Genomic DNA, 115343 nt, shown 5'->3' with positions numbered 1-115343 from the left:
GCAAGTCGACGCGATCATGCCGCTGAAGACTGAGATACCGATTGACCGGCGCGCATTGGCCCCGGCGCCGGTCGCCAGCACGAGGGGCAAAACGCCGAGAATGAAGGCGAACGACGTCATCAGGATCGGCCGGAAACGCAATCGTGCCGCAAGCACTGCCGCGGCAGCGATTTCCATTCCCTGCATTCGCTTTTCACGTGCGTATTCAACGATCAGAATGGCGTTCTTCGAGGACAGCGCGATAAGCAGAATGAGGCCGATCTGCGTATAGAGATTGTTGGCGACGCCGAGCGCCGTCAGGGCGCCGACCGTGCCGAGGAGCGCGAGAGGAACCGCGAGAATGACCGCGAAAGGTAATATCCAGCTTTCGTACTGGCCGGCCAGAACGAAATAGACCAGCAGAATGGCGAGCCCGAAGACGTAGTAGATCTGCGTGCCGACTGCCTTCTCCTGGTAGGACAAGGCGGTCCATTCAAATCCGGCCCCGGTTGGCAATGTCTGATCAGCGATCTGCTCCATGACATTCAGCGCCTGCCCCGAACTGAAGCCGGTCGCGGCGCCGCCAACGATCGTGGCGGTAGGATAGAGATTGTAGAGGCTGATCAGCGACGGTCCCGGCACACTGGTGACGTCGATTACTGTACCCAGCGGCACCATGGTGCCATCGCCCGCCTTGACTTTCAGATTGCGGATGTCATCCGGCCGCACGCGGAATTCCGGCGACGCCTGCACATAGACCTGGAAAGTGCGGCCGAACTTGTTGAACTGTGTCACATAGCTCGATCCGACATAGCCCGAAAGCGCAGAGAACACTTGCCCGACGGTGACGCCGAGCGTCTCGGCCTTGATGCGATCGACAGAAACCTCGAGCTGCGGAGCGTCCGCTCGAAACGAGGTCTGCAACCGCTGCAGCGAGGACTGCGCGTTGCCGCGCTCGACGATCGTATTGGCCAGTGTTTGCAGCAGCGCGAAATCGAAGCTGCCATCCTTGAGGAGTACCTGCATGGTGAACCCACTGGCGTTGCCGATACCCTGGATCGCAGGAGGAACCAGGACAAGCGTCTTTGCCGTCATGATACTATCCAGCGCGCCGTTCAGGTGCTGGTATATCGACAGCAGGTCCTGGCCTTTTTCCTTTCCACGGACGTCCCAGTCCTTGAGAATGACATAGGCGACACCGGCGTTCGGCAGGCTTGCGCTGTTGTCCAGCACCGATATCCCGCTGATCGTCAGCACCTGATCGACGCCGGGCGTCGCCTCGGCGATCTCGCTGACCTGCTGCATCACCGCATCCGTGCGCTGCTTCGAGGCGCCGTCCGGCAATTGCGCGCTGATCAGCACATAGCCTTGATCCTCGGTCGGGAGAAACGCAGTCGGAAGACGGGTTAGGCCCCAGAAGGCAACACCGATCAGTGCCAAGCCCACGAGGACTGAGATCGCACTATTCCGCACAAGGCCACCGACAAGCCGCGAATAGCCATTCTCGGCCGCATCGTAAACTCGGTTGAAGCCGCGATAGAAGAAGTTGCGCCGTTCGGGCGGCACAGGCGGCCTCAGCCAGAGGGCGCATTGCGTCGGCTTCAGGGTGATCGCGTTGATTGCGCTGATCAGCGCCGTCGCGGCGATGACAAGCGCGAACTGCCGGTAGAGCTGGCCGGTCAAGCCTGGCAAGAAGGCGGCCGGAATGAAGACCGCCATGAGAACGAGCGTAATGCCGATGACCGGACCGAGAAGCTCGTCCATTGCCTTCTCTGCCGCCTGCCGACCTGGCATACCCTCCTCGACATGGCGCGAAACCCCCTCGACGATGACAATCGCGTCATCGACGACGATGCCGATCGCAAGGACGATCGCAAACAGCGTCGACAGATTGACCGTGAAACCAAGCGCCGCCATCGCCGCAAACGCACCAATGATCGTGACAGGAACAGTCGTCGCCGGAACCAGCATCGCCCGCCAATCTTGCAGGAACAGCAGGATCACGATCAGGACCAGAACGCCTGCCTCGATCAGTGTCTTGTAGACTTCCTTGATCGACGCCTCAACGAACTTCGTCGTATCGAACGGCATGGTGTATTGAAGGCCGGGTGGGAAGCTTTTCGACAGATCCGCCATCTTCGCCCGAACGGATTGGGCAACCGCAATGGCATTCGCCTCCGGCAGCTGGAAAATGCCGATGCCGGTCGCCGGGTGCCGGTTCTGCAGGAATGACTGGCTGTAGGTCTGCGCGCCGAGTTCGACGCGGCCGATGTCGCGTATTCGCGTTATCCGACCGCCATCGGCAGAATCGACCTTCACGATGATGTTTTCGAAGTCGGGAGCGTCGTTGAGACGACCGCTGACATTGAGCGTATATTGGAAATCCTGTCCGCTAGGCACTGGAGGCAGTCCGACTTGCCCCGCCGTGACCTCCTGACTCTGCTGCTGCACCGTACTGATAACGTCCTGCGGCGTCAGTCCGCGGGCCTGCAACAGATCCGGATCCATCCAGATCCGCATCGCATACTGGCCCGCGCCGAAAACGCTGACATTGCCGACGCCGGGAAGCCGAGCCAGTTCGTTCTGAAGGTTGATGACCGCGTAATTCGACAAGAAGAGGCTGTCGAAGCGGCTGTCAGGCGAAGTGAGAGTGACGAACCCCAGGATCGACGTCGACTTCTTCTGCGTCGTCACGCCTTGAACCTGAACGGCTTGCGGCAGCGATGGCATCGCAATGGCGACGCGGTTCTGGACCAGGACTTGCGCCTGATCCGGATCGGTGCCGATTGCAAAGGTGACCGTCAACGAATAGGTGCCGTCGCTGGCACTGGTCGACTGCATGTAGAGCATGTTTTCGACGCCGTTGACCTGCAATTCGATTGGCAATGCCACGGTATCGACCAGAGTCTTGGCACTCGCGCCCGGATAACGCGTCGTCACCTGAACGGTCGGCGGAACTACGTTGGGGTACTGGGCGACCGGCAGCTGGAACAATGCGACGGCGCCGATCAGGACGAAGACCAGCGCGAGAACATTCGAGAGTACCGGCCGCTCGATGAAGAAGCGCGAGATCATCCGTTTCGCCTCCTGGAGCTAATCCGCTGCCGGCTCATGGGACCTTCGATCCGCTCGGATCCCCCGTTGCCGCGGCCTCTATCGTGATTTTCTCAGGCGTGACCTTCATATCGGGTACGGCCCGTTGGATCCCGGCCATGACGACCCAATCCGCGGGATCGAGACCGGATTCGACGACTCTCATCTGGCCATTGCGCTGGCCTATTTTGACGACTTTCTGCTCGATCACGTCGTCCTTGCCGAGCACCAGCACGTAATTTCCCTGCTGATTGGTGCCGATCGCATCATCACGAATGACGAGCGCCTTGTCCTGGTGGGCGACAGGAACACGAACGCGGACAAAAAGACCCGGCAAAAGTGCGTGGTCCTTGTTGTCGATGATGCCCCGAACCGAAAGCGTGCCTGTCGACGCATCGATCTGCGGTGAGACGTAGTCGAGGTGCCCCTTGTGTGGATAGCCCTCCTCGTCGCCGAGCCCGATTTCCACCGGGATATTGGGAAGGTCGGCCTGGGTCAGCTTGCGCCCGGCCTTGGCGAGGCTCTGCTTGATCATCAGCACCTGAGCCTCACTGACGTTGAAATAGACGTAGAGCGGGTCGGTTTGAACGATCGTGGCAAGCTTCGTCGGGCCTGACACGCCCACCAGCGCACCGACATCAACCAGGTGGTCCGTCACAGTGCCATCGAAGGGGGCCACTACTTCGGTATATCCGAGGTTGATGTTTGCAAGATCGAGGCTCGCCTGCGCGTTCAGGATGGAGGCGTTTGCTTCATCCAGTGTCGCCTTGGCGCTGTCGACGGCTGTCTGTGTCGTCACTTCCTGCTTCATCAGATTGAGCTGCCGGTCGTATTCCTGCTTCGCGCCGACTTGCGACGCCTGCTGCGAAGCCAGTTGCGCCTGGGCTTGGTCAACCTGTGCCTTATAGGTGTCGCGTTGGATGCTGAAGAGCTTGTCGCCCTTCTTTACCGGGGTACCGTCTTTGTAGTCTATCGTTTCAAGAAAGCCCTGCACGCGGGCCTCGATGTCGACCGCGTTTATCGCATCCGTGTTGCCGGTCAGCTCAAAATATTCAACCACCGGCTGCTGCAATGGCTGCGCCACGTTCACCTTCGGCGGCGGCGGCGGCACATACGCATTGTTCCCGCTGTCGCATGCCGATAACGCAGCGACCACCGTCAAAATACCGATAAGATGCAGCCCTCGATACGAACTTTCGCGCATTTTTCTGCCCCGATGCATGCACGAGCTTCGGATTTCATGTGCGCCCCTGGCGTATCCCAACAGTCCATGCGCCTGGGCAGAGTATAGTATGAACCAATATTTCCGCATTTCCGCGAAAAGCAATAGAGGCACGCGCGATAAATAGTTGGCGATACGGGACGAAACATGTGACAAAAGATGAACTTGCAGTTACATTTCTGCCGCAAGAAAAAGAAACGTACAGTAGCCGGGCTTCCGTCCAATCCGACGGTCTGCGCGGTTTTTGATGCCCCGAAGGCACTCGAAAGCGTGGCCTTGCTGGCAATGCCGCCGGCGACCTTAACGTACCCAGCATTCGACGCGTACCCAATCAACCGTTGCGAAAGTGAGGGCCGTGACATGGCGAAATTAATGTTGGCGACACGCTTCAAGGTATTGGTGACCTTGTGCGCAATGACCGCAGGATCGAACTGCCCGGCGTGGGCGGACGACTCGAAGGAATTGCTGAAGGCAATGTCCGACTATATGGCGGCTCAAAAGACATTCTCCTTCGACTATGTCTCCTCGGTGGAAGCTGTGACTCCGACCTTCGAGAAGCTGCAATTCGTCAGCTCCGGCACAGCAACGGTCGGCCGGCCGGACAAAATCCGGGTGACGCGCACCGGAGGTTTTGCCGACCTTGACGTCAGCTTTGACGGCACGAAGTTCACGGTTCACGGAAAGAACCTCGACGCCTACGCCCAGATCGACGCAAAGGGCAGCCTCGACGAGCTTTTCGACCGACTTCAGAACGCCGGTGCAGAAATCCCGGGCTCCGATCTGTTGCTCTCGAACAGCTTCGATACGCTGATGGACGGCGTCACGGAGTCCAAGCACATTTCAAGCGCCGTCGTCGACGGTGTGGAATGCGAATACCTGACATTCCGGAAGAATGATGTCGACTGGCAGATATGGATAGAATCGGGGGCGAAGCCTGTCCCGAAGCGCTATGTGGTGACCAGCAAGCACGTGGTGCAGGCGCCGGAATACATGCTCGAGGTCCGGAACTTCCGCACAGGAGAAGATGTGAAGGTGGCAAACTTTGCCATCGAAATACCCGGCGATGCCAAGAAGGTTGATCTCAGCGAACTTGGTCAGATCGATGAACTGCCGGCGCCGACAGAGATGGGAGATGCACAATGAAAACCTCCGTACGGATTTTCGCTATTGCGCTCGCGGTTGCGTTCGCCTCCCTCGATGTCAGCATGGAGGGGAACGACCTAGCCACGGTAGCCATCAGCGCATCCACCCCGGCACAAGCCGAAATCGGCCGCCCCCTGACACCGCTGTCCTATGCGGGCGCCGCTCGGCGAACGACACGCCGCGTCGTGCGCAGAACGACCGTCTACGTGAACACGCTGCCGGCAGGCTGCGTCTACGGACCGTACTACGGAGGCTACTACTACCGATGTGGATCGCTCTACTACGCCAAGAGCGGCGCTACCTACGTTCAGGTGGTCATCGAATAGCAGGATTGTGGAGCTTTTGAGTGGCTGTTGGTGGGTTGCCGCGCCGAATCGGAACCTACCGACGGCAACGGCGTTTCATGCTCACTGTGGACCAGAGAGCGACCTATAAACAGCAACTTGACGAGAAACTGGCGGCTGCGCTCAGCGAGCCACCGGCGGCCGGCGGTATCGTCTTTATTGCGAACCTGGTGACGGGCATAACAAGGCGAGCCGTCAAGAACGGATTTGTCTACCACGACGCCCAGGGCACGCGCATCGCCGACCAGGCGGAGCTCGAGCGAATCTCGGCGCTGGCCATTCCGCCCGCCTACACGGAGGTTCTCATCTCCGCCGACCCGAATTCTCATCTGCAGGCTACCGGCCGTGATGCGCGCGGCCGCAAGCAGTACCGCTACCATTCCAAATGGACGGCTGAGCGAGAAAAAAGCAAGTTCGAGCGGCTTGCCGATTTCGGCTCGGCGCTTCCTGCGATCCGCAAGAAAGTAGACTCCGACCTCCGGCGCCGGATGCCCAATATTGACAAGGCGCTGGCGACCATCGTCTGGCTTCTGGACAATCTCTATATCCGCGTCGGTAATGCGAGTTACGCCGCAGACAACGCCTCCTACGGCCTGACAACGCTGCGAAACCGGCATGTGAAAATCTCAGGCTCGAGCATCCACTTCCGCTTCAAGGGCAAGTCCGGGAAGGAATGGCGCCTCAGCCACAGCGACCGTCGCATCACCCGCGCCGTGCGCATGCTCCAGGAATTGCCCGGCCAGCAGCTGTTCCAGTATATCGATGACAGCGGCGCCGCTCATCCGATCCAGTCGCAGGACGTCAACGCCTACATACGGGAGGCGTCCGGAACCGACTTCACGTCCCGGCAATTCCGCACATGGGGCGCAACACAAATGGCAGCAATCGCGCTCGCCGCGCTTGAGCCGGAGCAAAGCCAGCGCGGGCGCGCGCGACAAATGAACGAGGTCGTCGATGCAGTTGCCGCACGCTTGGTCAACACGCGCGCCGTCTGCAGGTCGTCCTACATCCATCCGAAGGTATTCGAGAGCTTCGAAGCAGGTGAGCTTGCCAAGCTCGCTGCCGCCCGGCCGAGCCGAAGCGCCAGATTGCTGCGCTGGATGGACCAGGGCGAAATCGCTGTGCTGCGCTGGCTGAAGGGCCTGAACGGGCGCTGAGGGCAGCCGCTTTCATACATCCGCCGCTTAGCTACGATCGCGATGGAACCAAACCACGCCCCGGGCCGTTATGGGAAATCGCCGCGAATGCGGCCACGGGAGATGGCGCCAGGGCGCCAGGGCGCAAATGGCACGTCAGACCTATTGGAAGGGCTATCTCAAGCTGTCACTCGTCACCGCCGCGGTGTCGCTCACCCCGGCTACCACGGACAGCAACCAACTTCGATTTCACGTCTTGAACCGAAAGACAAAGAACCGCGTCGAAAGCCGCTACGTCGACAGCGTCACCCACAAGCCAATTGCCGACAAGGATCAAGCCCGGGGATATCCCCGCGGCGAAGACGACTATGTCATTCTCGAGGACAAGGAGCTCGAAGAGGTCGGACTGGAGAGCACCAAGACCATCGACATCGATACATTCGTGCCACGCGGCTCGATCGACTGGATCTGGTACGACAAGCCGCACTTCCTAACACCGGAGGACAAGGTCGGTACGGAGGCATTCTGCGTGATCCGCGAATCGATGAAGGCAAACGATGTGGTCGGCATTGCCCGGCTCGTCCTTTACCGGCGCGAGCGCGCCGTCCTGCTGGAGCCTCAGGGCAAGGGTATCATCCTTTGGACGCTGCATTTCGGCGACGAAGTTCGTCCGCCGGCAGCCACGCTCGACGGCGATGGTAAGGTCGATGCCACCGTGCTTTCCTTGATGACGAAACTCGTCAAGGACCGGACCGAGGAATGGCAACCGACCATGGTGCGGGATCCTATCCAGAAACGCCTGAAAGCGATGATCCGCGCGAAGCAAAAGAGCCTGGTCAAAGCCACACCGCCATCCTCCAAGCGGCCGACAACAAAACCGACAGGCAACGTCGTCAACATCATGGACGCCCTGAAGAAAAGCCTCGCCAAGGAAACGGGACGTCCGAAATCTCACTGACAGATCGCAAGCGACCGTCCCTTACTTTCGCTTCTCCAGCGGAACGGCGGCGGCAAAGAAATCCGCCCACGGATCGCTCCGCAGGCCATCGAGACGCGCCGGAGCGTTGTCGACGGTGAAATAGGCCGGACCGATTTCCTCGGTCAGCTCGGTCCACTCAAGCGGCATGGAGACAGCAGCCCCTGGCCGGGCGCGGGTGGAGTAGGCGGCGACGGCCGTGTTGCCACGCCCATTGCGCAGATAGTCTATGAAAATCTTGCCGGTCCGCTTCGCTTTCGTAGCGGTCGCAAGATACTTGTCCGGCTGATCTTTTGACATCCCATCGGCGAGCGCCTTGGCGAAGGCCTTGACCTGTACCCAGCTGGCCTTCGGTTTTAGCGGTGTGACGACATGCAGCCCCTTGCCGCCGGAGGTCTTGACGAAGGCCGCCAAACCCGCCGCTTCGAGACGCTCCTTCAACTCGTTGGCGGCAGCGATGATATCCGACCAGCTGACGCCATCGGCCGGATCAAGATCCATGGTGATTATGTCCGGTCGCTCCCAGCTGTCAGTCGTGGCACCCCACGGATGGATTTCCAGCACGGCGGACTGGACGAGCGCCACCATCCCGTCGAAGTCCATGATGCGCAGCAATTTCTCGCCGCCCTTGTCCTTCGGATCGGTGATCTGTTCGATGTTTGGATTCATACCTTTCCAGGCGTGCTTCTGGAAAAACCGCTGGTGGCCGGCGATGCCATCGGGGCAGCGCAACAGAGCAAGTGGCCGCTTCGTCACATAGGGTTCGATAAAGCGCCATACCCGCGCATAGTAGCTCGCCAACCCCTGTTTCGTGACGCCCTCCTCCGGCCAATAAATGCGATCCGGATGCGTGAGCGTCACGCTGGACTGAGGCAGTTCCCGAGCAGGTATGTTTGTTAGTTCCGGCATCGCATCCTCTGGCGCCTTGTCTTCCCTCAGTCCACGAAATGCAGCATGCCGCAAGTTGCCGTCAGCCGACCATGCCTGAAATTCAACCTCGGCGACGAGCTTTGGCGTGACATAGACCAGCCCACGGCGCTCTTCGGTGGTGAGATCATCGTCGAAGGAGTTGTCTTTTTGCTCCATTGCCGACAGCGTCTCATAGAGACCTTGGGCAACATTAACGCTGAAGCCCGTCCCTACCCTGCCCACATGCGCAAGCTTGCCCTTGCGATAAACGCCCATGGCCAGCGAGCCGATTGCATTCTTCATCGCGCTCGAGGGCACATAGCCGCCGACAACAAATTCCTGTCTCTCCAGGCATTTCGATTTCACCCAGTCGCCGGTACGTCCCGAAACGTATTCGCTGTCAGCCAATTTCGACACAATGCCTTCAAGACCAAGCTGGCGGGCATGCTCCAGAACCACTGTGCCGCTTTCGGTAAAATGCTGGCTGTAGCGGATCATTCCGGAGTCGCCCGCGAGTAGCGCCTCCAGCAGCCGCTTCCGGTCAGTCACCTTTGCCTGCCGCAAATCATAGCCGTCGAGATACAAGAGGTCGAACGCATAAAAGACGAACCGATCATGCCGCCTTTCGCTGAGATCGCTTTGCAGCGCCGAAAAATCCGAGGCTCCGTTTTCCCGCTCGACGACGATTTCTCCATCAAGGATCGCCGACCTTGCCGGCAGCGCGGCGAAGGCATCGGCAATCTCCCGGCCGAACTTCTCGGTCCAGTCGAGCCCGCTGCGCGTCAACAGCCCTGCCTTGCCATTTTCAAGGCGAACCTGAAGCCGGTATCCGTCGAACTTGATCTCGTGAATCCAGCCTTTGCTTGATGGTGCCTTCGCCTTCAGCTTGGCAAGCTCAGGCTCGACGAAGTCAGGCATCGCTGCCTTTTCGGCGCCCTTCGGCCAATCGTGGCGTTGCGGCTTCGCTCGAGCCGCCACAGCCCTTGCAGCGGGCTTCGATGCACCCTTGCGACGGGAGTCCCAGGTGGCGTCGGGGTGCTTTGTCACCTCTTCAATCTTGCGGCCGCTTTTCACCGATTCCGGCCGCTGTTTCAGGATATCGCCCTTGCGGCGAGCATCCTCGTCCTCCGCCTTGATCAGCAGCCAGTTCTCCTGCTTTTCGGCCGGCTTGCCATGCATGCGAACCAGGTGCCACCGACCGCTGAGTTTCTCGCCTTCGAGGTCAAATTCCAAGTGACCCTTCTTGTAACCCTTGTGAGGATCACCATTCGGCGTCCACGTTCCACGATCCCATAGAAGCACTGTGCCGCCGCCATATTGACCCTTCGGGATGGTGCCTTCGAAGTCTCCGTAGTCTAGCGGATGATCCTCGACATGCACTGCAAGCCGCTTTTCATCGGGATTGAGGCTCGGTCCGCGGGTGACGGCCCAGCTCTTCAGCACACCATCGAGTTCCAAGCGGAAGTCATAGTGAAGGCGTGACGCGTCGTGTTTCTGAATCACGAAATTGAGCGTGGCTGGTGATGTGGATTTGGTGGAACGCCGGCTTCCTCTTGGCTCCGGCGTCACCTTGAAATTGCGCTTCGCCTGATAGGCCTCCAAAGCCATGCTCAGCTCGCTTTCGTTTCGCTAGAGGCGCGCTTCGCCGCCCGTGGCTTGGCGCTCAGCTTGGCACTCTGGCGAAGGGCATCCATGAGGTCGATTACCTTGCCCTGCGGCTTTGGTTTTGCTTTGGGCAGCTCCCGGCCCTCGATCTTCGCCTTTACAAGCTCCGAGAGCGCCGTCTCGTATCGATCCTCATATTCCTGCGGATTGAACGTACCCTTTTTGGTACCGATGATGTGGCCGGCCAACTCAAGCATTTCCTTGTCGAACTTCATCTCCGGAATGTCCTTGAAGACCGTATCGGGCTTGCGGACCTCGTAGTCGAAGCTCAGCGTGGTGGCGACCATATAGTCGTCCTGCGGCCGGATCAGAACTGTGCGGTTACGGCGGAACAGCACCGCCTCGGCAATCGCTGCCACCTTCTGATCGCGCATCGCACGAGCGATCAGCCCGAGCGCCTCCCCGTCATCCCCGCTGACGGGCGCCAAGTAGTACGGCTTGTCGAAATAGAGCTTGTTGATTTCGTTGTAGGGCACGAAGTTCTGGACGTTCAGCACCTTGTCGCTCTCAGGCATGACGCCCGCAATCTCGTCGCCTTCGATCACGATGTATTCGCCGTTGTCCAGTTGGTATCCCTTGACCTGGTCATCGCGTTCGACGGCCTTGCCAGTTTCGCTGTCGACGAACTGCCGCTCGACGCGATGGCCGGTTTTTCGACTGATGATGTTGAACGAAATGCGATCCGAGGTGGAGACGGCGGTGTACAATCCGACCGCGCAAACGAGATCCCCGACTTTCAGATGACCCTTCCAGCTTGCCCGAGCTGCCATGACGTTCCCCTCAGTTGTCGTTCTGCAGTTTGCGCCGCCGTCTTTCGTCCAAGGCTACGATCTTCTCGACGGCCGCGACGTCGTCGCTCGTCACCACCGGAACGGGATCTGCAGCTATCGCTTCAAGCACGTCGGTCGACAGTCCGCCGTTGCGGATCACCCATTCAAGGGTTTCGCGTGTCTGGCGCTCGGCTTTGAGCTGCGCGTACAGCGCGATGATCAGCCTGTCGCGCGCATCCATCCGCCCGTTCTTGCGATCGATTTTTGGGATGTGAGGCACCGTGTCACCCGCCCGCGTTTGCAACGAAGGGATTCAACAGATCAAAGGCGAAAAAGTTCCGGGAATCCGGGCCCTCCGCTCGCTTTTTTTGCTAAAAGTCACCCGGCGAACGGAGAAACCGATCTTCTCGTAGCCAGCTCAGTGTTTTGCCGGCCCCCTCGGGACCGTGGAGCCGGTTGCCGAAACCGGGTCGCTCGCCGGGAATGTGCCTTCCAGTCCCTCGTCGAGCTGTTCTTCCATTGTACTTTGATCACCCGACGCACGAGCGCTGGGCCGCGCTGTCACGGGATCGGAAGTACCCTCGCCGGTCGTGGCGGCGATCTCCAGCATCACCGCCTTGGCGCGTTCGACCGCGTTTCTTGGGTTGACCGATTGCGTCTCGTCGTTCCGTAACAGCACGGATACTACCTCTCCCCCATCGCCAACGAATTCGATGGTAAAGCCCCGTTTGCCACCCATTTCGGGAATGACCTGCGTACCGACGACCTGCATGACGCTCTCCTTAAACATCTCTTCTTTGAAGGAACGGAAGCGACAACCGAAGGTTCCAAGTTGCTGCAATGGAGCGGCACACAAAAAGAAAAGCCACCGCTCCCGCGGTGGCTAAGGTGTGAGGTCAAGAACCTCCAGAGGGAACAGTTGCTTCATCGACCGGGAGGATGGCCGACATGCGTCAGCAACTGCCGGCAATATGCCGCGTTGGCGCCGCCGGCTCAATCAACGACGCACCGAAATCCTTTGCTTGAGGCAATCAACTTTCCAGATTCCAGGGGAACCGCGCGATATTCTACTCGCAGGCAGCCCTGAAACGGCTCGCTCGCGGCGCGGCGGACGAGGAAGACTAGGACCTGGACGGTCTCGCCGGCCCCGTTGATTCGCGCAGAATGAGTTCGACGGGCCAGAGCTCGTGGATTTCCAATGGAGACCGACCCGACAGCAGTTGCAGGACAAGATCCGCACATCGCGTTCCGGCCGCCCGCATCGAGGACCGCGTCGCCGACAGCGACGGCACCATGTTGTCGGCGGTGAGATACGGAAAGACGTCGTCATGGGCGATGACCGAGACGTCGCGCCCGATCTGCATCCCAAGCGATCGGACCGCGCGATAGACACCGAGCGCCGTCATCATGGATCCCGCCACAAAGGCTGTTGGTGGGTTCGGTTGCTCCAGGAAGGACCGCGCAAACCGGAAACCGAGCTCGTCAGTGAAGTTGCCGCTCGCCATCAGCTGCGGATCAGGCTCGATGCCGTGACTTTGAAGTGCCTTGCGGAAGCCACTGTCCCGGTGAAGAGCGTAGGTCGCGCCCGACCGACCATTGATCATTGCAATGCGCCGGTGGCCAAGATCGATCAGGTGCGACGTGGCGCGCTTGATCGCAGCTTCGTTGTCGATGTCGAGCCAGGCATGCGGCACATCGATGGCCGACCGCCCGTGCACGAGGAACGGCATGCCGAGTTCGTGGAGCAGCGCAATGCGCTCGTCATTGGGTTTGGGCGAGTGCACGATGATCGCGTCGACACGCCGGCTCTCCACGAGTCGACGGTAGAGCTGCATCTCATCCTCGTGGTTGGGATCCGCCATCGGGATGACGAGAATGTCGGTCTCCTCCGCCACCAGCCGCTCCGCCATGCCGGCCATGAACTCCGCGAAGTGAAATTCGCCGGCGCGCCCCATTACCACGCCGATAGCCCCTGCCCGACCGGTTTTCAGCCGCACGGCATTGACGTTCGGACTGTAACCCAGCCGCATAGCAGCTTCCGCCACACGGGCGCGCGTGGTCTCGCTCACCTCGGGGTAGCCGCTCAGCGCCCGACTGACCGTGGTCGGGGACAATCCTACCTGCTTCGCGAACTCTTTAAGCTTCATCCGACGGTGCGTCTTTCGTCCTGACCTGGCTGGCTGGACGCCAACCGGTGCTGTCTCCCTTATGGCCTAAGCGCATCAGTTCGCAAATAGCCAAACCGTTTTCAATTTTAGATATTCCTTTGAGTGAGGCTTGTCTCTTTTCCCACAACCGAAACTACCGCCATCCCTATGATTTTTCTTTGTTATCAATATGTGATCGCGGTTGTGCGACTTTGACACGTGTGCCCGCTTGACTCAATATCGACCTTCTGACAATTTTTTCCAGCCAAACCGTTTTCAATTTTTCCAATGTTTGGTTCTTTTGGGAGGAAGATATGAAGTTTCATTTCACAGCGGTCGCCATCGCGGCCGCGCTGCTCGGTGTCGCACAGCCCTCGTTCGCCGCCAACATCAGTATTTCCGCAAGCTCGACCGGCAAAAACCTCGACCTCTTCCGCAAGCAGCTCGACGAGTTCGAGAAGGCAACCGGCAACAAGGTCAGCATCGTGACCATGCCGTCGTCGTCGACGGAGCAGTTCTCGCAGTACCGCCTGTGGCTCGCCGCCGGCAACAAGGACGTCGACGTTTATCAGACCGACGTCATCTGGGCGCCGCAGCTCGCCGACCAGTTCGTCGACCTCAAGGATGCCGCAAAGGATGTCGTCGGCGATTTCTTCCCGTCGATCATCGCCTCGCAGACCGTGAACGGTCGCCTCGTCGCCATGCCGCTCTACACCGATGCGCCGGCGCTCTTCTATCGCAAGGACCTGCTCGAGAAGTACGGCAAGCAGCCGCCGAAGACCTGGGACGAAATGGCGGCGACCGCCAAGGAAATCCAGGACAAGGAACGCGCAGCCGGCCAGAAGGATCTCTGGGGCTATGTGTTCCAGGGCAACGCTTATGAAGGCCTGACCTGCAATGCGCTCGAGTGGGTCAAGTCCTCTGGCGGCGGCCAGATCATCGAGCCGGATGGCACCATCTCCATCAACAACGAGAAGGCAGCAGCAGCGATCGACCGCGCCAAGGGTTGGGTCGGAACGATTTCGCCAGGCGGCGTGCTCGCCTACCAGGAAGAAGAGTCCCGTGGCGTCTGGCAGACCGGCAATGCGGTCTTCATGCGCAACTGGCCCTATGCCTATGCTCTCGGCAATGGCGGGGACAGCGCCGTCAAGGGCAAGTTCGACGTAACGACGCTTCCGGTTGCCAAGGAAGGCGACACGCCCTCCTCGACGCTCGGCGGCTGGAACCTTGCCGTCTCCAAGTACTCCGAGAACCCGGACGTCGCAATCGCACTCGTCAAGTTCCTGACCTCCAAGGAAAGCCAGAAGCAGCGCGCGATCGAGCTGTCCAACCTGCCGACGCTGGCTGCGCTCTACGACGACAAGGACATCGCTGCCGCAGCGCCGTTCATGCCGAACTGGAAGCCGATCTTCCAGAACGCCGTTCCGCGTCCGTCGGCATCCGCCAAGGTCAAGTACAACGAGGTCTCCTCGAAGTTCTGGACCGCCGTTCACAACTCGCTTTCGGGCAACGGCACCTCCGCAGAAAACCTCGAGCTTCTCGAGGCCGACCTGACATCGCTGAAGGGCGAGAACTGGTGATCGACAGCATCGGCGGCGGCGGGCTTTCCGCCGCTGCCTTTCCCTGAAGACGCCACCGTCAATCGCCTCAAGAAGCGGGTACCTCATGACTGAAGCCGCAGTTTCCCCAAGCGTCGGATCGCGAGCGCGCGCCGTCAATACCTCGTCGGACCTGCGCTCCGAGCGCATCCGTTCCGCCTGGATATTCCTGGCCCCCACCCTGTTCATTCTGGCCGTTGTTGCCGGATGGCCGCTTTTCAGAACGATCTATTTCAGCTTCACGAACGCATCCCTCACGAGCCTCGGTGACGCCCAGTTCGTCGGCTTCAAAAATTATCTCTCATGGATCACGCTTAAGAGCGGGCGCACCGTCTATAGCGGCCTGCTTGCGGACCCGAACTGGTGGCGCGCCGTCTGGAACACGATGAAGTTCGCGTTCCTGTCGGTGACCATCGAAACCATTCTCGGCCTCATCGTCGCCCTGGTGTTGAACGCCAATTTCCCCGGCCGCGGCATCGTCCGCGCCGCCATCCTCATTCCCTGGGCGATCCCGACAATCGTTTCCGCCAAGATGTGGGCCTGGATGCTCAACGACCAGTTCGGCATCCTGAACGACATCCTGCTCGGCATGGGCCTGATCACCCAGAAGATTGCCTGGACCGCCAATCCGGAGACGGCGATGATCGCGGTGCTGATCGTCGACGTCTGGAAGACGACGCCTTTCATGGCGCTCCTCATCCTTGCGGGCCTGCAGATGGTCCCCGCCGATATCTACGAGGCGGCCAAGATCGATGGCATCAACCCGATCAAGGTGTTCTGGCGCCTGACCCTGCCGCTGGTACGACCCGCAATCATGGTTGCCGTGATCTTCCGCATGCTCGACGCCCTGCGAATCTTCGACCTGATCTACGTGCTGACGCCGAACAATGCTCAGACCAAGACCATGTCGGTCATGGCCCGCGAAAACCTCTTCGACTTCGACAAGTTCGCCTATGGGGCGACGGCCTCGACGGTGCTCTTCCTGATCATCGCGACGATCACCGTGCTCTACATGTGGCTCGGTCGCGTCAAACTCGGCGGGAGCGAACGCTGATGCTGCTGACCGCTACCAAGAACACCCTCTTCTACCTGCTCGTCGCCGTCATCGTCATCATCGCGGTATTCCCATTCTACTACGCGATCCTGACGAGCTTCAAAGCCGGCACGGCCCTCTTCGAGGTCAATTACTGGCCGACCTCGATCTCGCTCACCAACTACACGACGGTCCTGACCACGGGCAGCTTCATCCGCAGTCTTGGCAACTCGCTGCTCGTCGCCATCCTCGTTGTCGCCGCCTCTTTGCTGCTCGCCGTCACCGCATCCTATGCGCTTGCCCGTGTCAATTTCCGCGGCCGCGCGCTGCTGATGCTGACGATACTGTCGGTCTCGATGTTCCCGCAGATCGCCGTCCTCGCCGGCCTGTTCGAGCTGATCCGCTGGATCGGCATCTTCAACACGCCGTTTGCGCTGATCTTCTCCTACATGATCTTCACCCTGCCCTTCACGGTCTGGGTTCTGACCACCTTCATGCGCGATCTGCCGATTGAAATCGAGGAAGCGGCAATCGTCGACGGCGCCTCGCCGTGGGTCATCATCACTCAGGTTTTCATGCCGCTGATGTGGCCGGCACTGGTCACGACCGGCCTGCTTGCCTTCATTACGGCCTGGAACGAATTCCTCTTCGCCCTAACATTCACCTCATCGGACGCTCAGCGAACGGTGCCGGTTGCCATCGCCCTGCTTTCAGGCGGCAGCCAGTTCGAAATCCCGTGGGGCAACATCATGGCAGCATCCGTCATCGTCACGGTCCCTGTCGTTGTCCTGGTCCTGATATTCCAGCGGCGCATCATTTCCGGCCTGACCGCCGGCGGCGTCAAAGGTTGAAGAAAGCACGATATGGCACAGATTCGACTCGACAATATCCGCAAGAGCTTCGGTGCGCTTGAAGTCATCAAGGGTGTCTCGCTCGATATCCGCAAAGGCGAGTTCATGGTCTTCGTCGGCCCGTCCGGCTGCGGCAAGTCCACGCTGCTGCGACTGATCTCCGGACTGGAAGACATCAGCTCGGGTACGCTTTCCTTCGATGGCGAGGCCGTCAACCGCTACGCACCGTCGAAGCGCGGCATCGCCATGGTCTTCCAATCCTATGCGCTCTATCCGCATATGACCGTGTTCGAGAACATGGCTTTCGGCATGAAGCTGTCGGGACGCACCAAGGAAGAATGCAAGGCTCGTGTCGAGCAGGCTGCCGGCATGCTGCAGCTGTCGCCCTATCTTGAGCGCCTGCCGCGCCAATTGTCGGGCGGCCAGCGCCAGCGCGTCGCGATCGGCCGCGCCATTGTCCGCGATCCCAAGGTGTTCCTGTTCGACGAGCCCCTGTCGAACCTCGATGCGGCGCTGCGCGTCGCAACACGGCTGGAGATCGCCAAGCTTCACCGCAGCATGCACGGCACGACAATGATCTACGTCACCCATGACCAGGTGGAAGCGATGACGCTGGCCGACCGCATCTGCGTTCTACGGGATGGCGTCGTCGAGCAGGTCGGCACGCCGCTCGAACTCTACGAGACGCCGAATTCCGTCTTCGTCGCCGGCTTCATCGGTTCACCCAAAATGAACTTCCTGACCGGTGAATTCGCGGCACCCTACAATGCCCACACCATCGGTGTTCGCGCCGAGCATATGGAGATCGTTCAGCAGGACGCCGCCTGGAGCGGCACCGTCATTCATTCCGAAATTCTCGGCTCGGACAGCTTCGTCTATCTCGACATCGGCACATCGGAGCCGCTCGTCGTGCGCGAGACGGGCGTCTCCGGCCACCAGCCCGGCCAGAAACTCGGGGTTTCCCCGATGGCTGGCCGTATTCACCGCTTCGACCAATCCGGACGCGCGCTCGAAAGAGTACCCCTCAAGGGCGCGGCCTGACACCTACCCGAAACCACAGGATCCGCCACGCCTCCCATCGAGGTCGATCCACCATTCGCATGAAGGAGCAATCACTTGGCTATTCGCACCATTGTCTGGGGTGAAAACATCCACGAAACCACCAATGCCATCGTTCGGGGCATCTATCCCGAAGGCATGCACACCACTATAGCCAACGCGCTGAACACCGATCCGGCGATCCAGGCGACGACGGCGACGCTACAGGAGCCCGAGCACGGCCTGACGGAAGCCCGCCTTGCCGAAACCGACGTCCTCACCTGGTGGGGCCACAAGGATCACGGCGCGGTCTCCGACGTCGTCGTCGAGCGTGTCGCCAAGCGCGTCTGGGAAGGCATGGGCCTGCTGGTCCTGCACTCCGGCCACTTCTCGAAGATCTTCAAGCGCCTGATGGGCACCCCCTGCGCGCTGAAGTGGCGCGAAGCCGGTGAACGCGAGCGTCTGTGGACGATCAACCCGCGCCATCCGATCGCCGCCGGCCTCGATGAAAACTTCGTCCTCGAAAACGAGGAAATGTACGGCGAGCAGTTCTCCGTGCCGGAGCCGCTGGAGACGGTCTTCATCTCCTGGTTCCAGGGTGGCGAAGTCTTCCGTTCGGGCCTCACCTGGCGCCGCGGCGCCGGCAACATCTTCTACTTCCGCCCTGGCCATGAAACCTATCCGACCTATCATGATGCCAACGTCCAGAAGGTACTGATCAACGGCGTGAAATGGGCCTATAACCCGCAGGGCGATCTGAAGAGCATCACCGATGCCCCGAATGTGCCGGTCGAAAAGGCTCTCGAGCCGATCGTCGAACGCGGCCCGCGTCTGCACCAGGCCGGCGAAGCCGGTTACCGCTGAGGAGCACACATATGCGTCTACTCGTTCTTGGTACCGGCTCGATGGCCAGAAACCAGGTTGCCAACTTCCTCGCCATCGATGGCGTGGAGGTTGTCGGCGCCGTCGATACCGACCCGGCACGCCTGGCCGAATTTGCCGATCACTTCCACATCGAGAAGCGCTTCCTCTCCCTCGATGAAGCGATCGCATGGGGTGAATTCGACGCGGCGACCAACGTCACGCCTGACCGTATCCACCACGCGACCAGCCTGGCGCTGATCGCAGCAGGCAAGCACGTCTTCTGCGAAAAGCCGCTGGCAGAGCACTATGCCGATGCACTCGAAATGACGGAGGCAGCGGAAGCTGCAGGCGTCATCAACATGGTCAACCTCACCTATCGCAACGTCGCCCCCCTGCAGCGCGCCCGCGAAATGGTGCTGGCTGGTGAACTGGGCACCATCCGTCACGTCGAGGCATCCTACCTGCAGAGCTGGCTGGTCTCGCGCGCCTGGGGTGACTGGCGTACGGAATCGCGCTGGCTCTGGCGTTTGTCGACCGGCCACGGCTCGAACGGCGTGCTCGGCGATGTCGGCATCCACATCCTCGACTTCGCCGCCTATGGCGCGGCAACCGATATCGACCACGTCTTTGCCCGCCTGAAGACCTTCAACAAGGCGCCCGGCGGCCAGATCGGCGAATATCTGCTGGATGCCAACGACAGCTTCACCATGTCGGTCGATTTCACCAACGGTGCGCTCGGCGTCATCCACGCGACCCGCTGGGCAACCGGTCATCTCAACGAGCTGAAGCTTCGCATCTATGGCGAAAAGGGCAGCCTCGAGGTCATCCATCGCCCTGACGGCTCCGAACTGCGCGGCTGCTTCGGAGAGGATATCGAGACCGCCACTTGGCGCGACATCGAAGTCCCGGCCGTTCTGACGAACTACCAACGCTTTGCCGAAGCCGTCAGAACCGGAAAGCAGGACGACCCGACCTTCCGCCACGCCGCAAACCTGCAGAAGGTCCTCGACCTGGCGATCGTGTCGGAGAAGGAGCGGCGGGAGCTCAATCTGCTGGAGGCCTCCGAGCAGGCTAACCCGGCAGACAAGCGGATACCGCCGCTAACGGTCGTCGTCTGATACGAGAATTCGCCAAGAGGAATAAAGGCCCGCCGATGCGGGCCTTTGTCATTTCAAACTACCGCAGACGATCCGCGAGCAGGCTGATCGAAGCAGCGTCGGCATTGGCGAAGGCAAGCCTGAGATAGTGCTCCTGCCCTTCTCCAAAGTAGCTTCCCGGCAGGCAGACGACACCAGCCTCCTTCGCCAGACGCTCCGCGACGGCGGCCGAGCCAAGCTCCGCGAACGGATGGCGGATGAACGCGAAATAGGCGCCAAGCGCACCGATCTCCCAACCGGGCAACCCCGACATCACGGCCCGCAATGCATCCGCACGACGTGCGATCTCCAGGCGGTTTGCTGCCTGCCAGTCGGCAAGGATCGGCATCGCCGCGGCAACCGCAACCTGGGCCGCGCGTGGCGCGCAGATCTGCATATTGTCCATGACCTTGGCGATCTCGGCAACGACGTTGACGCCGGCCGTGATCGCCCCGAGGCGATGGCCGGGAATGCAGAAGGACTTCGAGAAGCTGTAGAGCAGGACCAGCGTGTCTTCCCAACCGGGGATCGCAAGCAGCGGATGCGGAGCGCCGTAGCCGTCGGGAAGGAAGTCGCGATAGGTCTCGTCGACGATCAGCCACGCCCCATGCTTGCGGCAGAGGGTGAAGAGCTCAAGCAGCAACTCAGACGGATAGATCGCGCCTGTCGGATTGTTCGGTGTCACCACCGCCAGCACCTTGGCGCCATCAGCCAGGGCCTTCTCCGCCGAGTGAATCTCCGGCAAAAAGCCGTTCTCGGGGTCGCACTCGACCAGAACGCGCTTGATGCCGAGCATCGACAAAGTCGTCTCCTGATTGAAGTAGAACGGATTGGTCAGTGCCACCGTATCGCTGGAACCGGTAAGCGCGATTGCCGCCGACATGAAGGCCTGGTTGCAGCCCGCGGTGATATGGATGTTGGCTGCCGAAACGGACGCCCCATAGACCTTGGACATATGCCCGGCATAAGCCTCTCGCAGCACGCCCTCGCCCTCGATCGGACCGTAGCCCGTCGTCTTCGGCGACGATGCCGCTTCGCCAAGCAGCCGCAGCATTTCAGGATGGGCCGGATAGCCGGGTACCGCCTGCGAAAGATCGACCAACGGCCCCTTGCCGCCCTTGTATTCGCGAGCCCAGGCGAGCACCGAGGGAATGGGAGGCGGAGACAGACGGGAGACAAGCGGATTGGCGAAGGCAGACATGCAGCTCTCTTCTCAAACGAGGTGAACCATCACTCCTGCACGGAATGGGCTTCCTCGGCAACCGGCATTGAAGGGTGTCGCACAGAGATCGTCAGGAGCCGCAGCAGGCCTTGAGCTTCGAGAGCTTCGGCACCTCGATATGCCTGTTGGCAACGATCGAGATCACCCCATCGGCCTTCAGCTTCGACATCTGGCGAGAGACCGTCTCGATCGTCAGCCCCAGGAAGTCAGCGATGTCAGCCCGCGATAGCGGCAGATCGAACTTGCGCTTTTCGCCGACGGCCTCCGGATCGAGATGCGTTGCGATCAAAAGCAGGAAGCTCGCAACCTTCTCCGCCGCCGTCTTGCGCCCAAGCGTCACCATCCAATCGCGGGCTTCATCGAGCTCGCGCAGCGTCTGCGACATCAGGCGTTCGGCGAGCGCAGGGTTGCTTTTGACCATGCGCTCCAGCGCCGCCTTCGGAATGCGACAGAGGTTGACGTCGGAAGCCGCCTCCACCGACACTGCATTCTCATTCGCGTTCAGCCTGCCGAGAAGATCGGGCGCGAACTGCAGGCCGACAATCTGCTGGCGTCCGTCTTCCAGCGTCTTGGTGAGCTTCACGACGCCACGGATGACAGTGGCATAGGCTTCGGCCGGCATCTTCTCGCCGGCAAGCTCATCGCCGGATTCGTGGTTGACCAGGCGCGTATGCGCTGACAGCGCCAGCAATTCGTCGGCGCTGAGCGCGCCGCACATGCCCTTGTGACGAACCTCACAACTCATGCAACGCACTGGTATGTTTGAATTATGTATGTCTTTGCGCATCAAATCAGCTCCGCGCAAAAGCATAACTACAGCCACAGCGGGAGAACAGCGTTTTCTTGATCGAGATCAAAGTGTCACCGTTCGGAGCCGGTTATGGCTTCCCCAAAAGGACACGCCATGAACGCCGAACTCATCGCCCGCTACGCCGCTCCCGTACCACGCTACACCAGCTACCCAACGGCTCCGCACTTCCATGACGGCGTCGACGAAGCCGTCTATCGGGAATGGCTCGGCCAGCAGGCGGATGGATCGCTGTCGCTCTACCTGCACATCCCGTTCTGCGATCGGCTCTGCTTCTACTGCGGCTGCCATACCAAGCAGGTGCGTCGCTATGATCCGATCGCAGCCTATCTCGATGTTCTCAACAGGGAGATCGAGCTTGTTGCCGGGTGCCTGCCCGAGCGGCGCAAGGTCAGTGCGATCCATTTCGGCGGCGGTTCGCCGACGATCGTGAACCCAACAGACCTGCAGAGATTGCGCGACACACTGGATCGGCATTTCGATATTGCACCGAACGCCGAGATCAGCGTCGAGATCGACCCGACTCATGTCGACGCGGAGCGCCTGCAGGCATGGAGATCCCTGGGCATAACGCGGGCAAGTGTCGGCGTGCAGGATTTCGAGCCGATCGTACAGACCGCGATCAACCGCCCACAAAGCTTCGAGGAGACGGCTGACGTCGTGACCACGCTAAGAGATCTCGGTGTCTCCTCGATCAATCTCGATATCGTCTATGGCCTGCCGAACCAAAACAAAACGATGCTGTTGAGAACGATCGAACAATGTCTCTCCATGGCGCCCGATCGGATCGCCATGTTCGGCTATGCCCATGTCCCCTGGATGAAGAAGCACCAGTCGCAGATTGATGCAGCGACGTTGGCCGGTCCGGTGGAACGCTTTGAGATGGTGGCTGCCGGTGCCGAGGCCATTCTTGCCGCCGACTATGTGGCTGTCGGGATCGATCATTTTGCAAAGCCAGGTGACTGCATGGCACAGAAGCTTTCCCACGGCACGCTTCGACGCAATTTCCAAGGCTACACCACCGACGAGGCGGACGCATTGATCGGTTTCGGCGCGTCCTCGATCGGGCGGCTGCCGCAGGGCTATGTCCAGAACATCACGGCGACGGGGCAATACTGCCGGGCAATCCTGGACGGTCGTCTACTTGTTGCTCGCGGCTTTTCCCTCTCTGACGGCGACCGCGCAGCTGCGTCCGCCATCGAGGATCTGATGTGCAGCTACGCCTTCTCTGTCTCCGATCTCCGATCACGCTTTGGACGCGCCGCCGACGCTGTCGTCACCGATGCGATGCGGGCGCATCTATTCAACGGGGATGACCTGACGACATTCGACGGCAACACGTTCGCGATCACACCGAAAGGCCGGCCCTTCGTGCGGGCGATCGCTGCGAAATTCGATCGCTATCTCGATCAGGGGCGGGCGAAACATTCGATCGCCGTTTGATCCAGATCAAGTTCTGTCGCGGCGAATCTTCCTATGACTCGCCGCGACACCAAATTGCCGCAGCCTTTGTTCCCGATTGCCCATAGCGCCAAGCCAGTTATAGTAATTTCAGAAATTTCTGAAATCACAGACATAACGGAAACCCCGATGAACCTTCCGCCGCTTGTTCAATCCTTCGTTCTCCACTTCGGTGAAATGGGCTCGCGCTGGGGCATCAACCGCACGGTCGGCCAGATCTATGCGCTGCTCTACGTGTCTCCTTCGCCGCTCTGCGCCGAGGAAATCGCCGATGCCCTCAGCATCTCGCGCTCGAATGTCTCGATGAGCCTGCGCGAACTTCAGACCTGGAACCTGGTGCTGCTGAAGCACAAGCCGGATGACCGGCGCGACTTCTTCACCACGCCCGACGATGTCTGGCGGATTCTGCGCACTCTGGCCGAAGAGCGCAAGAAGCGAGAGGTAGACCCGACGCTCTCGGTCCTTCGCGAAATCCTGATGCAGCGGCCGGCAAGTGAAGCCGAGCGCCATGCGCAAGAGCGCATGAGCGAGATGCACGCGCTGATCGAGCAGCTAACGCATTGGTATGAAGACGTAAAACAACTTGAAACCGAGCGCCTTGCAACGTTACTCTCTTTAGGTGCGAAAGTGACGAAGCTGTTGGAGGCCAAGGACCGAGTTGTTTCGCTCGGCCGCAGCCGCCGGCCCAATCCTGCGAACAAGAGTTAGCGCTATGGGGAGTGCTTACTTAGACGCAAGTGGAAAGCAGGCTTTCGTCAAGCCGGAAAAACCTGTGCCCAGACATCGCGGGCTTCGAATGGCAGCAGCCGTCCAGACGCTCGCATCGCTGATCTGGATACCGCAGGCGGCCATTCTCGCCACCGCAGTCGGCAGGATCGCAGATGGCGGCGGCTTCAACGAGGTCTTCGGGCTCGCCGTTTATATCGCCCTGCTTGGGATAACGAAAAGCTGTCTCGAAGCGGTGGGCGGTCGCATGGCATTCCGTGCCGCCCGAACCGGACTGACGGCCCGGCGCGAACTTGCCACAGCAGCCCTCGCCAGACGCTCGCCGATCGACAGCACAAGACCGAGTTCCGGCGAAGCCGCAAGCGTGATCGGCGAGCAGGCCGAAATGATAGTTCCCTTTCTCTCGCGCTTTCAGCCGGCCCGTTTCAAGGCGAGTGCCGTACCATCGGTCATCCTAGCCTGCGTTGTCCCCATTTCGTGGATTGCCGCCCTCATTCTCCTGTTTGCCATGCCACTTATCCCGGTCTTCATGGCGCTGATCGGCTGGCGTGCGCAGGCGGCCAGCGAGAAGCAGCTGGCAGCGACCGGAGGCCTCAACGGCTTCCTCCTCGATCGCCTGCGTGGCATGGCGACGATCCGTTCGCTGGGTGCCGTCGATGTTACCGCGACAAGACTCAGGGCAGACGCTGAGTCGCTGAAAACCCGAACGATGGCCGTCCTGAAGATCGCCTTCCTGTCGTCGGCTGTTCTGGAGCTTTTCGCAGCGCTGGGCGTCGCTCTGGTCGCCGTCTACGTCGGCTTCTCGCTGCTCGGCGAAATCCGTTTCGGCGCCTGGGCCGGAGGCCTCGATCTGACGAGCGGCCTCTTCGTGCTGCTGCTTGCACCTGCGTTCTTTGAGCCGCTACGGGAGCTCTCTGCCGTCTGGCACGATCGCGCTGCCGGCGAGGCCGCCATGAAGGCAATCGATGCTCTAAATGTGGAAGGCCTTCAACTGCCCACCGCAAGCGACGCACCCGCCGTGGCAACGGCCGGCGCCATTCGCCTGGCCAATGTCGGCTTCCGCTACGGCAAGGGCAGCAACGCCGCCATCGATGGATTTGATTTGAGCGTCCGTGCTGGCGAGCATGTTGCGCTTCTCGGCGCCAGCGGCTCTGGCAAATCGACCCTGCTCGCGCTGATCGCTGGTCACGTGATCGGCGACACCGGCAGCGTCACGATCGACGGACAGCCGATCAGCCCTGCCCTTCATGACAAGATCGCCTGGGTCGGCCAGAAGCCGCACATATTTGCCGGCACCATCGCGGGCAACATTTCGCTCGGCCGACCGAACGTTTCCATGCAATCTGTGGCAGAAGCACTCAATCTCGCAAAGCTCAACCGTTTCGCCCGCAGCCACGCTCGCCGTCCGCTTGGCGATGGTGGTGTGGGAGTATCAGGTGGCGAAGCGTTGCGCCTCGCCATCGCCCGTGCCGCCTGCAATGCGGAAGCGTGTATCGTACTTGCGGACGAGCCGACCGCGCACCTTGATGCCGAAACCGCAAGCGAGATCACCGAGAGCCTCCTTGCCCTTGCCAAGGGACGCACGCTCGTTGTCGCGACTCACGATCCGCAGCTTGCTTCCCGCATGGAGCAGACGATCCTCCTCGATCGCAAAACTGTACGGGAGGCCGCCGAATGAGCGCATCGCTTTCCACCCTCAGGCCGATCGCCAAGCTTTTCCTTGCCGAACGCCGCCGCGGCCTGCTCCTCGGAGCTGCGCTTTCCGCGACCACAGTGTCGGCAGGAATTGCCCTGCTTGGTCTCTCCGGATGGTTCATCACCGCCACCGGCATTGCCGGCCTTTCCGCAGCGGCGGTCGCTACGTTCGACGTCTTCATGCCGTCGGCCGGCATCCGCCTTCTTGCACTCGGCCGGACCGCCTCGCGCTACGGCGAGCGGCTAACCACTCACGACGCGACGCTGAGCGTGCTCGCCGCCCTGCGCGAGCGCCTATTTCGTGGATGGGCAGCACCCGGCGCCGCACGCGAACTCGCACGCCGGCCCGCCCGCCTGCTTTTCCGTCTGACCGGCGACATCGACGCGCTGGACTCGCTTTATCTACGCGTGCTGGTTCCGACCGGCGTGGCAATCATCGCGGCACTTTCCGCAAGCATAGCCCTCGGTCTAATGAACCCGCTCTTCGGGCTGGCCGTCGGTGCCACCCTCCTCGGCACGGGGCTCGGCATTCCACTGTTGGCCGGACGCTGGGCAACAAAGCATGCCCGCCGCCGCACCTACGGCATCGAAGCCATTCGCGCCCGCACCATCGATCTCGTCGCTGGGCAAACCGACTTGTTGATGGCCGGACGCCTCGACGCCCAACGGGCTGCGATTGCCGACGCTGACCGCTACGCAGCCTCTGCCGATGATCGCCTGAACCGCATTGAAACCGGCGCTACCTTCGGTTTCGGCTTAGCGACGACCGCTCTTCTGGCCGGTTCGCTACTTGCCGTTGCGGCATTGGCCGGAGCGCAAGCAATCAGCCCAGCGGTTGCCACGCTGGGTATCCTGATCGCATTCGCCGCGGTCGAACCCTTCGGTGCGCTGCGTCGCGGAGCGATGGAACTTGGCCGCACGCTTCTTGCTGCCCGCCGCATCGCGCCTCGCCTGTCGGCAAACGAAGGCCCGCACAGCAACGCGAGTCCGCGTCCCGGATTTGCGTTTCGCCTGGATTGCGTCAGCGGAGGATACGACGCGGAAACGCCTGTCCTTCACGAGGTCGACCTCGACCTACCGGCAGGCGCGAAGCTGGCGCTGGTCGGCGCCAGCGGTGCAGGTAAGTCGACACTTCTGTCGCTCCTCGCAGCCGAAATGTTCCCAACCGAAGGAACCGCCGAAGGACTCGACGCCACGCTTCTGACGCAACGGACGGAGCTCTTCCAAGATAGCGTTCGCGGCAATCTCCAACTCGCGAGCCCCGACGCAGCGGATGCCGCGTTGCGCGACGCACTTATCGCTGCAGGCCTCCTGCAGGATGTCGCAGCCCTACCGCGTGGCCTCGACACTCAACTTGGCGAAGGCGGCATGGGGCTCTCGGGTGGTCAGTCGCGCCGCCTTGCTCTTGCCCGCCTGTTCCTCCGCGACACGCCACTCTGGCTGCTGGACGAACCAACGGAGGGCCTCGACGGCGCAACCGCGCGGGACGTCATGACCCGGCTGGCCGAGAAGGTGAATGGACGCTCGCTCGTCATCGCCACGCATATCCGTCGCGAAGCCGCAATAGCGGATATCATCGCCGTCATGGCGGACGGGCGCATCACAGAAGTTTCACGTCGCGGAGAGGCGGCGTTCGAAAAGGCTTTGAACCGGCTGAGACCGGACTGAGCCACACCGCATGGCCGCCCGGCAATCCGGCTTGGCGGAGACTCTTCATATCCCGTGGGACCGTGGGAGAAAGACAATGGAACTGGACATAGTTGCGCTATCGCGCTTCCAATTTGCGCTGACTGCGCTTTACCACTTTTTATTCGTACCTTTGACGCTAGGGCTCTCCGTATTGCTCGCTATCATGGAGACGGTCTACGTCATGACCGGCCGCCAGATCTGGCGGCAGATGACGAAGTTCTGGGGCATACTCTTCGGTATCAACTTTGCGATCGGCGTCGCCACCGGCATCGTCATGGAATTCCAGTTCGGCATGAATTGGAGCTACTACAGCTACTATGTCGGCGATATCTTCGGCGCTCCGCTCGCGATCGAGGGGCTGATGGCCTTCTTCCTCGAGGCGACCTTCGTCGGCCTGTTCTTCTTCGGATGGGACAAGCTGTCAAAGGTGGGTCACCTGGTGGCGACATGGTGCGTGGCGCTTGGCTCCAACTTCTCGGCGCTCTGGATTCTCGTCGCCAACGGCTGGATGCAGAACCCGGTCGGTTCGGCGCTCAATCCGCAAACGATGCGCATGGAAGTCACGAGCTTCTTCGACGTGGTCTTCAACCCCGTCGCCCAGGCGAAATTCGTCCACACCGTCTCGGCTGGTTACGTCTGCGCCTCGATCTTCGTGCTCGGCGTTTCTGCCTGGTACATGCTGAAGGGTCGCCATCTGGAAATGGCCAAGCGCTCGATGACGGTTGCCGCATCTTTCGGCCTGGCATCGGCGCTTTCGGTCGTCGTCCTCGGCGATGAAAGCGGCTACCTCGCAACTGAAAACCAGAAGATGAAGCTTGCCGCCATCGAGGCCATGTGGAAGACGGAACCGGCACCGGCTGCCTTCACCGCCTTCGGCTTCCCGGATCAGGAAGCTCGCGAAACGCATTTCGCCGTTCATATTCCCTGGGTAATGGGCCTGATCGGTACCCGCTCCCTGACAACGGAAATCCCCGGCATCGACCAACTGGAACAGAAGGCTGAGGCTCGTATCCGCGACGGTATCAAGGCTTACGACGCGCTGATGGAGATCCGCGCGGCCGCAACGCCGGATGCGATCGCACCTCAGCTGCGCAGTTCCTTCGAGGAGATCGGGCACGAGCTTGGCTATGCTCTCCTTCTGAAGCGCTATGTCGATGATCCACGCCAGGCGACCGACGCGCAGATCACCCAGGCCGCACGCGATACCGTTCCGCATGTTCCGACGCTCTTCTGGTCGTTCCGCATCATGGTCGGGCTCGGCATGTTCTTCATCGTCCTGACGGCAACCTTCTTCTGGCTGTCGGCACGACGTCATTTGGACAAGTACCCATTGCTGCTGAAAATCGCCGTCTTTGCCATTCCACTTCCGTGGATTGCCATCGAAGCCGGCTGGATCGTTGCCGAAATCGGTCGTCAGCCCTGGGTCATCGAAGGCGTGCTGCCGACGGCAATGGCTGTGTCGAGCCTCGGGGCAAGCACGGTTCTGCTGACGATCTGTGGCTTTGCTGCCCTCTATACCGCCCTCATCGTCGTCGAGATGACGCTCATGATCCGGGCCATTCAGAAGGGACCGGACCCTGACAACGAGCCGGAAGCCGAACTCATCTCCGAAACTCTCGTCCCCGCAGCGGAGTGATCCATCATGATCCTGCACGAACTCATAGACTACGAAATCCTGCGCTTGATCTGGTGGCTGCTCCTCGGGGTGCTGCTGATCGCCTTCGCCGCCACGGACGGCTTCGACCTCGGCGTCGGCACGCTGCTTCCCTTCGTCGCAAAGACGGACACGGAGAGGCGCGTCGCCATCAACACGATCGGCCCGGTCTGGGAAGGAAACCAGGTATGGCTGATCCTCGGCGGCGGCGCCATCTTCGCGGCTTGGCCGCCGCTTTATGCAGTGTCGTTCTCAGGCTTTTATCTCGCGATGTTCGCGATTCTGCTGGCGCTCATCCTGCGTCCGGTTGGGTTTAAATACCGCTCGAAGCGGGAGAGCGCGCGTTGGCGCAGCAACTGGGATTGGGCGCTGTTCATTGGCGGCTTCGTCCCGTCACTGATCTTCGGCGTCGCGGTCGGCAATGTGCTGCAAGGCGTGCCGTTCCGCTTCGATCCAGCTGATATGAGGATCTTCTATGAGGGTTCGTTCTTCGGACTGTTGAACCCCTACGCCCTGCTTTGCGGACTGCTCTCGGTCTCCATGTTGGTCTTGCACGGAGCTTCCTGGCTGGTCCTTAAAACCACGGGCCCGGTTGCCGAGCGGGCAAGAACATATGGCAGCTTTGCCTCGCTCGCCGTGATCGGTCTCTTTGCGCTTGGCGGAATCTTCCTGGCGATCGGGGTGAACGGCTATAACATTACCAGTGAGATCAACCCTGGCGGCCCGTCGAACCCGCTCTTCAAGACGGCCACTCATGACGGCTCGTGGCTCGCCAACTACGGCACTCATCCGTGGATGCTGATCGCCCCGATCCTCGGCTTCGCGGGGGCCGCCGCTGCCTTCCTCGCGCTGCGGGCAAGGTGGGAGGTTGCGGCTCTGCTCTTCAGCAAGCTGTCGATCTTCGGCATCATTTCCACCGTCGGCCTTTCGATGTTCCCGTTCATCCTGCCCTCGTCGCTAGAGCCCAACTCGAGCCTGACGGTATGGGATGCATCGTCGAGCCATTCCACCCTGTTCACCATGCTCGTTGTCTCGGTGATCTTCCTGCCGATCATCTTCGCCTACACCGCCTGGGTCTACAAAGTGCTCTGGGGAAAGGTCGACGAGAAGACGGTCACCGACAAGAGCGGCCACGCCTACTGAAGGAGAACAACAATGTGGTATTTCGCATGGATACTTGGCCTGCCCTTGGCCGCCGCCTTCGCAGTCCTCAACGCGATGTGGTACGAACTGATGGATGACGAGGCGAAGAAGCGAAAGCAGTAACGCGCTCCGGCCTCGATTTGAGAACGACAAAGGGACGGTCCTTCGAGGGACCGTCCCTTTTCTTTAGCGGGATAGCAGCGCTTCCGCTGCCGTATTCCTTAACCCTGGCAGACTTCAGTAGCTTGCGGCGACGAAGATCCGAGCCAGCGCCTCAACGCCAGCTTGGTCCTCGGTGTCGAATCTCGCCGCCGTCGGGCTGTCGAGATCGATAACGCCGAGGATCTTGCCGTCGTGATGAAGCGGCACGACGAGTTCCGAACGCGAAGCTGCGTCACAGGCGATGTGTCCCGGAAACACATGCACGTCCTCGACGAGGATCGATGCCCCTTTTTCGACAGCGGTTCCGCAGACCCCGCGGCCAACCGCGATGCGGACACAGGCCGGTCTGCCCTGGAATGGTCCGAGAACCAGCTCGCTATCCGACTTGAGGAAATAGAAGCCCGCCCAGTTCAGATCCGGCATCATTTCGAACATGAGTGCCGAGGTATTCGCAGCATTGGCGATCGCATCGCTCTCGCCATGCAAAAGCCCCTGCAATTGCTGGCAAAGCTCTTTGTAGAAATCGGCCTTGTTGGCAGAATTTATCGTCGCGGCTTGAAACATGTCCGTTATCGCCCTGTTTGTCTCATCAGCGACGATATAGTCGCACGCATACCACTTGCCAAACGCAATCGTGAAGGGCGACATGAACCGTCACGTCACTAGATGGTGATAGTTGTCAGCGGCCATCTTGCCGGTCGACAATAAGACTCTATCTAGTTCCTATCGCGACCTATTGCGGATCGCGACTTAAGTCGGCCGGCAGCTGCGGTTTGCGCGCACGGCGATACGGACGGTTAGGTAAAGCGCCTGCCGCCCCTCATTGTTAGGGCATTCCGACAAGCGGAGCAGCCAACTCGACCACGGCTGCGCAGGAAGTCATGAACCGCTTCGGCTGGGCAGATAGATGCATTGATTTCACGCAGAGGTAAGAACGATGACACCGGAAGACAGACGGGCGGTCTTTAGCCACCGCCAGATCGCCGCAATTATTGAAGGCATCATGCAGGAAGACGGCACCGAGGAGCCGATCATGGGAAAATCGCTTGGCGAGGCGATCCTCTTCGTATCGGAAGAAGCGGCGACCAGCGCATCCAGCGCCCATGTCATTTACGGCGACAACGGCTCGCTTAGCTATACCGATTGCCTGAGCGTTTACCGCGACTACGGCGCGGCGCTTCGCCAGACTCCGAATTGAGACAGCGCGCTGGGCGCTCCCCGCCCAGCGCTCCTCCCGATAAGCGAAGGATGCAGTCGATATGGCGAAGCGAAGTGCAGGTCTGTTGATCTACCGCCTCCATGATGATGACTACGAGGTCCTCCTGGTCCACCCGGGGGGACCCTATTGGGCCAAGAAGGATATAGGCGCCTGGTCGATCCCCAAGGGCCTCGTCAACGAAGACGAAGATGAACTGGACGCAGCAAGGCGTGAAGCCCGCGAAGAACTCGGGATTGAAGTCGAAGGCAGCTTTCATCATCTCGGTGACTACAAGCAACCCGGTGGCAAGATTGTTGCTGCCTGGGCCGTTGAGGCAGACATCGACCTGGAAGCGCTGGCCAGCAATAACTTTCGGATGGAGTGGCCGCCGCGCTCTGGGGTGATGGCGGAGTTTCCGGAAGTCGACCGGGCCGAATGGTTCACATTGTCGGATGCCGAGCGAAAGATTCTGAAAGGCCAACAGCCGCTGCTCGCGGATTTCCTCCGGAGGCGATCGCAGAGCCCATTAGAGATATATGTAACGTAAGGTCCGGCGAACGCTGGCCAGCGATTGTGCATGGCTGCTATTCGCAATCGGCTGTCGCTTTGCCGTCAGCAATCCGTAAAGATTGTAAGACCCTCTTCCGGACGAATCTGACTCATGACAGCCCCCTCCTCTGCACTGCGCGGTGTTCTCGTCGCGTTTGGTGCATATGCCGTGTTTGCCTTCAGCGATGCATCGATCAAGATCCTGCATGGCGGCGTGCCAGCTTACCAGATAGCTTTTATCGGCGCGCTCTTCGGCGGTGCTGCCCTGCCCTTTATCAAAGGAAGGGGCGACTCCTGGTTCGATATTGTCAGAAGCACGAACCGCCCTCTATGGCTACTCAGGTTCGCCTGCGGCGCGATAGGTGCGATCGCGTCGATCATCACGTTTACGAAGCTGCCGATGGCCGAGGCCTTCTGCTTGCTGTTTCTCCTGCCGTCGTTCGTGACCATCCTGTCGGTAATCTTCCTCAGGGAAGATGTCCGCTGGCAGCGCTGGGCTGCTGTCATCGTCGGCTTCTTTGGCGTTCTGGTCGTGCTGCGACCGGGCTTCCGCGAACTGTCCGCCGGTCACCTGGCCGCGGCGATCGGCGGTCTCGTCGCTGCAATCTCGATTGTCGTGATGCGTAAGATGGGGCCAGCCGAAAAGCGCCTGTCGCTATACGGTGCGGCACTGCTCGGTACGATCGCCGTCAGCGGCATCCTGATGCTGTCCGAGATGGTCGTGCCGACACCACGCCAATGGCTGTTCATTGCAAGCTACGGCCTTCTCGGCGCGGCTGGCAATGTGATGCTGATGACCGCCGCCCGGCTGGCGCCGGCCAACCTCGTTGCCCCACCTCAGTACAGTCAGATGCTGTGGGCAATCGCGTTCGGATATCTGATCTTCGACGACAGCATCGACCTGCCGATGGCTGCCGGTATCGTTCTCATCGTCTGTTCCGGCTTGTTGACGCTGGCACGTGAAAAGAAGCGCGGCACTCCGCTGCCACGGGCCGTCGTTTCGGCTGACAGCCAGGCGCCGCTTGCAACCTCGGCGGAAGAGACTGACCACGCAGAACGGCCGGCACAGAGCGGCTCCCACGCGGTCTCCCACGCCTAAAAAAACCGCCCTTGCCTAGGTCGGAAAGACCGTTGGCAAAGGCGGTTCTATTTCGTCAGAGTTTGGCGACGGCAACCGTTAACGCAGGACCGGGCAGCCACGGACGTTGCCGAAGCTGATTTCGTCAGCACCACGACGCGTCCAGCCTGTCACGATCACACGGCGTGGCGTCACGTCGACCACACGGGCACGGCGGAAGCCGTAGTCGCGTGCAATATCCTCAGCAAGCCGCGGGTCGCAGCCGCGCGGACGTGGCGGCGGGCGATTGTAGTCAGGCGGTGGCGGGCGGTAGTAGCCGGGAGGCGGTGGCGGACGACCGCTGCCAATGTAGACATCTACCTGGGCGGAAGCCGGCGCAACCGCTCCGGCAACCGTGCCGGCAGCGAGCAGAGTCGCGAGGCCGGCCTTGGCCAGAAATTGCATCATCGAAAATTCTCCATCAGGGCACGGAAACGACCGTCCCATTCGATACACTCTTGCCGGAAAAGCTCAGGTCCAACCTTTCCGGATTTTCGCAGTCATATGCGATTCGCACAAAGCAGGCTGAAAATGGCGTCGCCAAGGCAAGCCGGGGGCACCATTGTGGACGAAGCGATTTAGCGGCGGATCAGCGGGCAACCACGAACGTTGGCGAACACCATCTGGTCCCAGCCCCGGTAATTCCGGCCGGAGACGACAACCCGGCGCGGAGTGACATTGGTGACGCGGGCATAGCGCACCCCTGCCCAGCGCGCCTTCTGAACTGCCTGCACGGGCGAGCAGGCGTAGACGGGACGATATTGGACACTGGCGACCGGCGGACGTCCCCATTCGGAAGCCGAGGCGTTCGGTGCCGTGAAAGGAATTGAAGCCAATGCGATAAGGGCCGCAAACGAAGCCTTGGCGAGAAAATGGGTCATCATACTACTCTCTAAACGCTCTTTTTTGCATCTCCCGTTTGGGATTGTGCAGACCATAACTATCTGAAAATGAATGATCTTCGAACCGTCCGTTCAGTTCCGGTTCAGGCGCTCAGATGCAGCACGATCTCGCGTCGATGCGGTCTGTCGCGATGTTCGAACAGGTAAATCCCCTGCCAGGTGCCGAGTGCCAACCGACCGCCGATAACAGGAATACCGATCGAAACCTGGGTCAAGGCGGCCTTGATATGCGCGGGCATATCGTCGGGTCCCTCGGTCGTATGAACGATCCAACGCATCGACGGGTCGCTGCTCGGCGGCACCAATCGGCGGAAGAACGCATCGAGGTCTGTCCGAACGTCCGGATCCGCATTTTCCTGGATGAGCAAAGAGCAAGACGTATGGCGCACGAAAACGGTCAGCAGCCCTTCGGCCGCACCGTTAGCGCGAACGAAGGACGCCGCTTCCGCAGTAAATTCGTAAAGGCCCTGGCCTCTTGTGGAAATGCTGATGATCTTCTGGGCCATAGCCACGATTCCGCTTGCGTCTCTCTTATGAGACGTGGCGTCGCGCTGCCCTCACGTCAATACAGGTTTCCCGCGCCGCTCAAAGCTGCAGGAAGGGAACAAATCCGCCGAAGATCATGCGCTTGCCGTCGAAGATCGACTTCCACTCGTCGCCTTGCAGACGGGGGTCTGCCATCACCTTCGTCATGATTTCATCTCGCTCCTGGCGTGAGCCGTAAACGATCCAGGAAAAGACCACGACCTCATCGTCGGCCGCCTGAACCGCCCGGGGAAACGAGGTCAGTTCACCATAGGGGACATCGTCGGCGATGCATTCCACATATTCCTTGGCACCATGGGCCTTCCAGACAGCGCCGGTTGTGGCGGAAAAGGCTTTGTAGGCCTCGATGTTCTTCTGTGGCACGGCCACGACGAACCCATCGACATAGGACATGTTTTACTCCCTTTGCGTTGTTGCACGTCCAAGGACGAACGGAGTTGGCTTGGACCGACATCCCTCTTCGAATTAGAACTAGGCAGGATCGACGACAGGCAAGGATTTGCGTCGAACTTCCCATCGGGAATAATTCGCCTTCGATTGTCGACAGCTCTCCTCTTTTGGCGTCCTTGCCACAGATTAAACGCCCAGGAGGACAACCGATGCAGAAGATCACGCCTTTCCTTTGGTTCGACAACCAGCTCGATGAAGCCATCAGCTTCTATAGCGCGGTATTCAAGAGCACCGTGGATCCGCAGGTGAAGCGAGGCCCGGATGGAAGGGCATTCGCCGCCACGTTCGAACTGGAGGGCCAGCAGTTCATGGGACTGAACGGCGGCCCTCAGTTCAAGTTCACCGAAGCCATCTCATTCTTCGTCCGCTGCAAGGACCAAGCCGAGGTCGACTACTACTGGGAAAGGCTCCTCGATGGCGGCAAGCCGCAGCAGTGCGGCTGGCTGAAGGACCGCTTCGGCGTCTCCTGGCAGATCATCCCCGATGCGCTGATGCGCTATCTCAACGATGCGGACAGCGAAAAAGCCATGCGCGTGCAGGCCGCGATGATGCAGATGGTGAAGATCGATGTCGCGACGCTCGACGAGGCCTATGCGGGTTGACGTCCGGATAGCGCGACAAGCGGCATCCGATCCTTCAATTGCGCTTGCATCTCGGCTTCCTGGCACTGCGTGGTGACGCGCAGCGTGCGAAATTGTTCCACGAGAAAGTCCACGAGCGCCCGAACAGCCGTCGGCAGTCCTCGCGATGCAGTGAAGACGAGATAGATCGTCGCCTGGGACATCTGATGATCTGGCAGAAGGCGAACCAGCCGGCCGTCGCGTATTCCTTCGGCGCAAATGTGGTCTGGCAAGAGCCCGACCCCTACGCCGGCATAGATAGCCTCAAGCACTGCGGAGACGCTGCGGCAGCTCATGCGCGGTTTGTGCTGGTGCCGGTACCGGGTGCCGTCGGGTCCAGTGAATTCCCATATATCCAAGTCCTGCCATTCCGTGAGCGGTCCGGCAAACGATACCGTTGGCGCATCGACGAGACAGTCGATGCCTTCGATCGACGGCAGCGAGCTTGCAACCTTCTGGTTCGCGACAAGGATCAGATCCACCTTGCTAAGCACACGCATCGTCAGCTCAGAATCGGTCTCCTCGGTCAATTGTGCGCGAACAGCAAGGTCGAGGCGCTCGTCGATGATATCGACCCGTCGATCCGTTGTGAGTATCTGCAGCTGAACCTTGGGGTATCGATTGAGAAACTCCGGGATCATGGTGCCAAGCGAACCATCCAGCAATCCGTGTGGCACACTTATGCGGATCTGTCCCTGCGGCTCTCCCGTGGCATCGTTGATCGCCTTCGCCGCTCGATCCGCTTCACGCAGCATATTTTCACAGTGATTGTAAAAAGCGCGCCCGACTTCCGTCACCCGGAACCGATTGACTGTCCGCTCCAGCAGCCTGACTCCAAGCCGCGTCTCGAGCGCAGTGATGTGCCGGCTGAGCTTGGATTTCGGCATGCTGAGTACCCGCCCCGCGGCGGAGAAACCGTTGTGGCGAACAACTGCGGCAAAATAGACGAAATCGTTCAGATCCTGAAAAACACCCTCTGCGTTGAGCATCGGGGAACCTCTTTCCATAAAGCGATAGGCCTGCGATCGCTACCGATTACCGCTCGCGGCGGGTAATGCCAACCGCCCTACAGAAGTTTTCGTTCCAAATTTGGAACACTGCGTTCCAATCCCTGCCCTTCAATTGGGAGAATGGCGGGATTATCTGCGGGGAGATTTCCTTTGGCGCCATTGCAATGGTGGCGCCAGACGCGCTCCTTATGAGCCTCCGAAAACAGTCTTAGCCGTCCCAATGCCCGCAGCACTGCGGTGCAGTGTGATTTTTCGCCTATGTATTTGATATTGTTACATAAAAACCACACAGAATACCAAAGAGCCGTCACAAGGAGGCATTTTGATACCGGGAGAATTGATAGATTTAATCAAGGATGAAATTAAGGCTTCAGCGGTTCGCTGATCCGCCAGCCGAAAGGCAAACTATCGGAACGGCCCCATCTCCCATGGCGGCTGTTCAGTCGAAAAGGAAATGGATTTCAAATGAACATACGGATGGCTTTGTTGACCTCCGCCGCAGCGTTTGCTGCTGCGTCCACGCCGGTCTTCGCTGCTGATGCAATCGTCGCAGCTGAACCCGAGCCGGTTGAATACGTCCGCGTCTGCGACGCGTACGGCACAGGTTACTTCTACATCCCGGGCACCGAAACCTGCCTCAAGGTCAGCGGTTACCTGCGTTTTGAAGTTTACGGCGGCCCGGATCAGAAGGGTACCTCGGACTGGAACGCCCGTACGCGCGCTCAGGTTCAGTTCACCGCCAAGAGCGACACGGAATACGGTCCGCTCACCGGCGTAATCGTTCTCCGCAACAACGGCGACAACACGTCGACCAACTCGACCCTGGACTCGGCCTACATCGACATCGCCGGCTTCCGCGCTGGTCTGTTCTACAGCTGGTGGGATGACGATCTTTCGGGCGAGCCTGACGTTCTGTCGAGCTTCGAAACCCTGCACAACTCCATCCGCTACCAGTATGAAAACGGCGACTTCTACGCCGGCATCAGCGTAGACGAGCTGGAGGACGGCTACTACAAGGACGGTGAGAACCCGAACAACGTCGGCGTTGCCCTCGGCATCGGCGGCAAGGCTGGCGTGGTCAGCTATCAGCTCATCGGCGGTTACGACACCGACAACGAAGAAGGTGCTGTCCGCGGCATGATCTTCGCCGACATCGGTCCGGGCACGCTAGGCCTGGCGGCTGTCTACGCGTCTGGTCCGAACTCCTACTACTCTCAGTCGGAATGGACCGTTGCCGCTGAATACGCGATCAAGGCGACCGACAAGTGGACCATCACCCCGATGGCCCAGTACTTCGGCAACTACGTCCCTGATCTCGACACCTTCCACGGCGACTCGTTCGACGGCCTGGGCGACGCATGGAAGGTCGGCATCACCGTCGACTACCAGATCGTAGACAACCTCTATGCCAAGGCGACTGTCGACTATACCGACCCGGATGACGCTGACGAAGTGACGAAGGGCTTCTTCCGCCTGCAGCGCGCGTTCTAATCCAAAAATCCCGGCGCCCCGGATCAACCTTGGGCGCCGTGTGTATCGCGTTTTCTGATCCGATTGACCTCCGATCAGTTACGGGGACTGGTCCGGTTTCCCTGCCGGACCGTCCTTGTTTTTCTCCTCCCAAGCATGCCACCGCACTTCGGCGGTATCAGCCCGGCAACTCCTCGATTGAATCGACCCGATCGGGATAGAAGGCGAGATGATCCTTGATCTCGCTGACCGCCGCGTACGGACTTTCATAGGTCCAGATCGCATTCGCGAAATCTTCTTCACCCATCATGATGTTGAAATACGATGCCTCCCCCTTGTAGGGGCAATAGGTGTGGTGATCACTTCGAGTGAGAAGCGCCATGTCGACATCGGCACGCGGTACGTACAGCACGGCAGGATAAGAGGCTTCCTTCAGTGTTAAGGCTTTGCGGCTATCGGCAATAACCTGCCCACGCAGCTTCACGACGACGCGGGCTGGATTAGGCCTGACGGTAATCGGGTGATCGGGACCTGGGACTTTCATGGGGTGTGCGGACATCAGCAGCTCCTTTCGGCCAGAGACCAGATATAGGAGCCGCTGTATCAAATTGCAGGAGCCGCGCGCGGCTTCCGCGTATTTCGGAACTACCAGCGTTCTAGCCCTAGCAGCTTGCGTCCAAGCGGCGAAAGCTCTGCCGTCGCCGTATTGTATCTCTCCCATTCGCGCGGATCACCGGGGAAGGCGTCACGCTTAGGGTGGTCACGTTCGCGCCACAGGCGGATGCGCTCCTCCCGCTCGCCGACATCGTCGTACTCTGCGGGATGCATCGAGATATATTGAGCCATCCGGACTCGATCGGTCGAGTGGTTCGGTCGCACGCCATGCGCGAGCAGCGAATTGAAGATCAGCAAATCTCCCGGCTCCATGTCGATATTGACGATCGACAGTCCGGTCATATCAGGGTGCATGGGGTCGCGGTCTGCCGGCTGCGTCTTCTCCCATTCCTCGAAATGCTGAAAGAGCTCTGGAACACACTGGAACCCACCGACATCGCCATCCTGCTTCTTCAGGCTGAGCACGCCCTGCACGCCGATCGGCAACGGCCGGATCGAGGTGTCGACGTCCCAATGAATGAAGCCGTTCGGATTACCTTTGACTTTCTTTGGCGGATTGAGATTGGCGCGATCGATGGTCACCCACAGATCTTCCCGGTCCCAGATATCGACGAAGGCGCCGTAGACGCGCGGCTCCATACGGTTATCCCACAGCGCCTGGTGATTGTAGATTTCGAGCATGCCGGTGTTGTTGAGCTCTTTCATCTTGTGCTCACGGCGCTGCGGCGCATACCAGGTGGATGCGTCGTTCGGGTCCTTCTCGTCAAAGCGCCAGAGCACTTCGACAAGCCGCTCGACATTCGCCGCAGGGACGGCCTGGCGAACGATGACATAACCTTTCGTAATCCAATGTTGCCAGTCCGCCTCCGATAGCACGCGAAGCGGCAACGTCTTCTTGATATCCTTCAGTTGCGTCGTCGTCGTTGACGTTGTCGGGTGCGCGTCCCGCTTGAGTGACTGCTGCATATTTATCCTCCATCGAGCCAATCCCTGTTCCACAGGTGATGACGAAGAATACCAAGCCAGATAGTCGGATGTTGTCGCGGCTTGGCAAATACTGATACTATTCTGGCGTCATCAAAAATGCGGGCGCCGGATGAGGCCATATCTCGAAAAACTGATACAAGAACCGGAGAGCTCTCTTAGCCGCCTGAACAGGCGTCTGGACGATTCCATTCCCTTCCAGTGGCATCATCATCCCGAGTTCGAATTGACCCTGACGCTGAACTCGCGAGGCCAGCGCTTCATTGGCGATCACGTCGGGGAGTATGACGATGGTGACCTCGTGCTGGTTGGTCCGAACCTGCCACACACATGGTCCTCGCGGGAGAAGATCGCTCCATCCGAGCCGCATGTAGCACTCGTTACGTGGTTTCATCCCGATTGGACACAACGGCTGGCGCAGACCTCTGTCGAGCTCCGCGCCATCGAGGCCATGCTTGCCCGCGCCGATCGGGGGCTCCAGTTCAGCTGCGGCGCCGCAATCGCGATTCGTCCGCTGTACGAAAGCCTGTTTGTTGCTGCACCGACCGAACGCCTCTTCACCCTGCTCGCTATTCTGCACCAACTATCCGGGGATACATCATCGCAGCCGTTGGCAACGACATCGCCGCCGCGCGAAACAGCCGGCGAGAATCGCGAGCGGATCGATCGGCTGCTGAACCACATTCACATGAATTATGGCAGGCCCATCGCTCTTGCCGAACTCGCCGATATCGCGGCCCTCAGCCTTTCCGGGCTCCATCGGCTCTTCCTCAAACACACGGGCAAGACGATTTCCGACTACCTCATCCATATCAGGATTGGCGATGCCTGCGCTCGCCTGTCGGGCGCGAGGCAGCCCATCGCTGTTGTCGCCGACGCGGCCGGCTATGGCTCGCTCGCGAACTTCAACAGGCAGTTCCGAGCGCTGAAAGGCATGACCCCACGGGATTATCGCGCTCTCTTCCAGCATTGATAATGCCGTAGCACCGCATTGCTATTCTGCCTTCATCTCGCGCCGCCGAAACAAGCCAAGGCCCAGGACTGCCGCGAGCACGCAGGCAACGCCGGCGATCTGACGGAAATGCAAAGGCTCACCGAGCAGGACGAATGCCATCAAGAGCGCGGAGACCGGTGCGACTGCCGTGAAAAGCGAAGCTTCAATTCCGCTGACACGCTCCGCTCCCGCGTACCAGAGAACAAAGCCGGCAACGGTCGGCACAAGCGCGTAATAGATCACCGCCCACATTGCGCCCGCGGGAAATTCGCCCGGAACGCCCTCCGTCACCAAGGCCGCGACCATCGCCACAATAAATCCAAGTCCCGTCATCACCGCCGACTGCGTCAGCGCCGGAATCTTTGTGCTGAGCTTCTTGTTGAGGAGAATGAATAGGCTTTCGCAGATGACGGCACCGAATACCAACATATTGCCAGACAGCGATCCCTCTCCAGCATCGGGCGAAATGGCGATAAAGAGAACACCTGCCGTCGCCAACGCAATCGCCAGCACCATCGACGAATGTGGCCTCTCACGCAGGACGAGAATGGAAAGCGCCCCGGCGGCCACAGGCAGCGTTCCGATGATGACGCCGGCGTCGGCGGCAGCAGTCAACCTCAGGCCCGAAATCAGCAGGGTCGTGTAGCCAACGCTGCCCGCACCAGCCTGAACGAGGAGGATGATCCAATCGCGAGACGGTAGGCTTGGTAGGCGCATTCCGGTCAGGCGCATCAACAGCAAAAAGAACGGGAAAGCAACGGCGAAGCGAAGGGCCGTCGCTGTGAACGGCGGCATGCCTGACGCAATGACGCGGCTTGCAACGACGGTGCTGCCAACCGTCATCATCGCCAACGTCAGATAGACATAACCCTGCAAGTGTCGCTGCATCACCCTCTCCTGTTTGCGCAGAAGAAAGACGAAAACCGCCGGGCGATCTTGTATGAAATTGCAGTGCAGTCATGCGACGGCGTTGGCATAGGTGCGCGGAGAGACCCCGTACTTCCGGACGAAAACGCGAGTCATGTGGCTTTGGTCGGCAAAGCCGCTGGCAAGGGCCGCCTCCGCCAACGCTACGCCGCCGGCGATCAGACGCCGGGCAAGATGGATGCGGCGCTGGACGAGATAGGCATGTGGCGTCATGCCGGTCGCCTTGGCAAAACCACGCAGCACCTGGAACCGGCTGAGCTGGCTGGCGCGGGCCAAATCGGACAGAGAAATAGCCGCAGTCGGATCGCAGTCAATTATCTCCTGCGCGATCCGGATGGCCCGCGGCGCCGCCTGCGCATCATTTGCGACGGCCTCCGACATCACATGCGCGATGAGTACGAGAAGAGCTTCCTCCCGCTGTAGCCGATGCTCGCCTGTACTTACCACGAGTGCAAACGCCGCCTCGAACTGCGCGGCGATCGTTTTGTCGTGCAGTACAGGGTGTTCTATCTCGACAGCAGATCGCCGTCCCTCCGTGATATCGGACACGTTGGTCGCGACTATCTCAGGATCGAAGTAGAGGATTCGCCAGGATCTCCCCTCGCCGATCGGCATGCCATCATGCACTTCGTTCGGATTGACGGTGATGATATCGCCGGCACCCGCCTCGACCATCCCCCGTCCGCTCAGAGATTTCTGTGCGCCCGACGAGACCAGCCCGATGCCAAACTGCTCGTGCGTGTGCCGTGCAAAACTCTGGCTGCTATCAGCAGCCACGGCCTCGACACCGGAAATTGCTGACTTGAACATGCGAAACTGACTGCGGGCCATGCGTTCGCTCCGGACGTGATGCCGCATAATGCCAGCCCAGGTTGCTCAAAACAACGCAAAGAAAATTCGCTCCGTTCAGGGTGTTACGGCAGCGATTGATCGGCTTGGCGGATCAATGGATTGTTTCGAGAGAATCGCCGCCGCCGAGAATCACAAATACATCCTCAAGCGCTGCGACCAGGATGTCGGTGAGCTCGTCGCCACGGTTCTCGACGAAGGCGGCCTTGGTCGCCTCATCCTGAAGTTCGAAGAAGCGCTCGATTTCGTTCGACATCTCATTGTCCTTTCACGCGCCACCGACATGTGGCGATCAGACAAAGCTATCTCGGCTGTCTTGTGCCGAACTGGTGCCAGTTCTGTAGCGGCCTTTCCGGTAGCTAGAAGCTTGGAAGCCCACGACTCTTCCACTGGCTCTTCGGAACGGGATTTCCCACAGCAAAGCTGAAGGATTTAACCTTTGTCGCCCCGTCGTCCACCTCGCAACGGAAGCTGACATCATACCACCGACCAGATGCCCGAAACGCATTGCTGGCTTGAAGGATCGTACCCTTCTTAAGACTGTAGGATGGCAGGATTTCCGGTCGATATGCTGGAGATCCGTGTATCAACTGCTGCCTAAGCTCCGTGCTGCACAGTTCCGCCACGCGGGCACCGCGTGGCATATCTCCCATGGCGGTTCTTGCCACCGGATCGTTCGTCATACTCTGCGAAAACAGCGTCTTCGCCTCCGTCAGCTCGACGGGCTTGTCCGCCTGAGCGGTCGCGGTCGCGTCGGGCTTTGTTGCTTTGGGCGGCTTTCCCTGGTCGAAACTCGTTTTGGCCTCACTCTCGGCTCCGGCGGCAGGGCCGTTCTTCTCGGCATGACTATCCGCCAGGTCGACCTGCGGCAGTTCGATATCCTGCGGAACCGGGGTGGCAGGAGGCTCCTTGCTTTCGGGGGCCTTGGCCGCCTCTGCCGTTTCCTCTGGCTGCGCCGGATCCTCCTGGGGCGCCGGTTTGGGCTCCGGTGAAGGCTTCGGCGTATCCGACTTCACACCGGCAACGGAAGCATCCCCCTCAGTCGATTTCTCCGGTCCGGTATCCTTGTCGCCAAATTCCGTCACCGGGCGCAGCACCGGCAAAGGCTGCCCCTTGCCGGCCGGTTCCTTGGACTGGGCATCCTTTGCGGCGGCTTCGGGCGGCTTTTCGGGCGGCTTTTCTTCCGGCGCCTTTGCCTGTTCAGGCGGTGGTGGCGGCGGAGGCGGTTGCTCGGCCTTTTCTTCCTTCGGCGGTTCCGGGGACTTCTCGGTCGGTTTTTCCTCTGCCTTTTTCTCCTCGGCCTTTTTCTCCTCCGACTTTGGCTCCTCCGGCTTTTTCTCTTCAGGCTTTGGCTGTTCCGGTACCTTCAGTTCGGGAGGTTTCTCCTCGGGTTTCTTTTCCTCCGGTGGAGGCACGAGGTCGACGCTGACTGTTTCTTCTTCCGGCTGAGGAGCAGGCAAAGGCAACTTCACGAGGAAGAAGGCGACGACGGCAACGTGCAAAAGCACCGAGGCGAAAATGCCCCAGCCGAATGCTCCCCATTTCTTTGTCGAAACCTGCTGCATGCCTGCTAACGATGCCCTGCGCCACGCTACCGATGTGGCCTTTTAAGAAGGCATCATCAAGCCGTAAAACAAAAAAGCCTCACGTACACGAGCACAACCGTGCGCGCACGGCACATCGTCCACATGATTGCCAGCAATCGCCCTCTCCAAGAGGAATCGCAGAACTATCCGAGCGAACCTATGATCTCGCGATAGGCAGCCTCCGGAAATGCCTTCAACGTCTTGGTGCGCACATTCCCCGCCATCCCGAGCGACAGACCGAAGCGCGCCATGACGGCATCGTCAGGCGCATCGCAGACGGCAACCATGTCGTGATCGCCCAAGGTCAGGAAGAACTGCTGGAACGAGCCACCCATATCACCGAGCAGCTTCTTGGCCGCGTCCAGGCGCTTTGCCGAGTCGCGAACATTGCGAATGCCTTGATCCGTCCAGTTGATAAGCACGATGTAAGTGGTCATTGCGCACCTCCCGACGGAGGGTCTTGGTCTCGCAACAGGCTATGGCGACCCTCGCTCATGCGCTGTGGTCGGTCCCTTCCCCCGTGGCCGATACCTTACTCCTGTCCCCATTCGACAACAAGGAACACCGCAGCCAGCGAAAAGCAAAAGCCGGGCACAAGGCCCGGCTCTCGGATGTTTCTTATCGAAGGTGGAAGCTTAGCTGTCCAGAAAGCTGCGGAGCTTTCTGGAGCGGCTCGGATGCTTCAGCTTGCGCAGCGCCTTCGCCTCGATCTGACGGATGCGTTCGCGGGTGACCGAGAACTGCTGGCCGACTTCCTCAAGCGTATGGTCGGTGTTCATGCCGATGCCGAAGCGCATGCGCAGGACGCGCTCTTCGCGCGGCGTCAGCGATGCCAGAACTCGGGTCGTCGTCTCGCGCAAGTTCGCCTGGATGGCGGCGTCGATCGGCAGCAGCGCGTTCTTGTCCTCGATGAAATCGCCGAGGTGCGAATCTTCTTCGTCACCAACAGGCGTTTCGAGCGAGATCGGCTCCTTGGCGATCTTCAGGACCTTGCGGACCTTTTCGAGCGGCATGGCGAGCTTTTCAGCCAGTTCTTCCGGCGTCGGCTCGCGGCCGATCTCGTGCAGCATCTGGCGCGACGTACGAACGATTTTGTTAATCGTTTCGATCATATGCACCGGAATACGGATCGTGCGGGCCTGGTCGGCAATCGAGCGGGTAATCGCCTGACGAATCCACCACGTCGCATAGGTCGAGAACTTGTAACCGCGACGGTATTCGAACTTGTCGACCGCCTTCATCAGGCCGATGTTGCCTTCCTGAATGAGGTCGAGGAACTGCAAACCGCGGTTCGTGTACTTCTTGGCGATGGAGATGACGAGGCGAAGGTTCGCTTCGACCATTTCCTTCTTGGCGATGCGCGCCTCGCGCTCGCCCTTCTGCACCATGTGCACGATGCGGCGGAATTCCGAAATCGAGATACCGGTTTCCGTTGCGAGGTTCTGGATCTCCTGGCGGATGTCGCGGATCGTGGTGTTTTCGCCCTTGGCGAATTCCTTCCAGCCGCGTGCCGCCAGATTGCCGATCGACTTCATCCAGTTCGGATCGAGCTCGGCGCCCTGGTACTGTTCGAGGAACGAGTCGCGCTTGACGCCGTAGGATTCAGCCAGACGCAGCAGGCGACCTTCGTTCTGAACGAGGCGCTTGTTGATGTCGTAGAGCTGCTCGACGAGGGCGTCGATGCGGTTCTGGTTCAGCGACAGAGACTTGACGGCCTTGATGAGCTCATCCTTGAGCTCCTTGTAGCGACGCTCCTGGGCGGAAGACAGCGTGCCGGTGGCGGCAAGTCGCTGCTCGACCTGCTGGTCCTGAAGCTTGCGCAGCTTCTTGTAGGTCTCGGCGATGATGTCGAGCGTTTCCATGACCTGCGGGCGCAGTTCCGCTTCCATGGCGGCCAGCGACAGGTTGGACTCGTCTTCGTCTTCTTCTTCCTCTTCCGGAGGGAGGCCCTCGCCGCCGACATTGGTGATGTCGTCGTCGCCGGAACGGACGCGGCGCGTCTTTTCCTTCTCTTCGGCCGCCTTGCGGTCGGCCTCAATCTTCTCGGGGCTCTGGAACTGCGGCGCAGCCTTCGCTTCCGGACCGGAATAGGTCGTTTCGAGGTCGATGATCTCGCGAAGCAGCGTCGTGCCTTCGTTGAGTTCGTCGCGCCAGATGATCAGCGCCTGGAATGTCAGCGGGCTCTCACAGAGACCACCGATCATCGTTTCGCGGCCGGCCTCGATACGCTTGGCGATCGCAATTTCGCCTTCACGCGACAGAAGCTCCACCGAGCCCATTTCGCGCAGATACATACGAACCGGATCGTCGGTGCGATCGGTCGGTTCCTTCTTCTTGGCGGTAGCAAGGGCGGTGCCGCCGGAAGGCGCGAGTTCGCCGCCTTCGCTCTCATCGTCGGAGCCGGAATCATCGTCGTCGCTGCTGGCAGTGGCTTCCTCGGCTTCTTCGTCCTCAATGACGTTGATGCCCATATCCGACAGCATCGACATCGTGTCTTCGATCTGCTCGGAGGTTACCTCTTCGGACGGCAGGACGGCGTTAAGCTCGTCCATCGTCACATAGCCGCGCTTCTTCGCGGCCTTGATCATCTTCTTGACCGCGTCATCGGAAAGATCAAGAAGAGGGCCGTCGGTGCCGCCGTCGCGTTCGACTTCCGCTTCTTCGTTCTCTTTGACCTTGGTTGCCATTTATGTCGTCGCCTTCCTGACGCTATTCAAACTCGCCGCAGTGAACGGCCGCACGCAGCCGATACGCCGCAAACGACCGTCTCGAATCACCAACTCTCACCTAACGGGATGAGATTTAATGCCTGATTAACCACGATTGCCGGCGCCGGACGACAGAGCTTAAAAGTCATCGAATGTCCGGCCATGGTTGTGCGATCCGCCCTTGACCCAGTTCACCGCTTTCCAAGTCGAACGGTGATTCCCATATTTTTTGTTCTCGTCAAGCTTTTCCAGAAAAAAAGCCTCAGAAAACCCGGAAAAAGCCTTATCCACAGGCCCGGAACCGCTCAAGCGATTGCCAAGCATAGATAGGATGTCACCGCAAGAAGACAAGAGCGGCCAACATTCTTCTTGAACGGCAAAGTTGCCCCAAGATTCGTCATGCCCGCCGCTAGTTGTTTGCGCCACGCCAAAGCTTAGTGAGACTGCCCATCCCAATGTTGAATCTCGAGACTTGCCAGATCGACCGCGGGAATGCAGCGGACGTTGATGCAGGCCATCTCGGCGCCATTCGGCATTTGCGCTTCCGCGAAGGGAGCGATGCCGCACGTGCCGCAGAAGCGGTGCTGGATCGTATGCGTGTTGAACGTATAGGTCGACAGGTCCTCGCGCGGCGTTTTCAGCGTGAACTTGTCGCGCGGCACGAAGGCCAACAGTCCCCCACGCCGTCGGCAAAGTGAGCAATTGCAGTCGAGGGCGGAGGTCAACTCCCCCTCCACTTCAAATTCGATCTTACCGCAATGGCAGCTTCCTTCATAGTGCATCGAACCTCCTCAATTCCAATCCATAACCACCTTGCCGGAGTTGCCGGAGCGCATCGCCTCGAACCCCTCCCGGAAGTCATCAATTCCGATCCGGTGCGTGATGACGGGCGACAAATCCAGCCCGCCCTGCACGAAAGCGATCATCTTGTACCAGGTCTCGAACATCTCGCGGCCGTAGATGCCCTTCAGGTTAAGCATCTTGAAGATGACTTTGTTCCAGTCGATCTCGAAGCCGGCGGGCGCAATGCCGAGGATGGCGATCTTGCCACCATTGTTCATCTTGTCGATCATGTCGCGGAAGGCCGGTGCGGCTCCCGACATCTCCAAGCCGACATCGAAGCCCTCGGTCATTCCGATCGACTTCATCACGTCGGTGAGGTTCTCCTTTGATGCGTCGACGACATAGTCGATGCCGAGCTTGCGGGCGAGATCCAGCCGATGCGGATTGATGTCTGTTATGACCACCTTGCGGGCGCCCGAACGCTTGGCGACCAGCGCGCCCATGATGCCGATCGGCCCCGCCCCGGTAACCAGGACATCCTCACCGACGAGGTCGAAGGAAAGGGCCGTGTGGACGGCATTCCCGAACGGATCGAAGATCGCGGCGATCTCATCCGGAATGTCGTCCGGGATCGGCACGACGTTCGCTTCCGGAATACAGACGAACTCTCCGAAGGAACCGGGACGGTTGACGCCGACTCCGAGGGTGTTGCGGCAGAGATGTCCCCTGCCTGCGCGGCAGTTGCGGCACTTGCCGCAGACGATATGTCCCTCGCCGGAGACGCGCTCGCCCACACGATATTTCGTTACCGCAGAGCCGATCTGAGCGATCTCGCCGCAGAATTCGTGGCCGACGACCATCGGCACCGGAATGGTCTTCTGCGCCCACTGATCCCAGTTCCAGATATGGACATCCGTGCCGCAGATCGCTGACTTTTTCACCTTGATCAGCACGTCGTTCGGCCCGACTTCGGGAACCGGGACATGCTCCATCCAAAGCCCGACCTCCGGCTTCGCCTTCACCAGCGCCTTCATCATATTCGACATGATCTTACTCTCCGAAACCCTTCAAATCACTCCAAGTTCACGACCTGCTTCGGCAAATGCCGCGATCGTCCGCTCGACATCCGCGCGTGAATGTGCGGCCGACATCTGGGTGCGGATGCGCGCCTGTCCCTTCGGCACGACAGGGAAGGAGAAGCCGATCACATAGACACCCTTCTTCAACATCAGTGCCGCCATATCCTGAGCCAGCTTGGCGTCGCCAAGCATGACAGGAATGATCGGATGCCCCTCACCAGCCAGCGTAAAGCCAAGCTTCGTCATTTCGGAGCGGAACAATGCCGCATTGGCCGCCAACCGTTCGCGCAGCGCATCGCCGTTCTCGATGAGATCGAAGACCTTCAGTGACGCAGCAGCAATGACCGGCGCCAGCGTGTTCGAGAACAGATAGGGTCGCGACCGCTGCCTCAACCAGTCGATGGTTTCGGCCTTTGCCGAGGTATAGCCGCCGGAAGCCCCCCCAAGCGCCTTCCCGAGCGTGCCGGTGATGATGTCGATCCGCCCCTCGACACCGCAATGCTCTGGAGAGCCACGTCCATGCTTGCCGACGAAGCCAACGGCGTGGCTATCATCGACCATGACCATCGCGCCATACTTCTCGGCGAGGTCGCAGACGCCCTGCAGGTTGGCGATGATGCCGTCCATTGAGAAGACGCCATCGGTGGCAATCAGCTTGAAGCGACTGCCCTCGGCCTTCTTCAGCTCTTCTTCCAACGCCTTCATGTCATTGTTGGCATAACGGAAGCGCTTAGCTTTGGAGAGTCGCACGCCATCGATGATCGAGGCGTGGTTCAACGCGTCGGAGATGATCGCATCCTCCTCGCCGAGCAGTGTCTCGAAGAGACCGCCATTGGCGTCGAAACAGGAGGAATAGAGGATCGTGTCCTCCATGCCGAGGAAAGAGGAAATACGCGCCTCGAGCTGCTTGTGCTCCTCCTGCGTACCGCAGATGAAGCGTACCGAGGCCATGCCATAGCCATAGCGGTCGAGCGCCTTCTTCCCGGCGTCGGCAAGTTCCTCGTTGTCGGCGAGCCCGAGATAGTTGTTGGCGCAGAAGTTCAGCACCCGCTCGCCGGACGCAACGGCGATCTCGCCCGCCTGCTTTGACGTGATGACACGCTCGGACTTGTAAAGCCCGGCATCCTTCAGTGCGGCGAGTTCGGTGCGGAGGTGGGAGAGGAATTGCGAGGTCATTGAATGCCCTTCTTGTGATGTTTCCCGATGCCCTGCACTAGCACATAGCCAAGCGCCTGTCTTGCCGTCCTCAACGTTGCACAGCGATCAGCAGGAACATAGGCCTATCCATCTCTTCAGCCCACTCGGGATGATCGCGAAGCTGCTCGTCGCCCGGCCGCCATTCCTCGACGTGGCGGATCGAAAAGCCATTTGCGATCAGGGTGTTGAGGGTGGTTCCAAGCGTACGGTGATACTTCACGACGCCCTTTGCGAGCCAGTCCGTTGTGCGCTTGCCTTCGCGTGAATAGCCATCAAGCGGCCAGATCCGCCGCCCCTCGCGATCCGCCGTCCAGCCGGGATTGGCCGGCGCCATATAGATCGGATGCTCGATCGTGAAGACGAAATCGCCACCCGACACAAGCGCGCTGTGGATGGTGGCGGCCAAGCGGCTGAAATCCTCGATGTAGTGAAATGCCAAGGAACTGTAAGCGAGATCGAATGATGCCGGTGGCAATTCGAGCGTTTCGAGGTCGGCAATCTCGTAACGAACGGTGGAGTCGACGGTCTCCCGTTTGGCCCGATCGATCATTCGCTCCGAGATGTCAAAGCCGAGGACGCTTCTTGCACCCTGCCCCGCAGCGTAGCGGGCAAACCAGCCGAAGCCGCAACCGAGATCGACGACGCGCTTGCCTGACAAAGCCGGCAGCACCGCCTTGATGGACTCCCACTCCGCCGCGCCATCGAGCCCGTGGAGCGAGCGCGAAAGCTGGCTGTATCCTTCAAAGAATTCAGGCTGGTCGTAGATATTTTGGGCCATGACCGTATCCTTTCAGCCGGCCCATATAGACACACCTCGCCCGATCTCAATGTTTCATTGATAGCCTCACACCGCGGCGACTCCTGCCGCACGCCGCCGTTATTTGCCAGGCAGCATCGTCTGAAGGACGCCATCGCGACGCACGAGCCCGTGAAAGAGCGCCGCCGCAAGGTGCATCAAGACGAGAGCGAAGAAGGCAAAGGCCAGATAGAAATGCGCGCTCCAAAGAAGCGCATGAAGGCTGTCGCTCTGGGGCACGATCGCCGGAAGCCGCAACCCGCCGTACAGCACGATGGGGTAGCCGGCCGCCGACATCATGGCCCAGCCGATCAAAGGCATACCGATCATCAGCGCATACAAGGCGACATGAGACAGATACGCCGCAAGCTTCATCGGCTCCGGCAGATCGGCAGGCAAAGCCGGCGCTCCCGATATGAAGCGAACCACAAGGCGAACCAAGGCAAGAACGAGAATGGCAATGCCCAGCGTCTTGTGTGTCACCAGCAACGGCACGTATTGCCGCCCGATGGTGGACACCATCCCGACACCGATGAAGAGCATTGTCAGGATGCCGATCGCCATCAGCCAATGCAACAGACGCTGGAGGGTGCTGAAGTGCGTGTTCGTGCCCGTCATGGCTTTACGCTCGCTGCTGTTCGGGGATAGTGGCTGGCTTCCGACGTGCGCAGATCGAAGGATTTGGCATAGGCAGCGGAGCGGGCTGCCGGGAACGGATCGTCGGAAACCTTGATGCCATCAGGCAGAATGGTCGGATCGAAATTGATGTCTCGACATGGGCCGTCGGCCTCCGGCTCGACTTTCTGCACGACCAGCGTACCGGCTTCAACGGTCCGTCGCTCCGGCGGCCAGGCCTTTGTCGGATCGGACGTCGGATCGGATGGCTCGGCGACCGTCAGCACGAGCGTCCAGCGTTGCGGCGACGTCGCGACGCGCTCGGCAATCTCGTCCTCCAGGTGATTGGGACCGAGCTTGGCAAAATCCTCGCTCGTGATCGGCATCGCTTGCGCGTCTGCGCGCAATGACCAGCGAACGGCGTGCTCATTGCCCGCGCCATCCGTGAAAATGAATGCATTGAGGCCGTTGAAGGTTACTTCCGCGTAGCTGGCAGTCCAGGGAGCCTTCGTTGCCCATTCGCCGAACGCGGCGAACTCCGGATGAGCCCCCACGAACGTTTTCATTGCCGCGGGATCCTTGCTCCCGGCCGCCTGCAGCAGCTCATAGAATCCCTGCGGCGTGGACACGGCAAAGACCGGCGGATCGATCATCGCCATCCGCCAGACCTCCCCGTCAGGCGTCGAAATCTGCACGCCGAGCCCGCGCACCCGAACGGTGGGATCGGCCGCGTTCGGGTCGGGTGTCGCCAGGTTGAAGCGCCCCACGACCGGATATTGTCCTGCCGCGAATACGGTCGCCCGCGACAGCGCGACACCATTGCCGTTCGCTTCGAATACGCCAGTGAAGCAGACACCCTTCGCGTGATTTCGCCGATGGCCAAGAGCGGGTCCGCCGGGAGGCGCCAAGGCACTGACAAGCTTTGTGGAGGTAAGGCGACCCGGGGAAAGCCATCCGGCTGTGTACGCAAAAGCGCCGGCGCCAAAGGCGACCACGGCAGCAATTAACACCAAAGATCCTAGCGCTGAACGCTGCTGCGATGGCGACGGGCCTGGCATCCAACACTCTCCGTTTTGTCAATCGGGGTACTGTGGGCAGTTCTCTGCAATGCTGGGAGGTCAGTTCACGTAAGCCGAACAGCCGCACCGAGCGCACTAACTGGGCGGCTATCCCATTATTTCCGTTGCGAAAGATGGCACCGTTGCGCCACGAGGTCAAATGCCTAGCTGTCGTGGCTGAGGATCACGTCCAGAAACGCGTCTCCGTAGCGCTCAAGCTTCGACTGGCCGACGCCGGAAACACCGAGCATTTCCTTATGCGTGCGCGGTCGCTCCGTCGCGAAGGCGATCAGCGTCGTATCCGGGAAGACGACATAAGGCGGAACGCCGAGCGAACGGGCAATGGCTGTCCGCTCGGCACGCAGCGCTTCGAAAAGCACGTTGTCGTCACCGGCCAGCACCGACCGACGCTCGGTCTGCGCCACGCGCTTCGAGCGGCGTTCGGCAACCGGGCGATCCTTGCGGAAAAAGACCATCCGTTCATGCTTGAACACGGCGCGGGCCTCCGGCTCCAGCTTCAAGGCCCCGAAGGCCTGCTGATCGACCCTGACCAACCCCATGGCGAGCAATTGCCGGAAGACCGATTGCCAGGTGCGCCCCGGCAGATCGTTGCCCGCGCCGAAGACCGGCATCGTCGTGTGGCCGAAGCGCTCCGTCTTCTCGTTGACGTTGCCGAGCAGGACATCGACCACATGTCCGGTGCCGAAGCGCTCGCCCGTGCGATAGATCGCCGCGAGCGCCTTGATCGCGGCCTCGGTACCGTCCCAGGTTTCAACCGGCTTCAGGCAGGTATCGCAGCCGCTGCACTTGCCGGCATACGCCTCGCCGAAATGCGCAAGGATCGCCTGACGCCGACACGAAGCAGTCTCGCAGATCGCCAGCAGCGCATTGAGCTTGGAACGCTCTACACGTTTGATATCGTCGGCCGCTCCGCCCTCGTCGATCATCCGCCGCCGCTGGATGACATCGGCCATGCCGTACGCCATCCAGACTTCGGACGGCAGACCGTCACGCCCGGCGCGACCGGTCTCCTGATAATAGGCCTCGACCGAGCCCGGCAGGTCGAGATGCGCGACGTAGCGAACGTTCGGCTTATCGATCCCCATGCCGAAGGCGACAGTTGCAACGAGACAAAGCTCTTCCTCTTTTAGAAAGGCGTCCTGATTGGCGTCCCGAAGTGCCCGGTCCATGCCGGCGTGGTAGGGCAGCGCTCGGATGCCGTGGCCGTTCAACCACTCGGCCGTATCCTCGACCTTGGCGCGCGACAGGCAATAGACGATGCCGCTGTTGCCCTTGTGGCCGGCCAGAAACCGCAGCAACTGCTGGCGCGGCTGGTCCCGCTCGACGATCTCATAGGAAATGTTCGGCCGGTCAAAGCTGGTCGTGAAGACCTTGGCATTGTTCAGCGCCAGGCGCTCGATGATATCCTCGCGGGTATGCGGGTCTGCCGTCGCCGTCAACGCGATGCGCGGCACACCCGGGAACTGTTCGGCAAGCTTGCCGAGCTCGCGATATTCGGGGCGGAAATCATGTCCCCATTGGGAAACACCCAGATTTTCACGGATAGGATTTTCGCTATACGATTAAAATCATGATATATCTAATTAATTCCACCTATATGATACGTGACGATGATGGGTATCCTTAGATCGACCTCAAGTGACGGGTTGCAAATATGACGGCCATTTAGCTGGTGGGGAGCCATCGGACGGTGGCGCACTAGGCGGGGGAATGTCAGAGAAATCGTCATCGACCAAGGTCTGCAGCATTATGGGGAAATGCGGTTGGCTAACGTCAACCAACTTGTAGACGACCTTCTCAAGAAGGCCTGCGACTTCGTCTGACAACGTAGGCCCAGCGTGAATGATCGCGTTAAGCAAATCTGACATAGCGTTCAGCCGCTGGCGGTTTGTACGACTGAAGTGCCGAATAAGTGCCATGTCCAAATAATATTGGGCAGTCATGGAGGGGTCAGCATGGCCCGCAAGTTCCGCAATTCGATCGAGCGTCATGTTCACAATGGCCGCGTCGAACTGGTAGCCGTTGAGGGCAAAATTCTCGTTCCAGATCAACCAAGCCATGTTGGTGAGGTAGTAGGCTCGGAGCCTATGGCCGCTACCTGCGATATCGAGCTCAGCGAAAGTGTCGTTGACGATATCACCGACGGCACCAGTGGAAAGCCCTTGGCCAGTGCGTCCTGACAGGAACAGTTTCTCTTAAACGCGATAGCCAGACTTTAGCTGACACCAATGGTCGGTGTAGGCCTTATGAACCTTCCAAAAGCCGAGCCGAAGCAGCTCCTCTACTAGGTCAAGGGGAAACTGGACCGATGCCACTCCTCGTTTCCGCGGCATCGTTATATACAGTGTTTCGTGCCCCCTGTCACGGAATCGCATCAATCTCTCGAGGATGTCTTTCTTCACATCCTCGTCTTTCGCCGCCAAGAAAAGTCTCTCGGTGGCCGCATCCGGGTCCCTCACGCTTTTGATTCCCAGTAGTCGCTCCTCGGCAAGCGCGATTGCGATATGCCGAATAGTCAAGGATGCGGTCTCCTCCCGGCGTAAGCCCGCCTCCGCTTCGCATTTGGCTATAAGCCAGTTCCGTTCTCCTTCGAGCCGACGTTGCTCCGCCTGCCACCCCGACGCTCTCTTTGCCTTATCCTCCTTCGCGGCGTATCGAAGATGATTTAAGATGCGCTTGACAGCGGTAGCGTCCGGGGTCGGACGCTTTTTGACAGCCTTGCCCGACGGGTCCGACCACAACCATACAAGGCTTCTCCCTCCCTTTTTCGTGAAGACCTCCTTTGACGAGAAAGGCGTCATTTCCTGTTCGGGCTCGCCAACGAACCGTGGCGTCAAGCGATGATTTGCCTGGAAGGGCATTGCGGATTGGATGTGCATATAGAATTTGAAGACATAGCCGATCTTCTTTTCTATTTGCGCCTTTGCGATGATACCCTTCTTAAGCTGAGGAGCCTGAAGATCGCGATATACGGTAAGGTCATCATTGTCCGCGTCCAGCCAATGAGTAAGCCGGTTCTCCAGAGACGCGAGGAACTCTCGCAGTGCGTAGACTTCCGGGGTCATGGATTTAATGGAAGTGAAAAGACGAGTACGCCAACCGTGCGCGAAGTATCTGAGCAGCGGCTCGCAGACCGCACCCGACGGCCAGTACACAAGTGGAAGGCCGCCGATGTCCGTTTCGTGCCATTTGAATCCTTCAGGCACACGATCGAATTTAAAATCAGTCGGAAGAACGGGCATTCGCGCTCCTTATCATCTTTAGCAGTTGTGCTTCCAAGAAGGCATTTCGCGCGATCAACGCGAGGTTTTGCCGGGCCAGTTCCGTCGTGAGCTTGCTGTTGTCCGGCTCCTTTACGGCAGTACTTTCCTTCGTCGTTCGCAACGCAGCCATGGCGTTCTTCCAGCGGATCATCAGATCATAGTTAGGCCCTTCCTCACCGGTCTTGTTATCCACAACGACGTCGGCTCCTACGATGGACCATTTCCAAAGCCGGAGCTTGATGTCCTGCCACTTGCGAAATGCGGTTCGGCTGCCGGCCAGCTTCTCGATCACATGAAGCGGAATGTGCCGTCGTTTCACGACATCCTCCAGAAAGAGCACCTTGCGTTCAATCGAGGTCACAAGACGTACGTGCTTGTCCTGCGGGCTAAGGTTCCAAACCTCCTGTTTCGTTAGGGGGCGGTCCCAGGCAACGGACTTACCCTTCATTCTGTGACCTCATTGCTTTCAGCGCGGTAGCATATGCCAGCCTCTTCTCCTCGTATCGTCGTTGCGCGGCATGCTTGACCTCAGCCGTGGCAGCCAGCGGAATCCGAGCCTTCTCGTCGCGAAGCTCTTCCTCTATTGCCGCGCGCCCGCGGGCAAAGATCGCACAGTAGGCGCAATCAGCGCAGACACTATTCAGTGCGAAATCGAAGTCAGGCATATTGCTTGAGGCTTCCGACGCGTAGCTCTGTGGTCGCTGGATTCGATTTTTCAGATTAAGGCAGTTTGCTTCCAGCTTGACCTTCTCATCTGTCGGATTTGCCGTGCAGAAAACATTGGTCCCGATCACAGGCTCAAGAAGGTTGGTTGTTGCGAACTTACGAAACTCCTCTCTGATATCGTCGATTGCCAAATCGGCACTGTTCGCCCGAGAACCAATCCGCACGGCGCTTGCCACTTGGGCGGCGATCGCCTGCACGCTGTTGAAGAGCGCACGGCCACCACGCCCGGCGACGGAGTCTTTCCGCATCCACACGTCAATCATTTTCGATACGAAGAACTCGCACCGAGCTTCATCGAAATCCTTCGCGAACTCCGATAGCTGCTTCAAATCCTTTCGAGCGGCTTCGATCCATTTCTTCATTTCGGGTGTCCTGTTGGCCCTCGCGCTTTGCTGAGCGCGTTTGATTTCCTCCCTGATCCGATTCATTTGACCGGGAATTGCCATGTTGATGTAGACTCGGGTCATCCGCGGGTCGTAGTGCCAGTACATAAGGCTGAGGGCATCAAGGTTGGCGCCATCAAACCCATGATAATAGTAGATACCGAACCCTCGCCGGAACATGTGACTCGTGAGGCGCCATACCTCTTGGCCATCCGGCGGTTCAAGGCCCGCAAAGGTCACAAAGTCATTGATGGTAAAATCGAAGCGTGTTGAAACCTGCCGATTCGGATTTGACGGGTACTGCGCGACCGCGAACAACCAGTCGTCACCTGTCTTTTCTCGCGTTCGCGCGGAAAGCAGATCGAGGAGACTGACGGCCTTTCGAAGGATCTCAGGCACCGGCCTACGCCCGAGATTCTGGTGTGTTTTTGCAATATAGACCTCGAGCTCAAGCAGTCCCGGTCGATCCTCGTGCAAGCATCCCAGCTTGATGCTGTTCACTTCGATAGAACGTCGTGCACCGAAAGTGAGAATTAGGACGGCGATTGCCGACAGAAGATGTCTTACTGCCACACCTAAAAGGATTTGGCCTTTTTCGAGTTGCGGCAGTGATCCCAAATTCATACCCGCGGCTAGTTTGGGAGCACCGTCGGGGCGATTGCGCTCCCAACCCAGTTCCATCGCTCTTCGAGCGTTGCGAGTTAGGGGACTTGCCTCCTGAAAACCATTATAGGCAGTCGCAATGTAGTCGCCATAACGGTAGATCCACGTCGTGCAGGCGCCGAGGATGCGAAACAGATCGACGGGCTCAAGTGTACGTGTTCTGCCCGGGGACAAATCTCCGTACCTGTGTTCAAGCTGCTTCTTGGACTCAAGTTCGAACGGGTTGAAGGAAAGACCGTCTTCGTCCGGACGGCTGATCGCGTTGAAATGCAGGTACCCCCAGATTCCCAAAATATGTTGGAATTTTTTTCGACGCTTTGGCTGCCCTGTGTCATCTTTGGCCGAATCCGTTGCATCGACCTCGCCCGCATGGATCCCATCACCTGGGTCGAATTTTGTCCCAGATTGGCGCGTACCACGCCGTAGATCCAACAGGAGCTTGGGTTGATGGACGAAAACATCCGGAAACGTGGATATGAGCGCATCCGCAAAGCTCGATGACTGATTGATGGAAGCGCTCGTTACGCCCAGTGCGTCTGCCAACCGAGCCCAGTGAATACCGGCTGGCGACAGATAATCATCAATACCAGCGCCCTCCATCATCTCATTCAAAAATTCCTCGTAAGGCAGCAACGACAAAAGCTCGCCGGTGCTCAATACGCTACAGTACTCGTGGAAATCATCGACAGTCATTTGACTAAATTTCGTTAGGCCCTTGGCGTTTCGGTACCTCACGATCCAGTCGAAATACCACGTGGTCGTCACGATATCGGCCGCGTTGTTGCGACCACCGCCATCCAGGCCGGTGGTTAGGCAACGGAGAACCAGAAGCTTTTTAGCAAGGTTGTCCCCCCGATGGATCTTGGCTGCCAAACTGACACTGGGGAACCCAATCGCGGAATCGAATGACACTGTGCTGTACACATTTAGCCGCTTCAATTGGGCGTCCGACGTAGCAATACGCCAGCACTGATGCTCCAGTCTCCGACCGTCTCCCTCACGCCAGAGCTTGCTTGCGGTTGAACTTTTTGTAGCAATCAGCCCTGTGGGCAGCGGCCAGTCACGCAATACGCGCGCGTATTCGGCGATAGAGATCATAGTTCCCTTCCGTTCGTATAGTGAAGAATTTTCAGATGGCGCCGTCCGCCCTAGCGAGGCTTAGATCAGGCTTGGCAACGTTATTTTGTTTGCCTTGAAGTCACTCAGGAGCTGGCGAGCAGTTTGTCTAAAGAGCGCCGTCAATCCGTTGGCACGAAGCTTTCCTTCAATCGCGATAACGAAGCCGAGCAAGGGCACTCCGTAGATGGCAAACCGATAAGGCTCTATATGTCGTCTTGAACGCTTCAAGGACAAATGAATGGCGATCAGCGATCGGACGTTTTCATCCGTCGGGTTAAAATTATAGAATTCCTTCCGAGTGCCGACAGGCGTAGAAGCTCCCAAACCGATAGCACCGGCAATCCCGGAGAATTCCGCTAGATTGTGGAACCACTCCAGCGTCTTCTCATCCATAGCCAACGCGCCCGAGATCCCAGTATCGGACACTATCAGCGCTTGAAGGGCGTTCTGAAAGAAACGGACCGACTCCAAAACTTCACGGACAACATCCTGCGAATTAACGTAGAACGGCTGCAAGATGTTTGTTTTTGCATGGCCCGCGACTGGGCGCAGACCTTCGACCGATCCTACCTCCCGAAGCTTCAGCTGCTCGAAGCTCTTCCTGATTAGCGGAAAGGTTAGCCCAGGGGTGTTCAAGGGTGCAGTCGAGAAAGTTGCGGCGATTGTGAGTGCTTCTTGAAAGCCGACAACTCCAACACGATCACTTAAGTGTACGAAAAAGCGATCTCGTAGGTCCGGCGACGATGTATAAGCGCGCGCCGATGCGCCAAGTGCGCTGAACTGCTCAATCGCGTCATGGGCAGCACCATCTTTGCTGAGGAGTGCAGCGTGGTCGTTATCGCCCCATCGCCCTTCTCTCGATGTCGCCTCCCAGGCATGCATCACCCTTCCGCGGACGATTTCGGGCTTCGTCCCGTATCGTTCGAGTAGTGCCATCACCTCATGGCCAGCCCTATTCTTGAATGCAGCAACGTAGCTCAGAGTACCGAGGGTGACCGAATCATCTATTTCAAAGAAGAATGGATCACTCGGAATGTCCCATATGGGCTGCAGGTTCCAACCGTGTTCGCAACAGAACACGATCATGCAGGCGTGAACCGCGCGCCGCGTTGCGCCGAGTCCCATGAGAATCATTCGGCGCACAGCGTTCCTGTTAATGCGCTTTTCAAGTGCGGCAGCGTCTTGAAGCCCGAGCGCGGCCCAGGCATCTCGATCGGACAACAACCTGACCGCTACATCGACCTCAGCATTGTTGGTTCGGACACCTCTGAGGTGGAACTGACCATAACCGGTTGCCTTGAAACTGTGGTCTTCGGCAATCAGTATGGTCCGCAGCGCTTGGGCGGACGCACGTACCTGGGAGGAGTTTAGACCGTCAAACTCTCCTCTCATGAGTCGTTGCATCCGTTGAAAAATCCGAACGCAGACGCTCAATTCGTGCCCCGCGGCGTCCCGGATTACTGCCAACGCGGCGCGCTGCCGACGAGCGCCTTTGAGGCCCCCCTCAATCGACAGAGGAATATCGACAAGGCTCTTTGAGCTTTCGTCAATGCCCTCATGAGTGATTGTGAAGTTGGTCTTCAAGAAGGCCGGGTAGGTTCTATCGGCGAGTTTGCCGAGACGCTCCAATACGGTTCGCGCGCATTGGAGCCGGTCCCGGACTGTGGATCGTGTCAGTCCGAAGTCTTTCATCAGCCGCGCTTCGCAGACTTCCAAAGCGGCAACGACGAGGGCCACCGCACCCTCCGTACGACCTTCGCCTTTGCTGAGGATGGCCACAAGTCTGCGAGAGGAGTTGGATCTGTCCATCGTGAGCGTTGTGAGAAACGCTCGAATCGATGCGGACTCCCGTTTGCTGGTGCAGGTCATGAGCAGGTCAGAGGCAAACTGCTCGGAGAATAGCGGTCCGATCTGCGTCATATCGACGTACGGTATCAGGACTCCGTTCTTGTCTTTGCGATTGCCTCGTGGCTGAGATGCCTCAGAATGCCGGACACGGTACGTTCCGAGGTCAGGTCTTCCCGCTAAATCGGAGAGATGTCGAACCGCCCCACGAACTGCCGACGCGTACTTCACTACACTCATATGGCAATAACCCGCCGCCCTGTGCTTTCCGACCGCTTCATCGACCGCCCGTCTCAGCTCGGCCTGCAAGTCTACGTCCACAGACACCTGCCTCCCACTGTAGGAATCGCACAGTGAGTGATGCGACCGGGTTGCAATGAGATAGTTTGCGAAAAGCGCAACGTCTCGACTTACTTGCTTGAAGCGACGGCCTGTGAACCGATCGAAGTATGGCTGAAGACTTTCGAGGAATTCTGGTCCAAGCTGATCGTCGATGATTGCCCGGTCCGGTGGAGCTACCCTCTCTCTTCGCATGCTACGCATCCGACCGCTCGTTGAGTTCATCGACACCATCATCGGTGAAACGCCACCAACCAGCACAGCCTAGTGCCTCGAGGATCTCGTCGGCTTCCGTTGGCGAGAAGTCATGCTCGCACAACACCTGATGATACTGCCAGAACCGTGCAACCTGGCTTTCTTCATCCACGTCGGCATCAGAAGGGGCCGCCACCAACCCGATAGTCGCGTGCAGCGCTGAATAATGGTCATGTCCAAACATTCGCGCGACTACGTTCAATGCCGTATTGTACGCGATATCGTCTCCCCAAGCCTTAACCTGGCGCTTGAACTGTTTCGCGAGACGCTTAACCACAACGTCATTCATAAAGTAGATTTTCACTCGATATCTCCCGGAGATTATGAGGTCGCCAGTCACAGGGGTCCCGGCCGCTCACATTGGCGAGCAGTGGTAAGGCTGTTGGATTTTCAGAAAGGAGCGCTGCTGGTCAGTCGACGGTACGGACAAAGCACCAGAGATCCAGTGCCGAGGTCAGGACCTTTGCAGCGTCCTTAAACATCGCCAACTGGTCAGCCGGCTGGCACCAGAGATCGATGCCAATGTCCAGCCGCCATTCATCTTCATCCTCGTCGGCGATTTCTGCCATCCCACTTCGTATCAGGAAGGCAGATGCCGGACCTCCGTCGTTTACGAACGACACATAGTGCGATTGGTGCAGCTCAGGTCGCACGAAATCCCATCGTCCCGGATGCAAGTGATATTGGCCTGCCGCGTACCTCGCGGCCTCGATCGCCCAATCCACCTTCACCTTGTAGCGAAGCAGCTGGTGTGTTGCGGCTACAGCAGACTGCTGTGAGAACCCCTGCAGTCCTGGCAATAGGCAGTCATCCGTAGCTCCGGTGTCTTCCCCGTCCTCCCAGCGAGGATAGAGGACGTGAATATTCTGGAGCCTTCGGCGAATGTAGCGGCTCGTGTGTTCGTAGCTACGAAGGCCAAGGTATTTCCGGGTGAGGAGTTCCCTTACGCTTGAAGCCGATTTCGCATCATCGACAAGCACCTTCACCGCGCTGAACGGCGTTCTAGGCAGATATAGCGACAGTCCCAAGGCCGAATCCTGCACTCCATTCGGCGCCAGAAATCGAATATACTCAGAAGCGCCGTGCCGCGCGTCCCAGGCGAGCAAGTCACTGAAACACAGATCGGGGCGTCCATGGATCACTTCGGTGCAGGCGCCCGCGCTGACGAATTCGTCACGACGAAAAGCGATTCCGGCAATTGATTCACGAACTGAAAAGTCGATCCTACTTGCGGTCTGAGCAACTATCGTCGGCAGAGGACTATACCGCCTTCCAATGCCGTCAGGCCACCATGGGATGAGGCCGCCGAACCGCAATTGCGCGCAGAGAACCTCGAACTGGTCAGCTCCCGCGGACAGTTCGCCATCGGCTGGGAGCGGAATATCTCCCTCGTGCTCGAGGAACCCTCGGTCAAGTTTATTCCGGGCACTAACGAAATGGATCATCCACTCGGCCGGGGTAGATGCCACAGGCGATGGAAGCTCAACCGCACAAGCCTCTGTCATCTGGCCAAGTCCCGCGTTGAAGTCGTCAAAACAGGAACGTCAGACAATAACAGAGCCAGATTGGCGGTGATGCGCCGCAAAGGAGCAGACCGATCGCTACCGCGCACACCTGTCAGGCCGACTTGGAACTGAAAGCTGTCACTTTGCCCTGATGTCCATAGACACATGTGATGACCCCTCACTTTCTACCTCGGATTGCTTTATTGCATTTAGCCTGACCAATTTTACGTTCTCGTCAACACCTTTTTTGAAGAAATTGAAAGATTAATTTGAGGACTCCTCACTTTTAAGATCATGTTTTTGTTAGTTTTTATGATTCCTTACAGAGGAAATTGAATCCTTGCGAGACGCCATCCTTCAAGGATTCAGAAAATCACAAAAAGCAACCTATGGCTGTTTATGAATGACCGAAGCGGCTTGATTCTCCTCGCGGGGGTCAGACGGGAGAACCGAAGACTTCGCTATCGAGAGGCCGGCTCTGGTCCAAAGCAGTTGACACAGATCGCTTTGTTGAATCCGAATGGGGGCCTCGTGGTAGGCTGCTCACCACGAATATCGATTCCTGCCGGCATCAGTTACCGGGAGGTAAGGATGGTAGAACATTGCATTCGATTAACAACGTCTTCGAAGACCAGACGCACACGCGCAGCGCGATGATGTCGAATCCTTTGGATGAATTGCGGCGAGTATGGGGCTATCCCGACTTTCGCGGTAAGCAAGGACTCGTAATCGAGAATGTGATCGCCGGCGGCGACACTTTGGTGCTCTTCCCGACCGGGAAAGGGAAGTCTCTATGCTACCAACTTCCCGCCCTGTGTCTGCCCGGGACGGCAATTGTTGTCTCTCCATTGGTCGCGCTGATGCGGGATCAGGTCGAGGAGCTCAGAGCGCTTGGCGTCTGCGCGGGCGCCCTCTGGTCTGAGCAATCGTCGGAAGAAGCTATAGACGTTAAGCGGAATCTTCGTTCAGGCGATCTGAAACTCCTCTACGTAACACCCGAGCGACTGGCGACCGGCAGCCTTGATTCTATGCTGGGTTCGGGTGGCATCTCGCTCATCGCAGTCGACGAAGCCCATTGCATCAGCGTCTGGGGAAACAACTTCAGAAAAGACTATCTGGCGCTTGGACGGCTGAAGGAAATGTATCCGACGGTCCCGATCATCGCGCTCACCGCCACCGCCGACCCAAGGACAAGGCAAGACATCATCGGCCTCCTGAATCTCGACGACGCAGAAGTGTTCGTGGACAGCTTTGATCGCAAGAACATCAGCTACGAGATTGTTCCGCGCAGCAACCCCAGAACACAGCTTCTCGATTTCTTGAAGAGACATGAAGGCGAAAGCGGGATTGTCTACTGCCTGTCCCGAAAGAAGGTTGAAGATACCGTGGAGTGGCTCAACGAGCACGGGATCCGAGCGAAGCATTACCATGCGAAGCTTGATCCGGCATTGAAGGCCGCAAACCAGGATGCCTTCCGCCTCGAGGAAGGCCTATGTCTCGTGGCGACTGTCGCCTTCGGGATGGGGATCAACAAGCCTAATGTTCGCTATGTTGCCCACCTCGACCTGCCTTCCTCGGTCGAGAGCTACTACCAGGAAACAGGGCGCGCGGGTCGTGACGGGCTGCCGTCCGAGGCATTCATGGTCTACGGCATGCAGGATATCGTCCAGCGCGGCCGGATGATCGATGAGGGAGATTCAACCGATCAGATCAAGCGCATCGAGCGCGCGAAGCTCAATGCCCTAGTTGGCATCTGCGAGACCACAGCGTGCCGCCGACAGTCTATCCTGCGGCATTTCGGTGAAGATCATCCTGGAGGATGTGGCAACTGCGACACTTGCACCAAGCCGATCGAGACCTGGGATGGCACGGAAGCATCCATCAAAGCGCTCGCCGCGATTTACAGGACCGGCGAGCGCTTCGGCGTGGGCCATGTGATCGACGTACTAACTGGCAAGGTCACTGACAAGACAAAGCGGTTCGGACACGTTGATCTTCCCGTCTTCGGCGCTGGAAAGGAACTTACGGCCGCCGCCTGGCAATCCATCTATCGCCAGCTGCTCACGCTCAACCTTATAAGGATCGAGCACGATGAGTTCGGTGCAATGAAACTGCAGGAGTCGGCAGCCGCGGTGTTCAAGAAGGAACGGTCGATCACCCTCCGCAAAGATCGAACCGTATCTCGCAGCGAGCGGCGGACGGGTAGCGGCACTTCCCCGGCGAGATCCGGACTTTCTGCTCCAGACCGCGAGGTTTTCGAGGTGCTGCGTCAGGAACGTCTTGAGATATCGAGAGAGTTGGGAGTCGCCCCTTATGTCGTCTTCCCGGACACGACCCTTATAGCTCTAGCGACGAGACGTCCGACCCGACTGCATGAGATGCTTGAGATATCCGGCATCGGCCAGACAAAGCTCGAACGCTATGGCGAACGATTCCTCCGGGCACTACAGATCGCAGTTGAGTAAGTGCAACCTGACAATCGACAGAAATTCGGTGGACATCCCCGAAACAGACGCAAACAGAGCTTTCAATCAAAGAAATTAAACAGCTAGAGTTGCAGTATCGATTGAATTAGTTGTCCCCGATCCAGTACAAATGACAGTAGCCGAACTCGAGAAACCACTTAAGACGAGCGCCGCGGGACAGTATCTCGGCTTCTCGCTTCAACAGTTACGTCTCGCGTACCACCTATTTCGAATTCCTGACGACGATCTCGCCTCGCTAGAATATCTTGATGACGTTGCGGTTCACCGCGCTGATGGATCGATCCTGCTCGAGCAGTGCAAAAGCGCGCTTTCGGGAAATCCTGCCGCCGACCGCTCCGCAGAGCTGTGGAAGACGTTTGCCACCTGGGGGAAGCTATGCCACGACGGCATTGTTGACAAAGCCCGCACGGATTTTCGCTACTACGTCGCGCCTGTGAAGTCCGGAAAGATCGTTGCGCAAATGTCGGCGGCAAGCACTGGGGCTGAGGTCTCTGCGTTGCTGGTGCAACTAAAAAAGCTGGCCAAGAGCCTTCCAGAGGATGCAGCCTGCAAGTCGTTTCTGACTCGGTTTCTCTCTTTCGGCGACAGCATCTGCGGAACGATCGTCGCTCGGTTCGAGATTTCGACCGAAAATGATCCCGTCGAGGCGGTGCGGCAGTACGTGCGCCCCGGAGCATCACCCAATGTTCTGCAGGAAATGACTGCAGCAGCAATTGGGCTGGCTCGGGATCGAGCTGACACCCTCATACGCTCGAGGCAGCCGGCCATTGTTGATGCAACGAAGTTCCGCCGATCATTCCAGTCCTTCTCGCGTCGATCCGACCTCGGGAATTTCCTCATTTCACGGGCCCCGCCGCCATCTGATGCCGATATCGCATTGACTGTCGAGAACGAACCCACGTTCGTCAGGCAGCTACGAGCGATCGATGCGAAGGACGAGATGTTACTCACCGCTGCGAGCGACTATCTGCGGACCCAGATCGACAAGGTCCAATGGGCGGATGACGGCCGGATCTTGGTCGACAGCTTTCGGGATTTCGATGACCAACTCGTCAGACTTCACAAAATTAGCCGTGATGAGGTCGAGGATACCGACGGGTCATCTGCCGTCGCGTCGCGGGGGCGAAAGCTATATCGGTTGTGCACGGCCGCGACAGTTCCTTTGGATGGGCAGACCCTTCCCTCCTATTTTGTCGCCGGCGCTTACAATCATCTGGCAGACGGTCGACGCTTGGGTTGGCATCCTGACTATCTCACTCTCTTTCCGCCGGATTGACGAATGGCCGATCAGATTCTTTCTCCCATCGCTCAGGTCCAGAACCCTGCCTTCGGGGCGGCGCTTATCTGGAAGTTCGTCCGAGGCTATGAGCACGAAAAGCCAGGTTCGATGCCAGTGTTGCAGCTCCTGTTTCTTGTCCTTCCCATCATCTTGCACCGCCTCACCATGGAGAAGGTCAAGTCGACAAACCAATCGTCCGGGTTGGCCAAATTTGTCGAGAAGCTGGGCGATGAGCGAGAGCTTCTTTTTTCCATACACGATCGAGCCTTGGGCCTGAGGGGCCTCACGCTTGATTCAATATCGACAGGGATCGTCACGAGGCTGCTTTCGATCGACTACGACTTGGGAACGGTCCACGGGAACGAAGCCAGCTTTCGCAATACACCGGAGCGATTGAAACATCATCTGTCTTCAGCCGAGAAGCTGGGACGCTGGTCCGCTCGACTTCCCTCCGGTCACGTTTTTTCCCTCCTCAAGGTCGAACCCTAATGCATTTCCAGATCCTCAAGTTGATCCTGTGGTCTCGGTCCGGACATCCTCCACGAGTTGTCCCTTTTGAACCCGGGATGGTGAATGTCGTCAGCGGAGCGTCGAAGACCGGAAAATCGGCCGTTATTCCGATTATCGACTACTGCTTGGCCTCCGGGAAATGCAGCATCCCGGTTGGAACAATCCGCGAGGCGTGCTCGTGGTTCGGAATCGTGATTGAAACGATCGAGGGTCAAAAGCTGCTTGCGCGACGTGAGCCTGGCGATGCTCGTTCGACCGGCGACATGTTCATGCTGGAGGGCAAGACTGTCGATGTTCCGCTTCAGGCGCCCGACAAAAACACCACATCCGACTTCGTGAAAAAGTCCTTGGACAGGCTTGCTGGCCTATCGCAGCTCGGCCTAGCTCCGGAGGGCGACGTGGCTCGGGTTAGCTTCCGAGATCTCACGGCATTCACATTCCAACCGCAATATATCGTCGCCAATCCAATGGTGCTGTATTTCAACGCAGACACGACCGAACACCGCGAGAAACTAAAGTCTATCTACCCCTATGTTCTTGGCGCAGTAACCCCGGAAATGCTGGCGGCCCGCTGGGAGATCGATCGCCTGACGCGTGAACTGCGGCGAAAAGAGGCCGCACTGAATTCGACGAGATCTGCAGTTCGTGCTTGGCAGAATGAGACACAGGCGTGGCTCAGAACTTCGATCGAGTTGGGCCTACTCCCTCCGGACACGATAATCCCATCGGAATGGGAAGCTGTCGTTGACATGCTGAGGCGTGTCACCGGAGCGAACACGCGGCAATCCTTTGCCAGCTTGGGGTCCATTGCTCCGAGCCTTGATGAGCTTGAAGTTCTGCGAAGTGAGGAGACCAGGGTCGCCGCGGAACTCGGAGAACGACGCCAGCGACTCAACGAGGTCCAGCGACTTCTTGGTAGCAGCGAGTCTTACGGATCCGCTATCAGGATCCAGCGCGATCGCCTCGACATCGCTGGCTGGATGCGAGAGAGGGTGAGCGAGAGCGATGATCCTATCGCCATGGTTGGCGCCGGTGCTGAGAAACTAGCCGCTTTAAATGAGGCGCTGGTAAGTGTGGACGTACAGCTCAGAACCCAGCCGGCGTTGTCAGACACTTTCGACCGTGAACGTCTTCGCCTCAGGACGGAACTAGAAGAGGCAACGTCCCGACTGGCCAACGTCCGTCAACGGATCGTCCTGCTGGAGCAACAGTCTGAGCAGGTTCGCCAGGAGACCTATCGACACGATCGAGTGGAGCGGTTCATAGGACGCCTCGAGCAGGCGCTGACCACATTCGAACGAAGCGACGAAGGATCCGAGCAGGCCGACGAAGTGCGAGCTTTGCAGGAGCGGCTGTCCGCACTTCGTGCAATCTACTCGGATAGCCAAGTAACACGTAAGCTCGCCAACGCACTGCGTCAGGTCGAAAACTACGCAGCGTCGATAATTCCCGATCTTGACGCTGAATGGCCGAATGCTCCGATCGCGGTTGTTGTGCCGGATCTGACAATCAAGGTTATCCAACCCGAGCGCGAGGATTACCTATGGGAAATCGGGAGCGGAGCAAACTGGCTTGCATATCATGTCGCGGTAACACTGGCGCTGCAGCGGTTCTTTCTGGATCAGCCACATCATCCCGTTCCCGGGTTCGTGATCTACGACCAGCCGAGCCAAGTCTACTTCCCGCGCGGCTTCGAGGTGGGAAACGGACCCGGGCCGACAGGTCGGAGCCGCGACGAGGATATCGCGGCTGTAAGGTCGGTGTTCAAGGCAATGGGCAACGAGGTCGTTCGCGCGAAAGGACGCCTCCAGCTGATTGTGCTGGATCACGCCGGATCCGATGTGTGGGGGGATCTCCAAGGCGTTTCTCTAGCCCACGAATGGCGTGGCGACGACAAGCTTGTTCCGAAGGAATGGATCACTCCAGAGACCCCTGTGGACAATGTCTAAGCCGCACCTTTGGCTCCGCAACCCCGCTTGTGATGGATCGTGGACATTGCTATCCCCGATACAAGCTTGCGGGTAGATCCTGTCGTCGCGCATCGCGACGGTTGCTGACAATGTCAGGCCTGATTGCTCCTTCCGGAGTACCCTTACGTTCTTCTACGGGAAATCCCGTGACACGCATACGAGTGCCCGCAAGCGACCCACACCATGACCCTCAAAAATCTTCGTGCATGCAAGGACTTGTCCGACCTGGCCCATTTGCTGAGCGTGTCTCCAAAGGGGCTGAGTTACATCCTTTACAAAATACCGCCGCACCTAAAGTACACGCACTTCGAAGTACCGAAGAAATCAGGCGGCAGTCGGACAATTTCGTCACCAGAACGGCGTCTCAAGTTCGTTCAGTCGCGTCTGACCGAACTACTCTATGCGTGCCAGCGCGAAATCGTGCCGGTTGAAGAGAACATCAAGAAGGTCCTCTCGCATGGCTTTCAGAAGAAGCGCGGCCTATCGATACAAACAAACGCTGGCAAGCACACCAATCGACGATTTGTATTGAATGTCGATCTTGAGGGCTTCTTCCCTTCGCTGAATTTCGGTCGTGTCCGAGGGTACTTCCTGAAGAACCGGGATTTCCAGCTCCCTGAAGCCGTGGCGACGGTCATCGCTCAGATCGTTTGCCACGACAACGAGCTACCCCAGGGCGCGCCAACTTCTCCTATCGTGTCGGACTTGATGGCCCGCGTCATGGACGTGCACCTTTCAAAAATGGCCGCCGCGCATGGCTGTACCTATTCGCGATATGTCGACGACCTGACATTCTCGACCAATCTTGCCGAGTTCCCGCCAGCATTAGCTCTGGAAAATCCGTTGTCTGGAAACTGGGACGCCGGACACGAACTTCGAGGTCGCATATGGAGGCAAGGCTTCACCATCAATGACCAGAAGACCAGGATGCAGACGCGCGCATCGCGGCAAGAGGTCACCGGCCTAATTGTAAACGAGTTCGTAAATGTCCGCACAGAGGTCGAGGCTCACAATCGAGTCCTTGTCCACTCCCTAGTGAAGAAAGGGACGTGCTTCCAAAAAGATCCCAAGTCGGGAGCCGAAACCCCCTTGTCTTTGGAGCAGATCGGCGGCCGGCTCAGTCACCAGTTTCAGGTCAAGGCCACTCGCCACGGCTTCAAGTCAGCTCGTGAGTTTGAGAAGGCCGGCGAGGACATTCCCAAGTTCTATCGAGACTACGCGCACTACATCAACTACTGCAGCTTCCATGTGAACCCCGTCCCTACGATCGTTTGCGAGGGAAAAACGGACGTCATTTATTTGAAGACCGCGATCCAGGTTCTCCACGCCAAATTTCCGAAGCTCGGTGGTTTGTCCGGTGGAAAGTACGCCTCGGACGTTCGCTTCTTCGGACAGAGCCGTCATCACACCGCAGCGACAAGACTGTCCGGTGGAGCAGGTGACGTCCAGCATTTCGTGCGGGATTACAACAAGATTGTCCTGCCGTTTCATGCGGGTGGCCAATTGAGCCCGGTGATCGTTTTCGTGGACAACGACAAAGCTACAAACGGCATCTGGAGCTTCATAAAGGAGAGAACGGGTTCGGCTACGCCTATCGATGGCTCCGATCCGTTCTACCATATCGAGCGGAATCTGTTTGTGGTCGCCGTCCCCGGCAAAGTCGGCAACACCGAACGGATCGTGGAAGACCTATTCGACGCCACGACCAAGGCAATGACCTGGGATGGTAAAACCGTTGATTTGAAGCAGAAACGCGGCCAGCCGCCTGCGAAAGGTAAGATGAGCAAGGAGCGTTTTGCGACGAAGGTTGTTCGAGATCAGCGTGGCAAGATCGACTTCTCAGGATTCGAACCCGTGCTGAAAGCATTCTCAGACATCATCGAGACGAAACTCACACCATCCAAATAAAAGGTGTGCGTCTCGGTAGAGAAGAGCGGAACGTTGGGAGGAGCGGTATTGCACGCCTGTCCCAACGTCCTGGGCGCTTTCACGGCCGTCCGATCATTTGCGATCGACCCGGTGGTCGTGATTTCGTGTTTCGTAGGTATCTTGCGCCCGTCAGAAAATCAACTACGCGCCCCGAGAACGCCCTTCACGCGCACGACGAGTAGCGCCAGGGCAACAACCCCGATCTGTATGGAAACAAGCAACACCCGCGGGATGATGCGCGGCCTGCATGGTCCATGGACTCGATGACCTCAGCAGATTGCTTTCTGCGTCCCTACACTTCGGTGTCGTCCGAATTGAATCTCGGCGTGCCTAGCTTAGACTTGCGCTTTAGAAGCTCAGCGCCTTTGGCAAAGTCGTGTGCCATGGAACCGTCCTCCGACAACACGATAGGCCGCGATGCAACTTTGTTTTGAGCCATTTTGACGAGAGTCTCTTGGAGGAACTCCGTCCGCCGCGTCATGCTCTCGAGATCGCGCTCAAGCTCGCGCACTCTCTCTTCCAGTGCTTCTACCTGAGCATTGCCGATTGTGGGTTCCTCGGGATCTACCATGCACACCTCTCTTTTCCATGGCTTCACCATACACGGCCATCGCCCGCGAAATCCAGAGATCCGGATTCTCCTAAATACAAAGTAACAACATCAACAGGAGACCCACATAATGCATGAACTAAGCCAACAAATCGACGAAGCGACACGCAACCTTGCCCTGCTTCAAGAGGCCAAGCGCCTCAATGGCAACAAGGGTTATGATTTTCCCATTCGCCAAGCTATTCGCAGACTGGACGAACTGCAAAAACAAGCTGCGAGGAACTGAGACTTACACCGTTGTGCGCTCGCTAGTCTCTACGGAGCGATTCGGGGTGGCTGCGGATGCCACGACAGCGCCTTGGACTCTCGAAGCGCGCAAGCACTAGGATTCGATCGTTGGATCGATCTCATCCAAGATGTCGGGCGTATCATTCTTGGGCGACCCGACCTTTCTTCCGATCGGCCACATCTTCATCTGGTCTCCCGGGAAAGGTTTCATTAGCTCGTCCGGATCGGGCTCCGGCGATAGCCATCGCTCGTAATCTGCCCGATGCAGGATGACAGGCATTCGGTCATGGATACTTGCCATCATCTCATTCGGCGGGCATGTCACGACCGCGAAGTTGCGAACATCGGCGCCAGTGGCCGGATCGCGCCAAGTGTCCCAAATGCCAGCGAGTGCAAATGCACGGTCATCGGCCATTGCGATTGCGTACGGCTGCTTGTTTTTGCCCGTGCCGAGGATGTCCTTCCATTCGAAGAAGCCATTGATCGGCACTAGGCAGCGCCGCGAGCGGAAGGCAGACTTGAACAATCCGTTCGTAGCAATGCCCTCGCATCGTGCATTGATCGGTGGCGGACGACCGCCTGGCTTCATCCAGGAAGGCTGCAGGCCCCAGCGAGCGGTGACGAAGACCGGTCCCATGGTGTCGGGTTCGCGCACCATGTCGCGAATGATGATCGGGTAATAGAGAGATGGCGCGCCGTTATATCGCGGAAACTGATTGCTGAGATTTCCGATATCACCGCGTGCCGCGAACGCGAAGTTCTGCAGCATCTCCTCCAAGGTCGCCTTTATATAGATGCGTCCGCACACCATCGCCTCCCTATCAGTCTCGCGGTAGCTTTCCGATCAGAAATCTATTGCTGGCATGGTTGCCGCACGCCGAACACTTCAGTCTCTTTGCCAAATTGGCAAGGGTGACCCGCTTTCCAACCTGTGGCCCGAGTTCCCAGCGGTCGATCGGAGAGGTTTTCATACATGCTGGGCACGCAGCTACCAGCACGTACATTTCCGGCAACGAGCCGAGAGTTTCCCGACTCAAATCAATGGCGTGGTCCCCAGGTGGCGCCAAATTAATGCCCCTGCGGTGACGCATGTTCATTTCCGTTCGAGCTTCGGCGTCCATCCTCGCGTCATTCCGCGGCTCATGGCACCCTCAGCGAGAAGCAACTGCCTCCTCAAATGCCGGATGTCCTCAAGTAGGGTAGCGATTGTGGCGCACGCGTCGTCGTCATGCCAGGCAAGCGCGGCTTGTACCTCGAAGTCGATATCTTCCTTCGTCAGCGGGATCATCAGTGTAGATCCAGATTGAGTTGGTGATTTTTGATCTGTGGCAGTGCGCGGCCGATCTCGATACTGCCAAAGGTGCGCTTCCGTCGTTCGGCATCACGTTCCCGTTCAGCGCGGCAAGCAGCCACCACCGCCAAAGCTGCTGCCACGACTTCCTCAGATCTGGTCATTTTACACCTCGTCATTTGTTCACTTTATGTTCTTTATTTGGGGCAAAAAGTCAAGTCCGGAAGGCTCCTCGAGAGGTGCTCTCGACTGCAGACGCGCAGACGGCTTTCGGGCTTGTGTTCATGAACTTGTGCGCTCACGTCTGAAGTCGTGCAAGCTGTCGTGCGCCATGCCATGGGTCCCCCGGCGCCCTAGGAAGAAGGAGATCTTCGCTGTCCTTGGCTACGAATGGCTCAAAGGGAATGTCCAGTTCATTGTCCAGAAACTCGAAGGCCGCCCCAGTCGCAAACTGGTGTGCTCGAAGACCGTTGGCTTTGTTCTCTATGTGGCTGATCTCGTTGCTTCATTTTTTGGCACGCCATTGAACATGCCCCCCTTGATCCACGGGCGGCGCGAACCTAAATGCAACCTGTGTGCGATAAGTCGCCGCGGGGCACCATCCATTCAGGTTTGTCCGTTTCGACAAATCGATCTAGTTCTGGGACGAAGCTGATCGAGTTGTCAGGCGACATGCGCCCACAGGCGCAGGCACCAATGGTCGTGCTTATCGTTGGGTTAGCAGGATGAGGGCGCGATGATTACGATTACCAAGGAAGCCGAAGGCTACCTCGAGGCTTTGGCGGACGAGCTTAGTATTTCACCCACTAGATACCAGCAGGCAGTTTCTAGTTACGAGTCCTTGGGCACTTGGCTGCATCGCGACGCATCGACGGTGAAGCAATACGATCCGCAAGTGTACTCCCAGGGTTCGTTCCGGCTGGGCACAGTTATCAAACCGGACGACGAAAACGGTCAGTATGACATTGACTCGGTCTGCGAGTTGGCCGCGCTGGTGAAGGATCAGTTGACCCAACAAACCCTCAAGGAAATGCTTCGGGTGGAAATTGAGGCCTATCGTGTAGCTCAGGCAATGGTGAAGCCTCTCGGGGAAGGCCGTCGTTGCTGGACGCTCGAGTATGCGGATGGGGCACAGTTCCATATGGATATCGTTCCGGCGCTTCCTAATGGCCCCTCTACGCGAGTGTTGCTAGAATCGCGCGGGCTCGATGCACAGTGGGCCGGGACCGCGATCGCCATCACAGACAATAAACACCCACTCTTTTTTCAGCAAACGAGCAACTGGCCCCGTTCCAACCCCAAGGGTTACGCCAATTGGTTCCGTTCGCGCATGGCTGACGCTTTCGCGCGCAAGCGCCAAAAGCTCGCCGAATCGACGCAGGCCAGCGTGGAAAGCATTCCTGAGTACCGGGTAGTCACCCCGCTGCAACAGGCAATCATGATCCTCAAGCGGCATCGCGATCAGATGTTCGCGGACCGCAAGGATGTCAAACCGATCTCCGTGATCCTTACGACATTGGCAGCTCACGCATACGAAGGCGAGGAAACAATCGGCCAAGCTCTCGTTTCAATCCTGACCAAGATGGACCGCTTCATCGGGTTCGATGGCATCCGATACCACATAACCAATCCGTCTGACCCCCTGGAGAACTTCGCAGATAAGTGGGCCGAATATCCGGAACGCCAAGCTGCGTTTTCCGAATGGCTGGAAGCAGCTCGGCGAGACTTCTTCCATGCCGCCCAGGGGAACAGCCGTCAGATGATAACCGACTCCGTGGCGCCCCGCATAGGTCGCGGCCTGGCTGAGCGGGCAAGGGACCGTGCGGCCCCAAAGCCGGCCTCGTCGCTACTGCGTCCTGCCACGGCCGCGACCGTCGCCGCGGCCGTGCCCTCTTTCCCCGCTCAGGCGCGTGTTCCGGGTAAGCCGGCAGGATTCGGCGGCAAATGATCTGGTGGGTTTCGGATCCCGGCCGAGGCTTGTCTGAGCGGCTTGAGATTGCTCGGCTTGAGCAATCGGCTGACTGGCTCCAGAACGTGCGGTGGCGCCTAGACGGACTGAAGTTGTTATTGGACTTTGAGATTGTCGAAGCGGATTCTAGGTGGCGTCTTGTAATGCGCTACCCGGAATTTTTCCCTTCGATTCCTCCCTTGGTATTCAACGCGGACAGCGAACGCCTATCCGGCCATCAGTACGGTCCGTCAGGCGAGCTATGCCTGGAGTATCGGCCCGACAACTGGGAGCTAAATTTCACTGGCTCGATGATGATCGAAAGCGCCTACCGCTTGCTTGTAGGCGAAAGCGCTGAATCGAGAGGCGACGGGGTTCCCTCGGCTCACGCGGTATCTGAAGGCCAGCGTCTCCGCGGCACCTACCTCAGGCTTGTCATACCTGAGGTAGCATTGCATTTGGTTCAAGCCATGGATGACCGCCAGTTAATGCCAATCGAGGTCGATGAGCACTACTACGGCGACGCTGCCGTGGCGCATCTGACCATGCTTGGCTCGGATGGAGATAAGATCTGGCAACAGAGTAAGCCCGTATCGGCCGCCACTAATTACAAGGGGACCGCAATCCGTGTTCCTCGCGGAATCATGTTTCCGGGACCCGCCAAAGAAGAAGACTTGGCCTTGGTTCTGAAGGCCGCAGGCCTCACCACTGAGTTTCCGGATTGGCCGCCTGCCACCTACCTGCTTGTAGATGACGACACCGCTTGGTTAGCGATGGTGTTTCGCAAGACAGATGGCGACGTCCGCCATTACGGCTACTCCACATTTGTTGCAGACGCTGGCCAACGACGGCTTCCAACTGCAAACTCGGCGCTCGCCGACAAGCGGATCGCACTAATCGGATGTGGTTCTCTTGGATCGAGAACGGCGGCAATGCTGGTGCGATCGGGTGCCCGGAAGCTTGAATTGTTCGACGACGACATTCTCGCTCCCGGAAACTTGGTGAGGAATGAGCTCGATTGGCGTGGTGTCGGTGCACACAAAGCAAAGGTACTGCGGGCACGGCTACTCGAGATTGCTCCGGACGCAAAGGTCACCGTGCAAATCGTGAACCTTGGCGGCCAGGAAAGTTCTGAGTGGACCGCCACCGCACTCGAAACGATCTCCAACTGCGACCTGATTATCGACGCTACCGCGGATGCGACGGTTTTCGGCCTTGCCGCTGCTGCCGCGAGATTCAGGGGCCGGCCAATGGTATGGGCCGAAGTCTTCGGTGGTGGGATCGGTGGAATCGTCGCCCGATCGCGACCTGAGCACGATCCGTCACCTGATGTGGCACGTCGCCAGATTCTCAAATGGTGCGACGATCAGGACATTGAGTGGAAGATGCCTTCCCAGCAAGTGAACTACGGCGTCCTGCAGACAGGCCAACCTCCGATGATCGCCGACGATGCGGATGTCTCCGTCATCGCTGGCCACTTGGCCCGTCTGACTATCGATACCCTTCGCGGTGGTGGCAGCCAATTTCCCGCTCCTGCATATGCCATCGGCCTCAGCGAAGGCTGGATATTCACTGCTCCGTTCGATACTCACCCCATCAACTACACCGGCACGGATGGCTGGGGCGCGGGATCGTGCCCCGACGAGGTGAAGCTGAAAGAACTCGTGTCTCTTCTCTTCTCTGAACAGGACCAAGATGCAAATCGCTTTAGCTAGCTCGGTCCGGAGGAAGATCTGCCGGGAACTGTCCCAATCAGGGCGACGAGAAACCGGAGGCTTGTTGTTGGCTGAGCAATTGGACGACGAGGGTCGATTTCGGGTTGTAGACGTTACTGTCGATCCGAGGGGTGGCGAAAGCACGTACTTCGAGCGTCGCCCAGAGCTCCACACTCAAGCCTTGGAAGCTTTCTTTGAGAAGCATAGCAATGACTTCGGCCGTTTTAATTACCTCGGAGAATGGCATTCCCATCCAAGCTTTCCGGTAACCCCGAGCATGACCGACGTAACGACAATGCAGGCCATGGTCGAGGACGTCGGCAACATCGACTTCTCCGTTTTGATGATTGTTAGGTTGCGGATGTTCGTCATGCTGCAAGTGGGAGCGAACCTTTTTATGCGTGGGCGAGCGCCACAGCCTGTCGAAATGATTAACGACCCGGCGCCGCGAATCCGCAGAAAATTCATTTGAAATGGTGCCGCGGTCGGCGCGGCGATAAGGGGGCCACATGTCAAAGACAGCAATTCCAGCAAAAGTCGCAAGTGCCTTGTGGGCAAAGGCGGCTGGGCGGTGTCAATTCCGTGGATGTAACAAGCTCCTAATCGGCGATCTCATCTCGGGTAAACGTACAGGCAAGTTCGGCTACATCGCTCACATCGTCGCTGACGAGGCCGGCGGCCCTCGCGGAGATGCGGTGCGATCTCCCCAACTTGCTCAGGACATCGACAACCTGATGCTTATGTGTCCCATCCACCACAAGGCAATCGACGTGGATTATCTGGCAGACTTTCCCGAGGATGTTCTTCTGGCGATGAAGGCGGAGCACGAGGACCGGATCGAGATTGTCACCGACATGGATGTCGACCGCGTCTCGCATGTCGTGAGGTTCGCCGCCACGACTGGTCAGCGCGACTCTTTGGTTACAACGCGTGCAATCTTCAGCGCGATGCCCCCCGATCACCACCCAGCAGAAGGCCGCACGATTGACATCGAATTGATCGGATCGGAACGCAAGGATCACGAAGAAACCTACTGGACTGAGCAGAACGAAAACTTGGAACGGCTTTTCGCGCGAAAGATCAAGGAGCGCATCGAACAGCGGGAGATCCGTCAGCTCAGCGTCTTCGCCCTGGCACCGCAGCCACTGTTGATCCGCCTCGGTACGCTCCTAGGCGACGTCGTGCCCGTTTCTGTTCATCAGAAGCACCGGGAACCGGACACATGGAAATGGTTGCCTGACCAACCACGTATTTCTTACCAGGTCAGCGAATACGGCAGCAGGAAGGACGTGCCGGTCGCGCTAAAATTGGCCTTGAGCGCCACGGTGAATGACGACAGGATTTTTTCGGTGTTAGGGAAAGACACGGCCGTATGGTCGATCACGTGCGAGCAACCCGGAAACGACATCATGCGCAGGAAGGACGACCTCGCGGTATATAAGAAATTACTGCGCGACCTCTTCAACAGAATCAAAGCCCATCATGGGGAAGGTGCGCTGGTCCACGTGTTCCCGGCGATCCCGGCGTCTGCAGCGGTTGAAACTGGGCGTGTCTGGATGCCCAAAGCAGACCTGGGGATGAAAATATACGACCAGAACCGAACCGCGCAGGCTTTCGTTCCAACGATCTCAATCGGCTAGAACATAGGGAAAGGTTGATACGACGAGCTCAGCGCATCATCTCTCTGGGAGTCATCAGGAGGTTCCAATCTTGGCACATATCAAGCCCTGCCAGGATCGAAGCAGACTCATGACAGCAGCCTATCCCCTTACTTGGACTGCGCTTTCAATGTTCGGAACGAGCCCTTGATATGCTCCCGGAAGATCTTCCGAAAATCTCGAAAGCTCTCGAATCCCAATGACCGTGCGGCACGCACTACGGTGGAGTTGGCAACGCCGGTTGCCCTCGCAAGCGACTCCACCGTGCCGAATGCGACGGATTCGGGCTGATCAAGAGACCGCCTGAGTACAGCGGCAACGTGCGGGGAAAAGGAGGTCCGTCGAGCTATGACTACGCTCTTGATCTCCGGGACATTGATTGGTCCGGTCATGTATATCACCTCGTTTTCGCGCAGAGTGCCACGATGTTCATTGGTGGATCGAGTTGGCCGCCCGGCGGTCGCGGAGCTACCACCAGCGCCAATCGAGCGTGTCGGCAGCGTCGACTTGCCGCTCCCACAGTTCGATTTCGCTGGGAGAACCGCTCGGCTGTCGGGGTGGCCTTGCGCAGATCGAACGCAGCAGCAGCGCTTCGTGCAGGAGCGTCCTCAAGGTTGCGGGATCTTCCAGGGTCTTCGCGTTCCCCATTCTAAAGCTCTCCCTCAACAAACTGCGCCCGCCCCCTTCCGAACGACCAGTCCTCGTCGGTGTTTTGAACAAACGAAATCATGACGTCCGTTGACGGTATTCCGCACCGCTCTCGGAGCGAACTGCAAAGGTTTTCATAGAAGCCAAGCTTTTCCGCTTGCGCACGAGGCCGGGAGACAACCTCGACAAGGACAAACTTCTCGCTGCGCGGGATATCAAGCCCAGTATCCAAGGCTCGCATGTGAGAGGGCTCGTGCTCATTCAAGATCTGGTATCGGTCGCGTTCCGGCACGTTGAACGACCGGACCATCGCCTCGTGCGCAGTGTCGAGCAGCGCATCGATCTCCTCTGCATTGCGGCCCTTGTAGACGTGAAATTTCATTAGCGGCATTGGATTATACTCCTCGGCCTTTTCGGCCGGACAAGCGACAATAGGGACGGTGGATTGGCGAGCGCTATTTTGCGTCGCGGTCCAAAATCCACTTCACTTCCGGCGCGGGGATGAAGCGCCATTTCCGCACTGGGCCAGCCATCACGTTCAGGTAATACATTTCGAAACCGTATGGCGCACCGCACGGGTGGTGGCCGCGCGGCACGAGGACGACATCACCATCGGCAACTGCCATGGTCTCGTCCAGTTTGCCATCGTCGGTATAGACCCGCTGGATCCCGAATCCCTCTCTGGGATTGAGCCTGTGGTAGTAGGTCTCTTCCAGGTAGGTGATCCTCGGGAAATCGTCCTCATCGTGACGATGCGATGGATAGCTCGACCAATGCCCGGCGGGCGTAAACACCTCCGTGACAAGCAAGGAATCGCAGAAAACCTCGTTCTCCATCGCGATGTTGTTGATGTAGCGGGTGTTGGTACCGCGCCCCCTCTCGGCGAGCGAAATGCCATCCGGTCCGATCCGTCGCGCGGACCGCCCGGTCTTGCCCGGCGCCGAGCAAACCGCAATGGTGCAGTCAGTGTCGGCCACCAATGCCCATTCCTCCTGGGCCGGAATGTAGAGGCAATGAGGCGGCGTCTTCTCGAAGACGTTCATACGCTCGCCCAGGACACCCCAATCAGTGCCGGCGGCCCTGACGGATGCTTTGCCCTCGACGACGACGAGGATCACCTCGTTGGATCCTGTCGCCTCGCCAGCGGCTTCACCCGCCCGCAGCCTATACAGTGAGAACCCGACATACCGCCATCCGGCTGACTGCGGTGTGATCTCGTGAACCTTCCCGTGATCACCGAACGGCTTGCGCTTCAGATCTGCCACAACTGGCCCTCCCGTTGGTTTGGATACACTGCCATCAATTCACCAGGTTCTGCCGTGACAGGCCCGCCTGATAGCGAGAACGAGCCTCGGCACCCTTTTCCGTCCGAGTGATTTCGGGCACCGCCACATCCCACCAGTGGCCACCGCCCCCCTCGCCAGGTCCATGCATGGGATCGGTGTCGATCACGATGACGGTCGGGCGATCGCGATCTCGCGCAGCGACAATACGGCGCTCGAGATCGGCAATGTCCGTTGCTTTCTCTGCGAAGGCGCCCATGGATCCCGCATGCGCGACGAAATCGATCTCTGGCTGAACCTCGACATTGCAGTCCTTGTAGAGGTTGTTGAACTGCTCGCCGCCGCAGCCCATCTGGAGGCGGTTGATGCAACCATAGCCGCGATTGTCGGTCAGGATCACCGTGAACGGGATCCGCCTCATGACGGCAGTTGCCAGCTCGGAGTTGGCCATCATGTAGCTGCCGTCCCCAACGAAGCAGAGAACTTCGCGATCCGGGAGCGCAAGCTTGGCTCCCAGTGCGCCTGCGAGTTCGTAGCCCATGCAGGAGAAGCCGTATTCCATGTGGTATCCGCCCTGTGACGCCTGCCAGAGAAGCTTCAGCGCTCCGGGCATCGTTCCCGCGGCACACATCGCAATCGACTTCTCCGTCGATGCGCGCTGCACGGCCCCGATGACTTGAGCATCCGTGGGCAAGTATCCTGGTGCGCGATCCCCAGGCGCCGCGCAATGGGCGTTGACGCGATCCAGCCAGTCCGATTTCAGTTCTGATTGCGGCGCCGTAGCAGCGTATGAACCGAGTTTTTCGGTCAGCTTTTCGAGAACGACCTTTGCGTCACCGATGAGCCCGACAGCACCATGCTTGTCACCGTCGTAAGGCTGCACGTTGATAGACACGACCTTGCGCCCTGTCTTATCGAACAACGACCACGAACCTGTGGTGAAGTCCTGGAAGCGGGTACCCACCCCGATGACGACATCAGCACGTTCGCAAACCGCGTTCGCGGCCGCCGAACCATCGACGCCAGCAGCACCGAAGTTCAGCGCATGCGATTGCGGCAGTGCCGATTTCCCAGCCTGGGTCTCCACAATCGGAATCCGATGCCGGGTGGCAAATTCTGCCAGAACGGTCTCCGCCTGAGAATAGATCACACCGCCACCGCAGACGATGACCGGGTTTTCGGCCCTGCGGATGAGATCAGCAACATCGGCGAGATCGCGGGAGTCCGGTTCCGGCCGCCGAACACGCCAGGTCTTTTCGGCAAAGAAGTCCTCCGGGTAGTCATGGGCTTCCGCTTGCACATCCTGGCAGAAGGCGAGCGTGACAGGTCCGCAAGCGGCCGGGTCCGTCAGCACGCGCATGGCCCGCGGAAGCGCTGTCAGAAGATGCTCAGGGCGCATGATCCTGTCGAAGTATCTGCTGACCGGGCGGAAGCAGTCGTTTGCGGACACCGAACCATCCTCGAAGTCCTCGATTTGCTGAAGCACAGGATCCGGCCGGCGGTTGGCAAACACGTCTCCCGGCACGAAGAGAACTGGAAGGCGGTTCACGTGAGCGAGTGCTGCCGCGGTCACCATGTTGGTCGCTCCGGGGCCGATCGACGAGGTGACCATCTGAGCTCGCTTCCGTTTCCGAGCCTTTGCGTAGGCGATAGCTGTGTGGGCCATCGTCTGCTCGTTCTGGCCGCGCCACGTCGGGAAGGCCGAGCCGATCCCTTCAAGGGCTTCTCCCAGTCCTGCGACGTTTCCATGACCGAAGATCGCCCACGCCCCCTCGATGAAGCGCTCACCGTCCTCGTTCAATTGCACCGAAAGCCAGCGCACCATGGCCTGTGCGGCCGTCAGTCGAATGGTCGTCATTCGTATTCTCCTACGCTGCCTTGTGCGACTTGAAGCGTGCCGCGTCCCAGATCTCGCAAAGTCGCGTGTAGCGCTTCGCCATCTCGGTGACCGCATCGGCGTCGCCGATCTCGCCCTTCATCCAGGACCTGGCGACGTCGCCGAAGATCGTCCGGCCCACCGCAAACCCCCTGACCAGATCAAAGGATGCAGCAACCTCGAACGAGGCGGCCAGTTCTGCTTCCGGTGCATCCAAGCCGAGAACAACGATCCCCCGAGTGTTGCGGTCGTTCTTCTCGATCGCCGCGATGGCATTCTTCCAGGCAGCCTTCGTCTTCATCGGCTCGAGCTTCCACCAGTCCGGGTAGACGCCGATGTCGTAGAACTGTTGAATTAAGATTGCGCTCGTCTCGTCATCCACCGCGGACACCTTCGATGGAATGATTTCGAGCAGAAACTCCAAACCGTTACGGCGCGATGCCTCGTAGAGCCTCTTGACCGTCGTCTCCTGGTCGGCACGGCGCTCTGCACTGTCGGACGGGTGGCAGAAGCACAGGATTTTCACGACATTGTCGCGCGCCCATTCCTCCAGGCCGCCACAATCCAAACCGAGTTCTGGCTCGAGCGTCAGCGGCCGAGACGCTGGCCATTCGCAGGGACGCCCAACCCACAACCCGGTGCCAGCCGCCGCGTGAAGCGCCCGTCGTCCAATACGGTTGTCGCAGAGGATCCCGTATCCTGGCCTGCCGTTCTGTACGCGCTGTGCAGCCTCCAGGCATAGCAGCTTGAAGTCGCCACCCCGCTTCAGTGTGTAGCCGGGCAGCTCTTCCAGCTGCATGCGATGATCAAAAGCAAACACGTGCATGCTCGACCAATCTCCGCTGCGGTTCGTCGCCCAATGGATTTGCTCAAGCTCATGATCGTTCCGCAGATCCGGGCGTGTCACCCCACGCTTGAGGAAGAACTGCAGCTCCTCGAGACTTGGGTATGCTGGCGTGCATCCGTGGCGGCTTACGGCGAAGGCACCACAAGCATTGGCGTATTCCAGGGCCTTCGGCCAGGCTTCGCCATCGAGCCAGCCCTTCAACAGACCCGCAAAGAAGCCATCGCCGGCGCCAAGGACATTGAATACCTCGATTGGGAATCCCGGGCCCCTCTGAGCATCATCAAGGCTATTCGGGACCCAATCCTCAATAGCCACCGCGCCCAGTGCACCTCGCTTGCAGATCATGGTGGCATCGGAAACATTCCGAACTGCCCTGAGAGCATCGACGGTGTTTGTAGAGCCGCCGGCGATGTGAAACTCCTCCTCGGTTCCGACAATCAGGTCGAAGAGATGCAGGGTGGACTGGAGTTTGTCGGTAACGCCCCGGCTCTCTACGAACCTGCTCTCGCCATCGCCATGACCCGCAACGCCCCACAGATTGGGGCGATAGTCGATATCGAGCGCCGTCTTGACACCGTTCCTGCGGGCGACCTTGAGTGCCTTCATGACCGCGGCTTCCGTGCGGGCGTTGGACAGGTGTGTCCCGGTCACCACCAGTGCTCGGGATTCAGCAATGAATCCTTCGTCGATGTCATCCTCGGAAAGCGCCATGTCCGCGCAGTTCTCGCGATAGAAGATGAGCGGAAACTGGTCCTCATCACGGATGCCGAGGAGCACTAAGGCTGTCAGACGTTCCGGATCCGTCGCCACTCCCCGGGTATCGACGCGTTCCCGCTGGAGCTGCTCTCGGATGAAGCGTCCCATGTGCTCGTCACCCACGCGCGTAATGACGGCACTCTTGAGACCGAGGCGCGCTGCGCCACAGGCAATGTTGGTGGGGCTACCGCCGATATACTTACGGAAGGAACCCATGTCCTCCAGGCGTCCGCCGATCTGCGCCCCATAAAGATCGACGCTGGAGCGCCCGATCGTGATGACATCCAATCTCTTGTTCATATCTTCATCCTTTCATCCGGAAGCCGCGCCGCCCGCTGGACACGCCTCTCCCACCGTCCGACAGAGACCGACGGACCTGCATCTGATTTCAATTCGACTTGGACCAATGGCCCAGATTCAGTGGTGACCCACCGCGTTCACCCGCTGGGCGCTTTCCTTGCCAGCGCCTCACGCGCGACGGCTGCAGAGATGACGGCACACCCAGCGGCCTGAACCGAAGTGATCGACGCACCGACGAAGATGAATGCAAAGACCATCGCCCACGCGGGTTCGAAGATCATCATCACGCCAGCTTTCGCCGGAGCCGTCCGGCTTTGCCCCTCGAACTGCAGCACGAACCGAAGGCACGTCGAAAGAACCAGACTCGCCAGAAACCAACCGAGTGTCGAGAATGACGGGATCGTCGCGGGCAACTCCTCCGTGACCATCGATCCGACGGCGACGATTGCACCAGTACAGAAGAGTTGGGCAACGGAAACCGATGCTGCACTCACGTCTCGCGCCTTCTCCCTGACGACGACAAGGCTGACAGCCCACAACAGTGCCGATACCAGGAACATCACATCCGGCGCCGCAAGGGTAGAACCGGCATTGAGCAGCAAGAGTGCGAGCCCCACAGCGGCAACGGCAAGGGAGGTCGCCGAGTGGAGTGCTAGGCGCCACCTGAAGATGACGAGGCCGACAAGCGGCACCATCAGATTGCCAGTCGCGGTAATGAAAGCTGCGACGCCTATGTGGCTGGTATGCTTCAGTCCAATGATCCACAGCGTCATCGCCGCAGCCATCGCAAACGAAGAAAGGGCAAGCCCCTTCCAAACGCGGCGCATGGGACCGAGTGACGGCAGTCCGAGCGTGATATGGATCAGCAGACCTGCGATCATAAAGCGGGAGCCGATGAACAGGAGCGGCGGCAGCTCCTTCAGTGCATTGAGCGAAAAGAGCCAGCCGCTTCCAGCAAGAAGAGCCGCTAGAAACAGTTGGGCCTCGCCAGACTCCACCAGCCACCCTATCGCCGTACGCATCGGTCCTGGACGACGAGATCCCACCGGAACGGCCTCGACACGGTCAGACATCGACCGTCCGCCCTTCTTGCGCAGAGAGCCTTGCCGCGTCGAGTACCATTAACGTCGCGGTAGCCTCCTCGACACTGACGGGAGGCGGGCCGTCGCCGTTCACCGCCCGCAGAAAACCCTCATAATAGGAATGGTATTGCCCCTGCTCGGATGGAACAACACTATCGCCGGTCCTCGTTCGAAGAATACCGAGGCGGTCCTCTGACTCATAGCCCCAACCCGAAGGATCGTCAGCCGGGCGCTTGCCAGCGAAGATGGCCTGCGTCTGTACATCAGTGCCGGACGAGACAAAGCTTCCATTCTCGCCATAGGCACGAAACTCCCTCACGGTCAGCCTGTTGAGTTTGCTCGCAGACAGGTGCGAATGAACACCGGAGACATGCTGCAAATTCAGGACGAACCCGGCATCGGTTACTCCCTCGCTGGTTTCGGCAACATCCAAATATGCGGACACGCTCCGCACCGGGCCAAGTAACCAGAGCATCTGATCAACCAAATGGCTCCCGAGATCCCGCAAAAGGCCTCCGGTCGGCCCGCCCTCAAGCGTCGCGGGATCATCGAACTCCATGCGGGAATGCACGCGCCATAGTTTACCGAGTTCCCCTGAACCGATCACCTTCTTCAAGGTGAGAACGTCGGCGTCGAACCGTCTGTTATGGTAGACAGCCAGGACCACACCTGCACGCTCCGCGGCTTCGCCAAGTTCCCGCGCAACCGCGGCACTTGATGCGAAAGGCTTGTCTGCGACGACGTGAAGTCCGGCAGCGATCGCCTCGAGCACGAGCTCTCGACGCGTTTGCGGAGGAGTCGTGATGGTGACGGCATCGATGCCGCCTGCTTTGATCATGTCGGCGAGGCTGGCATAGACGGGTATACTTGGCATATCTTCCTGGACACGCGCGATTGTTTGCGGTGCGCGGGCAACGACACCCGCAAGCTCGACACCCTGTGCCGCAGCGATATAGGGGGCATGAAAATGCCTGCCCCCTGTGCCATATCCAACCAGTCCCAAACGCATCGCTTGCCCGCCTACTTCTTCCAGTACTTGTCGACGTACTTCTGAATTTCCGAGCGCATGAAGCGGCCGGACGCGTCAGCGCGATCCTCCCAACCGAAGACGCAAGCCGTGACGATGCCATCGAAGCCAACTTCGGCGAGCGATGAGAAGAAGGTGTCCCAGTTGATCTCGCCCTGCCCCATGTCCATGTGCTGGTGAATGGTCACCTTGGCACCCGGAGGATTGATGATGTAGCGAAGGCCCGACGACGCCCGATGATTGTAGGTGTCGGCTACATGGACATGGTTGATCAGCGGGCCAGCGTCCCGGATCATCTTCGCCATATCATCGCCGAAGTAGAAGGTGTGCGGTGCGCAGTAGAGGAACTTGACGTTCTTGGAGCCAATCGTCTTCAGCATGTCGATGGCCGGATGCAGAGTCTCGCACCAATCTTCCGGATGCGGTTCCATGTTAAGGGTCACGCCTTCCTTCTCGAAGACCGGCACGAGTTCCTCGATCGAACGCCACCAGGCGGCTTCGCTGTGCTCGTGGGTAAAATGTCCGCCGCAGCAATTGGAACGATGGCCACGGTCCGGCGACGGGCCGCGTCCAAACTCTGAATTCATCGTGTCGACGCCGAGATCAACGGCGAGCTGGATCGCTTCCTTCCAGTAGCCGACCGCTGCCTTGCGCTCGTCTTCGTGTGGGCTTGCCCAACGATACATCGGCAATAGGGACGCTACCTGGACGTTATGGTCCTTGAGTGCCTTCTTGAACTCCGCCACGCGCTCCTTGTGGGCGCGTGGGCGAACCCACCACGGAAGCAGATCGTCGCGCGGCGAGACCTCGATGTACTCGTAGCCGAGTTCGGCCGCCTTGCGGCAAAGTTCATTCAACGGCAGGTGCCGATGCATATGCGGGTCGAGAGCAATCTTCATGGCTTCCTCCTCCTCGGTGTTTTGTTAAGCGGCAGGCTTGAGCGTGTTGGGCGCATAGAAGGCCGGGCGCTCGCCGATCTTGATCGGTACGATCTTGCCAGAATGCTTCGCTTCGACGCAGGCATCCGCAGTCACCGCCGCGAAGTAACCGTCCCAGGCCGTCGGGCCACGAACCACGCCTGCCTTGACGGACTCGATCCACTCCTGGAGCTCGACGTCGTAGCTGTCGATAAAGCGGAGCTTCCAATCCTGGAGGATCTCGTGGCTGAGCTTTGCGTCCTTGCGCAACAGCACACTCATCGGCTCGGGAAGATAGCCGATCCCGTCCTCACCCACGACCTGGCACTGGATGTCGTAGCCATAGGGGCAGTTGACGAAGACCTCGACATCGATGCGGATCCCCTTCTTGGTTTCGAGCAGGATCATATGGGGATCGTCGAGATCCTTGCGAGTGTGCTTTGTCTTGCGCGGCATGATGATCTGCGCCGACACGTAATCGTCATCCAGCAACCAGCGAAGCACGTCGATCTCATGCGGGAATGAATCGGTGATCGCCATGTCGCCTGCATAGACCTCGGGAACGCTCGGGTTGCGATGGGCGCAGTGCACCATCAGCGGCTCACCGAGATTGCCGTTGGTGATCTGCTCCTTGAGCAGGCGGTAGCTCTTGTCGTAACGGCGCATGAAGCCGACCTGGACAAGCTGGCGTCCGCTGGCAATCTCCGCATTGACGATGTTGAGGCAGGCCTCGGCAGTTGTCGCCAGCGGCTTCTCACAGAAGACGGGCTTGCCAGCAGCGATCGACGAGAGAACAAATTCTTCGTGGGTCGGCCCCCAAGACGTCACGACGATGGCATCGACGTTGGGATCGGCGACGAGGTCGTGGCCGTTCTCGAATACCTTGGCGGCGGGGGTCAGGCGCTTGGCGACCTCCTCCGCCTGAGCTTTGTTGATGTCGTTGACAGCGACGACGGTCGAACCAACCAGCTTGTGATGGAGGCGCTGGATGTGCTCCTGGCCGATTGCGCCAGTTCCGATAACACCGATCTTGAGGGTCATTGGCTTGTTCCTGATGGGGGATGTCAGTCGAAGTCGCGTGGGAGCGCGAGCTTCAGTGTCGTGAGTGATTTCTTGACGCCAAGGAGCGGATCCATTCCGGCGTCTTCCATTTCGAGGCTGACCGGTCCGTCGTATCCAACCATCCTCGCAACCGCGAAGAATTCTTTCCACCACTGGACGTCGTGGCCATGCCCGAGCGCCACGTAGTTCCAAGAGCGCTTGGCAATGTCGTTGATCCAGTAGGTGTCGATCAGGCCATTGGCCTCCGCGAGCGTGCGCTCCAGCCGGACGTCCTTGGCATGCATGTAGTGGATAGCATCGCCCAGCAGGCGAACGGCCGCGATCGGATCACCGCCCATCCACATGTGATGGCTCGGGTCGAAGTTCATGCCGATGACCGGATCGACGTGCTCGCGCAGCCGCAGCATATTAGCGGGATTGTGGATCATTGTGGCGCCGAGGTTCTCGATCGCGACGCGAATGCCGCAGTCCTTGGCGAGAACCGCCGCTTTCTGGAAATACGGGATCAGCACGCCGTTCCACTGATAGTCGAGGGCTTCGACTTGCTCAGGCAGGATGACGTGGGTGATCCAGTTCGGCAGTTCGTCCTTTGGTGTACCGCCTGGGCAGCCGGACATCATGACCACGGTCTTCACGCCGAGCTTTTCGGCAAGCCGGAATGTCTTCTCAACAACAGCGCGATGCTCTGCGCCGCTCGCGCCAGGATGGAGCTGATTGCCAGAGCAATTCAAGGCAGAGATCGTAAGGCCTCGGCGGTCGAGAGCCGCCAAGTACTCGGTCCGGGCCTGCTCGCTACCCAGGAGTTCGTCGAGGCGCAAGTGCGGAGCCTTCGACCAGTTTCCGCAACCCAGTTCCACGGATTCAAACCCGAGCTTTGAGACCGTGTCGAGCATCTCTTCGAAGGGAAGGTATCCGAGGATGTCGGTTACCAGACTTAAGCGCATCATTATATGAGCTCCAGGATATTCATTGCATTGGATGGCGCGTGCCGGAGCCGAAGCCCCGACACGCTTCTCGGGAGGAATTACTTCTTCATGTACTGGTCGACGTTGTCCTTGGTGATGGACTCGAACGGCACGAGCTTTTCAGCCGGAGGCGTCTCACCCTTCTTGATGCCTTCGACGACTTCGAACGCAGCCTTGGCTTGGCCACCGGCGTTCTGGAAGATCGTCTGTGACATCTCGCCTGCCTTGATCGCGTTAAGCGCATCCGGCACGCCGTCGACGCCGGAGATCATCACGCCCTTGAGGCGATCCGCACCCTGCAGCGCTTCGCGGGCACCGAGCGCCATCTGGTCGTTGGCGGCGATGATCGCATCAAATTTCGGGAAGCTCTGGATCCAATCCTCGGTCACCTTCATGCCCTCGGCCCGGTCATAGTTGCCGGAGAGATTGGCAAGGATCTTGACGTCAGGACGGCCGAGATTATCCTCGAAACCCTTCAGGCGCTCCTGCGAGTGATAGAGGCCGGGCGTGCCCTGCAGGTAGAGGATCTGGGCATCCTTCGGCAGGTTTGCCTTCATGTACTCGGCCTGCATCTTGCCAGCGTCGATGTTCTTCGAGCCGACGAAGGTGTACTTGCCGCCTGCCGACTGGATACCGAGGGCAACGACCGGGATGCCAGCTTCATTGGCCTTTTCGACGCCGGGAACGATACCTTCGTAGTCGACCGGAACGACGACGATGACGTTGACCTTCTGGGCAATCAGGTTGTCGATCTGGTCGAGCTGCTTGCTGGCGTCGTTGTTTGCGTCGGTGAACTTGATCTCTACATCCGGATCAGACTTCGCCGCTTCGATGAAGGCGTTCTTGCGGGCCATGACGAAAACGTCGGTGTCAGCCATGTTGGCATAGCCGACGACGAACTTGTCGGCAGCGAAAGCGGCAGACGTGGACAGAGCTGCTGCGGATACGGCGCAGGCGAGTGCAAGCTTTGCGATCAGTTTCATTTGGGGTCTCCTCCCGTTGGTAAATTCGAAATTTCGTCGTTCCGACGCCCAGGCGTCGACACACAGGTGGTCCTTCGCGCGAGCGCGTTCGCATCGCGCGGGAACTTTTCGATCAGGCCTTCTTCTTGCTGCGGGCCGATTTCGTCCAAACATCAAGGATGACGGCGACCGCGATGATCAGTCCCTTGATGATCTGCTGCCAGTAGGAACTGACGTTCATCAGATTGAGGATATTGTTGATGACACCGATGATCATCGCGCCGATGACCGTGCCCGTGATTGTTCCGGTTCCGCCCATCAGGCTGGTGCCACCGACTACGACAGCCGTAATTGCGTCGAATTCGTAGCCGACGCCGCCTGCCGGCTGCCCGGAATTGATGCGGGACATCAGGACGATGCCAGCGACGGCACAGAGGATGCCGTTGAAGATGAACGCCTTCACGATGATGCTGTCCGGATTGATGCCGGACGCGCGCGCAGCCCGTTCATTGCCACCCACGGCATAGACGTAGCGGCCGAACTTCGTCTTGTTGAGCAGGATCCAGGACACAACGACCAGCACGGCGAGAATGAGAACCGAAATCGGCACCGGTCCGATCGAGCCCTGCCCGATCACTTTAAAGTCGCCAAGGCCAGTCACCGGGGATCCGCCCGTGTAGAGAAGAACCGCACCACGGGCCACCGTCGTCATCGCGAGTGTCATGATGAAGGACGGAATGCGAAAGAACGTGATAACGAAGCCGTTGATAATGCCCGTGATGACACCGACCGTTACCCCGGCGACGACTGCCAGAATGATGCTTCCGGTCATCGCCATCACACTGGCGGCAATCACCCCACAGAGTGCAAGCACCGATCCGAGCGACACGTCAATGTGCCCGAGGATGATGATGAAGGTCACGCCACAGGCCAGGAGGCTGACGACCACGACCTGACGCAGAACGTTTGTCAGATTGGCTTCGGTCAGGAACGTCGGGCTCAAAAGCGAAGCAAGGATGCAGATGCCGACGAAGATGAGGATCGTGCCGTATTTGCGATAGATTGCGGCGAAGTCCAGACCGCTCGATTTCGGTGTAACCTTGGCGGGAGCGCCCGCAGCCATGGGTTCGGTGTTCATTAGTGTCCTCCCGTTGCAAGGCGCATGATGCTTTCCTGATTGGCCTCGCTTCTTGTCAGTTCGCCAGCGACCTTGCCTTCAGCCATGACGACGACGCGGTCGCTCATGCCAAGAACTTCGGGAAGCTCCGACGAGATCATGATGATCGCCAGGCCCTGGCGGGCGAAGTCGGTCATCAGGCGGTGAATTTCGGATTTCGAGCCGACGTCGATCCCGCGGGTCGGCTCATCGAGGATCAACAGCTTCAGATCGCCGAGAAGCCACTTGGCGATTACGATCTTCTGCTGGTTGCCGCCGCTCAGGTTCTCGACGATCATGTCGGTATTGGGCGTCTTGATCTGCAGCATTTTGATCATGCGTTGCGCAGCAGATTCTTCCTGCTTCTCGCTGACAAAGAGGCCTGCGGCGAACTTTTTCAGGTTTGCCAGCGAGATGTTCTCGCCAACCGAGCGGCAAAGAACGAGGCCCTCTGCCTTGCGATCCTCGGAAACCATCGCAATCCCGTGCGAGATGGCATCCTTCGGTGACTTCAACTTCAGCACCTGTCCGTTAAGAATGACAGAGCCGCCAGTAGCCGCGTCGAGCCCGAAGATCACGCGCGCAACTTCCGTCCGACCGGCGCCGATCAAGCCGGACAACCCGACGATCTCGCCAGCACGGACGTTGAAGCTGACGTTCTCAAAGGTGCCGTCGCGTGACAGGTTCTCGACCGAAAGCACGACCTCGCCGATCGGCACCTCTTCCTTCGGGAAAATGCTGGAAATCGTGCGGCCGACCATCTGGGAGATCAGCTTGCCTTCGTCATATTCGCTTGCAGGTGCTGCCGCGATGAACTGACCGTCGCGCATAACGGTGATGTCGTCGGCAATCTGAAAGATTTCATCCATCTTATGTGTGATGTAGATGATAGCCACGCCAGCCGCCTTGAGATCGGCGATCTGCCGGAACAGCATGGCGACCTCGGTATCGCTGATTGCCGAAGTCGGCTCATCCATGATGACAAGTGACGCCTCGCGCGAGATCGCCTTGACGATCTCGATCAACTGCATTGCAGCAATGGAGAGATCGCGCATCCTGGTTTCGGGCGCATACTTAAGGCCTAGCCGATCGAGAAGCGCCTTCGTATCAGCGTTCATCTTCGCGAAGTCGACAAAGCGCGACATAAATCCGTTCTCTGCCATCGCTGGTTCGCGACCGAGGAAGATGTTCTCGGCAATGGTCATATCGAGAACGGGGCTGAGTTCCTGGTGGATCATCGAGATCCCGCGATCCAGAGCAGCTGCAGTGTCCTGCGCACTCAGAGTTTCGCCCTTGAAAATGATCTCGCCGCCGTCAATTGTGTAGGTGCCGCTGAGGATCTTCATCAGCGTCGACTTCCCCGCGCCATTCTCGCCGACGAGCACGTGCACAGAACCCGGCCGAACTTTCAGGTTCATACCGTCGAGCGCAAGAACGCCGGGAAATGCCTTGGTGATGTTCCGCATTTCGAGAACCAGTGACGGTGATCCGGACTGATGTTCTTCACTGCGCTCAACAAGGCGCACCGATCCGTTGGCCGCGGGCATAGCCCCTCCTCCCAAAGTCACGCCATTTAGGCGTCTTTTTAAAGTACTGAATGCTCCTCCAGCGACACGGAGATCACCATAAAACTGAGCTTTCTGTCAATTTGGAGCTGGACTTTTCTCCCAAATTCTCTCAGATTAACCCTCATTTCGTGGGAGATTTTGGATGACGAGACCAACGATCGCGGACCTTGCAAAGGCCGCAAATGTAGGAGTTTCGACGGTCGATCGGGTTCTGAATGGCCGCGATCCGGTTAGACCCCAAACGGCAGAAAGAGTTCTGTCAGCCGCGGAAAGGATTGGCTTCCACGGTGTCACAGCCATCAAGAAGCGGCTCGAAAACGACAAGCCCGTCATCAAATTCGGCTTCCTGTTGAAGCAATCCCACAGAAAGCTCTACCAGATGTGGGCGGAGGTCTTGACGAAAGCCGTGGAAGCCTATCCGGACGCTCACGGACGTCCAATTATCCGGTTTGTGGACGAACTAGCTCCCGAGAATACCGCGGATGCGCTGCTGGCAATGAGCCGAGATGCAGACGCCATAGGAATTATCACTTCCGACCACCCGCAGATCAATCACGCTGTGGACGGCCTCGAAAATGAAGGAATTCCAGTCTTCACGATGATCTCTGATCTGACGGCAAGAGGACGAGCGGGATATGTCGGCAACGACTGCGTTAAGAAAGGGCGCACAGCCGCGTGGTTCATCGACAATGTGAACCCTAGCCCCGGCAAGGTTGCGGTCTTCGTCGGAAGCCACCGATACCTTTCGCAGGAACTCTGCGAAATGGGGTTTAGATCGTATTTCCGGGAAAGCGAGCGTGACTTTCAGATGTTGGAAACTCAAGGTACGCAAGAGGAACCCGATCTCGCCTACGATATGACACGCAAGCTACTGGAATCTGAAGACAACTGGGTAGGCCTCTACGTCGCAGGCGGAGGCGTGACGGGAGTAATGCGCGCTCTTCGAGAGAACGGCGGGCCTGCCGCAAAGCGGCTTGTCGTTATTGCCCATGAACTTACCAACGAGACCCGCGCGGGCCTTGCAGAAGGGGTGCTACGTGTCGTTCTCTCCCATCCCGCCCGCCTCCTTGCAGACACGCTGGTCAAAGAGATGGCAGAATCCCTCAATACCCATCGAACGTCCATCGTCTCGCAGCACATGCTGCCGTTCGAGATCTACACTGCCGCGAACATTTGATAAGGGGTCCCCAAGGATAGCTCCGGGAACCATTGATACCGCAAATCTGATTGGTTTCAATCAAATCACGAGCTCAACCACTCACACTAGGCAGCTTAATCTCCATAACATCGCGCGCCACTGCATCCGTCCGCTATCAGGCTGCCTTTGGCGTACCATCGCGGTCTATCTTCAGAGAACGATGGACAACCACGTGTTTTGCCAAATCAAGGAGCTGTTCTTGCTGTTCAAAGACGAGGGAAAGCGTGCGCTCCCATTCCTCTTCAAGCAATTGCGCAACCTCGGCTTCCAGTGAATCGGAGAGAGGTTTGTCCTTCAGATCCCTCGCGGTGCCCAGGAACATCGGGATCCGGCCAAGGCCATAGCTCCCCACCATTCTTCTCGCCAGCGTGGTCGCCAATTCGACATCGGTCCCCATTGCGCCACCTCCGCCAATCGACCGATCGCCAAAAACCGCCTTTTCCGCCGCCATCCCAGCGAAACTCACGGCAATCCGAGTGCGAAGGCTCGTCTCAGTCGGGAAGTAGTCCTCCTTTAGATCGTAGGTCACTTTGCCCCCGATGAAGCCATCACCGCTTGGATCAAAGCTATCCTTGATCTCGATCATGGCGCCTGTCGAATGACCGAGTGCCAGCGAGACCAACGCATGGCCCGCCTCGTGCACCGCGATCCTCAGCTGTTGCTCAGGCGTGTAGAACAGTTTCTCCGGAAGCTGCGCTTTAAGATCCTGGAGACAAAGCTCCCGTCCTTCATTTCGGGCCTTACGCAGTGCGTCGCGAACCAATTGCTCTATATCCGCTCCGGTCTTTCCATCGAGGTCCTCGGCGATCTGTTCCAAGGATTCGAACGGGAAAATGCCATCGGTGTGGTGTCCAAGGATTTGCGCCCGTGTAGTTTTGTCAGGTAAGGGAAGGACGAAGTGGCTCTCCAGGCGACCCGCCCGTTTCAGAGCGGGATCAATCCAATCCGGAAAGTTCGTTGCGCCTACAACTAGGACACCGTCGCCAGGTCTGTTCAGCAGAAAAAGCGCCTCATTCACGACCGTCTGCCAATACTGGTCGCCGTGATATCCGGTTGGACGGGCATTCCTCATGCCGATTGAATCGATCTCATCGATGAAAAGTAGCGCACCCTTGGCTTCAGCCGCCTCGGCAAACGTTCTCCGCATTGCTGCCAGCATGTCGTCAAGTGCGCCTGTGGCCTGCCAACCGCCCACAGTCGCTGTAACGAGCCGCAGCCCCAGCGCATTGGCGAGAGCGGAAGCGAAATGAGTCTTCCCCGTGCCAGGCACGCCAGAGATGATCGCACCTCTCGCGACGAAATTCCACGCTAGACCCTTCTGCTTCCAGCGGATTACGTCCTTAGCAATATCTGCGGCCCAATCCTTGATCGCATCGTAGCCAGGCAGATCGAAAAGACTGGGACCAATGGGATCAACCCGAACGATTTCATCAATCTGATCGATCCGATCTTCTGCGAGATCCGGCTTGAGAACGGCCGCCAGGAGTTGTCCCTGAGATTTCCTCGAAATGATGGTCGCCGCCCCCGGAGACAGCGGTGATCTCCCACAAACTCGACGAGCAGCATTTACGTGCGCCGGCGTCGGCGGGTCCAATCGCAACACGGCTGTGGCTGCAAATAGTACGTCGCGAGGCACTTCATCGACGTCTCTTGCTATCAAGACGTCTAACCCCTTCGTATCGTAGATCGATATGCGGCCATTGGAGCTCCCCTTCTTGAAGGGAGGATTCGCGAGACGCACGCTCACTGCTTGTTCGACCCAATCATCCCGTTTGGCTCCCAACACGGTGAAGGCGGCAGCCTCGTATTCGTCAGTGCGATAGTCTTCAGGAACCACCAAAACGACGTAGCCGATCGCTCCCTGTCGTAGCAGACCCGCGCCCCTCAACGCGCGCACAATACCGAAACCCGCTATAAGCTTCGCTGGATCCTTCGAATACTTCTTGACAAGATTCGTCCGGCCTTCGAAATTCATCGTCAGTGCCCCTTTAGCAGAGCACCGTCGGTGACTCGATACCAGCGATTCATCGTGCGGGCGATTCCGAGATCCTTGTTGAGGTAAAAAAGCTGACTGGTCACGATCTCCTTCCCGTCCCTTAGACGAGGATGACCCGTGACCGTACCGCTGAGGGCGAATACGTTGCCGAGGACTGTCCTGGAGTCTCGCAGCAACGGCGCGTTGGCAATCGGCAGTTTCTCGAACTCTCCCGCCTCAGCCAGTTGCAGATCCTTCAGCAGGCGCAGCACGGTCGCCTCATCGAGCCATTGATATGTCAAGAATACCCTCTTTGATTCGAATCGTTGGCAGCCGGTGAGCTATTCACGATGCGTCTGTTTTTACTCATTTTGACTCTTTATTTGCGCACAATGAGTAATTGTCAACTATTATTTGCGTGCCGCATAATTTGATGACACTCAATCCTTCATGAGACCACCACCTCGCTTGCTCGCTGCTGCACGGGTTCTCCTCGGCCAGTCACAGACCGAGGTGTCGAAGGAGTCCGGGATCAGCCGAAAAACGATACACATGGCTGAGCTGGGAACCGCCGGGATCGCAAGTGTCGAAAAGCTGATGCGCCACTACTCTTCGCGTGGCGTATTTTTCATCCGCCGCGACGCGGAAGCCGGCTGGGGGATCCGGACGACATTCCTGGACTTCGACTATGGCGACAAGCCGTCTGCTTCCGAGTGACCTATCGTGCGTCATCAGCTGCTGGATCGGCCTCCACCGGAGTGTCAAAGCCCGTCCTGCGGCCGGGTCCGGTGCCCACTGCGTGGGCATAAATGGCCGGGCTGCGCCCGACATCTTTGTCTATTCGAATAAAAGCAAGTCGGTCCTCGACCTGCTATTTGGATAAGCGCTCGTCCCGACTTGCATTCGAATAGGAAGCGGAATCCGCCTAGTCGGCGGATGCTTTGATACCTTACGTTTTCACTGAATCGTGCCTATCCGTGAAAACAGTGCGCCTCGTCGATAGCGAAAAGCGAAATTCTCGCATTGCCAATCGTATCGCGAAATCCATCCAGAAGAATGCGCTCGGGTGTGACGTAGAGGAGATCGAGCTTGCCCGAGGAAATCGCGCGGCGAACGTCGACGAACTCCTCGCGCGACAGCGTGGAATTCAGCGCCGCCGCCCTGATGCCGAGCTGCTTCATCGCTTCCACCTGATCGCGCATCAGCGCAATTAGCGGCGAAACGACAATGCCGAGACCCTCGCGGCAGAGCGCCGGAATCTGGAAGCAGAGCGACTTGCCGGCCCCGGTCGGGAAAAGAACGACGGCATCTCCCCCCGAGACGACATGATCGACCACTTGCTGCTGCTTGCCACGAAAGGCGGGATAGCCGTAGACGCGGTTGAGAATCGCAAGTGGCGACCGCTCGGCGCCGAACAACGCATCGCCAGCGGAAAATTCTCGGTCCTTCGGATCCCTCAATGGCTCGCCGCTCCCTTGACGCGACCGGAGAGCACGCCGAAACCGTCGATGATCGCTTCCTGGTTCTCGAGGCGAAGCCCCTCGAAGTGAACCTCCTGCAGCGCGCGCATCAGCTGGTCGATCACGTCGCCGTTGCCGGCCTCGGTCGCCGCGGCGATCTCGCGTTCAAGCTCGATCTTCTGGAAGCGCAAGGCCTTGGCGCGCTTGTGGAAGGCGAGCGCCTGCCGGTAGCCTTCGCGTGCATCCTCCATCGCCGCCTCTGACGTGGCGATCCAAAGCCGGGCGTTGCGGATTTGCTGCTCAAGACCCTGCAGCAGCGCGCCAAACCCCTGCTCCTCCATACGCTCCAGCAGGTATTCGCGCGTCAGGTGCGGCCCGGCGACGGCAGCGGCAGCGCCGAGCATCACCGACCAAAGCCGCTGCAGTTCGCGGTTGTCGTAATCGATGGAAGCGATCTCATCGTATTCGTCCTGCATCAAGGCAGGATGATTGATGACGGTCAGCGCCAACACGCTCTCGCGCAACGCCGGTGTTTCCTGATGGCCCTTCACCAGTCCCGAGCGCGCCAGCCGATCTGAAATGCCGCCTCCGGAAAGCCGCGGACCACGCGGGCCTTCGTTGCCTCGGCCACGCGATTGGCCGGAGCCACGATCAAAGCTTCGCCGCTCATTGCCGCGATTCTGGAATTGCGGCTGGAAGAAGCTGTTCAGGCGGTCGCGCATATCCTGTTGGTAGTGGCGGCGTACATTTTCATCGGCAATGACGGCAACCAGCTGCTTCAGCCGCGCTTCGAGCTCCGCCTTGGCTTCGGGCGTCTCGAACTGGCCGGTATTGATTTCTCGGCTCCAGACCATCTCCGCCAGAGGCTTCGCCTGGCTCATGACCTTGTCGAATGGCGCGCGGCCCTCGTCACGGACGAGATCGTCCGGATCCTTGCCGTCCGGAAGGAGAGCAAAGCGCACCGTGCGCCCCGGCTTGATATGCGGAAGCGCAAGATCGGCGGCACGATTGGCGGCGCGAACGCCGGCACCGTCCCCATCGAAGCAAAGTACCGGCTGTGGCGTCATCTTCCAGAGGAGTTCGAGCTGGTTCTCGGTCAGAGCCGTGCCGAGCGGCGCCACGGCATTCTCCACACCGGCCTGATGCAGCGCGATCACGTCCATATAGCCTTCGACGGCGATGATCGTGCTCTCACCGCTCGCACCCTGCGTCGCGCGGCGGGCGCGCGCGAAATTGTAAAGCACATTGCCCTTGTGGAAGAGCTCCGTCTCATTGGAATTGAGGTATTTCGCGGGAGCATCCGGTGACATCGCACGTCCGCCGAAGGCGATGACCTTCTCGCGGGATGACAGGATCGGAAACATGATGCGGTCGCGGAAGCGATCATAGGAAACCGGAATATCGGGACCATGGACAACCAGACCGCACGCCTCGATCTGCTCCTTGGCAACACCCTTTCCTGCCAGAAACTCCTTCAGGGCATTGCGGCTATCAGGCGCGAAGCCAAGCCGGAAGGTCTCGATCGTCCGTCCCGTCAGCCCGCGATCACGGAGGTAGGCGCGCGCCCGCGCGCCGTTCGCCGTCTGCAACTGATCCTGGAAGAACGTGGTCGCTAGTTCCATCACGTCGAGAAGCGAGGTACGCTCCTTCTCGCGCTTCTCCATGACCGGATCGGCAATCGGCATGGCAACGCCCGCCATGTCAGCGATCTGCTGCACGGCTTCCGGAAAACTCAATCCCTCAAGGTCGGTCAGGAAGCGGAAGTGGTCGCCGGTGACGCCACAGCCGAAGCAGTGGTAGCGTCCCTTGCGGTCCTCGCAGTGAAAGCTCGGTGACTTCTCCCCGTGAAACGGGCAGCAGGCCCAATAGTCCCCGCGAGAGACATTGGTCTTGCGTTTGTCCCAGCTCACGCGACGACCGATCACGTCCGAAATCGGCACGCGATCGCGTATCTCGTCGAGAAAGGAGTTGGAAAAGCGCATTGGAACCTCTTGATTGGGGTCCATATAAGCAGGTTCGTCAACACATGCCACGGCATTTGCCCAAACGACGCGCTATTCACAGGATCGTCGCGCCATCGGAAATTGTCCCATCAGCGCGTTCAAAAATGCGTTACCACCCCTGCGACATGGGGTGCGACACTGACAGCCCGAGCCCGCCTTTTACGTGTATGCAACGTCAGCATCGGGAGCGACGAATTTCTTGCCGATCGTCAAAAATCGATGGCAGAACAACGGCTTCTGGACCGCTGTGAACGGTGTTTTCCTGCACCGAAGTCACAATCCTTAGCGCAAATGCCACACCTGAGGCAGGCTCCGGCGCCAATCATTATTTTTTTGTAATTTGAATCACTTGCCGCGCCGCAATAACCTCAGGGTCAACAAAGCGATCCCCAAGCGAGGCACCATCCCTACCCCCGGCGCCGCCTCGCGAGGGTGCCTTTGCGAGTACCCGCTGGCTTGGATCTCGGTCCTGCGTCGCCACCGGAAGCAAAGAGCAAGAAGGCAGGAGCACCCCCAGCTCCTGCCTTCTTTAATTTCGCCCCTAGGTTTCATTTTTTGATATTTTCGTCGCCACCAGCGGCCGCAGAAGGCATTGACAGTTATCGCACGATGCCCAATGAAGCGAGACAGCGGGATGGTCGAATGCCACATAGAGTTGAAGATTTTTTAGAAAGCGATGCCTTCTTTGTGGCCGTATTGCATTGCGCCCGCGAAATGCTGGCGATCTATCGCGAAAGCCCGCGTATCGCTTCGATCTTCGCCGCTCAACAGCGCTGGCTGATGGCCCATGCCGGTTTCGCGCTTCATTTCGGCTATCCCGGCGAACCGAAGCTAGGCCTCTATTCGGGCCGTTTCATCACCTTCGTTGTGGCGAACAGGATTGCAAGCCGCAATACCGCCGCTGCTTTCATCCAGGAAATGCTCGCCTACCGGTTTCTTCGCCCTGTCGAGAGCGCAAGCGACAAGCGCACGCGCCTGTTGGAGCCGACCGAGACCGCCCACGAACACTTCTTCCGATGGCTCGCCACCCACCTTTTCATTCTTGATAGTCTGGACGGCGGCAATCGGCTGGACCGGATCAACGCCGATCCGTCTGCCTTCGCCAAGATGCAGCCGCTGATTTCCAAGGCGATCATCGATAGCGACGCCGTGCGCGATCCCGGCGCAACATACAATTTGTTCAACTGGGCCAATTCCGGTGGCCTGATCATGGACTACCTCATGAGCCGCATCGACACCTTCGATCGCAGCTCGGATCGGGTCGACATCGGGCGATTGTCGCTAAAGGACATCCGTGACCAGTTCATGATCTCCAACACGCATCTGAAGCGCCTGCTGACGCAGGCCTCCGAAATGGGAAGCGTCGGTTGGACTCAGCCGCCCTACAAAGGCGATACCTGGCTCTCGCAGGGCTTTGTCATGGAATATTGGGGCTACCAAGCAGCCAAATTCGCCGTTGTCGACGCTGCCGCGGAGGCGGTGCTTGGGCCCGCCGCCGGGAAGACGGCGAGCCTGCGCTGATCAGTTCAGCTGCTCCTTGACCGCGCCAGAGGCCTTGGAGAAATCCATCTGGCCGGCATAGCGCTCCTTGAGCACCGCCATCACCTTGCCCATGTCCTTCGGCCCGGCAGCACCGGTCTCGGCGATGATCGCCGCAATATTGCTGCGGACTTCCGCGTCGGAGAGCTGTTTCGGCAGGAAGTCCTGCAGCACGGTGATCTCGGCGCGCTCCTTGGCAGCCAGCTCCGGCCGGGCGTTCTCTTCGTAGATCTTCGCCGATTCGTCGCGCTGCTTCACCATCTTGGCAAGGATCTGCAGAATCTCGTCGTCGCTGGCCTCTTCCTTGCCTGCGCCGCGATTGGCGATGTCACGGTCCTTGATCCCGGCCTGAATCAGGCGAACGGTCGAGAGACGCTCGGCGTTCTTGGACTTCATGGCATCCTTGAGGGCGGCGGCGAGTTGATCGCGCAACATCATAATCACTCCTGTTTGGTTGCCGCTTCATAAACCACGCGAATGCATGGGATCAAATAAATTGCGGAAAATGACGGCCGAAAGCGCGAGAAAACTGGCGGAATGTGCGGTACAAAGATTGACCTCGCGCAATAGCGTGGCTATTTACCGCCACCTGCACCAAAATTCGTGATCAGGCCTGAGAGCGCGCGCCTTGCCGCGTGCGTATGCTTGCGAACCAAATGGCCGGCCAACGTTGCCCAAGGACGTGTGGCCGCCGGAAACGGGATGAAGATGACCGCGACAGCACCCTGGACAACCGAAAAGCCGACCGCCCTGCTCGTTCTCGCAGACGGAACCGTCATTGAAGGCAAGGGCATCGGCGCGACCGGCAAGGTCCAGGCCGAGGTGGTCTTCAACACGGCGCTGACCGGCTACGAGGAGATCCTGACGGACCCTTCCTATCTCGGCCAGATTGTCACCTTCACCTTCCCGCACATCGGCAACATCGGCACCAACGACGAAGACATCGAAGACCTGACGCCGGCGGCACGCCACGGCGCGGTCGGCGTCATCTTCAAGGCCGACATCACCGATCCGTCCAACTACCGCGCCGTCAAGCACCTCGATGCCTGGTTGAAGGCTCGCGGCATCATCGGCCTCTGCGGCATCGACACGCGTGCGCTGACCGCCTGGATCCGTGAAAATGGTTCCCCGAACGCGGTCATCGCTCATGATCCGAACGGCGTCTTCGACGTCGAGACGCTGAAGGCGGAAGCCAAGGCCTGGAGCGGCCTCGAAGGCCTCGACCTCGCCAAGATCGCTTCGTCGGGCCAGTCGTCGCAGTGGGCGCAGACCCCGTGGATCTGGAACGAAGGCTACGGAGAACTGAGGGCCGAAGACGCGAAGTACCACGTCGTCTGCCTCGACTACGGCGTAAAGCGCAACATCCTGCGCCTCTTTGCCGGCCTTGACTGCAAGGTCACCGTCATGCCGGCGACGACGAGCGCCGAGGAAGTTCTCGCCATGCAGCCCGACGGCATCTTCCTGTCGAACGGCCCGGGCGACCCGGCCGCAACGGGCGAATACGCCGTTCCCGTCATCCAGAAACTGATCAAGACCGACATTCCGGTTTTCGGCATCTGCCTCGGCCATCAGATGCTGGGACTCGCGCTCGGCGCCAAGACTGAGAAGATGCACCAGGGTCACCACGGCGCCAACCATCCGGTCAAGGACCACACCACGGGCAAGGTCGAGATCGTCTCGATGAACCACGGCTTCGCGGTCGACACGAAGTCTCTGCCCGATGGCGTTGAAGAGACTCACGTTTCCCTCTTCGACGGCACCAACTGCGGCCTGCGCGTCGCCGGCAAGGCGATCTTCTCGGTTCAGCATCACCCGGAGGCTTCCCCCGGCCCGCAGGACAGCCACTACCTCTTCCGCCGCTTTATCAATCTGGTGCGCGCGAAGAAGGGCGAGGAAGCCCTCGCAGAGCGCTGAGACGCATTCCTGCAATTCTAAAGCCCGCTCCGGCGGGCTTTTTTATTTTTTGCAGCTATTACGCGCAGCTGCGACCGCAGCCACGCGATATCCGTTTGAAAGGTGCCGCAACTGCTGATTTACTGCATTTCAGTGAGGGAGGCAGCCATGAGGTGCTTGATACTAGCAGTTGCGTGCTTGCTCCCGACGGTATCTCTTGCCGCCGGGCCCGTGAAGGTCGATGCAAAAGATTACAGCTGCGCGCAGCTCGCGCAGATCATACGCCAGTCCAAAAAGGTCTATGTCCGTCTCGGCTTCGGCGGCCGCAACTTTCGCTATCCGCCGGCGCAGTGTGGGCCCGGCGACAAGCTGGGTACGGCCAGTTTGCGTGACGGCAGCGGGAGAAAGTGTCTGCTGGACTACGCCTGCATCAATGATCCGATGTCGATGTATAATTACTAGGTTGTAGGCCACTGGCTGTTCGAGGCAAGAAGGCCGTCGGGTTGGTCGCGCGCCTATGCTGGAACGTATGTCAACCTGATCACGTCTGCGCCGATTCGATCGCTCGCGACCAGGCACAGCGGCGGCCGCGGGCCGGCAAAGAGCGGTTTGCCGCGACCAAGCACGACGGGATGGAGGTACAGCCGATACTCATCGACCAGACCGAGATCGGTCAGACTTCGCGCCAACTCAGGTCCGGAAACTTCGATGTCCCCATCCAGTCGCGCTTTCAGCCCGCGTATCGTCGCCTCGACGTCATCCACGACAAGGGTGGCGTTCGGCCCTACTGATTGCAGCGAGCGCGACACGACCCATTTCGGTTGGCGCCGCCATGCCGCTGCATAGTCGCGCTTCGCGTCGTCCCACTCGGAACGGTCGTCGTCCCAATACTGCATCACCTCATACATGCGACGACCGTACACACTGCCGGCAAGGCTGCGAACGTCATCAATGAAATGACGAAAGAGCGCGGGATCAGGCGAAAATTCCGTATGGTCGACATAACCATCAAGGGACTGGTTCAAAGCAAATACGAGCTTCGCCATGCTGCGGCTCTCCCCCAAGTTGCTGAAATACGGCTTGGCCGATGCTACGCAGAAATGAGGTTGGCTACAATCCGATGCCGCTTCGTTGATCAGATCACTCCGAAGGCACCGCTCTCCGGCCTGCACGCACAAGCGGATCGGTCCCTCACGACCGCCCATAATCATTTCAGGCTTGCGAATTCACCGCCTAACCGCAGCGTCAGTCCCGATGACGGGAGCAATGGGAGCAGTCGCCCTCGCCCAATGCTCTTCAGTGGACATTGTTGTTTCGGCCTATTGACCTCAACTTAACTTGAGGAATTACACCCGGGTTGGTGACATCCAAAGAAAAGGAGATGAGGATGAACGGAGAGTTTTACCGGATCGACAAGTTTGCGGTTCCGGAGGCTGCGCGCGAGGAGTTTCTGATGAACGTGCTGAAGACGCACGAGGTTTTGCAGGCGCAGGACGGTTTTATCAGCCATCAGGTGCTGGAACAGGTTTCCGGCCCGGGCGAATTCAATTTCGTGACGATTGCCCAATGGGAAAGCCCCGAGGTGATTGAACGTGTGAAGGCTGCTGTTCAGGCCGCCCATCGCGCCCGCAATTTCGATCCGCAAGCGCTGTTTCAGCGGCTCGGCATTCGCGCCGACATTGCCAACTACAAGCCGGTCGCCGCTTAATTCCGGCCGGCTAGACGCCGGCCATATCCTTCTCGCGACGGAGAAGCAGGTAGAAGCGTCCGCAAAGCATCACGGCTGCCGCCGCAAGCCCGACCAGGAAGCCGAACCAGATGCCGATACCACCAAAGCCAAGCGGGAACGCAAAGGCCCAGGCGAGGAAGAACCCGATCGGCCAATAGGCAATCAGCGCCAGAATCATCGGCACGCGCGCGTCCTTCAGACCACGCAACAACCCATTGGCGATTGCCTGCAGGCCATCGACCAACTGAAACAGACCCGCCACGACGATCAGCGGCCCGGCATAGGCAAGCACCTGCGGCGCCTCCGGCAATTTGGTATCGAGGAACCAGCTTCCCAGGAATTCAGGAACGGCAGCAAACAGAATGCTACCGGCGACAGCAATCACACAGGCGATGACGACGACAGCGATCGAGGCCCGCACGACTGCAGTGTAATCACCTTGCCCATGCGCCACACCAACCCGAACGGTTGCCGCCTGCGACAAGCCGAGCGGGATCATGAAGGCGATCGAGGCCCATTGCAGGGCGATGCCGTGAGCGGCAAGCTCGATCGTTCCGATATGCCCCATCAGCAGCGACGCCACGGTAAAGAGGCTCACCTCGGCCAGGATCGTCACGCTGATCGGCAGACCGAGACGGACGACCTCCCAGAATGCCTTCCAGTCCGGACGCCAGAACCGCACGAAAATTTCGTAGCGTCGCGTCTCCGCCCTGCTCTGGACATAGCCAACGATGAACAGGAAGCCGGCAATCTGCACGACCACTGATACGATCGCCGCGCCCTCCAGGCCCATCGCCGGAAAGCCAAAATGGCCGAGCACCAGCGCATAGGCGAAGAAGGCGTTCAGCACGAGCATTGCGATCGTCACGTTCAGAATGACGGCCGCACGCCCGATCGCGCTCACCAGCGCCCGCATGACGTTATAGAGCAGGCCAGGCAGCACGCCGAACTGACCGATCAGGATGTAGCCATGCGCCAGTGCCGCCACGTCCGGCTTCTGCCCGGCGGCGAGCAATATCCGCTCGGAGTTGAAGAACGCCGGCAGCATGATCACCCAATAGGCCAGCACGACCCATAGACCCATGCGCAGCGAGCGGCGCACGCTGACGACGTCGCCCTTGCCGTAGGCTTGTGCGACCATCGGTATGACAGCAATGGCAAAGCCCGACCCAAAGACGAGGATCGTGAAAAGGAACTGTGCCGACAATACCATCGCAGCCAGATTCTCCGCACCGAGACGGCCGACGATCATCACATCGGTCGTGTTGATGCCAAGCTGGGCAAGCTGCGCGCCGATCAGCGGGATGCCGAGCGCCAGCGTCGCGCGGAAATGCGCAGCCCAATGGTTATCGGTTTTCGGCGCAAGCTTGCGCGCGTCGATCGGCGTGTCCATGACACTGTTCCTGTGATTGAATCGGTGATGGCCGCAACTTGCGGCAAAGTAATCAACAGGGCTTAGTTCAAAGCCCGGCAAAGAACTACGCAAAACTGTGCAAATGATGAAAAATTCATCATCGCATCACGAATTCTGATGGCTCACTCCGCTGGCTGTTCCACGACCTCGGCCGCTTTGATCGTGCGCACCCTCGCTAGAAACACGAGGGCTGCAATCAGGATGATGACGGCCGCGAGCAGAAATGGGGCTCCGGCGAAGCGCACCGGGGCCTCTGGCCGCGTGAAGTAGCCGAACAGCTGGGTAAAGATCAGTGGCCCGACAATTGTCGTGATGCTGCTGAGGCTGGTCAGCGCCCCCTGCAACTCTCCCTGAGCCGACGGCGGCACCTTGGCTGCAGCAATACTTCTGAGCGGCGGATCGGCGACGTTCTCCATCACGGTCAGCACGATAACTGTATAGACCATCCAGCCCTCCCACGCGAAGGCGTAGCCGGTTAGGCCGACAACGGAAAAGGATAAGCCAAGCACAGCCGTCTTCCACTCGCCAAGCACCGGCACAATCCTCGGCAAAATGACAGCCATGACGAAGGCCGCACCGATCCCATAGATGCCGAGTGATAGGCCGATCTGCCCCTCACTCCAACCGTAGCGATAGGTCGAAACGAAGGACCAGACGGCCGGATAGACGGCATGCGCCAGCCAGAAGAGGAACATGACGGCACAGATCGGGCCGATGCCCGGATAGCTCCGCATCTGCTTCAGCGTGCCGAGTGGATTGGCGCGTTTCCATTCGAAGGCCCGACGGTGCCTAGCGTCCAAGGTCTCGGGCAACAGGAAGTAGGCCGCAACGAAATTTGCGAATGAGAGCGCTGCGGCTCCGAGGAACGGCACCCGGGGTCCGAATTCGCCGAGGACGCCGCCAATGACCGGTCCGATCGTGAAACCGACGCCGAAGGCAATACCGATCAGCCCGAAATTCTTGGCGCGATTTTCATCGTTGCTGATGTCGGCAATGTAGGCGGAACAGGTCGCAAAACTGCCGCCGCTAAGGCCGGCCAGCGCCCGGCCCACAAACAGCATCCAGAAGCTGGTTGCCACCGCACAGATGAAATTGTCGATCGCAAAAGTCAGCACCGACAGCAGCAGGATCGGACGTCGCCCGAAACGATCGCTGAGATTGCCGAGAAATGGCGCAAACAGGAATTGCATGCCCGCATAAACGACGAGCAGCCACCCGCCGTCGAGGGCTGCGTCGCTTACCGAGCCACCCGTCAATTGCTCCAAATACGCCGGCAGTACCGGCATGATGATCGCGATCCCGATCACGTCGAGAAACAGGATCATGAAGACGAGGAAGAGGCCACGACGAACGAATTTCGGATCGAGCATCAGAGATCTCTACAGCAGGTTGTTTTCTGGAAAGACGAACTCGTCGCCGATCATGTTACATAGCTCACGCATATTAGCGAAACAATCCGTGAACATTTCAAATCTTTTGATAGGCGCACGACTTCTGTTGATGGAGAAGCGGAACAAAGGCAGATTCTAGCCGCCTTTGACCCGTTCGCCTTTGACGAAGTCGACAAAGGCGCGAAGCGAGGGTGGCAAATGCTTACGACCGGCATAGTAGAGAAATGGCCCGGAAAATTCACTCACCCATTCTTCGAGAATAGGCACGAGCGCACCCGTTTCGACGGCCGGGGAGACGACCTCCTCGAACGTGCGTATGATCCCAAGCCCCGCGATAGCTGCAGAAACTTCCATATCGATTGCATTGGCGACAATCGGCCCCTTCGGCGTAATCATCAAGGTTTCTTCGCCGCGCTCGAACTCCCATGGCAAAGCGGTTCCGCTGAGGAAGCGGTGCCGGACGCAATCGTGCTCAAGCAGATCGCGCGGGTGCTTGGGGACACCACGCCGCGCCAGATAATCCGGCGCGGCGGCCGTGACATATCTCTGCCTGCGCGGCCCAATTGGCACAGCAATCATGTCCCGCTCGAGACGCTCGTCATAGCGAATGCCGGCGTCATAGCCGGCGGCAAGCACATCCACGAAAGAGTCTTCGCCGACGATCTCAAGCGAGATCTGCGGATAACGCCTCAAAAAGCGATTGGCGAGATCGGGCAGAAACAGCCGCACGGCGATCGTCGGCACGTTGAGCCGCAACGTCCCGCTCGGGCTGTCGCGAAATGTGTCGAGCTGCTGGAGTGCCTGGGAAACTTCCCCTAGCGCGGGCGCAAGCCGTTCGAGCAGGCGTTCTCCCGCCTCGGTCGGCGTCACGCTGCGCGTCGTTCGATTGAGCAGGCGTACCCCGACGCGTTCCTCCAGTCGCCGCAGCGAGTCGCTGAGCGACGAAGCCGAGACGCCACGCTTGCGCGCCGCCGCGCGAAAGCTGCGCTCCCTTGCAATGGCTGTGAAGGCATCCAGATCATTGAGAGGAAGGTCTTCCATCGTACATTTTCCCGTACAGCCCGTTCACATTTGCATGGATTATCGCACGAAGGCCGACGCGCTAAAACCCGTCCGAACATCAACACACGCATGGAGACAAAAATGGAGATGCATCGATTGGGAAAACCCGGTCCCATGGTGTCGGCGATCGGACTCGGCTGCATGGGCATGTCCGGCATGTACGGGCCATCCGACCGCAGCGAAAGCATCGCAACGGTCCACGCGGCTCTCGACGTCGGCATCAATCTGCTTGATACCGGCGATTTCTATGGCATGGGCCATAACGAAATGTTGATAGGCGAAGCGCTGAACGGCCGTAAGCGGGATGAGGTCGTCATCAGCGTCAAATTCGGAGCGCTACGCGATCCGGCCGGCAACTGGAGCGGTTACGACTCCCGCCCGGCGGCGATCAAGAACTTCCTTGCCTATACGCTGAAACGCCTCGGCGTCGACTACATCGATGTTTACCGCCCTGCACGCCTGGATCCCAATGTTCCGATCGAGGAGACGGTCGGCACGATCGGCGACATGATCAAGGCTGGTTACATAAGGCATGTCGGCCTGTCCGAAGTCGGCGCGGACACCATTCGCCGGGCGGCGAGCACCCATTCGATCTGCGACCTGCAGATCGAGTACTCGTTGATCTCACGCGGCATAGAGGACCAAATACTGCCGACCTGCCGCGAACTCGGCATTGCCATTACCGCCTACGGCGTTCTCTCACGCGGCCTGATCAGCGGCCATTGGCAGAAGGGACAGGGAAGCGGCACCGGCGATTTCCGCGGCATGAGCCCGCGCTTCCAGGACGGCAATATCGACAGAAGACATGGCTACCATCGAACGAGCCGTCCCGAAGGATGCTGCAGCCGGCGCCCGCTATCCCGAAGCCCAACTCAAGCACATGGACAGTGAAAAGTGATCTGGTCAGCCTCTCCCCACGGGAGAGGCTGCCGAACCTCATACAGGCCCTGAGAACGTATCGCAGGCGGACAACTGCCCACTGTCGAAGCCGCGTTTGAACCAGCGCGCCCGCTGCTCCGAGGTGCCGTGGTTGAAACTCTCTGGCACCACGTAGCCCTGGCTGCGCTTCTGCAGGGTGTCGTCGCCGATCTTCTGGGCGGCGTTCAACGCCTCCTCGAGATCGCCGGCTTCGAGGATACCCTTCTGCTCGGTGAACTTGCCCCATATGCCAGCGAAGCAATCTGCCTGCAGCTCTACACGGACCGACAACTTGTTCGCTTCCGTCTCGCTCATCCGCTGGCGTGCCTCATTGAACTTAGGCAGGATGCCGAGCAGATTCTGAACATGATGGCCGACCTCGTGGGCAACCACGTAGGCCTCTGCAAAATCGCCGGAGGCGCCGAATTGGCGGCTCAGTTGGTTGAAGAAGGCAGTGTCGAGATAGACCTTGTGATCGCTCGGGCAATAGAACGGCCCGGTCGCTGCCGAGGCAAAACCGCACGCTGACTGCGTCTGCCCGGAAAAGAGGACGAGCCGAGGCTCCTCGTACTGACGGCCCTGAGACTGGAAGATCCCGTTCCAAGTGTCCTCGGTCTCGGCAAGGACGGTGCGAACAAAGGCGGTCATTTCATCGTTGGCGGGCGTCTGACCGCCGGACTCGCTCTGCTCATAGCCTGGGCCGCCCGTCGTCGTGCCGCCGTCCATGATCTGTAGCAGGTCGATACCCATGGCCTTCAGGACAAGATAGATGACGACCAGGAATATGATGGTGCCGATGCTCAAGCCGCCGCCGCGCCGGCCCATGCCGCCGCCCGACGGAAAACTGAAGCCCCCCCCTCTGCCCAATCCGCCCATGGAAGGATCGCCACGGCGATCTTCGATATTATCGGACTGGCGCCGGCCTTTCCATTCCATAATGGTTCTCCCGGACTAAACCTTCGGTCGTTATCTATATATCTCGGCGATCAGGAAATTCCAGCTATCTCCGGGCGGCAGCCTTGCCGAAAACGGCAGGTCGATCGTTTGCTAGATTTTGTGTCTGCGCGTAGTCAGGCGATTGCGACCGCTGCCTCGGGGGTGTCCGCGACTGGTCCGCGGTCGCGTTCCAACATCCATTTAAGCGCAAAGTGGCTGGTGCCCACGACGAGTAGTGACGCATAGCCATCCACCGCGTAGTGCCAGCCCAGATAGACGGAGCTGACCATGACGAACGCGGTGTAACAGAAAGCGATGATACCCAGACGGCGCGAAATCTCCGCCGCGAAGAATGCATTCAGCGCAACCAATCCCACGTGCACGCTGGGAAACGCTGAGATGCCGGAGCCGAGCCCCGGTGTATGGTGCGTATGAAGAGACCAAAGGTAGCTTTGAACCATGCTGGTGGTCGTGGGGCCATCAGGCGATGCCAGGAAGCTCAATAGTTCCGCAAAGCGCTGGGTGTCGCCGGTCACTGCCCCGTAGAACACGGGCCCGGCGGACATGAAAAGACCAGCGAGAATGTTTCCGCAGACCACCCAGACCAGCATGAACATGCCAATATAGCGGACGCGTACCGGAGCCGCTCGCGGCGAGGTTGCTACATAGAACAGCGTTCCGAAGCAAACCGCGAACCACAACACGCTGTAATTCCAATCCACGAGTTTGACGATCGCATCGTGCCCCGCAATCGACAGTAGGATCTTCCAGGGGTCTGGGCCAAAGGATAGCAGTGCATCCGTCTTTGCAAGCCATTGGTCGTAGAGAAAGCCGCCTCGAATAACCGGCAACAAATTCTTGATTGATGTGAACGTGCCCTGAAAGACCATCAGCGCCATCAGCAATGCCATGCCTGAAAGAAGATGAGCTAACCGATGGGGTGAGAACACTCTTCGTGTCGCCAGCGATCTTTTCGCCCCAAAGCGAAGCAAGATCCGTGCGTAGTCAAAAATGCCGGCCATGAGCGGCATAAAAAACAGAAACAGGTAGGTCCATTGGTCGAAATACAGCCCTAAGGACATCATCTCGGCGTGACCGTAAGCGACCAGCAACAGGACACCAAGTATGAAGTAAAACAGAACCACCAGATAGAGCCAGCCGTCCGCCATTAATCGGTGGCGGACATGCGGCAGCAACTCGAAAGTCCAAGCTCTCAGATTTGCAAGTGCTTTGTCACGATCAGCCATTGTGATTCTGGATGTCCGCAAGCAAACCGCCTTTTGGTCTGCAATGCCAAATAGAAAGCACACTAAGTATTAATTTTCACGAACCAGTACCGTTAAAAAACGTCAACCGGACGAATATTTTCGTATGGAAGCCCAGGAGTACTTCCAGGGCATCGCTCCTTGACGACACACCGACAATCGGGCCTCCTTGCACAACGAAGTCTGAGGAGGAGACAGGCGATGAAGGCGGTGCGGCTCGAAGCGCCAGGGAAGCTGGTTCTGTGCGAGATGGAACTGCCAGAACCGGCTCAAGGCGAATTGCTTGTGCGCGTGGAGGCCTGCGGCATCTGCGGGACCGATCGCCATCTGTTCAAGGGAGAGTTTCCTTCCAATCCACCAGTTACGCTCGGCCACGAGTTCAGCGGGATCATCGAAAAAATAGGCGGCAGTGTCAGCGGCTTTCGCGAAGGCATGCGCGTCACCGGCGATCCCAACATTGCCTGCGGCCGCTGCCCCGAATGCCAGCGCGGCCGCGTCAATCTGTGCCGCAAATTGCAGGCGATCGGCATCCATCGCGACGGCGGTTTTGCGGAGTATGTTTGCATACCGCAGCAGCAGGCCTTCGAGTTGCCCGATGCACTGCCTCCCCTCCACGGCGCCTTTTGCGAGCCGCTTGCATGCTGCATCCACGGAGTCGACCTCGCCGAAATCCGCACCGGCTCTTCCGTGGTCGTGCTTGGCGGCGGTGTGATCGGATTGCTGGTCGTCCAGTTGGCCCGGCTGGCGGGAGCAACCAATGTCGTCCTCTTGACCCGCAGCGAGGAGAAGCGTCGGCTCGCCGAGGAGCTTGGAGCGACCGCCAGCGCAGACCCTTCGACGGGTGAGGTCGTCGCGCACCTGACGGCGACGGACGGCGTGCTGCCCGGCGGCGCAGACGTCGTGATCGAATGCGCCGGCGTTGCCGAGACGATCGAGCAGGCAGCAAGCCTCGCACGTCGCGGCGGCACGGTTGTGATCCTCGGCGTCATGTCGCAGGGTGTGAAGGTCGCGATCGAGCCGTTCGATCTCCTCTTTCGCGAGATCAAGCTCACAAGCTCGTTTATCAATCCCTTCACGCACCGGCGGGCCGCCGATCTCATTGCGTCAGGCACCATCAAGGTCGAACCGCTGATCTCCCGTCGAATCGGCCTCGAGGAGGCCGTAGAAGTCATCTCCAACCCTGCTCGAAAAGGCGAGATCAGGGCGCTCGTGGTGCCGGGCATCCGCTAGGCTCCGGCAAGAGCCGCCAATTCCTGTCGATTCCGCAATTTATGGGGTTCCGTTTACAAATACATTTGCCTATAAGCCGCTTCTAGCCTGAAAACACCATCATATGCGCGACCCGGCCGGTTCCTCCCACCCTGGCCGGCTTTCTGCGCAGCTAGAAAACGGAAAACGCCGATGCCGAAGCGCCAAGACATCAAATCGATCCTCATCATCGGCGCAGGACCGATCGTCATTGGCCAGGCTTGCGAATTCGACTACTCCGGCACCCAGGCCTGCAAGGCGCTGAAGGAGGAAGGCTACCGCGTCATCCTCGTCAACTCCAACCCGGCAACAATCATGACCGACCCGGGCCTGGCCGACGCGACCTATGTCGAGCCGATCACCCCCGAGGTCGTGGCCAAGATCATCGCCAAGGAACGTCCCGACGCGCTGCTGCCGACCATGGGCGGCCAGACCGCGCTCAACACCGCACTCTCCCTGAAGCGCATGGGCGTTCTCGACCGCTACAATGTCGAGATGATCGGCGCCAAGCCCGCCGCCATCGACAAGGCCGAAGACCGCGCCCTCTTCCGCGAGGCGATGGAAAAGATCGGTCTCGAAACCCCGCGCTCGATGCTTGCCAACGCCACCGACATCAAGGACGCCGACCGCAAGACGCATGAAGCCGAGCGCAACAAGTTGAAGGAAAGCCTCTCCGGCGCCGAACTCGACAAGGCGCTCGACGAGCTGGAAAACCAGTGGAACCTCGGCGAGACCGACCGCAAGCAACGCTACATCAGCCACGCCATGGCGATCGCTGCCCAGGCGATCGACGTCGTCGGCCTGCCCGCCATCATCCGCCCCTCCTTCACTATGGGTGGCACCGGCGGCGGCATTGCCTATAACCGCTCGGAGTTCTTCGAGATCATCGGCGGCGGCCTCGACGCCTCGCCGACGACGGAAGTTCTGATCGAGGAATCGGTTCTCGGCTGGAAGGAATATGAAATGGAAGTCGTCCGCGACAAGGCGGACAACTGCATCATCATCTGCTCGATCGAAAACATCGACCCGATGGGCGTCCACACCGGCGACTCGATCACTGTCGCACCGGCCCTGACGCTGACCGACAAGGAATACCAGATGATGCGTAACGCCTCGATCGCGGTTCTGCGCGAGATCGGCGTTGAAACAGGCGGCTCGAACGTTCAGTTCGCCGTCAACCCGAAGGATGGCCGCCTCGTCGTCATCGAAATGAACCCGCGCGTCTCGCGCTCGTCGGCACTGGCCTCCAAGGCCACCGGCTTCCCGATCGCCAAGGTCGCTGCCAAGCTCGCCATCGGCTACACGCTCGACGAACTCGACAACGACATCACCGGCGGCGCCACTCCTGCCTCGTTCGAACCGTCGATCGACTACGTCGTCACCAAGATCCCCCGTTTCGCCTTCGAGAAGTTCCCGGGCGCCTCGCCGGTCCTGACCACAGCCATGAAGTCCGTCGGTGAAGTCATGGCAATTGGCCGCACCTTCGCGGAATCGCTGCAGAAGGCGCTGCGCGGCCTCGAAACCGGCCTGACCGGCCTCGATGAAATCGAAATCCCGGGTGTCGAAGAGGGCGAATCCAGCCAGAACGCTATCCGCGCCGCGATCGGCACGCCGACCCCGGATCGCCTGCGCATGGTTGCCCAGGCGCTGCGCCAGGGCATGAGCCCTGAGGAAGTCCACGAAGGCTGCAAGATCGACCCGTGGTTCATCGCCCAGTTCAAGGCGATCGTCGACATGGAAGCCCGCATCCGCGAGCATGGCCTGCCTGCAGATGCCACGAACCTGCGCACGCTGAAGGCCATGGGCTTCTCCGACGCCCGCCTCGCCACGCTGACGGGCAAGCGCCCGAAGGAAGTCGCCGAACTGCGCAACAGCCTGAACGTCCGCCCGGTCTTCAAGCGCATCGATACCTGCGCTGCCGAGTTCGCCTCGCCGACTGCCTACATGTACTCGACCTACGAAACGCCTTTCGTCGGGGAGCTTCGCTCTGAAGCCGAAGTCTCCGCCGCCAAGAAGGTCGTCATCCTCGGCGGTGGCCCGAACCGTATCGGCCAGGGCATCGAGTTCGACTATTGCTGCTGCCATGCCGCTTTCGCTCTCCGCGACGCCGGCTATGAAGCGATCATGATCAACTGCAACCCGGAAACGGTCTCGACGGACTACGACACGTCAGATCGCCTCTACTTTGAGCCGCTGACGGCCGAAGACGTGATCGAAATCCTGCGCGCGGAGCAGGAAAAGGGCGAAGTCGTCGGCGTCATCGTGCAGTTCGGCGGCCAGACCCCGCTGAAGCTCGCCGAAGCGCTCGAGAAGAACGGCATCCCGATCCTCGGCACTGCGCCTGATATGATCGACCTTGCCGAAGACCGCGACCGCTTCCAGAAGCTTCTGATCAAGCTCGACCTGACGCAGCCGAACAACGGCATCGCCTACTCCGTCGAGCAGGCCCGCCTGGTCGCCACCGAAATCGGCTTCCCGCTGGTCGTGCGTCCGTCCTACGTCCTCGGCGGCCGCGCCATGCAGATCATCCACGCCGAGAGCCAGCTGCAGACCTACCTGCTCGACACCGTTCCGGAACTGGTGCCTGAGGACATCAAGCAGCG

The 115343-nt window shown here is 59.0% G+C and carries 106 protein-coding genes and 3 pseudogenes (2 of these 109 cut by a window edge); 43 read left to right on the top strand and 66 right to left on the bottom strand.

The annotated features are described in order from the left end of the window. Window positions 1-3054, bottom strand: partial view of an efflux RND transporter permease subunit gene (locus FHT77_RS09095; RefSeq protein WP_183754453.1) — the 5' portion only. 99 nt of this gene lie to the left of the window's left edge; 3054 of the gene's 3153 nt are visible here — the first part of the coding sequence; the start codon lies at window positions 3052-3054; its stop codon lies off the left edge, out of view. A gap of 34 nt (window positions 3055-3088) precedes the next feature. Beyond that, on the bottom strand, window positions 3089-4276 hold the full coding sequence (locus FHT77_RS09090; protein ID WP_183754451.1) for an efflux RND transporter periplasmic adaptor subunit: 1188 nt from the start codon (window positions 4274-4276) through the stop codon (window positions 3089-3091). Window positions 4277-4654: 378 nt separating this feature from the next. Between FHT77_RS09090 and FHT77_RS09085 the strand changes: the two genes are divergently transcribed. The 4 genes from FHT77_RS09085 (at window position 4655) to FHT77_RS09070 (ending at window position 7875) form a co-directional block, all read left to right on the top strand. Further along, entirely contained in the window at window positions 4655-5437 is a 783-nt protein-coding gene (locus tag FHT77_RS09085) for a DUF2092 domain-containing protein (protein ID WP_183754449.1), read from the top strand. Beyond that, window positions 5434-5763, top strand: coding sequence for a hypothetical protein (locus FHT77_RS09080; RefSeq protein ID WP_016554588.1), 330 nt, complete (start codon window positions 5434-5436; stop codon window positions 5761-5763). The genes FHT77_RS09085 and FHT77_RS09080 overlap by 4 nt, the downstream gene beginning before the upstream one ends. A gap of 77 nt (window positions 5764-5840) precedes the next feature. Beyond that, a complete protein-coding gene (locus FHT77_RS09075; RefSeq protein WP_210280837.1) occupies window positions 5841-6938 on the top strand; it encodes a DNA topoisomerase IB in 1098 nt (365 codons plus the stop codon). Window positions 6939-7065: 127 nt separating this feature from the next. Continuing rightward, window positions 7066-7875 carry a Ku protein gene (locus FHT77_RS09070; protein WP_183754448.1) on the top strand — a complete coding sequence of 270 codons (810 nt, stop codon included), beginning with the start codon at window positions 7066-7068 and terminating at the stop codon, window positions 7873-7875. A gap of 21 nt (window positions 7876-7896) precedes the next feature. On the opposite strand, the gene ligD is transcribed toward FHT77_RS09070, so the two are convergent. The 5 genes from ligD to FHT77_RS09045 all read right to left on the bottom strand — a co-directional run bounded on the left by ligD (window position 7897) and on the right by FHT77_RS09045 (window position 13384). Continuing rightward, window positions 7897-10410, bottom strand: a complete 2514-nt coding sequence (ligD, locus tag FHT77_RS09065) for a DNA ligase D (RefSeq protein ID WP_183754445.1) — start codon at window positions 10408-10410, stop codon at window positions 7897-7899. A 2-nt stretch (window positions 10411-10412) separates the two neighbouring features. Next, complete coding sequence (locus FHT77_RS09060) at window positions 10413-11237, bottom strand: Ku protein (RefSeq protein ID WP_183754443.1); 825 nt, start codon at window positions 11235-11237, stop codon at window positions 10413-10415. Between the two features lie 10 nt (window positions 11238-11247). Then, entirely contained in the window at window positions 11248-11478 is a 231-nt protein-coding gene (locus tag FHT77_RS09055) for a hypothetical protein (protein WP_210280836.1), read from the bottom strand. 177 nt (window positions 11479-11655) lie between these two features. Beyond that, the gene (locus tag FHT77_RS09050) at window positions 11656-12009 is read right to left on the bottom strand and encodes a hypothetical protein (protein ID WP_183754439.1); all 354 of its coding nucleotides are present in this window, start codon (window positions 12007-12009) and stop codon (window positions 11656-11658) included. A gap of 349 nt (window positions 12010-12358) precedes the next feature. Further along, complete coding sequence (locus tag FHT77_RS09045; RefSeq protein WP_183754437.1) at window positions 12359-13384, bottom strand: substrate-binding domain-containing protein; 1026 nt, start codon at window positions 13382-13384, stop codon at window positions 12359-12361. 314 nt (window positions 13385-13698) lie between these two features. On the opposite strand from FHT77_RS09045, the gene FHT77_RS09040 reads away from it, so the two are divergent. The 6 genes from FHT77_RS09040 (at window position 13699) to FHT77_RS09015 (ending at window position 19886) form a co-directional block, all read left to right on the top strand. After that, window positions 13699-14964, top strand: a complete 1266-nt coding sequence (locus FHT77_RS09040) for an ABC transporter substrate-binding protein (RefSeq protein ID WP_183754435.1) — start codon at window positions 13699-13701, stop codon at window positions 14962-14964. Between the two features lie 85 nt (window positions 14965-15049). Further along, complete coding sequence (locus tag FHT77_RS09035; RefSeq protein WP_183754433.1) at window positions 15050-16036, top strand: carbohydrate ABC transporter permease; 987 nt, start codon at window positions 15050-15052, stop codon at window positions 16034-16036. Further along, entirely contained in the window at window positions 16036-16866 is an 831-nt protein-coding gene (locus FHT77_RS09030) for a carbohydrate ABC transporter permease (protein WP_183754431.1), read from the top strand. The genes FHT77_RS09035 and FHT77_RS09030 overlap by 1 nt, the downstream gene beginning before the upstream one ends. A 12-nt stretch (window positions 16867-16878) precedes the next feature. Beyond that, on the top strand, window positions 16879-17907 hold the full coding sequence (locus tag FHT77_RS09025; protein ID WP_183754429.1) for an ABC transporter ATP-binding protein: 1029 nt from the start codon (window positions 16879-16881) through the stop codon (window positions 17905-17907). A 75-nt stretch (window positions 17908-17982) separates the two neighbouring features. After that, a complete protein-coding gene (locus tag FHT77_RS09020; protein WP_016554600.1) occupies window positions 17983-18768 on the top strand; it encodes a ThuA domain-containing protein in 786 nt (261 codons plus the stop codon). A gap of 11 nt (window positions 18769-18779) precedes the next feature. Beyond that, window positions 18780-19886 carry a Gfo/Idh/MocA family protein gene (locus tag FHT77_RS09015; protein ID WP_183754427.1) on the top strand — a complete coding sequence of 369 codons (1107 nt, stop codon included), beginning with the start codon at window positions 18780-18782 and terminating at the stop codon, window positions 19884-19886. A gap of 58 nt (window positions 19887-19944) precedes the next feature. Here the strand turns inward: FHT77_RS09015 and FHT77_RS09010 are convergent, their stop codons facing one another. Next, on the bottom strand, window positions 19945-21105 hold the full coding sequence (locus tag FHT77_RS09010) for an aminotransferase (RefSeq protein ID WP_183754425.1): 1161 nt from the start codon (window positions 21103-21105) through the stop codon (window positions 19945-19947). A gap of 91 nt (window positions 21106-21196) precedes the next feature. Continuing rightward, window positions 21197-21871, bottom strand: coding sequence for a Crp/Fnr family transcriptional regulator (locus tag FHT77_RS09005; RefSeq protein WP_246719750.1), 675 nt, complete (start codon window positions 21869-21871; stop codon window positions 21197-21199). Between the two features lie 159 nt (window positions 21872-22030). Here FHT77_RS09005 and hemN point away from each other — a divergent pair, with 159 nt between their 5' ends. The 7 genes from hemN to cydX all read left to right on the top strand — a co-directional run bounded on the left by hemN (window position 22031) and on the right by cydX (window position 30425). Then, complete coding sequence (gene hemN, locus FHT77_RS09000) at window positions 22031-23377, top strand: oxygen-independent coproporphyrinogen III oxidase (RefSeq protein ID WP_183754424.1); 1347 nt, start codon at window positions 22031-22033, stop codon at window positions 23375-23377. Between the two features lie 147 nt (window positions 23378-23524). Continuing rightward, entirely contained in the window at window positions 23525-24103 is a 579-nt protein-coding gene (locus FHT77_RS08995) for a GbsR/MarR family transcriptional regulator (RefSeq protein ID WP_183754422.1), read from the top strand. Window positions 24104-24107: 4 nt separating this feature from the next. Next, window positions 24108-25799 carry a thiol reductant ABC exporter subunit CydD gene (gene cydD, locus FHT77_RS08990; protein WP_183754420.1) on the top strand — a complete coding sequence of 564 codons (1692 nt, stop codon included), beginning with the start codon at window positions 24108-24110 and terminating at the stop codon, window positions 25797-25799. After that, window positions 25796-27484, top strand: a complete 1689-nt coding sequence (locus FHT77_RS08985) for an amino acid ABC transporter ATP-binding/permease protein (protein ID WP_183754418.1) — start codon at window positions 25796-25798, stop codon at window positions 27482-27484. Before cydD ends, FHT77_RS08985 begins: the two co-directional genes overlap by 4 nt. A 76-nt stretch (window positions 27485-27560) precedes the next feature. After that, window positions 27561-29141 carry a cytochrome ubiquinol oxidase subunit I gene (locus FHT77_RS08980; protein ID WP_183754416.1) on the top strand — a complete coding sequence of 527 codons (1581 nt, stop codon included), beginning with the start codon at window positions 27561-27563 and terminating at the stop codon, window positions 29139-29141. Window positions 29142-29147: 6 nt separating this feature from the next. Further along, complete coding sequence (gene cydB / locus FHT77_RS08975; protein WP_183754414.1) at window positions 29148-30302, top strand: cytochrome d ubiquinol oxidase subunit II; 1155 nt, start codon at window positions 29148-29150, stop codon at window positions 30300-30302. Between the two features lie 12 nt (window positions 30303-30314). Continuing rightward, complete coding sequence (gene cydX / locus FHT77_RS08970) at window positions 30315-30425, top strand: cytochrome bd-I oxidase subunit CydX (protein WP_007790147.1); 111 nt, start codon at window positions 30315-30317, stop codon at window positions 30423-30425. Window positions 30426-30539: 114 nt separating this feature from the next. Here cydX and FHT77_RS08965 read toward each other — a convergent pair whose 3' ends face one another. After that, complete coding sequence (locus tag FHT77_RS08965; protein WP_183754786.1) at window positions 30540-31028, bottom strand: GAF domain-containing protein; 489 nt, start codon at window positions 31026-31028, stop codon at window positions 30540-30542. Between the two features lie 373 nt (window positions 31029-31401). On the opposite strand from FHT77_RS08965, the gene FHT77_RS08960 reads away from it, so the two are divergent. The 3 genes from FHT77_RS08960 to FHT77_RS08950 all read left to right on the top strand — a co-directional run bounded on the left by FHT77_RS08960 (window position 31402) and on the right by FHT77_RS08950 (window position 33310). Beyond that, a complete protein-coding gene (locus FHT77_RS08960; protein ID WP_016554611.1) occupies window positions 31402-31662 on the top strand; it encodes a hypothetical protein in 261 nt (86 codons plus the stop codon). A 61-nt stretch (window positions 31663-31723) separates the two neighbouring features. Next, window positions 31724-32209 (top strand): NUDIX domain-containing protein, encoded by a 486-nt coding sequence (locus FHT77_RS08955; RefSeq protein WP_183754412.1) that lies wholly within the window; start codon window positions 31724-31726, stop codon window positions 32207-32209. 114 nt (window positions 32210-32323) lie between these two features. Next, complete coding sequence (locus FHT77_RS08950; RefSeq protein WP_183754410.1) at window positions 32324-33310, top strand: DMT family transporter; 987 nt, start codon at window positions 32324-32326, stop codon at window positions 33308-33310. A gap of 78 nt (window positions 33311-33388) precedes the next feature. Here the strand turns inward: FHT77_RS08950 and FHT77_RS08945 are convergent, their stop codons facing one another. The 4 genes from FHT77_RS08945 to FHT77_RS08930 all read right to left on the bottom strand — a co-directional run bounded on the left by FHT77_RS08945 (window position 33389) and on the right by FHT77_RS08930 (window position 35169). Next, the gene (locus tag FHT77_RS08945; RefSeq protein ID WP_183754408.1) at window positions 33389-33736 is read right to left on the bottom strand and encodes a hypothetical protein; all 348 of its coding nucleotides are present in this window, start codon (window positions 33734-33736) and stop codon (window positions 33389-33391) included. Between the two features lie 170 nt (window positions 33737-33906). Beyond that, window positions 33907-34209, bottom strand: coding sequence for a hypothetical protein (locus FHT77_RS08940; protein WP_183754784.1), 303 nt, complete (start codon window positions 34207-34209; stop codon window positions 33907-33909). A gap of 104 nt (window positions 34210-34313) precedes the next feature. Continuing rightward, window positions 34314-34736, bottom strand: a complete 423-nt coding sequence (locus FHT77_RS08935; protein ID WP_183754406.1) for a secondary thiamine-phosphate synthase enzyme YjbQ — start codon at window positions 34734-34736, stop codon at window positions 34314-34316. Window positions 34737-34815: 79 nt separating this feature from the next. After that, complete coding sequence (locus FHT77_RS08930) at window positions 34816-35169, bottom strand: DUF1428 domain-containing protein (protein ID WP_016554617.1); 354 nt, start codon at window positions 35167-35169, stop codon at window positions 34816-34818. A gap of 206 nt (window positions 35170-35375) precedes the next feature. On the opposite strand from FHT77_RS08930, the gene FHT77_RS08925 reads away from it, so the two are divergent. Then, on the top strand, window positions 35376-35828 hold the full coding sequence (locus tag FHT77_RS08925; protein WP_183754405.1) for a VOC family protein: 453 nt from the start codon (window positions 35376-35378) through the stop codon (window positions 35826-35828). Here FHT77_RS08925 and FHT77_RS08920 read toward each other — a convergent pair. Then, window positions 35816-36835, bottom strand: a complete 1020-nt coding sequence (locus tag FHT77_RS08920) for a LysR substrate-binding domain-containing protein (protein ID WP_183754403.1) — start codon at window positions 36833-36835, stop codon at window positions 35816-35818. The genes FHT77_RS08925 and FHT77_RS08920 overlap by 13 nt on opposite strands. 486 nt (window positions 36836-37321) lie before the next feature. On the opposite strand from FHT77_RS08920, the gene FHT77_RS08915 reads away from it, so the two are divergent. Beyond that, window positions 37322-38347, top strand: a complete 1026-nt coding sequence (locus tag FHT77_RS08915; protein ID WP_183754401.1) for a porin — start codon at window positions 37322-37324, stop codon at window positions 38345-38347. Between the two features lie 157 nt (window positions 38348-38504). Here the strand turns inward: FHT77_RS08915 and FHT77_RS08910 are convergent, their stop codons facing one another. Both FHT77_RS08910 and FHT77_RS08905 read right to left on the bottom strand, forming a co-directional pair. Continuing rightward, window positions 38505-38885 carry a DUF427 domain-containing protein gene (locus tag FHT77_RS08910; RefSeq protein ID WP_183754399.1) on the bottom strand — a complete coding sequence of 127 codons (381 nt, stop codon included), beginning with the start codon at window positions 38883-38885 and terminating at the stop codon, window positions 38505-38507. Window positions 38886-38971: 86 nt separating this feature from the next. After that, complete coding sequence (locus FHT77_RS08905; RefSeq protein WP_183754397.1) at window positions 38972-39907, bottom strand: phytanoyl-CoA dioxygenase family protein; 936 nt, start codon at window positions 39905-39907, stop codon at window positions 38972-38974. 130 nt (window positions 39908-40037) lie between these two features. Between FHT77_RS08905 and FHT77_RS08900 the strand changes: the two genes are divergently transcribed. Then, on the top strand, window positions 40038-40898 hold the full coding sequence (locus tag FHT77_RS08900) for an AraC family transcriptional regulator (protein ID WP_183754395.1): 861 nt from the start codon (window positions 40038-40040) through the stop codon (window positions 40896-40898). A gap of 21 nt (window positions 40899-40919) precedes the next feature. Here FHT77_RS08900 and FHT77_RS08895 read toward each other — a convergent pair whose 3' ends face one another. The 14 genes and pseudogenes from FHT77_RS08895 to FHT77_RS08830 form a co-directional block, all read right to left on the bottom strand. Beyond that, window positions 40920-41807 carry a DMT family transporter gene (locus tag FHT77_RS08895; RefSeq protein ID WP_183754393.1) on the bottom strand — a complete coding sequence of 296 codons (888 nt, stop codon included), beginning with the start codon at window positions 41805-41807 and terminating at the stop codon, window positions 40920-40922. Between the two features lie 69 nt (window positions 41808-41876). Then, window positions 41877-42677, bottom strand: a complete 801-nt coding sequence (locus FHT77_RS08890) for an AraC family transcriptional regulator (RefSeq protein ID WP_183754391.1) — start codon at window positions 42675-42677, stop codon at window positions 41877-41879. Between the two features lie 112 nt (window positions 42678-42789). Continuing rightward, window positions 42790-42951 carry a hypothetical protein gene (locus FHT77_RS08885; protein ID WP_016554626.1) on the bottom strand — a complete coding sequence of 54 codons (162 nt, stop codon included), beginning with the start codon at window positions 42949-42951 and terminating at the stop codon, window positions 42790-42792. Between the two features lie 103 nt (window positions 42952-43054). Continuing rightward, window positions 43055-44260 carry a DUF930 domain-containing protein gene (locus FHT77_RS08880; RefSeq protein ID WP_183754389.1) on the bottom strand — a complete coding sequence of 402 codons (1206 nt, stop codon included), beginning with the start codon at window positions 44258-44260 and terminating at the stop codon, window positions 43055-43057. A 164-nt stretch (window positions 44261-44424) separates the two neighbouring features. Then, the gene (locus FHT77_RS08875) at window positions 44425-44718 is read right to left on the bottom strand and encodes a GYD domain-containing protein (protein ID WP_016554628.1); all 294 of its coding nucleotides are present in this window, start codon (window positions 44716-44718) and stop codon (window positions 44425-44427) included. A 198-nt stretch (window positions 44719-44916) separates the two neighbouring features. Beyond that, complete coding sequence (rpoD, locus tag FHT77_RS08870) at window positions 44917-46968, bottom strand: RNA polymerase sigma factor RpoD (protein WP_016554629.1); 2052 nt, start codon at window positions 46966-46968, stop codon at window positions 44917-44919. A gap of 159 nt (window positions 46969-47127) precedes the next feature. Then, on the bottom strand, window positions 47128-47445 hold the full coding sequence (locus tag FHT77_RS08865) for a hypothetical protein (protein ID WP_141652322.1): 318 nt from the start codon (window positions 47443-47445) through the stop codon (window positions 47128-47130). Further along, a complete protein-coding gene (locus FHT77_RS08860) occupies window positions 47424-47771 on the bottom strand; it encodes a GFA family protein (RefSeq protein ID WP_183754387.1) in 348 nt (115 codons plus the stop codon). Before FHT77_RS08860 ends, FHT77_RS08865 begins: the two co-directional genes overlap by 22 nt. A 9-nt stretch (window positions 47772-47780) precedes the next feature. Beyond that, complete coding sequence (gene tdh / locus FHT77_RS08855) at window positions 47781-48818, bottom strand: L-threonine 3-dehydrogenase (RefSeq protein WP_019279927.1); 1038 nt, start codon at window positions 48816-48818, stop codon at window positions 47781-47783. A 21-nt stretch (window positions 48819-48839) separates the two neighbouring features. Continuing rightward, window positions 48840-50027 (bottom strand): glycine C-acetyltransferase, encoded by a 1188-nt coding sequence (locus FHT77_RS08850; protein WP_183754385.1) that lies wholly within the window; start codon window positions 50025-50027, stop codon window positions 48840-48842. Window positions 50028-50097: 70 nt separating this feature from the next. Further along, window positions 50098-50826: a class I SAM-dependent methyltransferase gene (locus tag FHT77_RS08845; protein ID WP_183754383.1), complete on the bottom strand. Its 729-nt coding sequence runs from the start codon at window positions 50824-50826 to the stop codon at window positions 50098-50100. A 99-nt stretch (window positions 50827-50925) separates the two neighbouring features. Further along, window positions 50926-51462: a cytochrome b gene (locus tag FHT77_RS08840; RefSeq protein ID WP_183754381.1), complete on the bottom strand. Its 537-nt coding sequence runs from the start codon at window positions 51460-51462 to the stop codon at window positions 50926-50928. Further along, window positions 51459-52517, bottom strand: a complete 1059-nt coding sequence (locus FHT77_RS08835; RefSeq protein WP_183754379.1) for a catalase family peroxidase — start codon at window positions 52515-52517, stop codon at window positions 51459-51461. The genes FHT77_RS08840 and FHT77_RS08835 overlap by 4 nt, the downstream gene beginning before the upstream one ends. A 164-nt stretch (window positions 52518-52681) precedes the next feature. Then, a pseudogene (locus FHT77_RS08830) lies at window positions 52682-54064 on the bottom strand (RecQ family ATP-dependent DNA helicase); the annotation flags it as partial. A 429-nt stretch (window positions 54065-54493) separates the two neighbouring features. On the opposite strand from FHT77_RS08830, the gene FHT77_RS08825 reads away from it, so the two are divergent. Further along, window positions 54494-54718, top strand: a complete 225-nt coding sequence (locus tag FHT77_RS08825) for a hypothetical protein (protein WP_183754378.1) — start codon at window positions 54494-54496, stop codon at window positions 54716-54718. Between the two features lie 15 nt (window positions 54719-54733). Here the strand turns inward: FHT77_RS08825 and FHT77_RS08820 are convergent, their stop codons facing one another. The 6 genes from FHT77_RS08820 to FHT77_RS08795 all read right to left on the bottom strand — a co-directional run bounded on the left by FHT77_RS08820 (window position 54734) and on the right by FHT77_RS08795 (window position 62159). Then, on the bottom strand, window positions 54734-55780 hold the full coding sequence (locus FHT77_RS08820; protein ID WP_183754376.1) for a hypothetical protein: 1047 nt from the start codon (window positions 55778-55780) through the stop codon (window positions 54734-54736). Next, entirely contained in the window at window positions 55761-56249 is a 489-nt protein-coding gene (locus tag FHT77_RS08815) for a hypothetical protein (RefSeq protein WP_183754374.1), read from the bottom strand. Before FHT77_RS08815 ends, FHT77_RS08820 begins: the two co-directional genes overlap by 20 nt. Beyond that, the gene (locus FHT77_RS08810) at window positions 56239-58671 is read right to left on the bottom strand and encodes a hypothetical protein (RefSeq protein WP_183754372.1); all 2433 of its coding nucleotides are present in this window, start codon (window positions 58669-58671) and stop codon (window positions 56239-56241) included. The genes FHT77_RS08815 and FHT77_RS08810 overlap by 11 nt, the downstream gene beginning before the upstream one ends. Before the next feature lie 60 nt (window positions 58672-58731). Next, on the bottom strand, window positions 58732-60429 hold the full coding sequence (locus tag FHT77_RS08805) for a hypothetical protein (RefSeq protein WP_183754370.1): 1698 nt from the start codon (window positions 60427-60429) through the stop codon (window positions 58732-58734). A gap of 643 nt (window positions 60430-61072) precedes the next feature. Beyond that, window positions 61073-61435 carry a hypothetical protein gene (locus tag FHT77_RS08800; protein ID WP_183754368.1) on the bottom strand — a complete coding sequence of 121 codons (363 nt, stop codon included), beginning with the start codon at window positions 61433-61435 and terminating at the stop codon, window positions 61073-61075. A gap of 106 nt (window positions 61436-61541) precedes the next feature. Continuing rightward, window positions 61542-62159, bottom strand: a complete 618-nt coding sequence (locus tag FHT77_RS08795) for a hypothetical protein (protein ID WP_183754366.1) — start codon at window positions 62157-62159, stop codon at window positions 61542-61544. A 1133-nt stretch (window positions 62160-63292) separates the two neighbouring features. Between FHT77_RS08795 and recQ the strand changes: the two genes are divergently transcribed. The 5 genes from recQ to FHT77_RS08770 all read left to right on the top strand — a co-directional run bounded on the left by recQ (window position 63293) and on the right by FHT77_RS08770 (window position 70789). Continuing rightward, on the top strand, window positions 63293-65101 hold the full coding sequence (gene recQ, locus FHT77_RS08790) for a DNA helicase RecQ (protein ID WP_409527440.1): 1809 nt from the start codon (window positions 63293-63295) through the stop codon (window positions 65099-65101). A gap of 130 nt (window positions 65102-65231) precedes the next feature. Continuing rightward, window positions 65232-66398, top strand: a complete 1167-nt coding sequence (locus FHT77_RS08785; RefSeq protein WP_183754364.1) for an ABC-three component system protein — start codon at window positions 65232-65234, stop codon at window positions 66396-66398. Between the two features lie 3 nt (window positions 66399-66401). Beyond that, window positions 66402-66890, top strand: a complete 489-nt coding sequence (locus FHT77_RS08780; RefSeq protein ID WP_183754362.1) for a three component ABC system middle component — start codon at window positions 66402-66404, stop codon at window positions 66888-66890. Window positions 66891-66967: 77 nt separating this feature from the next. After that, window positions 66968-68860: a DUF3732 domain-containing protein gene (locus FHT77_RS08775; protein WP_246719747.1), complete on the top strand. Its 1893-nt coding sequence runs from the start codon at window positions 66968-66970 to the stop codon at window positions 68858-68860. Window positions 68861-69064: 204 nt separating this feature from the next. Next, the gene (locus tag FHT77_RS08770; RefSeq protein WP_183754357.1) at window positions 69065-70789 is read left to right on the top strand and encodes a retron Ec67 family RNA-directed DNA polymerase/endonuclease; all 1725 of its coding nucleotides are present in this window, start codon (window positions 69065-69067) and stop codon (window positions 70787-70789) included. A 313-nt stretch (window positions 70790-71102) separates the two neighbouring features. On the opposite strand, the gene FHT77_RS08765 is transcribed toward FHT77_RS08770, so the two are convergent. Further along, window positions 71103-71381 (bottom strand): hypothetical protein, encoded by a 279-nt coding sequence (locus FHT77_RS08765; protein ID WP_183754355.1) that lies wholly within the window; start codon window positions 71379-71381, stop codon window positions 71103-71105. Window positions 71382-71490: 109 nt separating this feature from the next. Between FHT77_RS08765 and FHT77_RS08760 the strand changes: the two genes are divergently transcribed. Beyond that, window positions 71491-71646, top strand: a complete 156-nt coding sequence (locus FHT77_RS08760) for a hypothetical protein (RefSeq protein WP_183754353.1) — start codon at window positions 71491-71493, stop codon at window positions 71644-71646. 96 nt (window positions 71647-71742) lie between these two features. On the opposite strand, the gene FHT77_RS08755 is transcribed toward FHT77_RS08760, so the two are convergent. The 3 genes from FHT77_RS08755 to FHT77_RS08745 all read right to left on the bottom strand — a co-directional run bounded on the left by FHT77_RS08755 (window position 71743) and on the right by FHT77_RS08745 (window position 73103). Then, window positions 71743-72456 (bottom strand): SOS response-associated peptidase, encoded by a 714-nt coding sequence (locus FHT77_RS08755; protein WP_183754351.1) that lies wholly within the window; start codon window positions 72454-72456, stop codon window positions 71743-71745. A 285-nt stretch (window positions 72457-72741) separates the two neighbouring features. Next, a complete protein-coding gene (locus FHT77_RS08750; protein WP_183754349.1) occupies window positions 72742-72936 on the bottom strand; it encodes a hypothetical protein in 195 nt (64 codons plus the stop codon). After that, window positions 72936-73103 carry a hypothetical protein gene (locus tag FHT77_RS08745; RefSeq protein ID WP_183754347.1) on the bottom strand — a complete coding sequence of 56 codons (168 nt, stop codon included), beginning with the start codon at window positions 73101-73103 and terminating at the stop codon, window positions 72936-72938. The genes FHT77_RS08750 and FHT77_RS08745 overlap by 1 nt, the downstream gene beginning before the upstream one ends. 572 nt (window positions 73104-73675) lie before the next feature. Here FHT77_RS08745 and FHT77_RS08740 point away from each other — a divergent pair. From FHT77_RS08740 to FHT77_RS08725, 4 genes are all read left to right on the top strand, one after another. Further along, window positions 73676-74887, top strand: a complete 1212-nt coding sequence (locus FHT77_RS08740) for a nucleotidyltransferase (RefSeq protein WP_183754346.1) — start codon at window positions 73676-73678, stop codon at window positions 74885-74887. 200 nt (window positions 74888-75087) lie between these two features. After that, window positions 75088-76602, top strand: coding sequence for a ThiF family adenylyltransferase (locus FHT77_RS08735; protein WP_246719745.1), 1515 nt, complete (start codon window positions 75088-75090; stop codon window positions 76600-76602). Further along, entirely contained in the window at window positions 76583-77074 is a 492-nt protein-coding gene (locus FHT77_RS32205; protein ID WP_183754341.1) for a Mov34/MPN/PAD-1 family protein, read from the top strand. The genes FHT77_RS08735 and FHT77_RS32205 overlap by 20 nt, the downstream gene beginning before the upstream one ends. Before the next feature lie 37 nt (window positions 77075-77111). After that, on the top strand, window positions 77112-78242 hold the full coding sequence (locus FHT77_RS08725) for an SAVED domain-containing protein (RefSeq protein WP_183754339.1): 1131 nt from the start codon (window positions 77112-77114) through the stop codon (window positions 78240-78242). A 128-nt stretch (window positions 78243-78370) separates the two neighbouring features. Here the strand turns inward: FHT77_RS08725 and FHT77_RS32200 are convergent, their stop codons facing one another. The 14 genes from FHT77_RS32200 to FHT77_RS08655 all read right to left on the bottom strand — a co-directional run bounded on the left by FHT77_RS32200 (window position 78371) and on the right by FHT77_RS08655 (window position 92688). Further along, window positions 78371-78652 (bottom strand): MurR/RpiR family transcriptional regulator, encoded by a 282-nt coding sequence (locus FHT77_RS32200; protein WP_183754338.1) that lies wholly within the window; start codon window positions 78650-78652, stop codon window positions 78371-78373. A gap of 76 nt (window positions 78653-78728) precedes the next feature. Further along, on the bottom strand, window positions 78729-78908 hold the full coding sequence (locus FHT77_RS08715; protein ID WP_183754336.1) for a hypothetical protein: 180 nt from the start codon (window positions 78906-78908) through the stop codon (window positions 78729-78731). Window position 78909: 1 nt separating this feature from the next. Continuing rightward, complete coding sequence (locus FHT77_RS08710) at window positions 78910-79299, bottom strand: tautomerase family protein (RefSeq protein ID WP_183754334.1); 390 nt, start codon at window positions 79297-79299, stop codon at window positions 78910-78912. A gap of 64 nt (window positions 79300-79363) precedes the next feature. Further along, window positions 79364-80173, bottom strand: a complete 810-nt coding sequence (gene iolB / locus FHT77_RS08705; RefSeq protein WP_183754332.1) for a 5-deoxy-glucuronate isomerase — start codon at window positions 80171-80173, stop codon at window positions 79364-79366. A 34-nt stretch (window positions 80174-80207) separates the two neighbouring features. Continuing rightward, window positions 80208-82049 (bottom strand): 3D-(3,5/4)-trihydroxycyclohexane-1,2-dione acylhydrolase (decyclizing), encoded by a 1842-nt coding sequence (iolD, locus tag FHT77_RS08700; RefSeq protein WP_183754330.1) that lies wholly within the window; start codon window positions 82047-82049, stop codon window positions 80208-80210. Between the two features lie 10 nt (window positions 82050-82059). Then, window positions 82060-83970 (bottom strand): bifunctional 5-dehydro-2-deoxygluconokinase/5-dehydro-2-deoxyphosphogluconate aldolase, encoded by a 1911-nt coding sequence (gene iolC, locus FHT77_RS08695; RefSeq protein ID WP_183754328.1) that lies wholly within the window; start codon window positions 83968-83970, stop codon window positions 82060-82062. 137 nt (window positions 83971-84107) lie between these two features. Continuing rightward, window positions 84108-85043: a DMT family transporter gene (locus tag FHT77_RS08690; RefSeq protein WP_183754326.1), complete on the bottom strand. Its 936-nt coding sequence runs from the start codon at window positions 85041-85043 to the stop codon at window positions 84108-84110. Next, a complete protein-coding gene (locus FHT77_RS08685) occupies window positions 85036-86061 on the bottom strand; it encodes a Gfo/Idh/MocA family protein (RefSeq protein WP_183754324.1) in 1026 nt (341 codons plus the stop codon). Before FHT77_RS08685 ends, FHT77_RS08690 begins: the two co-directional genes overlap by 8 nt. A gap of 11 nt (window positions 86062-86072) precedes the next feature. Continuing rightward, the gene (locus tag FHT77_RS08680; RefSeq protein WP_183754322.1) at window positions 86073-86978 is read right to left on the bottom strand and encodes a sugar phosphate isomerase/epimerase family protein; all 906 of its coding nucleotides are present in this window, start codon (window positions 86976-86978) and stop codon (window positions 86073-86075) included. A 24-nt stretch (window positions 86979-87002) separates the two neighbouring features. After that, window positions 87003-88037, bottom strand: a complete 1035-nt coding sequence (locus FHT77_RS08675) for a Gfo/Idh/MocA family protein (protein ID WP_183754320.1) — start codon at window positions 88035-88037, stop codon at window positions 87003-87005. 23 nt (window positions 88038-88060) lie between these two features. Further along, a complete protein-coding gene (locus FHT77_RS08670; RefSeq protein WP_183754318.1) occupies window positions 88061-89005 on the bottom strand; it encodes a sugar phosphate isomerase/epimerase in 945 nt (314 codons plus the stop codon). 77 nt (window positions 89006-89082) lie between these two features. Continuing rightward, window positions 89083-90006 carry a sugar ABC transporter substrate-binding protein gene (locus FHT77_RS08665; RefSeq protein ID WP_183754316.1) on the bottom strand — a complete coding sequence of 308 codons (924 nt, stop codon included), beginning with the start codon at window positions 90004-90006 and terminating at the stop codon, window positions 89083-89085. Window positions 90007-90118: 112 nt separating this feature from the next. Next, window positions 90119-91108 (bottom strand): ABC transporter permease, encoded by a 990-nt coding sequence (locus FHT77_RS08660; RefSeq protein ID WP_312859736.1) that lies wholly within the window; start codon window positions 91106-91108, stop codon window positions 90119-90121. A 14-nt stretch (window positions 91109-91122) separates the two neighbouring features. Continuing rightward, on the bottom strand, window positions 91123-92688 hold the full coding sequence (locus FHT77_RS08655) for a sugar ABC transporter ATP-binding protein (RefSeq protein ID WP_183754312.1): 1566 nt from the start codon (window positions 92686-92688) through the stop codon (window positions 91123-91125). 163 nt (window positions 92689-92851) lie between these two features. Between FHT77_RS08655 and FHT77_RS08650 the strand changes: the two genes are divergently transcribed. Beyond that, window positions 92852-93886 (top strand): LacI family DNA-binding transcriptional regulator, encoded by a 1035-nt coding sequence (locus FHT77_RS08650; protein ID WP_183754310.1) that lies wholly within the window; start codon window positions 92852-92854, stop codon window positions 93884-93886. A 136-nt stretch (window positions 93887-94022) separates the two neighbouring features. On the opposite strand, the gene FHT77_RS08645 is transcribed toward FHT77_RS08650, so the two are convergent. After that, entirely contained in the window at window positions 94023-95882 is a 1860-nt protein-coding gene (locus FHT77_RS08645; RefSeq protein WP_183754308.1) for an AAA family ATPase, read from the bottom strand. Between the two features lie 2 nt (window positions 95883-95884). Beyond that, window positions 95885-96184, bottom strand: a complete 300-nt coding sequence (locus tag FHT77_RS08640; RefSeq protein ID WP_183754306.1) for a DUF6634 family protein — start codon at window positions 96182-96184, stop codon at window positions 95885-95887. 250 nt (window positions 96185-96434) lie between these two features. Between FHT77_RS08640 and FHT77_RS08635 the strand changes: the two genes are divergently transcribed. Continuing rightward, entirely contained in the window at window positions 96435-96599 is a 165-nt protein-coding gene (locus FHT77_RS08635; protein WP_183754305.1) for a hypothetical protein, read from the top strand. A 266-nt stretch (window positions 96600-96865) separates the two neighbouring features. Here FHT77_RS08635 and FHT77_RS08630 read toward each other — a convergent pair. Both FHT77_RS08630 and dnaG read right to left on the bottom strand, forming a co-directional pair. Continuing rightward, window positions 96866-97342: pseudogene (locus FHT77_RS08630) on the bottom strand (DEAD/DEAH box helicase); the annotation flags it as partial. Then, on the bottom strand, window positions 97339-99324 hold the full coding sequence (gene dnaG / locus FHT77_RS08625) for a DNA primase (protein WP_183754301.1): 1986 nt from the start codon (window positions 99322-99324) through the stop codon (window positions 97339-97341). The gene dnaG and the pseudogene FHT77_RS08630, both read right to left, overlap by 4 nt. Window positions 99325-99987: 663 nt before the next feature. Between dnaG and FHT77_RS08620 the strand changes: the two genes are divergently transcribed. After that, complete coding sequence (locus FHT77_RS08620) at window positions 99988-100866, top strand: hypothetical protein (protein ID WP_183754299.1); 879 nt, start codon at window positions 99988-99990, stop codon at window positions 100864-100866. Here the strand turns inward: FHT77_RS08620 and FHT77_RS08615 are convergent, their stop codons facing one another. Continuing rightward, entirely contained in the window at window positions 100867-101319 is a 453-nt protein-coding gene (locus tag FHT77_RS08615; protein ID WP_183754780.1) for a GatB/YqeY domain-containing protein, read from the bottom strand. It abuts the gene before it with no gap. A 273-nt stretch (window positions 101320-101592) separates the two neighbouring features. On the opposite strand from FHT77_RS08615, the gene carA reads away from it, so the two are divergent. Continuing rightward, window positions 101593-102798, top strand: a complete 1206-nt coding sequence (carA, locus tag FHT77_RS08610; protein WP_183754298.1) for a glutamine-hydrolyzing carbamoyl-phosphate synthase small subunit — start codon at window positions 101593-101595, stop codon at window positions 102796-102798. A 147-nt stretch (window positions 102799-102945) separates the two neighbouring features. Next, complete coding sequence (locus FHT77_RS08605) at window positions 102946-103239, top strand: hypothetical protein (protein ID WP_183754291.1); 294 nt, start codon at window positions 102946-102948, stop codon at window positions 103237-103239. Between the two features lie 53 nt (window positions 103240-103292). Here the strand turns inward: FHT77_RS08605 and FHT77_RS08600 are convergent, their stop codons facing one another. Continuing rightward, on the bottom strand, window positions 103293-103823 hold the full coding sequence (locus FHT77_RS08600) for a dihydrofolate reductase family protein (protein ID WP_183754289.1): 531 nt from the start codon (window positions 103821-103823) through the stop codon (window positions 103293-103295). Between the two features lie 341 nt (window positions 103824-104164). On the opposite strand from FHT77_RS08600, the gene FHT77_RS08595 reads away from it, so the two are divergent. After that, window positions 104165-104485 carry an antibiotic biosynthesis monooxygenase family protein gene (locus FHT77_RS08595; protein ID WP_183754287.1) on the top strand — a complete coding sequence of 107 codons (321 nt, stop codon included), beginning with the start codon at window positions 104165-104167 and terminating at the stop codon, window positions 104483-104485. Window positions 104486-104495: 10 nt separating this feature from the next. Here the strand turns inward: FHT77_RS08595 and FHT77_RS08590 are convergent, their stop codons facing one another. From FHT77_RS08590 to FHT77_RS08580, 3 genes are all read right to left on the bottom strand, one after another. Then, window positions 104496-105899 (bottom strand): MATE family efflux transporter, encoded by a 1404-nt coding sequence (locus tag FHT77_RS08590; protein ID WP_183754285.1) that lies wholly within the window; start codon window positions 105897-105899, stop codon window positions 104496-104498. Between the two features lie 143 nt (window positions 105900-106042). Continuing rightward, window positions 106043-107290 (bottom strand): TCR/Tet family MFS transporter, encoded by a 1248-nt coding sequence (locus FHT77_RS08585; RefSeq protein ID WP_183754283.1) that lies wholly within the window; start codon window positions 107288-107290, stop codon window positions 106043-106045. 156 nt (window positions 107291-107446) lie between these two features. Then, the gene (locus FHT77_RS08580; protein ID WP_183754281.1) at window positions 107447-108352 is read right to left on the bottom strand and encodes a LysR family transcriptional regulator; all 906 of its coding nucleotides are present in this window, start codon (window positions 108350-108352) and stop codon (window positions 107447-107449) included. A gap of 102 nt (window positions 108353-108454) precedes the next feature. Between FHT77_RS08580 and FHT77_RS08575 the strand changes: the two are divergent. After that, window positions 108455-109271, top strand: a pseudogene (locus FHT77_RS08575) (aldo/keto reductase). A gap of 38 nt (window positions 109272-109309) precedes the next feature. Here FHT77_RS08575 and FHT77_RS08570 read toward each other — a convergent pair. Both FHT77_RS08570 and FHT77_RS08565 read right to left on the bottom strand, forming a co-directional pair. Beyond that, window positions 109310-110227, bottom strand: a complete 918-nt coding sequence (locus tag FHT77_RS08570) for a neutral zinc metallopeptidase (protein ID WP_183754280.1) — start codon at window positions 110225-110227, stop codon at window positions 109310-109312. A 134-nt stretch (window positions 110228-110361) separates the two neighbouring features. After that, on the bottom strand, window positions 110362-111474 hold the full coding sequence (locus FHT77_RS08565) for a phosphatase PAP2 family protein (protein ID WP_183754277.1): 1113 nt from the start codon (window positions 111472-111474) through the stop codon (window positions 110362-110364). 219 nt (window positions 111475-111693) lie between these two features. On the opposite strand from FHT77_RS08565, the gene FHT77_RS08560 reads away from it, so the two are divergent. After that, a complete protein-coding gene (locus FHT77_RS08560; RefSeq protein ID WP_183754276.1) occupies window positions 111694-112722 on the top strand; it encodes a zinc-dependent alcohol dehydrogenase family protein in 1029 nt (342 codons plus the stop codon). 171 nt (window positions 112723-112893) lie between these two features. After that, window positions 112894-115343 carry the 5' portion of a carbamoyl-phosphate synthase large subunit gene (carB, locus tag FHT77_RS08555; protein WP_183754274.1) on the top strand. Its footprint extends 1036 nt past the window's final position, so 2450 of the gene's 3486 nt are visible here — the first part of the coding sequence; the start codon lies at window positions 112894-112896; its stop codon lies beyond the right edge, outside the window.

The sequence above is a fragment of the Rhizobium sp. BK181 genome (genome assembly GCF_014193305.1).
Lineage (GTDB): Bacteria > Pseudomonadota > Alphaproteobacteria > Rhizobiales > Rhizobiaceae > Rhizobium.
Note: the sequence above shows the minus strand (reverse complement) of the source record. Positions and strands in the feature narration are given on the sequence as shown.

Excerpts from the sequence above, each read along its gene's own strand:
- FHT77_RS08570 (WP_183754280.1), bottom strand. The coding sequence starts at position 110,227 with ATGGAATGGAAAGGCCGGCGCCAGTCCGATAATATCGAAGATCGCCGT.
- FHT77_RS08895 (WP_183754393.1), bottom strand. The coding sequence starts at position 41,807 with ATGCAGCGACACTTGCAGGGTTATGTCTATCTGACGTTGGCGATGATG.
- FHT77_RS08860 (WP_183754387.1), bottom strand. The coding sequence starts at position 47,771 with ATGCACTATGAAGGAAGCTGCCATTGCGGTAAGATCGAATTTGAAGTG.
- FHT77_RS08770 (WP_183754357.1), top strand. The coding sequence starts at position 69,065 with ATGACCCTCAAAAATCTTCGTGCATGCAAGGACTTGTCCGACCTGGCC.
- FHT77_RS08825 (WP_183754378.1), top strand. The coding sequence starts at position 54,494 with ATGGCCCGCAAGTTCCGCAATTCGATCGAGCGTCATGTTCACAATGGC.
- FHT77_RS09015 (WP_183754427.1), top strand. The coding sequence starts at position 18,780 with ATGCGTCTACTCGTTCTTGGTACCGGCTCGATGGCCAGAAACCAGGTT.
- FHT77_RS08655 (WP_183754312.1), bottom strand. The coding sequence starts at position 92,688 with ATGCCCGCGGCCAACGGATCGGTGCGCCTTGTTGAGCGCAGTGAAGAA.
- FHT77_RS08580 (WP_183754281.1), bottom strand. The coding sequence starts at position 108,352 with ATGGAAGACCTTCCTCTCAATGATCTGGATGCCTTCACAGCCATTGCA.
- FHT77_RS08670 (WP_183754318.1), bottom strand. The coding sequence starts at position 89,005 with ATGATGCGCTTAAGTCTGGTAACCGACATCCTCGGATACCTTCCCTTC.
- iolD (WP_183754330.1), bottom strand. The coding sequence starts at position 82,049 with ATGACGACCATTCGACTGACGGCCGCACAGGCCATGGTGCGCTGGCTT.
- FHT77_RS09055 (WP_210280836.1), bottom strand. The coding sequence starts at position 11,478 with ATGGATGCGCGCGACAGGCTGATCATCGCGCTGTACGCGCAGCTCAAA.
- FHT77_RS08600 (WP_183754289.1), bottom strand. The coding sequence starts at position 103,823 with ATGGCGAAGCTCGTATTTGCTTTGAACCAGTCCCTTGATGGTTATGTC.
- FHT77_RS08760 (WP_183754353.1), top strand. The coding sequence starts at position 71,491 with ATGCATGAACTAAGCCAACAAATCGACGAAGCGACACGCAACCTTGCC.
- FHT77_RS08565 (WP_183754277.1), bottom strand. The coding sequence starts at position 111,474 with ATGGCTGATCGTGACAAAGCACTTGCAAATCTGAGAGCTTGGACTTTC.
- FHT77_RS08840 (WP_183754381.1), bottom strand. The coding sequence starts at position 51,462 with ATGACGGGCACGAACACGCACTTCAGCACCCTCCAGCGTCTGTTGCAT.
- FHT77_RS08995 (WP_183754422.1), top strand. The coding sequence starts at position 23,525 with ATGAACCTTCCGCCGCTTGTTCAATCCTTCGTTCTCCACTTCGGTGAA.
- FHT77_RS08910 (WP_183754399.1), bottom strand. The coding sequence starts at position 38,885 with ATGTCCGCACACCCCATGAAAGTCCCAGGTCCCGATCACCCGATTACC.
- dnaG (WP_183754301.1), bottom strand. The coding sequence starts at position 99,324 with ATGCGCTTTTCCAACTCCTTTCTCGACGAGATACGCGATCGCGTGCCG.
- FHT77_RS08875 (WP_016554628.1), bottom strand. The coding sequence starts at position 44,718 with ATGACCACTTACATCGTGCTTATCAACTGGACGGATCAAGGCATTCGC.
- FHT77_RS08715 (WP_183754336.1), bottom strand. The coding sequence starts at position 78,908 with ATGGGGAACGCGAAGACCCTGGAAGATCCCGCAACCTTGAGGACGCTC.
- FHT77_RS09075 (WP_210280837.1), top strand. The coding sequence starts at position 5,841 with ATGCTCACTGTGGACCAGAGAGCGACCTATAAACAGCAACTTGACGAG.
- recQ (WP_409527440.1), top strand. The coding sequence starts at position 63,293 with ATGTCGAATCCTTTGGATGAATTGCGGCGAGTATGGGGCTATCCCGAC.
- ligD (WP_183754445.1), bottom strand. The coding sequence starts at position 10,410 with ATGGCTTTGGAGGCCTATCAGGCGAAGCGCAATTTCAAGGTGACGCCG.
- FHT77_RS08890 (WP_183754391.1), bottom strand. The coding sequence starts at position 42,677 with ATGGCCCGCAGTCAGTTTCGCATGTTCAAGTCAGCAATTTCCGGTGTC.
- FHT77_RS08820 (WP_183754376.1), bottom strand. The coding sequence starts at position 55,780 with ATGCCCGTTCTTCCGACTGATTTTAAATTCGATCGTGTGCCTGAAGGA.
- FHT77_RS08980 (WP_183754416.1), top strand. The coding sequence starts at position 27,561 with ATGGAACTGGACATAGTTGCGCTATCGCGCTTCCAATTTGCGCTGACT.
- FHT77_RS08920 (WP_183754403.1), bottom strand. The coding sequence starts at position 36,835 with ATGCTCAACGCAGAGGGTGTTTTTCAGGATCTGAACGATTTCGTCTAT.
- FHT77_RS08935 (WP_183754406.1), bottom strand. The coding sequence starts at position 34,736 with ATGGCCCAGAAGATCATCAGCATTTCCACAAGAGGCCAGGGCCTTTAC.
- FHT77_RS08775 (WP_246719747.1), top strand. The coding sequence starts at position 66,968 with ATGGTGAATGTCGTCAGCGGAGCGTCGAAGACCGGAAAATCGGCCGTT.
- FHT77_RS08940 (WP_183754784.1), bottom strand. The coding sequence starts at position 34,209 with ATGACCCATTTTCTCGCCAAGGCTTCGTTTGCGGCCCTTATCGCATTG.
- FHT77_RS08745 (WP_183754347.1), bottom strand. The coding sequence starts at position 73,103 with ATGACCAGATCTGAGGAAGTCGTGGCAGCAGCTTTGGCGGTGGTGGCT.
- FHT77_RS08605 (WP_183754291.1), top strand. The coding sequence starts at position 102,946 with ATGAGGTGCTTGATACTAGCAGTTGCGTGCTTGCTCCCGACGGTATCT.
- FHT77_RS08590 (WP_183754285.1), bottom strand. The coding sequence starts at position 105,899 with ATGGACACGCCGATCGACGCGCGCAAGCTTGCGCCGAAAACCGATAAC.
- FHT77_RS08615 (WP_183754780.1), bottom strand. The coding sequence starts at position 101,319 with ATGTTGCGCGATCAACTCGCCGCCGCCCTCAAGGATGCCATGAAGTCC.
- FHT77_RS08955 (WP_183754412.1), top strand. The coding sequence starts at position 31,724 with ATGGCGAAGCGAAGTGCAGGTCTGTTGATCTACCGCCTCCATGATGAT.
- FHT77_RS08780 (WP_183754362.1), top strand. The coding sequence starts at position 66,402 with ATGGCCGATCAGATTCTTTCTCCCATCGCTCAGGTCCAGAACCCTGCC.
- FHT77_RS08685 (WP_183754324.1), bottom strand. The coding sequence starts at position 86,061 with ATGCGTTTGGGACTGGTTGGATATGGCACAGGGGGCAGGCATTTTCAT.
- FHT77_RS08765 (WP_183754355.1), bottom strand. The coding sequence starts at position 71,381 with ATGGTAGATCCCGAGGAACCCACAATCGGCAATGCTCAGGTAGAAGCA.
- iolC (WP_183754328.1), bottom strand. The coding sequence starts at position 83,970 with ATGAACAAGAGATTGGATGTCATCACGATCGGGCGCTCCAGCGTCGAT.
- FHT77_RS08725 (WP_183754339.1), top strand. The coding sequence starts at position 77,112 with ATGTCAAAGACAGCAATTCCAGCAAAAGTCGCAAGTGCCTTGTGGGCA.
- FHT77_RS08680 (WP_183754322.1), bottom strand. The coding sequence starts at position 86,978 with ATGAAGATTGCTCTCGACCCGCATATGCATCGGCACCTGCCGTTGAAT.
- FHT77_RS09085 (WP_183754449.1), top strand. The coding sequence starts at position 4,655 with ATGGCGAAATTAATGTTGGCGACACGCTTCAAGGTATTGGTGACCTTG.
- FHT77_RS08645 (WP_183754308.1), bottom strand. The coding sequence starts at position 95,882 with ATGAATTTCGAAGGCCGGACGAATCTTGTCAAGAAGTATTCGAAGGAT.
- FHT77_RS08560 (WP_183754276.1), top strand. The coding sequence starts at position 111,694 with ATGAAGGCGGTGCGGCTCGAAGCGCCAGGGAAGCTGGTTCTGTGCGAG.
- FHT77_RS09080 (WP_016554588.1), top strand. The coding sequence starts at position 5,434 with ATGAAAACCTCCGTACGGATTTTCGCTATTGCGCTCGCGGTTGCGTTC.
- FHT77_RS08985 (WP_183754418.1), top strand. The coding sequence starts at position 25,796 with ATGAGCGCATCGCTTTCCACCCTCAGGCCGATCGCCAAGCTTTTCCTT.
- FHT77_RS08595 (WP_183754287.1), top strand. The coding sequence starts at position 104,165 with ATGAACGGAGAGTTTTACCGGATCGACAAGTTTGCGGTTCCGGAGGCT.
- FHT77_RS08930 (WP_016554617.1), bottom strand. The coding sequence starts at position 35,169 with ATGTCCTATGTCGATGGGTTCGTCGTGGCCGTGCCACAGAAGAACATC.
- FHT77_RS32200 (WP_183754338.1), bottom strand. The coding sequence starts at position 78,652 with ATGACCGGACCAATCAATGTCCCGGAGATCAAGAGCGTAGTCATAGCT.
- FHT77_RS08835 (WP_183754379.1), bottom strand. The coding sequence starts at position 52,517 with ATGCCAGGCCCGTCGCCATCGCAGCAGCGTTCAGCGCTAGGATCTTTG.
- rpoD (WP_016554629.1), bottom strand. The coding sequence starts at position 46,968 with ATGGCAACCAAGGTCAAAGAGAACGAAGAAGCGGAAGTCGAACGCGAC.
- FHT77_RS09060 (WP_183754443.1), bottom strand. The coding sequence starts at position 11,237 with ATGGCAGCTCGGGCAAGCTGGAAGGGTCATCTGAAAGTCGGGGATCTC.
- hemN (WP_183754424.1), top strand. The coding sequence starts at position 22,031 with ATGAACGCCGAACTCATCGCCCGCTACGCCGCTCCCGTACCACGCTAC.
- FHT77_RS08950 (WP_183754410.1), top strand. The coding sequence starts at position 32,324 with ATGACAGCCCCCTCCTCTGCACTGCGCGGTGTTCTCGTCGCGTTTGGT.
- FHT77_RS08905 (WP_183754397.1), bottom strand. The coding sequence starts at position 39,907 with ATGCAGCAGTCACTCAAGCGGGACGCGCACCCGACAACGTCAACGACG.
- FHT77_RS08885 (WP_016554626.1), bottom strand. The coding sequence starts at position 42,951 with ATGTCGAACGAAATCGAGCGCTTCTTCGAACTTCAGGATGAGGCGACC.
- cydD (WP_183754420.1), top strand. The coding sequence starts at position 24,108 with ATGGGGAGTGCTTACTTAGACGCAAGTGGAAAGCAGGCTTTCGTCAAG.
- FHT77_RS08810 (WP_183754372.1), bottom strand. The coding sequence starts at position 58,671 with ATGATCTCTATCGCCGAATACGCGCGCGTATTGCGTGACTGGCCGCTG.
- FHT77_RS08815 (WP_183754374.1), bottom strand. The coding sequence starts at position 56,249 with ATGAAGGGTAAGTCCGTTGCCTGGGACCGCCCCCTAACGAAACAGGAG.
- cydX (WP_007790147.1), top strand. The coding sequence starts at position 30,315 with ATGTGGTATTTCGCATGGATACTTGGCCTGCCCTTGGCCGCCGCCTTC.
- FHT77_RS08900 (WP_183754395.1), top strand. The coding sequence starts at position 40,038 with ATGAGGCCATATCTCGAAAAACTGATACAAGAACCGGAGAGCTCTCTT.
- FHT77_RS09030 (WP_183754431.1), top strand. The coding sequence starts at position 16,036 with ATGCTGCTGACCGCTACCAAGAACACCCTCTTCTACCTGCTCGTCGCC.
- FHT77_RS08965 (WP_183754786.1), bottom strand. The coding sequence starts at position 31,028 with ATGTTTCAAGCCGCGACGATAAATTCTGCCAACAAGGCCGATTTCTAC.
- FHT77_RS08650 (WP_183754310.1), top strand. The coding sequence starts at position 92,852 with ATGACGAGACCAACGATCGCGGACCTTGCAAAGGCCGCAAATGTAGGA.
- cydB (WP_183754414.1), top strand. The coding sequence starts at position 29,148 with ATGATCCTGCACGAACTCATAGACTACGAAATCCTGCGCTTGATCTGG.
- FHT77_RS08750 (WP_183754349.1), bottom strand. The coding sequence starts at position 72,936 with ATGATCCCGCTGACGAAGGAAGATATCGACTTCGAGGTACAAGCCGCG.
- FHT77_RS08690 (WP_183754326.1), bottom strand. The coding sequence starts at position 85,043 with ATGTCTGACCGTGTCGAGGCCGTTCCGGTGGGATCTCGTCGTCCAGGA.
- FHT77_RS08665 (WP_183754316.1), bottom strand. The coding sequence starts at position 90,006 with ATGAAACTGATCGCAAAGCTTGCACTCGCCTGCGCCGTATCCGCAGCA.
- FHT77_RS08845 (WP_183754383.1), bottom strand. The coding sequence starts at position 50,826 with ATGGCCCAAAATATCTACGACCAGCCTGAATTCTTTGAAGGATACAGC.
- carA (WP_183754298.1), top strand. The coding sequence starts at position 101,593 with ATGACCGCGACAGCACCCTGGACAACCGAAAAGCCGACCGCCCTGCTC.
- FHT77_RS08880 (WP_183754389.1), bottom strand. The coding sequence starts at position 44,260 with ATGCAGCAGGTTTCGACAAAGAAATGGGGAGCATTCGGCTGGGGCATT.
- FHT77_RS08740 (WP_183754346.1), top strand. The coding sequence starts at position 73,676 with ATGATTACGATTACCAAGGAAGCCGAAGGCTACCTCGAGGCTTTGGCG.
- FHT77_RS09025 (WP_183754429.1), top strand. The coding sequence starts at position 16,879 with ATGGCACAGATTCGACTCGACAATATCCGCAAGAGCTTCGGTGCGCTT.
- FHT77_RS09090 (WP_183754451.1), bottom strand. The coding sequence starts at position 4,276 with ATGCGCGAAAGTTCGTATCGAGGGCTGCATCTTATCGGTATTTTGACG.
- FHT77_RS32205 (WP_183754341.1), top strand. The coding sequence starts at position 76,583 with ATGCAAATCGCTTTAGCTAGCTCGGTCCGGAGGAAGATCTGCCGGGAA.
- FHT77_RS08660 (WP_312859736.1), bottom strand. The coding sequence starts at position 91,108 with ATGGCTGCGGGCGCTCCCGCCAAGGTTACACCGAAATCGAGCGGTCTG.
- FHT77_RS08850 (WP_183754385.1), bottom strand. The coding sequence starts at position 50,027 with ATGACCTCGCAATTCCTCTCCCACCTCCGCACCGAACTCGCCGCACTG.
- FHT77_RS09005 (WP_246719750.1), bottom strand. The coding sequence starts at position 21,871 with ATGAGTTGTGAGGTTCGTCACAAGGGCATGTGCGGCGCGCTCAGCGCC.
- FHT77_RS09010 (WP_183754425.1), bottom strand. The coding sequence starts at position 21,105 with ATGTCTGCCTTCGCCAATCCGCTTGTCTCCCGTCTGTCTCCGCCTCCC.
- FHT77_RS08945 (WP_183754408.1), bottom strand. The coding sequence starts at position 33,736 with ATGATGCAATTTCTGGCCAAGGCCGGCCTCGCGACTCTGCTCGCTGCC.
- FHT77_RS08915 (WP_183754401.1), top strand. The coding sequence starts at position 37,322 with ATGAACATACGGATGGCTTTGTTGACCTCCGCCGCAGCGTTTGCTGCT.
- FHT77_RS09040 (WP_183754435.1), top strand. The coding sequence starts at position 13,699 with ATGAAGTTTCATTTCACAGCGGTCGCCATCGCGGCCGCGCTGCTCGGT.
- FHT77_RS08635 (WP_183754305.1), top strand. The coding sequence starts at position 96,435 with ATGGCTGAGCTGGGAACCGCCGGGATCGCAAGTGTCGAAAAGCTGATG.
- FHT77_RS08675 (WP_183754320.1), bottom strand. The coding sequence starts at position 88,037 with ATGACCCTCAAGATCGGTGTTATCGGAACTGGCGCAATCGGCCAGGAG.
- FHT77_RS08710 (WP_183754334.1), bottom strand. The coding sequence starts at position 79,299 with ATGCCGCTAATGAAATTTCACGTCTACAAGGGCCGCAATGCAGAGGAG.
- FHT77_RS08785 (WP_183754364.1), top strand. The coding sequence starts at position 65,232 with ATGACAGTAGCCGAACTCGAGAAACCACTTAAGACGAGCGCCGCGGGA.
- FHT77_RS08620 (WP_183754299.1), top strand. The coding sequence starts at position 99,988 with ATGCCACATAGAGTTGAAGATTTTTTAGAAAGCGATGCCTTCTTTGTG.
- FHT77_RS08960 (WP_016554611.1), top strand. The coding sequence starts at position 31,402 with ATGACACCGGAAGACAGACGGGCGGTCTTTAGCCACCGCCAGATCGCC.
- FHT77_RS08585 (WP_183754283.1), bottom strand. The coding sequence starts at position 107,290 with ATGCTCGATCCGAAATTCGTTCGTCGTGGCCTCTTCCTCGTCTTCATG.
- tdh (WP_019279927.1), bottom strand. The coding sequence starts at position 48,818 with ATGTCGAATATGATGAAGGCGCTGGTGAAGGCGAAGCCGGAGGTCGGG.
- FHT77_RS09035 (WP_183754433.1), top strand. The coding sequence starts at position 15,050 with ATGACTGAAGCCGCAGTTTCCCCAAGCGTCGGATCGCGAGCGCGCGCC.
- FHT77_RS08925 (WP_183754405.1), top strand. The coding sequence starts at position 35,376 with ATGCAGAAGATCACGCCTTTCCTTTGGTTCGACAACCAGCTCGATGAA.
- FHT77_RS09070 (WP_183754448.1), top strand. The coding sequence starts at position 7,066 with ATGGCACGTCAGACCTATTGGAAGGGCTATCTCAAGCTGTCACTCGTC.
- FHT77_RS09045 (WP_183754437.1), bottom strand. The coding sequence starts at position 13,384 with ATGAAGCTTAAAGAGTTCGCGAAGCAGGTAGGATTGTCCCCGACCACG.
- FHT77_RS09050 (WP_183754439.1), bottom strand. The coding sequence starts at position 12,009 with ATGCAGGTCGTCGGTACGCAGGTCATTCCCGAAATGGGTGGCAAACGG.